The organism is Pseudomonas gregormendelii (genome assembly GCF_017114825.1).
Lineage (GTDB): Bacteria > Pseudomonadota > Gammaproteobacteria > Pseudomonadales > Pseudomonadaceae > Aquipseudomonas > Aquipseudomonas gregormendelii.
Genome location: NZ_JADEVO010000009.1, coordinates 65,185 through 151,406 on the forward strand (window position 1 = coordinate 65,185; position 86,222 = coordinate 151,406).

The following is an 86,222-nucleotide window of genomic DNA, read 5'->3' on the forward strand; positions in this document are numbered from 1 at the left end:
CAGGCGTTCACACATTTTGTGTTCACCGGAGATCCACTGTGGGAGCGAGCCTGCTCGCGATTGCAGAGTGTCAGGCACCACAGGTTTCGACTGGCCTGACGCTTTCGCGGGCAAGCCCGCTCCCACAATTAACCGCAGGCGTTCACACATTTTGTGTTCACCGGAGATCCACTGTGGGAGCGAGCCTGCTCGCGATTGCAGAGTGTCAGGCACCACAGGTTTCGACTGGCCTGACGCTTTCGCGGGCAAGCCCGCTCCCACAGTTAACCGCAGGCGTTCACACATTTTGTGTTCACCGGAGATCCACTGTGGGAGCGGGCTTGCTCGCGTTTGTTATTGCGACAATTCCTAATCGATCATTGGTCTATGCTATTGCATTGCTTCCAACACGAGGTCTACCGTCTTTTTTCAACTCCGGTTTCAGCTCATCGAACGATCACTACCGTCGCCAACCAATCGGACAGTTTTCATGGATAAGGGGCATGGCACAGATGCTGAGGGATTTATTAAGACCATGCCAGCTGTCAATCTCCAACCAGAGTTTGAGAGTGTTGTCGGAGATGTCTGCTCGACCTTGGTCGAGGCGCTCGGGACGGTAGTAGATAGCATCTACCTATATGGCAGCGTTGCCCGCGGACAAGCGAGACCAGGTGAGTCAGACCTGGATGTGACCCTGCTGATCAATGGTCAAATTGAACTTTATAACAGCCAGCTAGAGCGTATAAAGGAAGAGTTAGAGGAACGACATCCAGAAGTCACCAAGATTGATTTCGATGTAGGAACTCGCACTGAAACTCTGGCTCCTGAGAACCATTTTAGCTGGGGCTACTGGCTAAAACATCATTGCCGGTGTGTATGGGGGAGTGACCTTAGCAGCGAGTTTCAACGTTTTAAGCCCTCACGCGAGATCGCAATGGCAGTCAACGGCGACTTCGCTCGGGTGCTAAGGCAATACGCCACGTCGATTGAGTGTACGACTGACACCGAGCAACTACTGCGCTTGCAGCGGGAGGCGTCCCGAAAACTCATCAGGTCGACGAACATTCTGCGTCTGGATCAGGAACAATCGTGGCCTCTCTCACTTGAGGATTATGTAGAGCTCTTTTTACGAGTCGCTCCAGAAATGAAACATAAAATTGAATATTTCCTGAGGCATGCAAGGGCGCCAGACTCCGAAGCAAATACTTTTTCGACGACCCTCAGATCCTTTATTGGCTGGATGCTCGAGGGGCAAGCACGTCGCGGTACCCTACCTAAAGGATAGCGTGATGGCGCTTCTAAACCTCTAAGCAGACAGGTTTCAGCCATAGCTGGATGGGCATGCGCTTGGCTATGATTAACCCGCCCACAGCGCATGCTGCCATACCCAAAAAACTGGAACCTGCCCCCAACGTACGCTTATCCTGATGTGCCTGGCCCACCGGATCCACCCGAACGGGGCGCTGGGGAGTCCAGCGGGAGCAAGCCCCCTCGCCACAAAAAACGGCACCCGAAGGTGCCGTTTTGTTTTCTACCGATTACCGCCAAGCGATCAACCGGCCAATACCGCCTGCTGAACCAGGGTCAGCAACGGCTGTGGGTACACGCCGAGGAAGAAGGCGACCACAGCGATGGCCAGCAGCATCACGCCGCCTGCACGTTGTTCCCAGTGCAGTTGCGCATCGTGGCGACGCAGGTTCGGCTCGATCAGGTACAGGGTGACCATCACGCGCAAGTAGTAGAAGACGCCGATGGCGCTGCCCAGTACCAGGGAACCGACGAGCCACCATTGATGCGACTCGACGCCGGTGGCGATGATGTAGAACTTGCCGATGAAGCCCGCAGTCAGCGGGATACCGGCCAGGGACAGCATCATCACGGTCAGTACCGCAGTCAGGTACGGACGGCGCCAGAACAGGCCGCGGTATTCGTACAGGGCATCGGCGTCACGGCCGTTGTACGGCGAGGACATCAGCGTGATCACGCCGAAGGCGCCGAGGCTGGTGATGACGTAGGTGACCAGGTACACGCCGATGGCTTCCACGGCCAGGCCCTTGCTCGCCACCAGGGCGATCAGCAGGTAACCGAAGTGCGCGATAGACGAGTAACCCAGCAGACGCTTGAGATTGCTCTGGGTCAGGGCCAGCAGGTTACCGAACAAAATCGACGCGATGGCGATGATGGTCAGCACGTCACTCAGCACACCGCTGCTTGCGGCTGGGGAGATCTGGAACAGACGCACCATCACGGCGAACACAGCGACTTTCGACGCAGTGGCCAGGAACGCGGCCACCGGTGCCGGAGCACCTTCGTAAACGTCCGGGGTCCAGAGGTGGAACGGTACCAGCGACAGCTTGAATGCCAGACCGACCAGCATCATGCCCAGGCCCAGTTGTGCCAGCGAACTTGGCAGGCCGGTGGCCGCCAGGGCCTGGCCAATACCGACGAAGCTCAGGCTGCCGGAATCGGCATACAGCAGGGCCATGCCGAACAACAGGAATGCGGAACCGGCGGCCGACAGCACCATGTATTTGATGCCGGCTTCCAGCGAACGCTTGTTGAAGAAGGCATACGCCACCAGACCGTAGACCGGCACCGACAGCAGTTCCAGACCGATGAACAAGCCGGCCAAGTGCTGCGCGCTGACCAGCACCAGGCCGCCCAGGGCGGACATCAGGATCAGCAGGTAAAGTTCTTCACGGTTGCCCGGGTAACCCGAACCCCCATCGCCGAGGTAGGCGTGGGCGAGGGTTACACAAGCGAGGGTGGCGACCAGGATCAGCGCCATGTACAGGCAGGCGAAGCTATCGATCTGCAGCAATGGGGTCACGGCCAGAGGCGCAACTTTCAGGGCTGGCAGGATCGACAGCAGCGCCAGGTTCAGACCTGCCACGGAAATCAGGAAGGTCTGCGAGTGGTTACGGCGCCAGGCAATCGCCAGCATCACCACGATGATCGTGATGGTGGTGATCAACAGCGGCGCCAGCGCGATAAAGTGTTGAGTCGTGAATTCCATAGCGCTCTTACCGGGCCGAAGCGAGTTGAGTGAAGGCGGTACTGAGCCATTGCTGCACGCCATGCATCGTGGCGGCAGAGGTATCGAGGAACGGTTGCGGGTATACGCCGAGGTAAATCAGCAGTACCGCAAGGCCCAGCACCATGATCAGTTCGCGAGCATCCATGCCATGCAGCACCGCGTCCGATTTGGACGGGCCGAAGTAGGCACGGTGAATCATGATCAGCGAGTACACCGAACCGAACACCAGGCCGGTCGTGGCAATCGATGTGATCCATGGAGCGCTGGCGAACGTGCCGAGCAGGATCAGGAACTCGCCCACAAAGTTACCCGTACCCGGCAAGCCCAGGGACGCGGCAGCAAAGAACAGGCTGATGGCGGGCAGGTAGGCGATCTTCGACCACAGGCCACCCATCTGGCGCATGTCGCGGGTATGGGTGCGCTCATACAACTGGCCGCTGAGGATAAAGAGCGCGGCTGCCGAGACACCGTGCGCCAGCATCTGCATCACTGCGCCCTGCAGCGCGAGCTGGCTGCCGGAATAGATGCCGATCAGCACGAAGCCCATGTGGGAAACGGACGAGAAGGCAATCAGACGCTTGATGTCGGTTTGCGCGAACGCCAGGAATGCGCCGTAGAAAATCCCGATCAGACCCAGGGTCATGGCGATCGGCGCGAACTCGGCCGAGGCATTCGGGAACAGCGGCAAGGCGAAACGCAGCAGGCCGTAGGCGGCCGTTTTCAACAGGATACCGGCCAGGTCGACCGAACCTGCGGTTGGCGCCTGGGCGTGAGCATCAGGCAACCAGGAGTGGAACGGCACGACTGGCAGCTTCACCGCGAAGGCAATGAAGAAGCCCAGCATCAGGATGTACTCGGTAGTGAGCGACATCTTGGTTTTCAACAGGTCGGCGTAGTTGAACGTGATCACGCCGGTGTTGTTGAAGTTGACCAGTACCAGACCGAGGATCGCCACCAACATGATCAGGCCGGAAGCCTGGGTGAAGATGAAGAATTTGGTCGCCGCGTAGATCCGGGTTTTCTTGCCGTCCGAAGAACTGTGACCCCAGAGCGCGATGAGGAAGTACATCGGCACCAGCATCATTTCCCAGAAGAAGAAGAACATGAACAGGTCGAGGGCGAGGAACACGCCGACGACACCGCCCAGGATCCACATCAGGTTCAGGTGGAAGAAGCCAACGTGTCGCTGGATCTCTTTCCACGAGCACAGTACCGAGAGGATACCCAGCAGGCCGGTCAGCAGGATCATCAACAGCGACAGGCCGTCGAGGGCCAGGTGCACGCTGATGCCGAAACGCTGGATCCAGGTGTGCTTGAACTCAAGCGCCCAGGTTGGATCGGCGCCAGGCGCCGGGGCAAATGAATAGTTGCCGGTTGCCCACAGCCAGAGGCCAAGAGCGAGCAACAGGGACATGGTGATCAGCGCAATCCAGCGCGGGAGGGTAGCGCCGAAGCGCTCAGCCATCCAGCACAGCAGGCCGCCGATGAAGGGGATCAGGATTAGCCAAGGCAGAATCATGACGGGCTCAATTCCTTTCGCAAGTTCGCAAGGTTCATATTCAGACCGCTACCAGCACAATGGCGCCGATGACCAGCACGGAGCCGGCTGCCATCGAGGCCGCGTACCAACGCAGTTGACCGGTTTCGGTACGGCTCAAGGCGGTGTGACCGCCCTTGGCCATACGCGGGATCAGGCCGATGGTCTGGTCCAGCGGGTCTTTGCGCAGCACGTGGCTGATCGCCAGGTATGGCTTGACGAACAGTTTGTCGTAGATCCAGTCGAAGCCCCAGGCAGCGAACCACCAGGCCGAAAGGAAGCGGCCAATGCCGCTGTTGGCGATTGCAGTAACGAAACGACGCTTGCCGAGGAACAGCAGCGCGGCCAGCAGGATACCGGCCAGGGCGATGGCGCCCGAGGCGATTTCCAGACTGTGCTTGGCTTCGCCGCCGGCATGGCCGACGCTTTGCGGCAACACACCGTGCAGTGGCGGAACGATCATCGCGCCGATGGCGGTGGACAATACGATCAACACCGACAGGGGCAGCCAGTGGGCGATGCCATGACCGGCGTGGGCTTCAGTCTTCGCTTCACCGTGGAACGCGATGAAGATCAGGCGGAAGGTGTACAGCGAGGTCATGAACGCGCCGACCAGACCTGCATACAGCAGACCGTGGTTGCCGCTGGCAAACGCTTCCCAGAGGATTTCGTCCTTGGAGTAGAAGCCTGCGGTCACCAGTGGCAGGGCCGACAAGGCCGCGCCGCCGACGATGAAGCTGGCATAGGCCAGTGGCAGTTTTTTCCACAGGCCGCCCATCTTGAAGATGTTCTGCTCGTGGTGGCAGGCAACAATCACCGCACCGGAAGCGAGGAACAGCAGCGCCTTGAAGAAGGCGTGGGTCATCAGGTGGAAGATCGCGCCATCCCAGGCACCAACGCCCAACGCCAGGAACATGTAGCCGATCTGGCTCATGGTCGAGTAGGCGAGGATGCGTTTGATGTCGGTTTGCACCAGTGCGGCAAAACCGGCCAGCACCAGGGTCACACCGCCGACGATGCCGACCAGTTGCAGGATGTCCGGGGCCAGTGCAAACAGGCCGTGGGTACGGGCAATCAGGTAGACACCGGCGGTGACCATGGTCGCGGCGTGGATCAGTGCCGAAACCGGAGTCGGACCGGCCATCGCGTCCGCCAGCCAGGTTTGCAGTGGCAGTTGCGCGGATTTACCCACGGCGCCACCCAGCAGCATCAGGGTCGCCAGGACGATCCAGAAATCACCGACCTGGAACTTCTGCGGTGCCAGTACCAGCAGCTCCTGGACATTGAGAGTGCCCAGTTGCACGAACAGGATGAACAGGCCGATGGCCATGAACACGTCGCCTATGCGGGTCACGATAAAGGCCTTGAGTGCCGCGTTTCCGTTGTTGCGGTTGCTGTAGTAGAAACCGATCAACAGGTACGAGCACAGGCCCACGCCTTCCCAGCCGAAGTACAGGAACAACAGGTTATCGCCCAGGATCAGGAACAGCATGCTGGCGATAAACAGGTTGGTGTAGGCGAAGAAGCGCGAGTAACCGTCTTCACCGCGCATGTACCAGGAGGCGAACAGGTGAATCAGGAAACCGACGCCCACTACCACGCCGAGCATGGTTACGGACAGGCCATCCAGGTACAGGGCGAAGTTCGGCGTGAAGCCTTCAACCGCCATCCACTGCCACAACACCTGGGTGTAGTGGCCGCCTTCCGGCGGGGCGACGTTGAATTGCCAGATCACGTAGGCCGTGACGATGGCAGACAGGCCGATGGAGCCGACGCCGATCAGCGCCGAAAGGTTTTCCGAAAAGCGTCCCCGAGAGAACGACAGCAGCAGGAAACCGATGAGAGGGAATACGAAAGTCAGATAGAGAAGATTCATCCGCGCATCTCGCTGGCAGCGTCGATATCGAGAGTGTGGAAGCGGCGATACAGCTGCAACAGAATCGCCAGGCCAATACTGGCCTCGGCGGCTGCCAGGCTGATCACCAGGATGAACATGATCTGTCCATCCGGCTGGCCCCAGCGGCTACCGGCGACGATGAACGCCAACGCGGAGGCGTTCATCATGACCTCCAGGCTCATCAGCACGAAGAGTATGTTACGGCGGACCATCAGGCCGACCAGACCGAGGCAGAACAGGATGCCGGCAACCGCCAGACCATGCTCCAAAGGGATAGCAGGCATCGTCATTGCTCCTTGGCTTCGTTACGGCCCAAGTGGAACGCCGTGACGGCTGCAGCGAGCAGCAGCATCGAGGCGAGTTCAACCACCAGCAGGTAAGGACCGAACAGGCTGATGCCCACGGCCTTGGCGTCTACGGTGGTGTGGCCGATGGCCTGGCCGCTCTGGTGGGCGAACAGCACATACAGCAGCTCAGCCAGCAGCAGGGCGCCGAGGATGGTCGGGCCGAGCCAGATGCCAGGCTTGAGCCAGACGCGCTCCTGCTGAACCGAGGCCGGGCCAAGGTTGAGCATCATCACCACGAACACGAACAGCACCATGATGGCGCCAGCGTAGGCGATCACTTCCAGGACACCGGCAAACGGTGCGCCGAGGGCGAAGAACGTCATGGCCACGGCGATCAGCGAAATGATCAGGTAGAGCAGGGCGTGCACGGGGTTGGTGTGAGTGATCACGCGAAGCGTGGACACCACAGCGATACCCGATGCGAAATAGAAAGCGAATTCCATCTTTCTTCCTTAAGGCAGCAAGCTCTTCACGTTGATCGGTTCGGCTTCATTTTGCGCGGCGCCCTTGGGCTTACCGGCAATGGCCATACCTGCAACACGATAGAAGTTGTAATCAGGGTTTTTGCCGGGGCCGGAGATCAGCAGATCTTCTTTCTCGTAAACCAGGTCCTGACGTTTGAACTCGGCCATCTCGAAATCCGGTGTCAGCTGGATCGCGGTGGTCGGGCAGGCTTCCTCGCAGAGGCCGCAGAAAATGCAGCGCGAGAAGTTGATGCGGAAGAACTCCGGGTACCAGCGACCGTCATCGGTTTCAGCTTTCTGCAGCGAGATGCAACCGACCGGGCACGCCACGGCGCACAGGTTGCAGGCTACGCAACGCTCTTCGCCATCAGGGTCACGAGTCAGGACGATACGGCCACGGTAGCGCGGCGGCAGGTAGACCTGCTCTTCCGGGTACTGCAGCGTGTCACGCTTGCGGAAGGCATGGCCGAAGATCATCACCAGGCTGCGAAGCTGGGTGAAGAAGCCATGCACGATGTCAAAAATGTACTTCATGATTCTCTATCCTCACTGAGCCGCGACGGCGGGCGTGTTGAGCAACACGATCGCAGCGGTCACCAGCATGTTGACGAGGGTCAGCGGCAGGCAGAACTTCCAGCTGAAATCCATCACTTGGTCATACCGTGGGCGCGGGATCGAGGCGCGCAGCAGGATGAAGATCATGATGAAGAACGCGGTTTTCAGCGCGAACCAGATGAACGGGATCTGCGGCAGAATACCGAACGGGCCATGCCAGCCACCGAAGAACAAGGTCACCAGCAGCGCCGAAATCAACACGATGCCGATGTACTCGCCAACGAAGAACATGCCCCATTTCATGCCGGCGTATTCAATGTGGTAACCGTCGGCCAGTTCCTGCTCCGCTTCGGGCTGGTCGAACGGGTGACGGTGAGTCACGGCGACGCCGGCGATGAAGAAGGTCAGGAAACCGAAGATCTGCGGAATGATGAACCACAGGTTCTGCGCTTGATATTCGACGATGTCGCGCATGTTGAACGAGCCGACCTGGATCACGATGCCCATTAGCGACAGGCCCATGAACACTTCGTACGACACGGTCTGCGCCGAGGCCCGCAAGCTGCCCAGCAGGGCGAACTTGTTGTTACTCGACCAGCCGGCGAACAACACCGCGTAAACCGACAGGCCAGCCATGGCGAAGAAGAACAGGATGCCGATGTTGATGTCCGCCACGCCCCAGGTCGGGGTGATCGGGATGATCGCGAAGGCAATCAGCAGGGCGCTCATGGCCACGACCGGTGCCAGGGTGAAGATCATCTTGTCGGCGAACGGCGGTGTCCAGTCTTCCTTGAAGAACATCTTGATCATGTCGGCCGCGATCTGGAACGCGCCGAACGGGCCGACGCGGTTCGGACCATAACGGTCCTGCCAGAGGGCGAGCAAACGACGCTCGACCCAGCTCAGCAGCGCGCCGCACACCACCACGGCGAGCAGAATCACGATGGCCTTGAGGACCGCGATGATCACGTCAATCACTTCAGGCGTGAACCAGGTCATTGAGCTGCCTCCTGCAGACCGTCAACGGATTTGCCGAAGATCGCCGGTGGGATCCCGGCTATACCTGCTGGCAATGCAACCAGACCGGCACCCAGTTCTTCGTTGATCCGCAGCGGCAGACGCAAGGTCTGGCCGGCCACGTTCAAGCTGAGCAAGGCGCCCTCGTTGACACCCAGGCGATCGGCTTCGGATTTGGCCAAAGCGGCATAGGCAGCCGGAATCCGCTCTTGAACCGGCGCGGCCTTGGAAGAGTTCTCTTCGCTGCCGAACAGGTGGAAGAACGGCACGACCTGCCAGGTACCCGGAGCCGGGTTGAATGCACGTGGTACAGCGGCGAACCAGTTCAGCGCATCACCGGTGCTTTCGATCAGGCGGGTGCCTGGGTCGCCAGCGCGGATGTGACCACCGACTTCGTCCTGGAACTTGTTCCAGGCTTGCGGCGAGTTCCAGCCCGGGGACCAGGCGAATGGCACTTGCTGACGCGGTTCGACCGAGCCCGAGTAACCTTCCATCGAGAAGTTGAACGCGGTGTCGTTGTCTTGCGGCGTACGCGGTTCGTGCACGCTGATGTCGGCGCGCATGGCGGTACGACCGGAGTAACGCAGCGGTTCACGGGCCAGTTTCATGCCCTTGATGCGGAACGCGGCGGACGGCGCGGCATCGACGATACGGTTCAGTTGCGGCGTGCTGGCAGCAACGGCAGCGGTAACGTGGTCCAGCTGGGTCCAGTCGATCGGCTGGTTCAGCAGGGTGGCACGCAGGGCATGCAGCCAGCGCCAGCCTTCGTGGACCAGGATGCTCGCATCCATGTACTTCGGATCGAACACCTGGAAGAAGCGCTGGGCGCGGCCTTCCTGGCTGACCAGGGTGCCGTCGCCTTCAGCAAAGCTGGCAGCGGGCAGCACCAGGTGCGCACGATCGCTGGTGGCGGTCTTCTGGTGGTCGGCGACGATCAGCACTTTCGCAGCATTCAGGGCGGCATCGACCAGCGCCTTGTCGGTACGGGTGTACAGATCGTTTTCCAGCACGACCAGTGCGTCGGCCTGGCCATCGATCACGGCCTGCAGCGCTTCGTCGACCGAGTTGCCACCCAGCATGGCCAGGCCGAGGCTGTTGGCCTCTGGCACGATCATGCTGATGGAACCGTTCTTTTCGCGCAGCTTGAGGGCTTTGGCGATGTTGGCAGCAGCTTGGATCAGTGCCTTGGAACCCAGGGAGGTGCCGGCGATGATCAGTGGACGCTTGGCCGCAAGCAGGGCGTCGGCAATGCGTTGGGCCAGTTCGAGGGCTTCGGTGTCGAGGCCTTCAACTGCTGGAGCGCTGGCGTCGAGGGCATGAGCCACGGCGAAACCGATGCGCGCCAGATCGTCTGGAGCGGCGTGGACGCACTCTTCGGCGATATCGTCGAGCTTGGTTTCAGCCAGGCTGGCGATGAACAGCGGGTTCAGCGCGTGCTGGCCGATGTTCTTCACGGCGGCGTCGAGCCAGGGCTGGACGCGCATGGCGTCGGCCATGTCTTCAGCCTTGCCCTTGACCGACTGACGCAGGGACAGTGCCATACGGGCAGCGGTCTGGGTCAGGTCTTCACCGAGGACGAAGATCGCATCGTGGTCTTCGATGTCGCGCATGTTCGGGATCGGCAGCGGGCTGTCTTTAAGCACCTGCATGACCAGGCGAATGCGTTCCAGCTCGGCGGCTTCGATACCGGAGTAGAAGTGCTCGGCGCCGACCAGTTCGCGCAACGCGTAGTTGCTCTCGAGGCTGGCACGGGGCGAACCGATACCGACGATGTTGCGACCGCGCAGCAGGTCAGCGGCTTTATCCAGCGCTTCGTCGAGGCTCAGCTTGGCGCCATTGGCCAGCAAAGGCTGACGCGGGCGGTCTTCGCGGTTGACGTAGCCATAGCCGAAACGGCCACGGTCGCACAGGAAGTACTGGTTGACCGAACCGTTGAAGCGGTTTTCGATGCGACGCAGTTCACCGTAGCGCTCGCCCGGGGAGATGTTGCAACCGCTGGAGCAACCATGGCAGATGCTCGGCGAGAACTGCATGTCCCACTTGCGGTTGTAGCGCTCGGAGTGAGTCTTGTCGGTGAACACACCGGTCGGGCAGACCTCGGTGAGGTTACCGGAGAACTCGCTTTCCAGGGTGCCGTCTTCAACGCGACCGAAGTACACGTTGTCGTGGGCGCCGAATACGCCGAGGTCGGTGCCGCCGGCGTAATCCTTATAGAAGCGCACGCAGCGGTAGCAAGCGATGCAGCGGTTCATTTCGTGGGAAATGAACGGGCCCAGTTGCTGGTTCTGGTGGGTACGCTTGGTGAAGCGGTAACGGCGCTCGTTGTGGCCGGTCATCACCGTCATGTCTTGCAGGTGGCAGTGACCGCCTTCCTCACAGACCGGGCAGTCGTGAGGGTGGTTGGTCATCAGCCATTCGACGACGCTGGCGCGAAACACTTTCGCTTCTTCGTCTTCGATGGAGATCCAGCTGCCGTCGGTGGCCGGCGTCATGCAGGACATGACGATCCGACCACGGGTATCGTTGGCGTCGGTGTACTGCTTGACCGCGCACTGGCGGCAAGCGCCAACGCTGCCTAGGGCGGGGTGCCAGCAGAAATACGGAATATCGAGGCCTAGCGACAGACATGCCTGTAACAGGTTGTCTGCCCCGTCGACTTCGAGCTCTTTGCCGTCTACGTGGATAGTGGCCATGGTTCAAAGTTCTTCGTTGGCCCGGTGTCAGCGGGCGTGGCTAATGGAATCTTGTTATTCGCGTGAATCAACACAGCCGTTCAAGGCGTCATCACACGAAAAGCTGCGGGCACGGGCCCTTCGCCTTTTTAAGCGTTTACGCGCCGATTACGATCGGCCGTGCCAGAGGCGGGACGACGGCGCTGACAGGCGCGATGCCGGCTTCGAACTCATGGCGGAAATATTTGATTGCGCTGCCCAACGGCTCCACGGCGCCCGGTGCGTGAGCACAGAAGGTCTTGCCCGGGCCGAGGAAACCGACCAGACCCAGCAGGGTCTCGATGTCGCCGGCTTGCCCTTCACCGTTCTCGATTGCGCGCAGCAGCTTGACGCTCCACGGCAAACCGTCACGGCACGGGGTGCAGAAACCGCACGACTCACGGGAGAAGAACTCTTCCATGTTGCGCAGCAGGGACACCATGTTGACGCTGTCGTCCACCGCCATGGCCAGGCCGGTACCCATGCGGGTGCCCACTTTGGCGATGCCGCCGGCGTACATTTGTGCGTCCAGGTGTTCCGGCAACAGGAAACCGGTACCGGCGCCGCCCGGCTGCCAGGCTTTGAGCTTGAAGCCGTCGCGCATGCCACCGGCGTAGTCTTCGAACAACTCGCGACCGGTGACGCCGAACGGCAATTCCCACAGGCCCGGGTTCTTGACCTTGCCGGAGAAGCCCATGAGCTTGGTGCCCATGTCTTCACTGCCCGCGCGAGCCAACGATTTGTACCAGTCCACGCCGTCGGCAATGATCGCCGGCACGTTGCACAGCGTTTCAACGTTGTTCACGCAAGTCGGCTTGCCCCACACGCCCACGGCGGCAGGGAAGGGCGGCTTGGAGCGCGGGTTGGCGCGGCGGCCTTCGAGGGAGTTGATCAGTGCGGTTTCTTCACCGCAGATGTAACGCCCGGCACCGGTGTGGACGAACAGCTCGAAATCAAAACCCGAACCCAGGATGTTCTTGCCCAGAAGGCCTGCAGCCTTGGCTTCTTCCACGGCACGGTTGAGGTGCTTGGCGGCGGTGGTGTATTCGCCGCGCAGGAAGATGTAGCCACGGTAGGTTTTCAGCGCGCGAGCACTGATCAGCATGCCTTCGATCAGCAGATGGGGCAGCTGCTCCATCAGCATGCGGTCTTTCCAGGTGTTCGGCTCCATTTCATCCGCGTTGCACAGCAGGTAGCGGATGTTGATGGATTCGTCTTTGGGCATCAGGCCCCACTTCACGCCCGTGGGGAAGCCTGCACCGCCGCGACCCTTGAGGCCGGCGTCTTTCACGGTCTGGACGATGTCGTCCTGGGCCATGTCGGCGAACGCCTTGCGCGCAGCGGCATAACCGTTCTTTGCCTGGTACTCGTCGAGCCAGACGGCTTCGCCGTCGTCACGCAGGCGCCAGGTCAGCGGGTGAGTCTCGGCCGACCGCTTGATGCGGTTGGCTGGACCAAAGGAAGTCAGGGTCATACGTAGCCCTCGAGCAATTTGGCAACGCCGGCAGGCTGCACATCACCGAAAGTGTCGTCGTCGATCATCAACGCCGGCGCCTTGTCACAGTTGCCGAGGCAGCAGACCGGCAGCAGGGTGAAACGACCGTCGGCGGTGGTCTGACCCAGGCCGATGCCGAGCTTGCTCTGGATTTCGCTGACCACAGACTCGTGGCCACCGATGTAGCAGACCATGCTGTCGCAGACGCGAATGATGTGACGACCCACTGGCTGACGGAAGATCTGGCTGTAGAACGTCGCCACACCTTCAACGTCGCTGGCCGGGATGCCGAGCATTTCGCCGATAGCGTAGAGCGCGCCATCAGGCACCCAGCCACGTTCCTTCTGGACGATCTTCAGGGCTTCGATCGACGCCGCGCGCGGATCTTCGTAGTGATGCAGCTCGTGCTCGATGGCCGAGCGCTCGGTTTCGCTCAGGGCGAAACGGTCTGTCTGGATAAGCGTGCTGTTCATGCTTAGCGGTCCACGTCGGCCATAACGAAATCGATACTACCCAGGTACGCAATCAAGTCCGCGACCATCTCGCCTTTGATCACCGAAGGGATCTGTTGCAAGTGCGGGAAGCTTGGGGTGCGAATCCGGGTGCGGTAGCTCATGGTGCCGCCATCGCTCGTCAGGTAATAACTGTTGATGCCCTTGGTCGCTTCGATCATCTGGAAGGATTCGTTGGCCGGCATGACCGGGCCCCACGAAACCTGCAGGAAGTGCGTGATCAGGGTCTCGATGTGCTGCAGGGTGCGCTCTTTCGGTGGCGGCGTCGTCAGCGGGTGATCCGCCTTGTACGGGCCTTCCGGCATGTTGCGCATGCACTGCTCGATGATCTTGATGCTCTGGCGCATTTCTTCGACGCGCACGATGCAACGGTCGTAGGCATCGCCATTGGCGGCCAGCGGCACTTCGAATTCGAAGTTCTCGTAGCCGGAGTACGGACGTGCTTTACGCAGGTCGAAGTCGCAACCGGTCGAACGCAAGCCTGCACCGGTGACGCCCCATTCAAAGGCTTCCTTGGTGTTGTAGGCGGCGACGCCGATGGTCCGGCCTTTGAGGATGCTGTTGTCGAGTGCGGCTTTCTGGTATTCGTCCAGACGCTTTGGCATCCATTCGACGAAGTCTTTCACCAGTTTTTCCCAGCCGCGTGGCAGGTCGTGAGCGACACCACCGATGCGGTACCAGGCCGGGTGCAGACGGAAACCGGTAATGGCTTCGATCACCGTGTACGCCTTCTGGCGGTCGGTGAAGGTGAAGAACACCGGGGTCATGGCGCCGACGTCCTGGATGTAGGTGCCCAGGAACAGCAGGTGGCTGGTGATCCGGAAGAACTCGGCCATCATGATGCGGATGACGTCGACCTTCTCGGGCACCTTGATGCCGGCCAGCTTCTCGACCGAGAGCACGTACGGCAGGTTGTTCATCACGCCGCCGAGGTAGTCGATACGGTCGGTGTACGGAATGAAGCTGTGCCAGGACTGACGCTCGGCCATCTTCTCGGCACCACGGTGGTGGTAACCGACGTCCGGCACGCAGTCGACGATCTCTTCACCGTCCAGCTGCAGGATGATGCGGAAGGCACCGTGAGCAGAAGGGTGGTTCGGGCCGAGGTTGAGGAACATGTAGTCCTCGTTCGCACCTGAACGCTTCATGCCCCAGTCTTCAGGCTTGAAGCGCGCAGCTTCTTCCTCGAGCTGTTGCTTGGCCAGGGTCAGGGTGAACGGGTCGAACTCGGTGGCGCGCGCCGGGAAGTCCTTGCGTAGCGGGTGACCTTCCCAGGTCGGCGGCATCATGATGCGGGTCAGGTGCGGGTGGCCGGGGAAGTCGATGCCGAACATGTCCCAGACTTCGCGCTCGTACCAGTTGGCGTTCGGCCAGATGCCGGTGACGGTCGGTACGCTGAGGTCGCTCTCGGACAAGGCCACCTTGATCATCACGTCACTGTTACGTTCGATCGACATCAGGTGATAGAACACGGTGAAGTCGACGCCGCTTGGCAGCCCTTGACGCTTGGTGCGCAGACGCTCGTCCACGCCGTGCAGGTCATAGAGCATGACGTACGGCTTGGGCAGGTTGCGCAGGAAGCTGAGGACTTCGACAAGTTTGGCGCGGGCAACCCAAAGCACCGGCATGCCGGTGCGGGTCGGCTGGGCGGTGAACGCCTCGGGGCCAAAACGGTTGTTCAGTTCGACGACCACATCCTGGTCGTCTGCCTTGTAAGGCGGGATGTACAGAGCACTGCCTGTAGTCATGGTTATTTATCGCTTTCGGTCAACGTAAAGAATGAAGCCAGTGTCTCGTTCTACTAAAGAAGCAGATCTGGATCAGACTTCGTCGGGGCTGCGCAGGTTGGTGACTGCGATTCGCTGTTCGCGGCGCTGTTCCTTTTGCGAAGGCATCTCGGCGCGGTACACGCCTTGATCGCCAACGACCCAGGAAAGCGGACGACGCTCCTGTCCAATCGATTCCTGCAACAGCATCAAGCCTTGCAGAAACGCTTCAGGACGGGGCGGGCAGCCAGGCACGTAGACGTCCACGGGCAGGAACTTGTCCACCCCTTGAACGACGGAGTAGATGTCGTACATGCCACCGGAGTTGGCGCACGAACCCATGGAGATAACCCATTTAGGTTCGAGCATTTGCTCGTAGAGACGCTGAATGATCGGCGCCATCTTGATGAAGCAGGTACCGGCGATAACCATGAAATCCGCCTGGCGCGGCGATGCCCGGATAACCTCGGCGCCAAAGCGCGCGATGTCGTGGGGCGCCGTGAAGGCGGTGGTCATTTCCACGTAGCAGCACGAAAGACCGAAGTTATACGGCCACAGGGAGTTCTTGCGCCCCCAGTTGATCGTGCCGTTAAGCACGTCTTCGAGCTTGCCCATGAAGATGTTTTTGTGAACTTGATCTTCTAACGGATCGGAAACGGTTTCCCGCTCGCCAATCGGATACTGCTCGTTAGGAGCATCGGGGTCGATCCTGGTGAGATTGTATTGCATTGCCAAAGCCTCATTGTTTCAGCTTCGCCTGCCGCTTGCGCCGCGCTTCCGGAGCCCAGTCAAGGGCGCCCACTCGGAACAGGTAGACAAGACCTGCCAACAGAATTGCTATGAAAACGAGAGCTTCGACGAATCCGGTCCAGCCGCTTTCGCGGACGGACACAGACCAGGCAAAGAGAAAGAGGGCTTCGATATCGAAGATCACGAAGAGCATCGCGACCAGATAGAATTTGGCTGAGAGCCGTAAGCGGGCGCCACCTGTAGGTAGCATGCCCGACTCGAACGGTTCGTTTTTGCTGCGGCCCCAGGCTTTTGACCCAAGGAGGCTGGAGACGCCAAGCATGAAGGCACAGAGGCCGACGACGCCCAGAAGGAAAATGGCAAAGCCCCAGTTGTGGGCCATGAGTCCTGTCGCTTCGGGCATGCTGGAAATCCTTAACAGAGAGCAAAGGTCTCTGAGCTTGAAAAAGAAACAACGCAGTGACGATATGTCGCAGCAATCAATCCCGCTGATTTTATGGCACAACACGGTGCAAGTAAAATTCAGATAGCGAAATTATTGATAGGAATAAGGACATAGCGTGCCTTAAAGGCCTCGCAGCCCATGCGTCGCGGGCATTAGGCGACTTTCAATCAATTATGTTTTACAGGTGATGCAATGAATTCAACAGCTTGTAAATGATAATCACTACTGTTTGCCGGCGGTTATACGATTTCAATGAGCGGTTTCTGTGTTCAAGGTGCCATTTTGGGCGGGTCCATTGACCTCTTCATGGTGCTGCTCTTTTTTGTCGCCTGATCCTCCTTCTGGCTTCGATGAGAACGAGGGAAAGCCCTTCCGTGGGGTGCCGTTGGCGCGTGTACTTATCAGGCGATAACAGTCTTGTGGTGTGGGGGGTTGTAGGAAATCTCGTACTTTTCGTATGTTTTTGCTTTTACTGCAGCGGCATTCTGGGTTTTTTCAATCCAACGAAGACGTCCAGTGCTTATCACCTTGCAGCGAACTACCCTTTCCTTGTTGATTGCCAGTCAGTTGACGTTCGGCGTCATGAACGTGTCGGCGAACGAAAGCTCTGCCTTGGCACCGTCCACTGCCGAGCTCGTGCCGCCCTCTGCAGCGACGGCCATGAGCGCCATCGCCGCTTCTGGCACTTATGAGCATCCTAAACTATGGGAAGAAGCCACAACGATCGGCGCCATTCACAAATACACATATGAGGGAAAAAACTTTTTCTTCGCGGCGAAATTCGATGGCAATGCGAGTGATCATAATTGGTTTTTTCCGACGGGGCCCTACAGTAACGATTACTGGGAGTTCAAAGGGGCTCATGCCGGCACCGCTGCTGACCCGAAAGAATCGAATGAGTTGACCTACGTTGGGGCCATTCATAAGAGAGTTATCAATGGCGGTAATTTATACTTTTCGTCAAGGTTTAATGGTATTGCAGGCGAGGTATCATATCCGACAGGCCCCTTCAGCAATATTCTTTGGGGTTTCAAAGGGACCCTTGCCGGTTCCTACGCTGAGCCCAAAGACTTGACCGATCAGACCTATGTCGGTGCGATACATCAACATTCCAAAGGTGACAGTTCTTATTTTATCTCAAAATTTGACGGCGTTCCAAAGGATGGTTATCGCAATTATCCGACAGGTAAAAAATCCAATGATCACTGGACCTATGCTGGCACACCTTCTTATATCGTGATGACCTCGGACCCGCAGTATCCTTGGACCGATAAAAAGGAAGACGAGAAGGGTAACGAAAAGGAGCTTTCAGCAGCGTATATCCATGCACAGTATCGTGACGTTAACTCGTTCAGGAGCAGTCATCCCGCACTCGATATTCCAGTATATGTCAATGGTGATATCACTGCTTTCGGTCATGGGGACCAGCTAAGCTTTATGAAGAAAAGGTTTAAAGAGTACTTCAATAACAAGGTCTATTTGGGGTTGGGTAATCACGACTATGAAAATAATGTTAACGACTGTGCTAATAATGGGTGTGCCAGAGACAGTGTTCTGACTTACCTGAGAATGACAAAAGATTTAATAGCGAGAGGCAATATTGATTATAGGTCCAGTACTGGCGCCGGAAAGTTCAGGGAAAGCTACGCGGGCAGTTTTGCCCATTCAGAGTGGCATAATAATTTACACGTAGTACAGGCCAATAATTCTCCAGTCTATGCAACCAAATTTGAGTCGGGGGTGTCACATGTTAATAAGAAACAATTCAACATTAACTCATCCTGGAATTTTATCGATAACAAGATGGCGTTCGCCAGCAACTGGGGCAAGGTCAATATCCTCGTTACCCATAAGCCTAATGGTTGGAAGAACTTTAGCGCCGCCGACGCCGAAGCGTTCAGGGCGATGCTGAAAAAACATAAGGTGGCCGCTGTCTTTGCCGGTCACCTCCATGAAAACCACGGCATTTACAGTAACCCTGACTACTTCGGCGATACCCCGGTGTTCCTTAGCGGTTCGGCGTCCTACGAAACTTACCTGATTGTTGAAAGCGTTCGCGAACAGAAGAAATTGCGAGTCTTCTCGGTACGTAACAATAATCACAAAGCCAAGACGCTGCTCCGGGAAATCGATTACTAAGTCTGGCTCTGGCGCAGCCTTGCGCGTCTGTATTTGTGTGCGCAACGCTGCCATGGTTTGTTGAATTGCGGGCAAAAAAACGCCCCGAGCAAGTCGGGGCGTCAGAGGTGCAGCGCTGCGGTTAGCTTTCCATTCGGCCCGCAGCGGCTGTTATTTCAGGCGAAGCAGATCAGTGGAACTGTTCTTCTTCGGTCGAGCCGGTCAGCGCGGTAACCGAAGATGAACCACCCTGAATTACGGTGGTCATGTCGTCGAAGTAGCCGGTGCCCACTTCCTGCTGGTGAGCCACGAAGGTGTAACCCTTGGCGGCGTCAGCGAACTCTTGCTCTTGCAGTTTCACGTAGGCAGTCATGTCGTTGCGGGCGTAGTCGTGCGCCAGGTTGAACATGCTGTGCCACATGTTGTGAATGCCGGCCAGGGTGATGAACTGGTGCTTGTAACCCATGGCGGACAGTTCACGCTGGAACTTGGCGATGGTCGCGTCGTCCAGGTTTTTCTTCCAGTTGAAGGAAGGCGAGCAGTTGTACGACAGCAGTTGGTCCGGGTATTCCTTTTTGATCGCTTCGGCGAAGCGGCGAGCCTCGTCCAGGTCCGGCTTGGCGGTTTCGCACCAGATCAGGTCGGCGTACGGCGCGTAAGCCAGGCCACGAGCGATGGCCTGGTCGAGGCCGGCGCGCACTTTGTAGAAGCCTTCCTGGGTACGTTCGCCAGTCACGAATGGCTGGTCGTACGGGTCGCAGTCGGAAGTCAGCAGGTCAGCGGCGTTCGCATCGGTACGGGCCAGGATGATGGTCGGTGTACCGGCCACGTCAGCAGCCAGACGAGCAGCGGTCAGCTTCTGTACGGCTTCCTGGGTAGGCACCAGTACCTTGCCGCCCATGTGGCCGCATTTTTTCACGGAAGCCAGCTGGTCTTCGAAGTGAACGCCGGCGGCGCCTGCTTCGATCATGCTCTTCATCAGCTCGTAAGCGTTCAGTACGCCACCGAAACCGGCTTCGGCGTCAGCTACGATTGGCGCGAAGTAGTCGATGTAGCCTTCGTCGCCCGGACCTTTGCCGGCTTTCCACTGAATCTGGTCAGCACGACGGAACGAGTTGTTGATGCGCTTGACCACGGTTGGAACCGAGTCCACCGGGTACAGCGACTGGTCAGGGTACATCGATTCGGCGGAGTTATTGTCCGCAGCCACTTGCCAGCCGGACAGGTAGATCGCCTGGATACCGGCCTTGACTTGTTGCACAGCCTGGCCGCCGGTCAAGGCGCCCATGCAGTTGACGAAATCTTTCTCGGGGCGGAAGGACGGCTTGGCACCCTGGGTCACCAGGTTCCACAGCTTCTCGGCGCCGAGTCTTGCAAAGGTGTGCTCAGGTTGAACCGAGCCACGCAGGCGGACGACGTCAGCAGCGGAGTAGGCGCGTGTCACACCTTTCCAGCGTGGGTTTTCAGCCCAGTCTTTTTCGAGGGCTGCAATTTGCTGTTCGCGTGTCAGTGCCATGGAGATAAACCTCGTCGCGTCTTTTACGGAAAGTTGTTCTGCGGTGGAAAATACGTGCGCTCGCAGACCAGAAGCTTAGGTGGTCAAGTCGGATTCGGCGGGATTGGCGACGGGATGAACGATGGGCTCGAGGGGAAGTGAGCAGGTAAGGGCGAACTGGCGAACGCATTCGGGCATCGTGGGCCCTGGTGCAGACTTCAGTGTGGAGCCGGGTTACCTAATTACGCTTCCGTCCCTCGGGACAACTTCGTTCCAGTCGGCAACCTCGTCAAACACACCTTGTGGGCGGTACAGACACGAAGCGGTTCGCGGGGTAGGTGCGAACATCGCTTCGAAGGCCCTTGCCAGGGCCCCTGATTAGCGGGAGCGAGGCCATCATGCCTTTGCTTTTTTCGATCGTCAAACGTTTTGTAGTGCTTTTTTTCAAGCACTACATCTTTGGTCTAATACGACTAATCAGTCAGTTTTCGGTGATTTAGTCCAAAGTATCGACTTTGACCCGCAGGGTCATGTCGTCCCGGCCTTGAGTCGAGTAGCTGCGGGTCAGGCCCTGTTTGTCGGCCTGGGTCTGGCGATTCACCCCGGCCAGGGTGATCCACTCGCCCAGGCGCCCCGTGACAGTTGTGTCGGTGCTTTGCACATTCACTACATCGGGACGTTCCTGGCTCATGCGGTCACGGTTGGTGCTGATATCCAGGTGAACGATATCACCGGTGACGCTGGCGGTGACGTAGAAACCCTGGGTGACGTTGCGGTATTCGGTCTGGCTGCGCAAATCGCCGTAGGAGTCGCTTTGACTGCTGGTCAGCGGCACGCTTTGGCCGACCTGGATCAGCGCAGGCGCACCTTCGCTGGCCTGGATCTGCTGGATGCCACCATCACGGCTGTCGGTGTTGCGGTTGATGATGCGAGTCTGGCTCGGCCTGGCGCCGTTTACCGAGTAGCCCTGGTCAGCCTGGGAGTTGTTTTCGCTGGTGTCGACGGTGATCAGCAGGCGCTTCGGCGCGGTATCCAGCTGGCTGATCAGTGCCTTAAGTTCGTCGATCTTGCGTTGATCGGCGTTGACAATCAGCTGGTTGCCATAGGCGCTCACCTGGCCGTCCTTGCCGATGAAGTCTTGTGCCATCGGCAGCATGTCGGCGCTGGTGTGGTAGTTCAGCGGCACAATCTCGGTGGCTGCGCTGAGCGAAAAACTGCAGCTCAGCAGCAGCGTGGTGAGCAGGGTGCGTAGGGACATGTCCGTTATCTCCGCCAAATAAACAAAGCCCGTAGGAGCTGCCGAAGGCTGCGATCTTTTGATCCTGCCTTTGATTGATATTGCCAGTTTGTCGGCCTCGATAGGAGCAAGTTGAATCGCAGACAGCAAAACGCCCCGGCATCCGAGGATGGCGGGGCGTTTTGTGGTGTTGCTTCAGAAAAGATCGCAGCCTTCGGCAGCTCCTACGGATGTTCGCACAACTCTGTAGGAGCTGCCGAAGGCTGCGATCTTTTGATCTTCAGGAATGCCGCACCATGTCCACATGCGGAATCCCGGCTTCCAGGAACTCCTCACTGACCAGGCTGAAACCCAGGCGCTCATAGAATGCCGTGGCCTGCACCTGCGCGCTGAGCATCTGCCGCTTCAGTCCACGTTCCTCGGCCTCGCCGATCACCGCCTGCATCAGCGCATCACCGACCTTCAAGCCGCGCCAGTCCTTGAGCACCGACACCCGGCCGACGTGACCGTCAGGCAGGAGGCGCGCAGTGCCAATCGGAAAGTCACCCTCGAAGGCCAGGAAATGCACCGCTGTCGCGTCATCCGCATCCCATTCCAGCTCGGGCGGTACGGATTGCTCGGCGATGAACACCGTCTCACGAATGCGCCGGATCTCGGCGTTGTCCTTCTGCCAGTCTGCGACACGTACGTGAATTTTATTCATCGGCAAACCCCAGGCTTCCTTGCTTGATCAGCTCGCACAGGAGGCCGCGACCGTCGTCATCGCCCAGCCATTCGCCGAGGTTATCGATGTGCAGCGCATCGGCGGCGCAGATCAGCTTCAACAGCTCGCGCAGCTTGCCCGGCAGATAACGGCTCTGGCCGCTGGCGAACAGCAGCAGGTCGTCATCGACTTCGGACCAGGCCAGGCGCGCGCTCGGGTTGCGAATCAGTACGGCGCCCTGTTCCAGGCTGGCAAGCAGGTCGTCTTCTTCGATCTCTTCCGGGCCGACCACCAGCTCCGGGTAGCGCGGCTCGGTCATGAACTGGCCAAACCAGGTCAGCAACAGGCGCTCGTCGCTCATGTGTTCGGCCAGCAGGCCTTTAAGGCGGCCGAGGGCGTCGTGCTGGATCTGGTGCGGATCGGCGACTGGCTGGGCATCGGCGTCGGTGTAGCGCTCTTCGTCCGACAGGAACTGGCTGAGGAAGTCGGTGAAGTGGGTCAGCACTTCAGCGGCGCTTGGCGCGCGAAAGCCGACCGAGTAGGTGAGGCAGTCGTCGACGGCCACGCCGCAGTGGGCCAGGCGCGGCGGCAGGTAAAGCATGTCGCCCGGTTCCAGGACCCATTCATCGGTGGCTTCGAATTCAGCCAGGATGCGCAAGTCGGCGTGCTGCAGCAGCGGGCTTTCAGAGTCGCACATCTGGCCGATTTTCCAGTTGCGCTTGCCATGGCCTTGCAGCAGGAACACGTCGTAGTTGTCGAAGTGCGGACCGACGCTGCCGCCTGGTGCGGCGAAGCTGATCATCACGTCATCGACGCGCCAGCTTGGCAGAAAGCGGAAGTTTTCCAGCAGTTCAGCGACTTCCGGGACAAACTGGTCAACGGCTTGAACCAGCAGGGTCCAGTCCTGTTCCGGCAGTTTGCTGAATTCGTCTTCGGCGAATGGGCCGCGGCGCAATTCCCAAGGGCGCTCGCCGTTTTCGATCACCAGGCGCGACTCAACTTCTTCCTCCAGCGCCAGGCCGGCCAGTTCGTCGGCGTCGATCGGGCTTTCGAAATCTGGAATCGCCTGACGGATCAGCAGCGGTTTTTTCTGCCAGTAGTCGCGCATGAACTCGCGCGCCGTGATGCCGCCCAGAAGTTGAAGAGGAATATCAGGATTCATGTGTAACCTATTGAAAAAAAGTACTTTTCAGACGGGAATAAAAACGCCCGGCGCTGCCGGGCGTTTTAAACGGGTGCAGCGGTCGATCAGATGCGCCTGGCTTGCTCTACAGCGTTGCCGATGTAGTTCGCCGGGGTAAGCAGTTTCAGCTCGGCCTTGGCGGCGGCCGGCATGTCCAGGCCATCGATGAAAGTTTGCAGCGCTTCGGGGCTGATGCCCTTGCCGCGGGTCAATTCTTTCAACTTTTCGTACGGGTTTTCGATGTTGTAGCGACGCATGACGGTCTGAATCGGCTCGGCCAGTACTTCCCAGCAAGCGTCCAGGTCGGCAGCGATCTTCTGGGCGTTGAGCTCCAGTTTGCTGATGCCTTTGAGGCTGGCTTCGTACGCGATGACGCTGTGGGCGAAGCCGACACCGAGGTTGCGCAGCACGGTGGAGTCGGTCAGGTCGCGCTGCCAGCGGGAGATCGGCAGCTTGCTCGCCAGGTGCTGGAACAGTGCGTTGGCGATACCCAGGTTGCCTTCGGAGTTTTCGAAGTCGATCGGGTTGACCTTGTGCGGCATGGTCGATGAACCGATTTCGCCCGCGATGGTGCGCTGCTTGAAGTAACCCAGGGAGATGTAGCCCCAGATGTCACGGTCGAAGTCGATCAGGATGGTATTGAAGCGCGCGATCGCGTCGAACAGCTCGGCGATGTAGTCGTGCGGTTCGATCTGCGTGGTGTACGGGTTGAAACCCAGGCCCAGCTCGTCTTCGATGAAGGCGCGGGCGTTTTCTTCCCAGTCGATCTCGGGGTAGGCCGACAGGTGGGCGTTGTAGTTGCCCACGGCGCCGTTGATCTTCCCCAGCAATGGCACGGCAGCGACCTGGGCGATCTGGCGCTCCAGGCGGTAAACCACGTTCGCCAGCTCTTTGCCCAGAGTGGTCGGCGAGGCCGGTTGACCGTGGGTGCGCGACAGCATTGGCACGTCAGCGAAACGGATCGCCAGTTCGCGGATGGCGTCGGCGGTCTGGCGCATCAGCGGCAGCATCACGTCATCACGGCCTTCGCGCAGCATCAGGGCGTGGGACAGGTTGTTGATGTCCTCGCTGGTGCAGGCAAAGTGGATGAATTCGCTGACGGCCGCCAGTTCAGGCAGCTTGGCCGCTTGCTCTTTGAGCAGGTATTCGATGGCCTTGACGTCGTGGTTGGTGGTGCGCTCGATCTCTTTGACGCGCTCGGCGTGCTCCAGAGAGAAGTTTTCCGCCAGGGTGTTCAAGACAGCGTTGGCTTCGGCGGAGAACGCCGGTACTTCGCTGATGGCAGAGTGAGCGGCCAGGCGCTGGAGCCAGCGCACTTCGACCAGGACGCGAGCACGGATCAGGCCGTATTCGCTGAAAATAGGGCGCAGGGCCTGGGTTTTGCCGGCGTAGCGGCCGTCAACAGGGGAAACCGCAGTGAGCGAAGAAAGCTGCATGGGGTGTTCTCGGACAGTCGGGCAACGAAATGGGGCGCGTATCATACATGAAAAAATCCGTCGGTCCGTTGCCAACTGACCGGCGTATTACGCGTTACAGATCAAAATCGGTGTTGTGAGCGCTGTTCAGCTACTGCGCATCAGCGGGTAAAGCTCTTTGAGCAATTTGCGCCGGCTGATCACCAGCTGCCAGCGATGACCGCCCAACTGGCGCCACAGGCGCGCCGAACGAATTCCGGCCAGCAGCAGGGCACGGATCTTCGAAGCGTTGCTTGGCTGCTGCAGGTTGCGCATGTCGCCGTGCACCTGAATGCGCTGGCGCAAGGTGCTCAAGGTGTCCTGGTACAACGCGCCACAGGCGGCGATCACGTTTTCGTGGGCCGGGCCGAAGTGCTCGACCTGGGACTGGATCTGCGGCAGGCGCTTGCCAATCACGTCCATCAAGTCTTCGCGCTTGGCCAGCTGACGCTCCAGGCCGAGCATGGCCAGCGCGTAGCGCAGCGGTTCGCGCTGCAGTGTGCTGGGATCGCGTTCCAGGGCGCCGATCAGGGCGCGATAGCCCTCGCGAAGGTTGATGTCGTCTCCGCCGTACACTTCCAGCGTGTCCTTGGGATCACGAATCAGCAGGCTGCCCAGCATGCAGGTCAGGCCCGCTTCGGTGGTCTGGCCGGTCTTGGCGATCTTGTCCACCAGGACCGCGGCGAGGAATACCCCACCCAGCGCTGTCAGTTGCTCCTGGGTCGGGCTCATTGGACTTGGCCCTTGCTCGCGTTCTTGCTCGTCCAGGGCTCGGCTATTTCGATCACGCCGCCACCCAGGCAGATCTCACCGTCGTAGAACACCACGGACTGGCCCGGGGTGACCGCCCGTTGCGGGTCATCGAAGGTGGCGCGATAGCCGGTAGCGGTTTTTTCCAGCGTGCACGGCTGGTCGCCCTGGCGGTAACGCACCTTGGCGGTCAACTTGAGTGGCTCGCTGAGGTCGATGGGGTTGACCCAATAGATGTCCGAGGCGAGCAGGGCGCGGGAGAACAGGTATGGATGGTCATTGCCCTGGCCGACGATCAGCTCGTTATGCTCCAGGTCCTTGATCAGCACGTACCACGGCTCGTCACCGGCGTCCTTGAGGCCGCCGATGCCCAGGCCCTGGCGTTGGCCGATGGTGTGGTACATCAAGCCGTGGTGGCGCCCGATGACTTCACCTTCGGTGGTCTTGATCTCGCCGGGTTGTGCCGGCAGGTACTGCTTGAGGAAGTCGCTGAAGCGGCGCTCGCCGATAAAGCAGATCCCGGTGGAGTCTTTTTTCTTCGCGGTGGCCAGGTCGTGCTTCTCGGCGATTGCGCGCACTTCGGGTTTTTCCAGCTCGCCCACCGGGAACAGGGTCTTGGCGATCTGTTCTCCGCCCACGGCGTGCAGGAAGTAACTCTGGTCCTTGTTCGGGTCCAGGCCCTTGAGCAGCTCGGTGCGTCCATCGATGTCGCGGCGGCGCACGTAGTGACCGGTGGCAATCAGGTCGGCGCCGAGCATCATCGCGTAGTCGAGGAAGGCTTTGAATTTGATCTCGCGGTTGCACAGGATGTCCGGGTTCGGCGTGCGTCCGGCCTTGTATTCGGCCAGGAAGTGCTCGAACACGTTGTCCCAGTACTCGGCGGCGAAGTTGGCGGTGTGCAGCTTGATGCCAATCTTGTCGCACACAGCTTGGGCGTCTGCGAGGTCGTCCATCGCGGTGCAGTATTCCGTTCCATCGTCTTCTTCCCAGTTCTTCATGAACAGGCCTTCCACCTCGTAACCCTGCTCGATCAGCAGGAGAGCGGAAACGGAAGAGTCCACGCCGCCGGACATGCCGACAATGACGCGCTTCTTTTGTATGTCAGAAGGGGCTGGATCACGCATAGGGATTCAATGAGTGTCTTGAAAAAGGACGCGATTCTAGCAGGCCCAAGGCCACAAGGCTAAAGAGAAGGACGGATCAATTCCAGGTCGAAGCGCTGACCGCCCAGATAGTCGTCGATGCAGCGGATGATCAGTTCGCTGCGCCAGTTGTCGCGCTGTCCGATTAATTCCTCGCGGGTCAACCACTTGGCGCCGATGATGCCGTCGTCCAGTTGATACTCGGGGTGGTGTTTCAGCGGCTTGGCGATGAAGCAGACTCGCTGGTAGGTCACGCCGTTGCTCGGGGCGGTGTACAGATAAATGCCCAATACCCCCGTGGGTTCGACGTCCCAGCCGGTTTCCTCGAGGGTTTCACGGATGGCAGCTTCGGTCAGGGTTTCATTCGGGTCGAGGTGACCGGCGGGCTGGTTGAGTACCGCTCGTCCGCCTTTGAGTTCTTCGACCATGAGGAAACGACCGTTGTCTTCGACGATGGTGGCGACGGTGATGTGGGGTTTCCAGTCCATGCATTGTCCTCTGGTGGTTTTCGGCTTGATCATGCCAATCAAAAGATCGCAGCCTTCGGCAGCTCCTACACGGATCGGCGTAGGAGCTGCCGAAGGCTGCGATCTTTTGATCTATGGTGCAAACAAAAACCCCGGCACAAGGCCGGGGCTTCTTTGCATCCTTACAACCTTACACCAGCGCAGCAATCGCCGCGTTGAAGGTGTTGCTCGGGCGCATGGCCTTGCTGATCAGCTCGGCATCAGCGTGGTAGTAACCACCGATGTCCACTGGCTGGCCCTGTACGGCGTTGAGCTCGGCAACGATGGTTGCCTCGTTCTCGGTCAGGGTCTTGGCCAGCTGGCCGAATTGCGCCTGCAGTGCTGCATCTTCAGTCTGGGCCGCCAGGGCTTGTGCCCAGTACAGCGCCAGGTAGAAGTGGCTGCCGCGGTTGTCGATGTTGCCGACTTTGCGCGATGGCGACTTGTTGTTGTCGAGGAACTGGCCAGTGGCCTGATCCAGGGTCTTGGCCAGCACCAGGGCTTTCGGGTTGTTGTAAGTAACACCCAAATGCTCCAGGGAAGCGGCCAGGGCCAGGAACTCGCCCAGGGAATCCCAGCGCAGGAAGTTCTCTTCCAGCAACTGCTGAACGTGCTTCGGTGCCGAACCGCCAGCGCCGGTTTCGAACAGGCCGCCGCCATTCATCAGCGGTACGATCGACAGCATCTTGGCGCTGGTGCCCAGTTCCATGATCGGGAACAGGTCGGTCAGGTAGTCGCGCAGTACGTTACCGGTCACCGAGATGGTGTCCTTGCCTGCACGGGTACGCTCCAGGGTGAACTTCATGGCGTCGACTGGCGCCATGATCTGGATGTCCAGGCCGGACGTGTCGTGATCCTTCAGGTAAGCCTGAACTTTCTCGATCACCACGCCATCGTGGGCGCGCATCGGGTCCAGCCAGAAGATCGCTGGCGTGCTGCTGGCGCGGGCACGGTTGACGGCCAGTTTGACCCAGTCCTGGATCGGCGCGTCTTTGGTCTGGCACATGCGGAAGATGTCGCCGGCTTCAACCGCTTGCTCCAGCAGCAGGCTGCCTTTGCTGTCTGTAACGCGAACCACGCCGCTGGCCTTGACCTGGAAAGTCTTGTCGTGCGAGCCGTACTCTTCGGCTTTTTTCGCCATCAGGCCCACGTTTGGCACGCTGCCCATGGTGGTCGGATCGAAGGCACCGTTTACCTTGCAGTCTTCGATGACGGCCTGGTAGATGGTCGCGTAGCAACGATCCGGAATCACTGCCTTGGTGTCGTGCAACTGGCCATCAGTGCCCCACATCTTGCCGGAGTCACGGATCATCGCCGGCATCGAGGCGTCGACGATGACGTCGCTCGGCACGTGCAGGTTGGTGATGCCTTTGTCGGAGTTGACCATCGCCAGCGACGGACGAACGGCGTAGACCGCCTGAATGTCCGCTTCGATCGCAGCTTGCTGATCGCTAGGCAAAGCCTTGATGCGAGCGTACAGGTCACCGATGCCGTTGTTCAGGTTGAAGCCGATCTGTGCCAGCACGTCGGCGTGCTTGGCCAGTGCGTCTTTATAGAACTCGGCAACGATCTGGCCGAACATGATCGGGTCGGAGACCTTCATCATGGTGGCTTTGAGGTGAACCGACAGCAGCACGCCTTTGGCTTTGGCGTCTTCGATCTCGGCAGCAATGAAGCTGCGCAGGGCGTTCTTGCTCATGACCGCGCAATCGAGGATCTCACCGGCTTGTACGGTGGTTTTTTCCTTCAGGACGGTGGTGGTGCCGTCTTGAGCGATCAATTCGATTTTGACGGCGTCAGCGGCGTCGATCAGGGCAGCTTTTTCGCTGCCGTAGAAATCACCGGTGCTCATGTGGGCTACGTGGGACTTGGAGTCCGCAGCCCAGGCGCCCATTTTGTGCGGGTGCTTGCGCGCGTAGTTCTTGACTGACAGCGGTGCACGACGATCGGAGTTGCCTTCGCGCAGAACCGGGTTCACGGCGCTGCCCTTGATCTTGTCGTAACGCGACTTGGCGAGCTTGTCGGCGTCGCTGGTCACGGTTTCCGGGTAGTCCGGCAGTGCGAAGCCCTGGGCTTGCAGCTCTTTGATCGCGGCTTGCAGTTGCGGAACGGAAGCACTGATGTTCGGCAGCTTGATGATGTTGGCTTCAGGCGTAACGGCCAAGTCGCCCAGTTCGGCGAGGTGGTCGGCTACGGCTTTGTCACCCAATTGCTCGGGGAAGCTGGCCAGAATGCGCCCTGCAAGAGAGATATCGCGGGTTTCCACGGCGATATCAGCGGAGGCAGTGAAAGCCTCTACGATAGGCAACAGTGAATAGGTGGCGAGGGCGGGAGCTTCGTCGGTGAAGGTATAGATGATCTTCGAGCGGGTGGGCATATTCGGATTAACTCTCTCTTCTTTGCTAAAGCGTGCGCAGAAACTCGAGGGGCGCCGGGTAAGCGCGTTCGTTCAAAGTCGTCCATGAGCCGAATGTCGAGGTTTGTGCGCGGTGATGTTGGGTGCATCAGTCGAGCGGCAAGCGGGTGGACTGCTGTAGCGGTCCTGCTTTTTCGGGCCGAAGCTCTCGCAATAGAGGGGTCGGCCGTCGTGACTCTGTGGTCAGCGGGCGGCATTATACATAGGTAGCTGGCAATCTGCCGATGGTTCATACACAACGTGTGTCGTCCATTGGTCTAAAGGTCGCAGGGGGGGTGGGGGGCGTAGAGTCTTGCAGCGTGCTTGAGTTTGGCGCTTTTCCCTTTGCATTCAGGCTTGTAGAACCCCAGCCGCACAGCTTTGCGGCAGATGGGTGGAACATGGGGTTTGCGCGCTGAATTAACTGGGGTACGCTCGAACCAAGCCAGATGTTCAATCCAAACAATGGAGTTCAGCATGGGATACAAGAAGATTCAGGTTCCGGCAGTCGGCGACAAAATCACCGTCAACGCGGACCATTCTCTCAATGTTCCTAACAACCCGATCATCCCCTTCATCGAAGGCGATGGTATCGGCGTTGATATCAGCCCGGTCATGATCAAGGTTGTCGATGCTGCTGTTAAGAAGGCTTACGGCGGCGATCGCAAAATTTCCTGGATGGAAGTCTACGCCGGGGAGAAAGCGACTCAGGTTTACGATCAGGACACCTGGCTACCTCAGGAAACCCTGGACGCAGTCAAGGATTACGTGGTTTCCATCAAGGGCCCCCTGACCACGCCGGTCGGCGGCGGCATTCGTTCGCTGAACGTGGCCCTGCGCCAGCAGCTGGACCTTTATGTGTGCCTGCGCCCGGTGCGCTGGTTCGAAGGCGTGCCTAGCCCGGTCAAGAAGCCAGGCGACGTCGACATGACGATCTTCCGCGAGAACTCCGAGGACATCTACGCCGGTATCGAGTGGAAAGCCGGTTCGCCGGAAGCGACCAAGGTCATCAAGTTCCTGAAAGAGGAAATGGGTGTCACCAAGATCCGTTTCGACGAAAACTGCGGTATCGGCATCAAGCCAGTCTCGCTGCAGGGCACCAAGCGCCTGGCGCGCAAGGCGCTGCAGTACGTGGTCGACAACGATCGCGACTCGCTGACCATCGTGCACAAAGGCAACATCATGAAGTTCACCGAAGGTGCCTTCAAGGAATGGGCTTACGAAGTGGCGGCTGAAGAGTTCGGCGCGACCCTGCTCGACGGCGGTCCATGGATGCAGTTCAAGAACCCGAAAACCGGCAAGAACGTCATCGTCAAGGATGCCATCGCCGATGCCATGCTCCAGCAGATCCTGCTGCGCCCGGCCGAATACGATGTGATTGCGACCCTGAACCTGAACGGTGACTACCTCTCCGACGCCCTGGCGGCCGAAGTGGGCGGCATCGGTATCGCGCCGGGTGCCAACCTGTCCGACACCATTGCCATGTTCGAAGCCACCCACGGTACTGCGCCGAAATACGCCGGCAAGGACCAGGTCAACCCGGGTTCGCTGATCCTGTCTGCAGAGATGATGCTGCGCCACATGGGCTGGACCGAAGCGGCCGACTTGATCATCAAGGGCACCAATGGCGCGATTTCCGCCAAGACCGTGACCTATGACTTCGAGCGTCTGATGGACGGCGCCACGCTGTTGTCGTCCTCGGCGTTCGGCGATGCGCTGATTTCGCACATGTAAGAAGCAACTCGTAACGAAAAACCGCCCCGCTCAAATCATGAGTTGGGCGGTTTTTTTATAACAGAAGGGTGGGTGCAAAAATCATGCAATAACGGTTTGTTGCTCGCTGGCTGCGACAACTTTCGCGATATCCTCAGGCGCGCCGATGCTCACGGCGTGCAGGCCCTTGGGGCCCTGGATAATCTCGAACACCACAGGCTGGCCGGCCTTCAGGGTCTTGTACCCCTCCATCTGGATGGCCGAATAGTGGGCGAACAGGTCTTCGCTCTTGCCGTCTTCATTGATGAAGCCGTATCCCTTGGCGTTGTTGAACCATTTCACCTTGCCACTGACCTTGACACCTGACATACCCATATCCCTCTGCAACTGACTCCATCACTGGAGTATCATCCAGATAATCCGCAGTCGAATCTCATAAATAAGATTGACTCCGCGGACCTTTTTTACCCACTGTGGGCTCTATTGGTTGTAACACCGTTTTGCCGATAGTCAAGGTGACCGGGCAGTCGCAGTTGAAATCGTCCATAGCCGCCCCCACCACTGTATTCGCACAACTGACGAACCTTTCTTTCCATGCATGCAATCAGCCAGATTCGACTAACATTCAATCAGGATCATCCGGTTCTCCAGCAAGACGGTCCGGGGACCCACGACGACGATTCCGCAGGCATTGCTGTTCAGGAGGCAAAGCCTGCTTTACAGGCGCCACCGATGTACAAGGTGGTTTTGTTCAATGATGACTACACACCGATGGATTTCGTCGTCGAAGTGCTCGAGGTGTTTTTTAACCTGAATCGGGAGCTGGCGACCAAGGTCATGTTGGCCGTCCATACAGAAGGACGGGCAGTATGTGGAGTGTTTACCCGCGACATCGCCGAGACCAAGGCCATGCAGGTCAACCAGTACGCCAGGGAAAGCCAGCATCCGCTACTCTGTGAAATCGAGAAGGACGGTTAATCGCCGACCACTTGGGTATGAGGTGAAGCTATGTTAAACCGCGAGCTCGAAGTCACCCTCAATCTTGCCTTCAAGGAGGCTCGTTCGAAACGTCATGAATTCATGACCGTCGAACACCTCCTGCTGGCCCTATTGGATAATGAGGCTGCCGCCACCGTATTGCGTGCGTGCGGCGCCAACCTCGACAAACTCAAACATGACCTGCAGGAGTTCATTGACTCCACCACGCCACTGATCCCGGTGCATGACGAGGATCGTGAGACCCAGCCCACCCTGGGCTTCCAGCGTGTGCTGCAGCGCGCCGTGTTTCACGTACAGAGCTCGGGCAAACGCGAAGTGACCGGTGCCAACGTGCTGGTCGCCATCTTCAGTGAGCAAGAGAGTCAGGCAGTGTTCCTGCTGAAACAGCAGAGCGTTGCGCGCATCGATGTCGTCAACTACATCGCCCACGGCATCTCCAAGGTGCCCGGGCATGGCGATCACTCTGAAGGTGAGCAAGATATGCAGGACGACGAGGGCGGCGAGTCTTCTTCTTCTGGCAATCCCCTGGATGCTTATGCCAGCAACCTCAACGAACTGGCACGCCAGGGTCGTATTGACCCGCTGGTAGGCCGCGAAATGGAAGTCGAGCGTGTCGCGCAGATCCTGGCGCGTCGTCGCAAGAACAATCCGCTGCTGGTGGGCGAGGCAGGCGTGGGTAAAACCGCGATTGCCGAAGGCCTGGCCAAGCGTATTGTCGATAACCAGGTGCCTGATCTGCTGGCCAACAGCGTGGTGTATTCGCTTGATCTGGGCGCACTGCTGGCCGGGACCAAATATCGCGGTGATTTCGAGAAGCGCTTCAAGGCGTTGCTTAATGAGCTGAAAAAACGTCCGCAGGCAATCCTGTTCATCGACGAAATCCACACCATCATTGGTGCGGGTGCCGCGTCCGGTGGCGTCATGGATGCCTCGAACCTGCTCAAGCCGCTGCTGTCTTCCGGTGATATCCGCTGCATCGGTTCGACCACGTTCCAGGAGTTCCGCGGGATCTTCGAGAAGGACCGTGCTTTGGCCCGGCGCTTCCAGAAGGTCGATGTGTCGGAGCCTTCGGTGGAAGACACCATCGGTATCCTGCGCGGCTTGAAGGGGCGTTTCGAAGCGCACCACAGCATCGAGTACAGCGATGAGGCCCTGCGTGCGGCTGCCGAACTGGCATCGCGCTACATCAATGACCGGCACATGCCGGACAAGGCCATCGACGTGATTGACGAGGCGGGTGCCTACCAGCGCCTGCAGCCGGTCGAGAAGCGCGTGAAACGCATCGAAGTGCCTCAGGTCGAGGACATCGTGGCGAAGATCGCGCGGATTCCGCCAAAGCACGTCACCAGCTCGGACAAAGAGCTGCTGCGTAACCTTGAGCGTGACCTCAAGCTGACGGTGTTTGGCCAGGACGCTGCAATCGACTCGCTGTCGACTGCGATCAAGCTGTCCCGCGCCGGCCTCAAGTCGCCTGACAAGCCAGTCGGTTCGTTCCTGTTCGCAGGCCCGACCGGTGTAGGTAAAACCGAAGCGGCGCGGCAGCTGGCCAAGGCGCTGGGTATCGAACTGGTTCGCTTCGACATGTCCGAGTACATGGAGCGCCACACCGTATCGCGTCTGATCGGTGCACCTCCAGGCTATGTCGGGTTCGATCAGGGCGGCCTGCTGACCGAAGCCATCACCAAGCAGCCACACTGCGTGCTGTTGCTCGATGAGATCGAGAAGGCGCATCCGGAAGTCTTCAACCTGCTGTTGCAGGTGATGGACCACGGTACGCTCACCGATAACAACGGGCGCAAGGCGGACTTCCGTAACGTGATCGTCATCATGACGACCAACGCCGGTGCCGAAACCGCAGCGCGCGCTTCGATCGGTTTCACTCATCAGGACCACTCGTCCGATGCGATGGAAGTGATCAAGAAGAGCTTCACGCCAGAGTTCCGCAACCGCCTGGACACTATCATCCAGTTTGGTCGCCTCAGTCATGAGGTCATCAAGAGTGTGGTGGACAAGTTCCTTACCGAGCTTCAGGCGCAGCTGGAAGACAAGCGCGTGCAGCTGGAAGTGACCGACGCCGCACGCAGCTGGCTGGCGGCAGGTGGCTACGACTCGGCAATGGGCGCTCGACCAATGGCACGCCTGATCCAGGACAAGATCAAGCGTCCGCTGGCGGAAGAGATCCTGTTTGGCGAACTGGCCGACCATGGTGGCGTGGTCCACATCGATTTGAAGGACGGCGAGCTGACCTTCGAGTTCGAAACCACGGCAGAAATGGCCTGACGTTTAGTAGCAAAACAAAAAGGCGCCTACTGGCGCCTTTTTGCTGTCTGCGCGCGAATCCCCTTTAGGAGCTGCCGCAGGCTGCGATCTTTTGATCTTAAAAAATCCAGGATCAAAAGATCCCAGCCTGCGGCAGCTCCTACGGGGATGTTCGTCGAATTGCAGGCAAACAAAAACGCCCGGCATCAGCCGGGCGTCTTGTATTGACCTGATTAGCGGGCGCGGTAAGTAATGCGCCCTTTGCTCAAGTCATAGGGCGTCAGCTCGACGCGCACTTTGTCACCGGTAAGAATACGGATGTAGTTCTTGCGCATCTTGCCGGAAATATGCGCGGTTACGACGTGCCCATTTTCCAACTCCACACGAAACATGGTGTTGGGCAGGGTGTCGACGACAGTGCCTTCCATTTCGAAGCTGTCTTCTTTCGACATGCAGTAAAGCCCTCGGTGTCCAATGAATGGCCCGGTGCAACTGCGCCAGGCAAAAGCGGCGTGCATTGTGCCCGAAAAATGGTGTTTACGCCAAGGGGTTTAGGGATTGCTCTAACTTAGAAGAACCCAGCGCTGGTTGATCAGCAGTTCGATGGGTCGATATTGCGTCTTGTAACTCATCTTTTTGCAGTTCTTGATCCAGTACCCCAGGTACACCGCGTCCAGCCCCAGGCGCTGTGCCTCGGCGATTTGCCACAGGATTGCGTACCGGCCCAGGCTGCGGCGTTCTTCGGCGGGTTCGTAGAAGGTATAGACCGCCGAGAGGCCATTGGGCAGCAAGTCCGTCACGGCCACAGCCAGCAGACGGCCGTCGCGGCGGAATTCATAGAAGCGCGAAAATGGCAGGTCGCGCACCAGGAAGGTGGAAAACTGATCGCGGCTGGGCGGGTACATGTCGCCATCGGCATGCCGCTGTTCGATGTAGCGCTGGTACAGGTCGAAGTATTCTTCGCTGAACTGTGGTTTGGCCGGGCGCACCTGCAGATCGAGGTTGCGCCTGAAAATGCGTTTCTGCTGGCGATTGGGTGCGAACTGCGCCACGGGGATACGCGCGGGCACGCAGGCATTGCAGTTCTGGCAATGCGGCCGGTACAGGTGATCACCACTGCGACGAAAACCCATTTCAGACAGATCTGCGTAGACATGCACATCCATGGGCTGGCTAGGGTCGAGGAACAGGGTGGTGGCCTGCTCTTCGGGCAGATAACTGCAAGAGTGGGGTTGAGTGGCATAGAACTTCAAACGCGCCAACTCGGTCATGATCAACCCTCGGGGATAAACTTTAAATAAGTGTAAGCCAAGCGCGCGAAAGTCGCTCAGCAAACCCAGCTGGCGCGGGTGGGTTGATCCAGGTGCAGGGCCAGGTAGCGGGCGAATTCGCTACGGGGAATCGCCCGGGCGCCGAGGCTGTGCAAATGGTCGGTCGGCATCTGGCAGTCGATCAGTATGAACCCTGAGTCTTTCAGATGTCGCACCAGTGTGGCAAAGCCATATTTGGAGGCATTGTCGGCGCGGCTGAACATCGACTCGCCGAAAAACAGCTGCCCCATCGCCAAGCCATAGAGGCCGCCCACCAGCTCACCCTGGTCCCACACCTCCACCGAGTGGGCGAAGCCACGCGTGTGCAGTTCAAGGTAGGCCTCCTGCATCGCGGCGGTGATCCAGGTGCCGTCGGCATAATCACGCGGGGCCGCGCAAGCCTGGATGACTGCAGCGAAATCCTGGTCGAAGGTCACTTCATAGCGCTGTTGCCGGAGCAATTTGCCCAGGCTGCGCGAGACATGCAATTCGTCGGGAAACAACACCGTGCGAGGGTCGGGTGACCACCAGAGAATCGGCTGGCCTTCGGAGAACCACGGGAAACACCCATGGCGATAGGCCTGGATCAGGCGGTCGGCCGACAAGTCGCCACCCGCAGCCAGAAGGCCGTTGGGATCGCGCATCGCTCGTTCCAGCGGCGGGAAGGTCAGTGAGTTGCGTTGTAACCAGGTCAGCATGGCATCCAGGCTTGCAGAAGGGGAGGGCGGTATCGAGCCGGTTGGCCCGTGATCAAGTTTGCCGTCAAACGGTGAAAATGTCGTCGATGTATTTTTTTGCGGTTGTGCCGTCTTGTAACCATTCCTGCAACAAAGGCCCGGCACTGCAACTTGGCGTTGTGAATGTGGTCGTAGATGAATCCCTCATAAGCCTTTGTCACGAAAGACAATGCATGCTCAAATTGGACTGCAGGTCGCACGCCCTTGGCTATGCTTGAAACTGAAGTTGCCAGCATGGCATCGGCCGTACAAACCCGTACAATGCGGGGCTGTTACAGATTATTGAGCTTGCGCCGTGTTTATAAAATGCGCGATGCAGTGGTAAAAAGTAGTTCCGGTTGCGCCTGTCAATTTTTTTGCCTGCCCGGATTGGGCAGTTTTATAGTCATTCAACAGATGGACGCGCCACAGGCGCAGGAAAAGTAGCGTTTTGAAGAAATCCACCGCAGCACCAAAAACAGTCGTCGTTCCGCTCTGGCGGCAACAATTGCACTACCGACTCAAGGAAGGTGCATTGATCGCCATCGGCGCCTTGTGCCTGTTCCTGATGATGGCCTTGCTCACCTATGGCAAGGACGATCCGGGCTGGAGCCACAACAGCAAGATCGACGACGTACAGAATTTCGGCGGTCCTGCCGGCTCCTACAGTGCCGATATCCTGTTCATGGTGCTGGGTTACTTCGCCTACATCTTCCCGCTGCTGCTGGCGGTCAAGGCCTACCAGATCTTCCGCCAACGCCACCAGCCTTGGGAATGGAGCGGCTGGCTGTTCTCCTGGCGCCTGATCGGCCTGGTGTTCCTGGTGCTGTCGGGTGCGGCCCTGGCCCATATCCACTTCCACGCGGCCACCGGTCTGCCGGCGGGCGCGGGTGGCGCGCTGGGCGAGAGCCTTGGCGACCTGGCCCGCAACGCGCTGAATATCCAGGGCAGCACCTTGCTGTTCATCGCCCTGTTCCTGTTCGGCCTGACGGTGTTCACCGACCTGTCGTGGTTCAAGGTAATGGACGTCACCGGCAAGATTACCCTCGACCTGTTCGAACTGTTCCAGGGCGCTGCCAATCGCTGGTGGGCCGCTCGGGTGGAGCGCAAGCAACTGGTCGCGCAATTGCGTGAAGTCGATGACCGCGTGCACGACGTGGTGGCGCCAACCGTTACCGACAAGCGCGAGCAGGCCAAGGTCAAGGAACGCCTGATCGAGCGCGAGCAGGCCTTGAGCAAGCACATGTCGGACCGCGAGAAGCAGGTGCCGCCGGTTATCGCCCCTGCGCCACCGAAGCCTGCTGCACCCAGCAAGCGAGTGGAAAAAGAGAAACAGGCGCCGTTGTTCGTCGACAGCGCCGTGGAAGGCACCCTGCCGCCCATCTCGATCCTCGACCCGGCGGAAAAGAAACAGCTCAATTACTCGCCCGAATCCCTGGCTGCGGTTGGCCACCTGCTGGAAATCAAGCTCAAGGAATTCGGCGTTGAAGTGTCGGTGGATTCCATTCACCCGGGACCGGTCATTACCCGCTACGAAATCCAGCCGGCAGCCGGCGTCAAGGTCAGCCGCATCTCCAACCTGGCGAAGGACCTTGCCCGCTCCCTGGCGGTCACCAGCGTCCGGGTCGTGGAAGTGATTCCGGGCAAGACCACTGTAGGTATCGAGATTCCGAACGAGGACCGCCAGATCGTGCGCTTCTCCGAAGTGCTCTCGACCCCGGAATACGACAACTTCAAGTCGCCGGTGACCCTGGCCCTGGGCCACGACATCGGTGGCAAGCCGGTCATCACCGACCTGGCGAAAATGCCGCACTTGCTGGTGGCCGGTACCACCGGTTCGGGTAAGTCCGTGGGCGTGAACGCGATGATCCTGTCGATCCTGTTCAAGTCCGGCCCGGAAGACGCCAAGCTGATCATGATCGACCCGAAGATGCTGGAATTGTCGATCTACGAAGGCATTCCGCACCTGCTGTGCCCGGTGGTGACCGATATGAAAGACGCCGCCAACGCCCTGCGCTGGAGCGTGGCGGAGATGGAGCGTCGTTACAAGCTGATGGCGAAGATGGGCGTGCGTAACCTGTCGGGCTTCAACGCCAAGGTCAAGGAAGCCCAGGACGCGGGCGAGCCGTTGACCGATCCGCTGTACAAGCGCGAAAACATTCACGATGAAGCGCCGCTGTTGACCAAGCTGCCGACCATCGTCGTGGTGGTCGACGAATTTGCCGACATGATGATGATCGTCGGCAAGAAGGTTGAAGAACTGATCGCCCGTATCGCCCAGAAAGCCCGTGCTGCCGGCATCCACCTGATCCTCGCGACCCAGCGGCCTTCGGTTGATGTCATCACCGGTCTGATCAAGGCCAACATTCCGACGCGGATGGCGTTCCAGGTGTCGAGCAAGATCGACTCGCGGACCATCATCGACCAGGGTGGCGCCGAGCAACTGCTGGGCCACGGTGACATGTTGTACATGCCGCCCGGCACCAGCCTGCCGATCCGGGTCCACGGTGCGTTCGTATCCGATGACGAAGTTCACCGGGTGGTCGAAGCCTGGAAACTGCGGGGTGCACCGGAATACAACGATGAGATCCTCGCCGGTGTCGAAGAGGCAGGTAGCGGTTTTGAAAACGGCGGTGGTGGCGGTGATGACGATGCCGAAACCGATGCGCTGTACGACGAAGCAGTGCAATTCGTGCTGGAAAGCCGTCGCGCGTCCATTTCTGCGGTCCAGCGCAAGCTGAAGATCGGCTACAACCGCGCCGCGCGCATGATCGAAGCCATGGAAATGGCCGGGGTCGTGACGTCCATGAACACCAACGGTTCCCGCGAAGTCCTGGCACCTGGCCCGGTTCGCGACTGATCTGATTTTGCAAGGGCGGCGCCCCGCGCTCCGCCCGCACTCCCACGAATATCAAGAGGACTCCCATGCGTCTTATCCGCATGCTGTTGCTGCCGGTACTGGCTTTGACCACGCTTTCGGCCCACGCCGATGACAAGGACGTGGCGCGCCTGACCCAACTCCTGGAAAAATCCCAGACCCTGAGCGCACGCTTCTCCCAGCTGACCCTGGATGGCGGTGGCACCCAATTGCAGGAAACCGCAGGGCAGATGTCGCTGCAACGCCCGGGCTTGTTCTACTGGCACACGGATGCGCCGCAGGAACAGTTGATGGTGTCCGATGGCAAGAAGGTCTCGCTGTGGGACCCGGACCTGGAGCAGGTCACCATCAAGAACCTCGACCAGCGCCTGACCCAGACCCCGGCGCTGCTGCTGTCCGGTGACGTGTCCAAGATCAGCCAGAGCTTCGACATCAGCGCCAAGGAAGCCGGTGGCGTGATCGACTTCACCCTGAAGCCAAAAACCAAGGACACCCTGTTCGACAGCCTGCGCCTGTCGTTCCGCAATGGCCTGGTCAATGACATGCAACTGATCGACAGCGTCGGCCAGCGCACCAATATCCTATTCACCGGGGTGAAGGCCAACGAGCCGATCCCGGCGTCCAGGTTCAAGTTCGACATTCCGAAGGGCGCGGACGTCATTCAAGAGTAAGACGCAGAACCTGTGGGAGCGGGCTTGCCCGCGATGGCGTCGGGTCAGAAAACCATGATCTTGAATGTAATGTCGTCATCGCGGGCAAGCCCGCTCCCACAGGGATCGCAGCGTTCAAATAATAGAGTGATCGGCATCAGGACCCAGTGAGGTTTCATAAGCAGTGATGGACCTGTTCAGCAGCGCCCCGATAGCTCAACCCCTGGCCGCCCGCCTGCGTGCGGCCAATCTGGATGAGTACGTCGGCCAGGAACACCTGCTGGCTCGCGGCAAGCCCCTGCGCGAAGCCCTCGAGCAGGGTGCGCTGCATTCGATGATCTTCTGGGGCCCGCCGGGTGTGGGCAAGACCACCCTGGCGCGACTCCTGGCTGAAGTCTCGGACGCGCATTTCGAAACGGTGTCGGCGGTACTGGCCGGGGTGAAGGAAATCCGCCAGGCGGTGGAAATCGCCAAGCAGCAGGCCGGGCAGTACGGTAAACGCACCATTTTGTTCGTCGATGAAGTGCACCGCTTCAACAAGTCCCAGCAGGATGCGTTCCTGCCCTACGTTGAAGACGGCACCCTGATTTTCATCGGCGCGACCACCGAAAACCCCTCGTTCGAACTCAACAACGCCTTGCTGTCCCGTGCCCGCGTCTACGTGCTCAAAAGCCTCGACGAAGCGGCCCTGCGCAAGCTGGTGCAGCGCGCCCTGACCGAAGAGCGCGGCCTGGGCAAACGGCAGCTGACCCTCAGCGATGAAGGCTTCCAGATGCTGCTGACCGCCGCCGATGGCGATGGCCGGCGCCTGCTCAATCTGCTGGAAAACGCCTCGGACCTCGCTGAAGACCACAGCGAAATCGGCGTCGACCTGCTGCAGAGCCTGCTCGGCGATACCCGTCGGCGCTTCGACAAGGGTGGCGAAGCGTTTTACGACCAGATCTCCGCGCTGCATAAGTCGGTGCGCGGCTCCAATCCCGATGGTGCGCTGTACTGGTTCGCGCGAATGATCGACGGCGGTTGCGACCCCCTTTACCTGGCCCGGCGCGTGGTGCGCATGGCCAGCGAAGATATTGGCAACGCCGACCCCCGCGCCCTGAGCCTGTGCCTGGCGGCGTGGGAAGTGCAGGAGCGCCTTGGGAGCCCGGAAGGCGAGCTGGCCGTGGCGCAGGCCATCACCTACCTGGCCTGCGCGCCGAAGAGCAATGCGGTGTACATGGGCTTCAAGGCCGCCATGCGCAGTGCTACCGAACATGGCTCCCTCGAAGTGCCGCTGCACTTGCGCAACGCACCCACCAAGCTGATGAAACAACTGGGCTATGGCGACGAGTACCGTTATGCCCACGATGAGCCGGACGCTTACGCGGCCGGCGAAGATTATTTTCCTGAAAACCTCGAGCCGCAACCGTTCTATCAACCCGTGCCTCGGGGCCTGGAGTTGAAGATCGGCGAGAAGCTCAACCACCTTGCCCAACTTGATCGTCTGAGCCCCAGGCAGCGGAGAAAATAGTGATTCCACTGGTTATCGCCGTTTCGATCGGCGGCGTCGCCGGCACGCTGTTACGCTTCGCCACCGGCAATTGGGTCAACGCAAATTGGCCGCGGCACTTCTATACCGCTACGCTGGCCGTTAATATCGTGGGCTGTCTGCTGATCGGCGTGTTGTACGGCCTGTTTCTGATACGCCCGGAAGTGCCGATAGAGGTGCGTGCCGGGTTGATGGTTGGCTTCCTTGGGGGGCTGACGACTTTTTCATCTTTTTCACTGGATACGGTGCGCCTGCTGGAAAGCGGGCAAGTCCTGCTAGCCTTGGGCTATGCAGCCATCAGCGTATTCGGCGGGCTGCTCGCCACCTGGGCCGGCCTGTCCCTGACCAAACTTTGATAACGAGAGACCGACATGCTCGATTCCAAACTGTTACGTAGCAACCTTCAGGACGTAGCGGACCGCCTGGCATCCCGTGGCTACACCCTGGATGTTGCGCGCATCGAAGCGCTGGAAGAACAGCGCAAGACCGTCCAGACCCGCACCGAAGCACTGCAGGCTGAACGTAATGCGCGTTCCAAGTCCATCGGTCAGGCCAAGCAGCGCGGCGAAGACATCGCGCCGCTGATGGCGGACGTCGAGCGCATGGGCAACGAACTGGGCGCCGGCAAAGTCGAGCTGGACGCCATTCAGACCGAGCTGGACTCGATCCTGCTTGGTATTCCGAACCTGCCGCACGAGTCCGTGCCGGTCGGCAAGGATGAAGACGACAACGTCGAAGTGCGCCGCTGGGGTACGCCGACCGCTTTCGATTTCCCGGTTCAGGATCACGTGGCCCTGGGCGAAAAATTCGGCTGGCTGGATTTCGAAACCGCCGCCAAGCTGTCCGGTGCACGCTTTGCCCTGTTGCGCGGGCCGATCGCTCGTCTGCACCGGGCCCTGGCGCAATTCATGATCAACCTGCACACCAGCGAGCATGGCTATGAAGAGGCGTACACGCCTTACCTGGTCCAGGCGCCGGCGCTGCAAGGCACCGGCCAGTTGCCGAAGTTCGAGGAAGACCTGTTCAAGATCGCTCGCGAAGGCGAAGCCGATCTGTACCTGATCCCGACGGCCGAAGTGTCGCTGACCAACATCGTAGCCGGCGAAATCGTCGACTCGAAACTGCTGCCCATCAAGTTCGTCGCCCACACGCCATGCTTCCGCAGTGAAGCTGGCGCGTCGGGTCGTGACACCCGTGGCATGATCCGCCAGCACCAGTTCGACAAGGTCGAGATGGTCCAGATCGTCGAGCCATCGACTTCCATGCAAGCCCTGGAAGGCCTGACCGCCAACGCCGAGAAAGTCCTGCAACTGCTGGAGCTGCCTTACCGCACCCTGGCGCTGTGCACGGGCGACATGGGTTTCAGCGCGGTCAAGACCTACGACCTGGAAGTGTGGATTCCGAGCCAGGACAAGTACCGCGAGATTTCGTCGTGCTCCAACTGTGGCGATTTCCAGGCCCGGCGCATGCAGGCGCGTTTCCGCAACCCGGAAACCGGCAAGCCTGAGCTGGTTCACACCCTCAACGGTTCTGGCCTGGCGGTCGGTCGTACCCTGGTTGCCGTGCTCGAAAACTACCAGCAGGCCGACGGTTCGATCCGCGTGCCGCAGGTGCTGAAGCCGTACATGGGTGGCCTCGAGGTCATCGGCTAAATGGACTATCTGCCGCTGTTTCACAACCTTCGCGGCAGTCGTGTGTTGGTCGTCGGTGGGGGGGAGATTGCCTTGCGCAAATCCCGCCTGCTGGCCGAAGCCGGTGCCCTGCTGCGAGTGGTTGCACCTGAAATCGAATCGCAATTGCGTGAGCTCGTGGCTGGCAGCGGTGGCGAGTGCGTGCTGCGCGGTTACGTCGAGTCGGATTTGCACGGTTGCGGGCTGATCATTGCCGCCACCGACGACGAACCGTTGAACGCACAAGTCTCCGCCGATGCCCATCGGCGCTGTGTGCCGGTCAACGTGGTGGATGCACCGGCGCTGTGCAGCGTGATCTTCCCGGCGATCGTCGACCGTTCGCCGTTGATCATCGCGGTCTCCAGCGGCGGTGATGCACCGGTGCTGGCGCGCTTGATCCGCGCCAAACTGGAAACCTGGATTCCCTCCACTTACGGTCAGTTGGCCGGTCTGGCGGCGCGTTTTCGCAGCCAGGTCAAAGGGCTGTTCCCGGACGTGCAGCAGCGCCGGGCGTTCTGGGAAGACGTGTTCCAGGGCCCCATCGCCGATCGGCAACTGGCCGGGCAGGGCAGCGAGGCCGAGCGCCTGCTGCAGGCGAAAATCGACGGTGAAGCCACGGTGGCGACCGGCGAGGTGTACCTGGTGGGCGCAGGCCCGGGTGATCCGGACCTGCTGACGTTTCGTGCGCTGCGCCTGATGCAGCAAGCCGACGTGGTGCTGTATGACCGCCTGGTGGCGCCGGCGATTCTCGACTTGTGCCGTCGCGATGCCGAGCGGATCTATGTTGGCAAGCGTCGGGCCGATCATGCGGTGCCCCAGGATCAGATCAACCAGCAGTTGGTGGATCTGGCCAAACAGGGCAAGCGCGTGGTGCGGTTGAAGGGCGGTGATCCGTTCATCTTCGGCCGTGGCGGTGAAGAGATCGAGGAACTGGCAGCCCATGGCATCCCGTTCCAGGTGGTGCCCGGCATCACTGCCGCCAGTGGCTGCGCCGCTTATGCGGGCATCCCGCTGACGCACCGCGATTACGCGCAGTCCGTACGCTTTGTCACCGGTCACCTCAAGGATGGCTCCACCGACCTGCCGTGGGCCGACCTCGTCGCGCCGGCGCAGACGCTGGTGTTTTATATGGGGCTGGTGGGCTTGCCGATCATCTGCGAAGAACTGATCAGGCATGGCCGCGCGTCAGATACCCCGGCGGCGTTGATCCAGCAGGGCACCACGGTCAATCAACGGGTGTTCACCGGGACCCTGGCCGATCTTCCACGGCTGGTGGCGGAGCATGAAGTGCATGCCCCGACCCTGGTGATTGTTGGGGAAGTGGTGCAACTGCGCGAGAAACTGGCGTGGTTTGAAGGGGCTCAGGCGCAGGTCTGAACCTGCAATTGCGGAGTCTGGGGGAAAAAGATCGCAGCCTTCGGCAGCTCCTACAGGATGATGCGATCCCCTGTAGGAGCTGCCGAAGGCTGCGATCTTTTGATCTTAATGCTGCTGCCAAACCCCTTTCCCACTCAACCGCGCCCGATCATGCCCGCCAGTAAAATCCTGCTGCGGCCCCTTGGGCACAACCCCAGTCGGGTTGATGGTCTTGTGACTGCCGTAGTAGTGATGCTTGATGTGGGTGAAATCCACCGTCTCGGCAATCCCCGGCCACTGATACATCTCCCGCAACCAGTTCGACAGGTTCGGGTAATCGGCGATCCGTCGCAGGTTGCACTTGAAATGCCCGTGGTACACCGCATCGAACCGAATCAACGTAGTAAACAGCCGAACATCAGCCTCGGTCAGGTACTCACCCACCAGGTAGCGATTGGCGCCCAATAGCGCTTCCAGCCGGTCCAGCTCCGCAAACACTTCGTCGAATGCCTGTTCGTAGGCCTGCTGCGACGTGGCAAAGCCCGCGCGATACACCCCATTGTTCACTGCCGGATAAATTCGCTCGTTCAGCCCATCGATCTCACTGCGCAGCGCCGCTGGGTAGAAGTCCAGGTCGTTGCCGGTCAGGTCATTGAACGCACTGTTGAACATGCGAATAATTTCCGCCGATTCGTTGCTGACGATACGTTGCTGCTGCTTGTCCCAGAGCACCGGCACCGTGACGCGACCGGTGTAGTTGGCGGTATCGGCGGTGTAGCGCTGGTGCATGAAATCAAAGTGATCCAGCTTGTCACCGGTGGAGCCGAGATTCTCGTCGAAGGTCCAGCCGTTTTCCAACATCAGCCAACTGACCACCGACACGTCGATGAGCCCTTCGAGGCCTTTGAGTTTGCGCAGGATCAGCGTGCGATGGGCCCAGGGACAGGCAAGGGAAACGTACAGATGATAGCGCCCGGCCTCGGCGGCAAAGCCACCGACACCGCTGGGGCCGGGCTGGCCGTCGGCGGTCACCCAGTTGCGGCGCTGGGCCTGCTCGCGCTGGAATGCGCCGTCTTTGCTGCTTTCGTACCACTGGTCATGCCAGCGACCTTCAACTAACAAACCCATGTTCAAGACTCCTCAACCAATAAGCATTGGAGAGGAGTCTATTCCGATAGGTTCGAACAAAAAGCGCAAAGGTTGGGCGCTTATGATCGGTTAAATCGATCTGTCCCGGGCTTCCCAGTACTGCCGGGCCGTTTCGAACGCCTGCTCCCGGGGTTGGCCGAGGCCGCGCAAGGCCAGGGCCATGGTCGAGATCAGGGCCATTTGCGGGTAGCTGTCGACCACGTCGCCGCGCCACACCGCCTTCAAGTGTTCAGGGTCCAGTGCAGACGGTTTGACGTGTCGCTGGCTGGACATCTGTGGCCATTCCTCATCCCAGCTGACACCGCCGTTAGTGCCATAGAGGTGGCTGTCGGCGTCCGGGTTGATCTCGATTTCGCCACCATCGCCCTTGACCACGATCGCGGTGTCGCCGAGCAGGCCGCTGGCATCGCGGTGCACCGCCTGGTAACCGGGATGGAAGATGCTTTGCAGGCCGCAGCGCGCGCCCAGCGGGTTGAGAATGCGGGTCAGGGAATGGATCGGCGAACGCAGGCCCAGTGTGTTGCGCAAGTCGATCATGCGCTGAAGTTGCGGCGCCCAGTCCACCAGCGGCATGAACGCCAGGCCGCCATCCTCCAGCGCGGCACCGACCTGCTGCCAGGTGCGGCACAGCGGGATCTGCAAGTGTTGCAGCAACTGCTCGCTGTACAGCCGGCCGGCCGTGTGCGCGCCGCCACCATGCATGAAAATTCGCACGCCGTTCTGCGCCAGGCACTTGGCCGCCAGCAGGTACCACGGCAGGTGGCGCTTTTTGCCGGCGTAGGTCGGCCAGTCCAGGTCAACATTCAACGCTGGCGCCTGCAAACGCTCACGCAAAGCTTCGGTAAAGCCGGCCATTTCCTCGGCGCTTTCTTCCTTGTGGCGCAACAGCATCAGAAATGCGCCCAGCTGGGTGTCCTCGACCTGATCGTCGAGCACCATGCCCATGGCGACCCGTGCTTCGACCCGGGTCAGGTCGCGGGCACCACGCTTGCCCTTGCCGAGAATTCGCACGAACTGGGCGAACGGGTGTTCGGCGGGCGTTTCGAGGGTCAGCGCTGGGTAGTCGGTCATAAGCAATTCGTCGGTTTGGGCAGGCCCGCCAGTTTTGCGGCGAGTTTGGCAGGGGTGCCTTTGAACAGTCGGTTGAGGTGCAGGCTGTTGCCTTTTTCCGGGCCGAGCTTCAATGCGGTGTACTTGATCAGCGGTCGCGTAGCCGGTGACAACTGGAACTCGGCATAGAAGCTGCGCAACAGTTCGAGGATCTCCCAATGTTCGGGGCCCAGATCGATGTCTTCGGCGGCGGCCAGGGCGCTGGCCACTTCGGCGGACCAGTCGCTGAGTTCAACCAGGAAACCATCCTTGTCCAGTTCGATGGCGCGGGCGCCGACTGTCAGCGCATTCATAACCAGCTGTTGACCTTGTCGTAATGGACAGACAGTTCAACGAAGGCCGGGTAGTCGATGCTGGCGGCGCAGTCCGGAACGTTCACCGCCCGGGCTTGGGCGTCTTCGGCCAGCACGAACAGTTTCAGGGCGCGAGTGCTTAGTGCGTTGAAGGGGGCAGTGCCCGGTTGCAAGGCATGGACCGCATCGCCACAGAGCAGTAGCCCATCGTCAGTACCGATGATGCGCAGGCAACTGGTCAGGCGGTCATCGCCGAAGGGGGAATGAGACAATACGTGCAAGGTCGACATCAGAGGGTAATCACCTGATCGTAACGGTCAATAAGTGCAGTGACTTCGTGGGCGGCCAGCCCCTGGGCCTCTTCCAGCGCAAAATTGCTCAGGCCCCGGGCGCAGGCACTGTCGGCACAGACGAACAACTCTTCGACACCGAACATCGGCAGCGCTTGCAGATTGGCACTGAGGTCTTTCTGCTGCAGGGCCCTGGCGTTCTGTCCGGTGGCGAGCTGGAACACTCCGTCATCGAGAAAAAGCAGGCCGATGGGCAGGTCGAAGGCGCCACCGGCGAGCACGATGTCCAGCGCCTCCCGTGCGCTCGGCCCGGACCAGGGCGACTGGCGGCTGATGATCAACAAGGATTTGGCCATTTTACGCGCCCCCGAAACAGATCAGGCGGTCGGCGTTCTGGACCGCGTCGTGCAGCTGGCCAAGGCCGGACAGCTCCCACGGTGCACCGACCGCGACCGAACGCTGGTAACGACTGGCTTCTTCCTCATTCAACACACCGCGGCGCAGGGCGGCGGCGATGCACACCACGCCGTCGAGTTGATGGTCGGCGACCAATTCGCGCCATTGCCGGGGCAGGTCCAGCTCATCCTGGGCAGTCACTACACTGGTCGATGCGTTATAGACGCCGTCCTGGTAGAAAAACAGCCGGACAATCTCATGCCCCCCGGCCAGCGCGGCCTGGGCGAACAACAGGGCGCGGCGCGAGGAGGGCGCATGGGCGGCGGAAAACAGCGCGATGGCGAACTTCATGACGGACTCGATCAGCGGAACTGCGAGCATGATAAAGCTTTATCGGCTGTGCGGCGAAGTAGGTTTCTGCAGAGGCCGAGGCGCTGTGCAGACGCCATCGCGGGCAAGCCTTGCTCACACAGAGGTGTCGGCCATCCACAAATACTGCGCACACCACCAATACCCTGTGGGAGAGGCGGTGCGACGATTCTACTTGCACCGCGAAAGCGGCCGGCGCCTCAACAACGACATTTGGATCTACCGCGGCATATACCCCAATTGCCAACGCCGTGGAATCCTCAGCGACAGCACCCCGATCACCCCCGCCAGCAGCCCGCTGACAAACAGCGCCTTGAGCCCCAGATGATGCTCCAGCAGCGCCCCCAGCACCGCACCGGCGAACATCCCGGTCCACGGGATCAACTGCACCCGCCAGCCGTTGCGCCGTTCGCCCAGCATCCATCGGCCCAATCCACGACCAAACCGCGAGAGGGCGCCAGTCACGTAGGTGAGCCCGACCGGCAGGCCATTGACCTCTTCCACGGCTGCATTGAGCATGCCCATGGCGATGATCGCCGCCAGCAGGGCGGGCAGCTGATCTGCATAAGGCCAGGCCGCCGCGCCGCACAGCAGCATGGCGATGCACAGCAACAACGGCAGCGCCCGGCGGCCGCCGAGGCGACTGACAACAATTCCCAGGGCATTGCCGACGACGAAGGTGGCCACCAGGATCACCAGGCGCAAGGTCAGGCCCACATCGCCGTCACTGATGGCCACGGCGAGGCGGGTGGTGTTGCCGCTCATGAACGAGACGAAATCGCCACTGGCCATGAAGCCAATGGCATCGGTCATGCCGGCGAGCACCGAGAGGCTGGCGACCAGCGACAGGCCGATGCGACCACGCCATTTGCGAGCGTGCAGATGGCCGTCGCTGGCTCGGTTACTGGAGGACGATGGCAACATCGGTGCGGGCATCCTTGTGTGATGGGTTAGTGGGCCAACCCATATAACTCGCAATACTCCAACCAGTCCATGCCCGCCATCTCGGCCACTTCGCGGTGAACTTCCAGGCGCTGCGCCTGATAGTCCGCTTCAGTCGCTGCGGTCAATTGCAGCGTCAACTCCCAGGCAAACAAACCCAGGTGCTCGGCCTCGGCTTCGAAGGCTTCGTGCAGCCGCTCTTCGCGGTACTGCGCGGCGGTCTCGCCCTTGGCCTGGGCCAGCAGAGGGTTGAGGTTGTCGAGTTCGACGCGCAGTTCAGGGCGCTCGTCGAGAAACTTCTTCAGTGCCTGATCATGTTGCTGTTCGGTTGCTGCCATGGTCGCTCCTTGGCAAGGGCTTACGAAGTCTGCTTTTTGCTGGCCTTGGCCGCTGCCGCCAGACACTCCAGGGCAAATTGCTCAGGGTAGGTCATCTGGATTGGCGTGGTCTCGCCCTTGACGGTGCGTTCGCCTTCAAGGATGTAGCGGATGCGCTTGTCGGTCACACCGATGCGCTTGGCGATCCAGGACGGGGTCTGGCCAATCTGGCTGATCAGCTTGTCGGCGTATTCGGCGGTAGGTTTGTAGTATTCGGCGTTGGGTGTCATGACCTTTCCAGAAAATGGCCCGCAAATCGGGCAATCGGACGTTTATGGCGCGACAGGGTGCGCGAATCGTCTCGCGGTGTCGCGGTATAAATGAAGTAAAGCAGAATGAAACGTCCTGCCTGGATGATACAGTCGGCTTTTTCCTGATGAGTGAACGCAATGCGAATTCTGCTGCTGGCCCTGGCCGCTACCCTGCTGGCGGGCTGCGCCGGCTCGGTGATGAACGATGCTAGGACCAAAACCCCGTACCAGACCCTGAAGTCGGACAAACCGGAAAAAGTCGTCGCCCAGTGCGTGCAGTTTTCCTGGCAGGACGAGGCGGTGTTCGGCGTCGATGCGGGTGCCTACCTGCAACCGGGCGAGAAGGGCGGGTCGACCGTCTACACCCGTTCCGCGGAGTCGTTCGTGGACGTGACCACGGATGCGTCGGGGACCGTGCTGAGCTATTACGCCCGGCAGGACGATTTCGTGGCCAAGCGCCGCTTGGCTGCGTTGGCAACCTGCCTCTGATTCAATGAAATGACACATTTCAACCTGTGGGAGTGAGCCTGCTCGCCCCTACACGGTGGGTGTGTATCGCCTGCAGGGTCAGGCGATGGTCAGGCGCTTCTGAAAAAAGTAGCGCTTGTGTCCCGGCGGGTAATCGGCGATATGCCCGAACTCGCTATAACCCATCTTGCGGTAGAACCCCGGCGCCTGGAACTCGAAGGTGTCGAGCCAGATCCCCAGGCATTCCTTCTCCCTGGCGTGATCCTCGGCCATTTGCATCAGCCGTGAGCCCAATCCCTGTCCCCGGGCATTTTCCGGCACCGACAGCAATTCGATATACAACCACTGGTAAAACACCTTGCCGTACAAACCGCCGAGAACCTGGTCGTGCTCGTCGCGCACCAGCAAGGCGATCGGCTGCGCTTTCGTGACACCTGCCTTGGAGGCGTTATAGGCACGCAACGGCAGGAGAATCGCCTGGTGCTGCTCTTCAGTGGGGTCTTGCGTGATTTCTATGCGCAGCGTCATCAGCTACATCCTTATGGCCATGAGTGAATCGGCAGCAGCGTAGCGCGACGCGTGCGGTTTGATCCAGCCTGGCGTGGAACTGTCGTGCAAGCGCAAATGTCTAGCCTTAACAGCGTCATTCGAGAACGCAGCCGATGAGGAACCACCGTGAATATTTTTGAAGCCTTGCGCGAAAGCCATGACCGTCAACGTACCTATGCCGATGCGCTGATCCAGACCAGCGGCGATACCCCGGAGCGTGCCGAGGCCTACAAGCGCCTGAAGTCCGAGCTGCAGGCGCACGAAACCGCCGAGGAGCGGCATTTCTACATCCCGTTGATGGAGTTCGACAATGGCGTTGACCTCAGCCGTCACGCCATTTCCGAGCACCACGAGATGGACGAGATGATGGAAACCCTCGACGAGACCGAGATGTCCAGCCCGTCCTGGCTGGCCACTGCGAAGAAATTGTCCGAGAAGGTCCATCACCACTTGAAAGAGGAGGAGCAGAAGTTCTTCCAGATGGCCGGCAAATTGCTGAGCGACAAGCAGAAGGAGACGCTGGCAGGGCAGTACTTGAAGGAGTTCGACGAGCAGCTCGATCAGGCATCCTGAAGGGCTTCTTCGCCTCGAATTTCGCATGCAGCTCCTACGGGGGAGCGCCGGGGATTGCGGACCGGTGTAGGGCAATACGGCGCCGGGGAGGCGCAATACGCAATCGCGACCATACTTCGTACTGCTCTTGAAGCGTTCACTCTGTTTGTCCCCGAACCTGAAAACAAAAAGAGACGGAATCATGAAGTTCGAACCTTTTGCCAAATCGCTGATAGCGACCTCCCTGGCGCTCAGTTGCCTGTCTGCTTACGCGGCCTCAGTGGCCCCGGTTGCCGCCGAAAACGGCATGGTCGTCACCGCCCAACACCTGGCCAGCCATGTGGGTGTCGATGTGCTCAAGAACGGTGGCAACGCCGTCGATGCTGCAGTCGCGGTCGGCTATGCGCTGGCGGTGGTCTATCCCGCAGCGGGCAACCTTGGCGGTGGTGGTTTCATGACCATCCAGCTGGCCGACGGACGCAAGACCTTCCTCGACTTCCGTGAAAAAGCCCCGTTGGCCGCCACTGCCGACATGTATCTGGATAAAGAAGGCAATCTCGTTCCGGACCTCAGTACCCGAGGCCACCTGGCAGTTGGCGTTCCGGGCACCGTGTCGGGCATGGAGCTGGCCCTGTCGAAATACGGCACCAAGCCGCGCAAGGAAGTGATCGCCCCGGCGATCAAGCTCGCTGAAGACGGTTTTGAGCTGCAGCAGGGCGATGTCGAGCTGTTGGAATACGCCACAGACGTCTTCAAAAAAGACATCAAGGATTCCGGCTCGATCTTCCTGAGCAACGGCGAGCCGATGCAGGTCGGGCAGAAACTGGTGCAAAAAGACCTGGGCAAAACCCTGCGGGAAATTTCCGAGAAGGGCGCCGACGGTTTTTACAAAGGCTGGGTTGCCGACGCCATCGTCACCTCCAGCCAGGCCAACAAGGGCATCATTACCCAGGCCGACCTAGACAAATACAAAACCCGCGAACTGGCACCTGTGGAGTGCGACTACCGGGGTTATCACGTGGTCTCGGCGCCACCGCCAAGCTCCGGCGGCGTGGTGATCTGCGAGATCATGAACATCCTCGACGGCTATCCGATGAAAGACCTGGGCTACCGTTCGGCCCAGGGCATGCACTACCAGATCGAAGCCATGCGCCACGCCTATGTCGACCGCAACAGCTACCTCGGCGACCCGGATTTCGTTAAAAATCCTATCGAACACCTGCTGGACAAGAACTACGCGACCAAAATCCGCGCCGCCATCGACCCGAAAAAGGCCGGCGTGTCCCGCGAGATCAAGCCCGGCGTTGCGCCCCATGAAGGCAGCAACACCACCCATTACTCGATCGTCGATAAATGGGGCAATGCGGTGTCGGTGACCTACACCCTCAACGACTGGTTTGGCGCCGGCGTCATGGCCAGCAAGACCGGGGTCATCCTCAACGACGAAATGGACGACTTCACCTCGAAGATCGGCGTACCGAACATGTATGGCCTGGTGCAGGGTGAGGCCAATGTCATCGCTCCCGGCAAGGCGCCGCTGTCGTCGATGAGCCCGACCATCGTGACCAAAGACGGCAAGGTGGTGATGGTCGTCGGCACCCCGGGGGGCAGCCGCATCATTACCGCGACACTGCTGACCATCCTCAACGTGATCGACTACGGGATGAACATCCAGGAAGCGGTGGATGCCCCGCGTTTCCATCAGCAATGGCTGCCGGAAGAAACCAACCTGGAGACCTTCACCACCAGTCCCGACACGGTGAAGATGCTCGAAAGCATGGGCCATAAATTCGCCGGGCCCCAGGATGCCAATCACGTCGCGGCGATTCTGGTCGGGGCGCCTTCGCTTGAGGGCAAGCCGGTTGGCAAGAACCGCTTCTACGGAGCCAACGACCCGCGGCGCAATACCGGTCTGTCGCTCGGTTATTGAAGGTTGTATTTACAGGGGGACAGATCTATTTTCTGTTCCCCCCGCTCTGTATTCACAAAGCGCTTCACCAGCACACCCACTCAAGGAAGGACAATCATGACCACCGCACTGCTGATCGTCGACGTACAGCACGCCTTGTGCACCGGCCAGTACCAATGCTTCGATATTCAACGGGTGATTGCCAACATCAACACGCTCAGCGGCAGGGCAAGGGCCGGCAGCATCCCGGTCGTGCTCATCCAGCACCAGGAAAAGGGCGACTTGCTGCAACATGGCTCCGAGGGCTGGCAACTCGCCAAGGAACTGGACACTTCGCCCGAGGACCTGCGAATAGACAAGACCACCGGGGACTCCTTCTACCAGACCCCACTTGAAGCGTTGCTGCTGGAGCGTGAGGTTGATCGCCTGATCATCTGCGGCCTGCAAACCGACTATTGCGTAAACGCCACCGTCCGCCAGGCGCATGCCCTGGGCTACGACGTGGTACTCGCCGGCGACGCGCATTCCACGGTCGATAACGGCAATACCACCGCCGAAGACATTATTGCCGAACACAACAAAATCCTGGCCCACCTGACCGGCCCGGTAGGCCGGATCGACATAACAGCGGCCAACGAAATCAAACTTTAAAGCCGAACCACGGCTACACTTATCGCCTGTTCCTCCAACCCACGTCCTTCCCTGGCATGAGGCGAATCTGTCGTGGAAGTTTTCGCGCTTCTCTCTGGCTACCTGATGGCGTGGGTGATCGAGCCGGTCGCCCACGAGTTCGTTGGCATCTTCGACCTCAATGGCCGCTTTGGCCTGTTGTTCCTTGGCGTGTCCTACTCGGTCGCCTACAGCCTTTTTCGTTACCGCAGGCGTCGCGGTTTGACTGATGCTTCATCGTTCTGGCAATTCATCGGCGCCGGCAAGGTGCATTTTCACCCCTCTGCGTTACTGGATTACCGCTACTACTTTGTGCGCGCCATCCTTAAGGTCGCGCTGGTGCTGCCCATCGTCGGCATCGTTGACCCGCACATCCTGCGCTCGGCCGACTACGTTGGTTTTTTCACCAACCTGTGGGGGGCTCGCGTGCAAGTGCAGCAACACCTCGGCCTTTCATTGCTGTACGGACTGGGGGTTTTCCTGGCGCGAGACTTCACCCATTACTGGACCCACCGCGCCTTTCATACGCGCTGGCTCTGGGCGTTCCACAAGGTCCACCATTCGGCACAGGTATTGGTACCGGCGACAGCCAGCCGCGTGCATTTCCTGGAGAAGGTGGTGGAAAAGCTCTCCATCAGCGTGATCGTCGGCGCCTATGCCGGTGTGTTCTGGTATGCCTGTGGCGGCGAGATCAGCCGCTACACCCTGTTCGGCGTGACCTACCTGGTGTTCATCCTCAACGGGCTGGCGGCGAACCTGCGCCACAGCCACGTGTGGTTATCGTTCGGCCCGGCCATCGAGCATGTGCTCAACAGCCCGGCCCAGCACCAGATCCATCACAGCGATGCGCCGCGCCACTTCGACAGGAATTTTGGCGTCAACCTGTCCCTGTGGGACTGGATGTTTGGCACGCTCTACGTCACCACGTCCAAGCCTGAGTCGCTGCAGTTCGGCCTCGCCGGCCAGGGCCCTGAGCGTTACCACACGCTCGGCGACCTGATCGTGATGCCTTTGCGCGAAATCGTCAGCAAGATCCGTGTGCTCAGGCCGTGGGCGCAAACCCTTAGCCTACGTCAGCGGGTCATGAACTGGACGCACCGGCACGCCTATGGCATCGTCAAATTAATACGTCGTGTAATGATCAGGATAAGAAACAATGGAGGAGGGGGACCAGGTCGGCACCAAGGTATCGATGGCAACGCTAAAGGCGTTCAATCTTTGCGTGCTGGAACTGGGTCGGCTGGCCCGGGATCATCGCTCAACCCGCTTCATCGAAGATGGCCTGCAGGCGTTTCGTTCACTGGTGCCCTTTGCGTCGGCCTGGTGGGGGGAGATGTCAGTGTCGGGCGTCAATATTCCTCCGAAAAGCTGGATGCACGGGCGGATCGACCTGCCTGAATCCTTTGCCGTGGAATGGCACAAGGGCGCCGATGCGGACAGTTTTTCCCATGACACTTTAAGCAAGCCCGGCACCGTGGTGCGCGACAGCGGTTATGACGATCTGGACGAAGGCGTGAGTGCCTTTGCCCGGCGCCACGATCTGTTCCATGCGATGTGCATCACCTTTGAGCTGCCCGAAAGCGGACTAATGTTCTTCGTGTGCCTGTATCGCGGCCAGCATGAGTGCGCGTTCGAACAAGACGCGGCCGGTTTGTTCAGCGCCTTCTGCGATCATCTGCTGCAGCTGTGGCGGTTCCAGGTGCAGGACATGATTCGCGTCGACACGGGGAATGGGGCAAGCGACTTCGGCGTCGCCCGCATGGATGGCAGCCTGCTGTATATCGGCGCTGCCCTGGGTGTGGCCATCCAGCGCGAATTGCCGCAGTGGGACGGTTCGACGCTGCCGCCCGAGGTGATTGTCCAGTTAGCCAAAGCGCCGTGCGTGATGCGCCTGGGACGCTGCGCCCTGACACTCTCGCCTAACGGCGAGCATGTGATCCTGTCCCTGGAAACCCTGTCACGCGGGGTGATGCTCGCACCCCGGGAGCGCACCGCAGCGATGCTGTTTGCCGCCGGCCATTCCTACAAGGAAATCGCCAAAATCCTCGCCTTGAGCCCGGCCACCGTGCGCACTTACCTGCGCAACTGCTATGTGCAGCTTGGGGTGAAAAGCAAGGTCGAACTGGGGTCGGCACTGCGCTCCCCCTCTGCGAACCCTCTGGCCAAATCCGGATAACAGATTCTTCTGCGGCGCGCTGCATCCACAAGTATTTTCCTCACCCTCCTCATTTGTAGAGGTCCATTCAAACGCCGCGCCCTATAGGGTAGCTCCTGCACTACGGGGCGAGCACGGCAGTCTGATCGGGCGCTTTAAAAACTATAAAAACAGAGGTGAGACACGTGAAATTCTCCAGGCTGGGTATCGCAGTGACGACGGCGACGGCATTTTCCTTCATGTCGCTGGTGGGGTGTCAGACCCAAGGTTCCAACGCCGCCGACATGGTCATGCGCAACGGTTATGTCTATACCGTCGATGGCCAGAATTCCGTGCAGCAGGCAATTGCGGTAACGGCCGGCAAGATCGTCTACGTCGGCAGCGAGGCTGGGGTGGCCGCCTTTGTCGGTCCGCAGACCCGGCAGCTCGACCTGGGCGGGCGCATGCTGATGCCCGGTTTCATCGACGCGCACATGCACCCGGGTGACGGTGGTCGGGCGATGACCTTGTGCGATCTGAAATACCAGACCATGACCCGCAAAGTATTCCAGGAACGGATTCAGGCGTGCCTGGATGCCGAGCCGGACAAAGGGCCGGATGTCTGGCTGGAAGTCGGTAGCTGGGACCGCATGGGCATGGACGGGCTCGATGGCGACCCGGACAAGTCGACGCTGGACGCCCTCAGGACCCAACGTCCCATCCAGGTACGCTCCAGCGATTTCCATACCGTGCTGGTGAATTCACGCGGCCTGGCGCTCGCCGGCATCGATAAGCACACCGTTGATCCCGGCGACGGCAAGTTCGCCCGTGACAGCGCGGGCAATCCCACTGGCATCTGCGAAGACGGCGCCGCCGAATCGATGGCCGCCGTAGTGCCTCCCGCCAGCGATGCACAGAAGTTGATTCAGACTCGCGCCGCACTCGACGCCATGCGCCAGCAAGGCATCACCAGTTTCTTCGATGCCTTGTCCGGTGCTGAAAGCGCCAAGGCATTCACTCAGCTGCAGCAGTCGGGCGAGCTGACTTCCCGAGCACTGTTGGCCATCAAACTGGACCCGGCCGCCGCAGCAGCGGACCCGGCAAAGACCATCGCCGAAGCGAAGGCCCTGGCCGCCACCTATGACCAGGGCGACGCGCAACCGGCTCCTGGTGTGAGCATGCGTCACGTCAAATTGTTCATGGACGGGATCATCAATGCGCCTGCGGACACCGGCGCGATGCTGACGCCCTATCTGCAAAACAGCGGGACCGAGAAGGCCCCCAAGTGGACGCCCGGCAAGAATCTCGGCGAGTTATATTTCCCGCCTCAGACGCTCAACCCGCTGTTGCTCAGGGCTGTCCAGGCCGGACTTGATCCACATCTGCATGCTACCGGCGAACGGGCAGTGCGCGCCTCGCTCGACAGTGTCGAATACGTGCGCCGTCAGCTGCCTGGCAGCGACTTTCGGCCTGCCATCGCCCACGCAGAATCGGTGGACCCCGCCGACTACCCGCGCTTCAAGGCGCTCGATGTGACGGCAACCATGTCCTTTCAGTGGGCCCAGCAGGCGCCGTCCACCATTGACGGCACCCACGAACATTTGGGGTCGGCACGTTTTGCCCGCATGGAACCGTCGGGCAGCATTGCCAACGCCGGTGGGCGCATTGCCTATGGTAGCGACTGGCCGGTCGATCCGCTCGACGAGTTCCTCGCGTTGAAAATTGGCGTGACCCGCGCCGGCGATCCGCTGAACCCCCACAGCTATGGGCCCGAGTATGCCGGCAAACTCAATGGCGACCCGGCGCTGTCGCGCAGCGAAGTGCTGCGGGCCATCACCTTGAATGCCGCCCAACAGCTGAAGCTGGAGGCCGTCACCGGCTCGCTTGAAGTCGGCAAGTTCGCCGACCTGATCGTCCTGAAGAGAAACTTCATGCAGGTGCCGGAAGCAGAACTGGGCCGCAATGAAGTGCTGTTGACTGTCGTCGGCGGCAAGGTGGTGTGGGCCAAGGCGCCGTTTGTGGGCCTTGACCCGCAAGCGTTGCCCCAGGCTTCACAGGCTTCAGTCACTCCGACCGCTCAATAAAAAAAACCAGAGAGCATTCCCATGCAACGATTTCTCCCCAACCTGTTGGCCGCCTCGCTGGCTATGACCTCGCTGCAAGCGATGGCTGCCGCCGACCTGGTGTTGTTTAACGGCAAAGTATTCACCGCCGAACCAGGTCAGGGCCTGGTGCAGGCCGTGGCCGTGCAAGACGGCAAGATTCTTCAGGTGGGCACCGATGCCCAGATCAATGCCCTGGCCGATGAGCGCACCCGGCGCATCGACCTGGGGGGCAAGGTGTTGATGCCCGGCATGATCGACAGCCACAGCCACCCGGTGGTGGCTGCGTTCGACAGCATGGGCGCCACGTTGCTGGACGAGGTCAAACCGTTGCCGGAGCTTGAGCAATGGATCATCGAGCAGGACCGGGCCGGACGCGCCCGGGCCGGTGATGTGATCAGCATCGCCGGGGTGAGTTCGGCCTATTGGGAGAACAGCCGGCAGCTCGGCCAGCGCTTCAATCAGGGCCGCTGGGCTGATCAGCCATTGGTGCTCAGTGGGATCGACGGGCATACCGGCTGGGCCAACAACGCCATGCTCAACCGCCTGAAGATCGACGCCGCGCTCGTGAAGAGCCTGTCGGAATCCGAGCGCAGCTACGTGGGACACGAGAAGGATTTCACCCCCACCGGTTACTTTGCCGAATCGCGCTGGGACCTGGTCCGCAGCCAGATTCCGCCACCCAGCCAGCAGGTCATGCTGAAGGCGGCGCGGGAAGCTGTCAGGGTCAATAATCAATACGGCGTTACCGCCTGGATGGACGCTGCGGCGAACGCCGGCAGCGGTGACTCGCTCTTCGATTTCAATGCCACCGAGCAGAGCTACGGCGTGCTGCCGCTGTACCGCGAACTGGCGCAACAAGGCGAACTCACGGCGCATGTAGCGGCGTTACTGCTGACCAATCCCAGGAGCAAACCGGCCGACCTGGCAGTGCTGGACAAGGTCGTGCAGAAATTCGCCGGCGTGCCCAACCTGACATTTCCGGGCCTCAAGGTCTTTGCCGATGGCGTGCTGGAGTTCCCTGGCCAGACGGCTGCAGTGATCGTGCCGTTCAAGAACAGTGGCAAAGACGGTCAACTGCTGATTGATCCCGCCCACTTCGGCGAGTTGGTGGTGGCCGCAGAGCAGCGCGACTGGATCGTGCACATGCATGCCGTCGGGGACCGCGCGGTGCGCGAATCGCTTAATGCGTTTGAATATGCGCGTAAGCTCAACCCGACCCCCATGCCGCACAGCATCAGCCACCTGCAACTGGTCAACCCCAAGGAATTTACGCGCTTCAAGCAACTGGGAGTGATCGCTTCCATGCAATTACTGTGGGCCACGGGTGAGAGCTATACCGTGGAACTGGTCAAGCCGTACATCAGCGCTTTTGCCTACGGCTACCAGTACCCAGCGAGGTCGTTGCATAACGCAGGGGCGCTGATCGCCGGCGGCAGTGACTGGCCGGTATCCAGCCCTAATCCGTGGAATGCCATCGCTCAGGCCAGTACCCGAAAAGGTCCGCTGGGCGTGTTGAATGCCAATGAAAGCATCGATCGCCAAAGCATGTTTTATGCCTACACGATCAACGCCGCCAAAGCCTTGCGTCTGGAGAAACAGATCGGCTCGCTGTTACCCGGCAAACAGGCTGACCTGATCATTCTCGACCGCGACGTATTCAAGGTCAGCGACGAAGAATTGTTCGACACCCAGGTGTTGAAAACCTTCTTCGCCGGCAAAGAAGTCTACACCCCGGCGTCCTGACCGCTCCTTCACCACCCCTGAAAAAACCGTCTGGCCCCTCGCACCGCGAGGGGCTCGGCAGCCGCACGCCCGATATTCCTGCCACTCATAAAAACAAGAGATTCGTATGAACCCGCGCGCATTGCTCACCCTTGCCAGCCTGGCTCTGGCACCCTTGACCTCCCAGGCCATGGCCCTTGACGACAACTTCAGCCTGGACATGAGCCTGGCCGCGCTCAGCGACTACCGTACCCGGGGGATTTCTCAGACATTGGGTGATCCGGCGATCCAGGCCGGCGCCACGCTGGTGCATAGCAGCGGCCTGTATGTCGGCGCCTGGACTTCCAACGTGGATTTCGGCGGCCCGTTCAAGACCCGCCAGGAGCTCGAGTACTACGCCGGTTACTACTGGCAGGCGAGCGACGCCATCAGCCTGGACCTCGGTTATCTCAAGTACAGTTACCCGAAGGAGGGGCAGTTCAATTTCAGTGAGGTGTACGGGATTCTCGACGTCTATGGGGTGAAACTCGGCGTTTACTACTCCAACGACACGCCCAACGGGTTTGGCGAAGACCAGGACACGCTCTACACCTACCTCGCCTACAAGATCGAGTTGCCGGCTGACGCGGGGCTGGACCTGCGCGTGGGTCGCGGCGACGTCAAGGACCCGGCCTACTGGTCCGGCAGCGGTGACAACCGCGACGCCTACTACGAATGGGAAGCCAAGCTCACCCGGGAGTTCGTCGGCGTTACTTGGGGCCTGAGCTACATCGACACCGACCTGTCGCAAAGCGAGTGCGCGAGCTGGTACGGCTATGGTGACCTGTGCACCGCCACGGTGGTCGCGAGCGTCAGCAAGACATTCTGAGTTGCGGGACGCTTCGCAGGACCTGCCTTGAAACGAGGCTGCGATCTTTTGACCCTGAAAGGCCAGATCAAAAGATCGCAGCCTCGTTTCACTCGGCAGCTCCTACAGGGTATCTGTGGCGGGCAGGGATTTTTAGATTCGCGGGCTGCTCGCGAGGGTGTCGAGGGGCCCGTCTTGCCAGGTGCACTGTCTCGGGCCTCACCAGTTCCGCACAGGCCTGCGCCATTGCGATGAGGGGGAGCTGTAGGAGCTGTCGAGTAAAACGAGGCTGCGATCTTTTGATCTATCCTTGCCTACCAACAATACCCCAATCCACCCCCACGGAGACAATCCTCCATGTCCCTACACGCCCTGCGCGCCGACGCCAGTCACCTCGATCTCATCGCTCCGTTGTTCGACGCCTATCGCGTTTTCTACCGCCAACCTTCCAACCTGGCGCAGTCGCGAGCTTTCATCGCCGAGCGCATCGCCCGGGATGAGTCGGTGATTTTCCTTGCCCAGGACGACACAGGCGAGGCGCTGGGATTTGTCCAGCTGTTCCCGACCTTTTCCTCCATCGACGCCCACCGTACATGGCTGCTTGGAGACCTGTTCACCACGGCCAATGCCCGCGGTCGCGGAGTCGGAACTTTGCTGATGAATACGGCGCGCTCCTTTGCGGTGTTGTCTGGCGGCAAAGGCATGGTGCTGGAAACGGCGACCGACAACCTCAACGCCCAGCGCTTGTATGAGTCGCTGGGTTACGTGCGCGACAGCGGTTACTACACCTACTGCCTCGATTTGCAGCAGCGCTGAAATCAGCGTGCCGGCAGGCCCCAGGACGCGCGAGCCTGCTCGTACTGCGCCTCGGGCATTTGCACCAGCAGTGGCAATTGCCGAGGGTCCAGCCAGCCGAGCAAGCGGGTGATGTCCGCTGTGTCCATGGCCGTGCAACCCGCCGTTGGCGAGTTGGGGCTGCGCCAGATGTGGAAGAAGATGCACGAGCCTGCGCCGCGGGTCGCCGGGGTGTTGTGATCGATGAAGATGCCTTGGCGATACAGCACGTCCTCGCTGCGCATGCGCTCGGAGCTGTTCCAGTCTCTGGCAATGGCGGCGCCGTCGACCAGTTCGTTGTAGCGCGGGGATTGGCTGTCATCCACACATTCGGTGGACGGCGTCAGCGCCAGGTACGGCAGCTTTGTCGGCGCGGCTGGATCGAAACCGAATGCCGTGCCCAAGGTGAATACACCGGCAGGTGCCTTGCCGTCGCCTTCATGTTTGACCGGGCCTGCACCGGGTTCGAACGAACCCTTGCCCCAGGCCATCCCGTGCTTGCCAACTACCACCGCAAAGGCGTCGCCGGCTTTGCGCAAGGTGCTGCCATCGCGTTCATAGCGCTGGGCGCTGCCCTGGGTGTCGTCCCAGTTTTTGGTGGTGACCACGATCAACTGCTGGCTGGCATCGATCAGATCGCGAGCGCCCAGGTGGGTGATCGGGAAATCCATCACCTGTTTTTTCACCCCTTCGCCCGCGTAGGTGAAGTGCCACCACTCCTTCGAATAGCCGGAAAAGCCCGCCTTTTCCATCGCGCTGGTGAGGCGCTGGCGATTGGATTTCGCCGTGGCATTGATCGCGGCGCTGGCGCTGTGGGCGCGCTCGTCGAAACAATCAAAACCGGTGCCCATGTCGACAGCACCATCATGCCAGCGCTGGTCAAATGGCGCGGTGCAGTCTGCCTGCGAAGCCGCCGGCGTCCATTTGGCGGCGGGCAGCGCTTGCGGTCCGGTCAGGGTCAGGTCGACGGTTGAGCCTTTGGAGTGGCCAGAAACCCGCGCCACATAACCCAGTCGCCAGAAGTCCTGCTTATCTACCCGAGGGTAAAACTCGGTCTTGCGCGGGTCGCCGGGCTCTGTAGCAAAGCGTCCCATGTCGGCCACTGCGCGGTTGGGACGATAGCAGTCGAAAACCTTCAAGCCGTAGCCTTCGGCCCGCAGGGATGACTGCACCCGGGCCAGGGCCTGGGCGGTCTCCAGGGACAACAGGCACTCGGCGGCGCCATATCCTTCAAGTGCGCGACCGGTAAAGTTATGGGCGCTGGCGTAGCGCATGTCCTGCTCGATGCTCGGGTCGATAGTGCGCAAATACACCATGTGCCCGGGCCGGGACTCGGCGCTGGCCGTGGCCACCATGGCAAGGTTCAGAAGGGCGAAAATTGCAGTTCTCAGGCGCATGGTCAGAGTGGCTTCCGGTGGATATGATTGGCCGCTTGGCTGGCTGAGCTTAGCCTCCACTACGATAGAAGGGATAGATGAATGGACTCATGGACGCTGCATTGGCGGATCATCCATGAGGTTCATCACTGCCTGCGCATGGCCGGTCCCGGCTACGGCTGGACCCTCGGCGAGGCATTGGTCAGCGAGGGCTTGGCCGGACAGTTCGTCCGCCATCTGCTCGGCAGCGCAGCGGAACCCTGGGAGAGCGCGGTGAACCGCGTCGGTCTGCTGTGCACTCCGGCCGATCGCCAGGCACTCGACGCCACGTACTACGACCACAGCGCGTGGTTCTTCGGCACCGGAGTTCATCCAAGATGGCTGGGCTACATCCTTGGTGATCAGATGGTGGAGCAGTGGCTGGCGGGGGCAGGCGACATTGACGCGGCGACCTGGATCAATGTCCCTGCCAGCTTGATCATCGACTCGGCAGTCGAAGCAGGATTGGTTTTACGCAAAACCTGAGTTAACCCCCAAACACCGGCCGGAAAAAACTGCGCTCATAGCTGAGAATGCACTTGGTTTCCTCAGCGTACTTGAAGGCGGCGATGCACTCCGGGTCTTGCATCGAGTCCTGGCGATAACGCTCATACTCCGCCAGGCTCGCAAAGGTGAACATCGCCATGGCGATATTGTTGGCGCCCTCGGAAGGCAGAAAATAGCCGTGATGCTGCCCGCCGAATTTTTCAACCAGCGGAATCCATAACTTCGCGTAGTACTCGAACGCTTTGAGCTGATAGGGATCAAGCACGTACTTCAGATAACAAGTGACCACGATGTTTCCTCAATAATTGCCAATCAAAGTGCTATGAAATCACGGATCGCCTTGGCCCGAATCTTACCTGGAAAACTTTTTCGCCCCGGCCACACATAAAATCACCGCCACCGTCACCACCAGCATGCCCGGGCTGACCTGTTCATGCAGCAGCGTGGCTGCCAGAGCCAGGCCGAAAAACGGCTGCAGCAATTGCAACTGGCCGACTGCCGCAATACCGCCCTGCGCCAGTCCGCGATACCAGAACACAAAACCCACCAGCATGCTGAAAATCGACACGTACCCCAGGCACACCCACGCCGAGGGCGTGATGCCCGAGAGGGTCGGCGGCGCGAGCCACCAGGCCAGTGGCGCCATCACCGGCAACGACAGCACCAGTGCCCAGCAGATTACCTGCCAGCCACCGAGGGTCCTGGACAGCTTTGCGCCTTCGGCATATCCGAGGCCGCAGGCGAGGATGGCCGCCAACATCAATAAATCGCCGATGGGCGAGGCGGTCACGCCTTGGGAGAGAGCAAAGCCGACTACCAGCAGGCTGCCCAGAATCGAGAACAACCAGAACACCGGTCGCGGACGTTCACCGCCGCGCAGCACGCCAAATACCGCGGTGGCCAGGGGCAGCAGGCCGACGAAGACGATCGAATGGGCAGATGTCACATATTGCAAAGCCAGGGCGGTCAACAACGGGAAACCCAGGACAACACCCAACGCGACGATGGCCAGGGGCAGCAGTTGATGCCGCGCCGGGCGCTGTTCCCTGAACAGCCACAGCATGCACAGCGCCAGCAACCCGGCGATGCTGGCGCGGGCCACCGTGAGGAACACCGGATCGAACTCCAGCACGGCCAGGCGGGTGGCGGGCAGCGAGCCGCTGAAGATCAGCACTCCGATAAAACCGTTGAGCCAGCCGCTCGCGGACTTTTCCCGGCCAGGATTTTGCAGGCTTGATGCACGTTCCATTTCGTCACACTCAAATTTGCAGAAAGCCATCCTAGGGTCGAGAATCAATAACAATCAAAAAATTGTCATGGATACATCGCCCATGCCGCGCTCGCGTTACAAATCCCTGGTGGATACCTTTGCCGCCGATATCCGTGCCGGTCGCCTGCTGCCGGGCACCCGCTTGCCGACTCACCGCCAACTGGCCACCCGTGAAGGTCTGGCGCTGGTGACCGCGAGTCGGGTGTATGGCGAGCTCGAAGCCATGGGCCTGGTGAGTGGCGAAACCGGGCGCGGCACCTTTGTCCGGGAGACTTCGCTGCCGCCCAATCTGGGCATCGACCAGCAGGAAGTCGTCGCTGGCATGATCGATCTCAACTTCAACTATCCGTCGCTGCCGGGGCAGGGCGAGATGCTGCGCAGTGCGTTGCGCCAGTTGGCCGCTGGCGGTGACCTGGAGGCGCTGTTGCGCTATCAACCCCATGCGGGGCGCATGCACGAGCGTGCGTCGGTGGCTCGGCACCTGGGCGCGCGCGGGCTGGCTGTCGATGCCGATCAAGTGCTGATGGTCAGCGGCGCCCAGCATGGCCTGGCGGTGACGATGATGGCGTTGCTCAAGCCGGGCGACGTGATCGCCGCAGACGCCTTGACCTATTCGGGCTTCAAGGTGCTGGCCGAAGCGCTGCACCTGGAAATCGCGCCGATTCCTGGTGGCGCCGACGCGCCGGATCTCGAGGCCCTGGAAAAACTTTGCCGCAGTCGGCGAGTGCGGGCGGTGTACAGCATGCCGACGCTGCACAATCCCTTGGGCTGGGTGATGCCTGCCGCGCAACGTGAGCAATTGGTGGCCATTTCGCGCAAGCACGGGCTGCTGATAATCGAGGATGCCGCCTACGCGTTCCTCGCCGAAAACCCGCCGCCACCGCTGTTTACGTTGGCGCCGGAGCGGACCGTCTATGTGTCCGGTTTATCCAAGAGCATCGCCACCGGCCTGCGCATCGGTTTTGTCGCCGCGCCTCTGGACAAGGTGGCCGCCATCGAGCGCGCTATCCGGTCCACCACCTGGAACACCCCGGGGGTGATGACTGCGATTGCCTGTGCCTGGCTGGACGATGGCACGGTGATGCAACTGGAAGCCGAGAAGCGGGCCGACGCCCAGGCCAGGCAGATCGTTGCGTTGTGTGCGCTGGATGGGCTGCGCTGCGTGACGCATCCGTCGTCGTATTTCCTGTGGTTGCCGCTGGACGAAGATGCCCGGGCGGACCAGATTACCAAGGCGTTGATGGAGGAGAATATTGCCGTTTCGACGGCCGAGCCGTTTGCCACTTCGGCGCATGTGCCCCATGCAATTCGCCTGGCGTTGGGCTCGGTGGACATTGATACGCTTGGGCAGGCGTTGGCTCGGGTGAAGTGGATGGTGGGGGCGTATTCGTAGGCGGGTGATACGCATACTTGCCTGGCCTCTGGCAAAAGTCATTCGTTTCCTGGCCGGGACGTATTTCACCTCAAAGGTCCGACAATGAAGCTTGAACTCATACAGATGGCGGGTCGCGATGGCGATGTCGCCTACAACCTGCAGCGCACCCTGGATGCCGTTGCGGCCTGTGCGCCAGGTACCGATATCGTGATTTTCCCCGAGTCGCAGATCACCGGGTTTCTCGATCGCGCCAATATTGCCGCACTGGCGCGATTCACAGACCAGGCGCACCGCGAAAACGCAGGATCTGCGCCCCGTCAAACGGATCAATCAGGTAATGCGCCTGCACGCCGAATGTGTCTTGCAGGCGCTTGGGCGTGAGCACTTCCACGGGGGCGCCCAGCGCCACCAGTCGACCGCGTTCGAGCACGGCCAGGCGGTCACAGGTGAGTGCCTGGTTGAGATCGTGCAGGGCGATCACCGTGGTGACGGGCAGGGCATGCACCACCTGCAAAATCGACAGCTGATGCTGGATGTCCAGGTGATTGGTGGGCTCATCCAGCAGCAGGATTTGCGGCCGCTGGGCCAGGGCGCGAGCGATATGCACGCGTTGGCGCTCCCCGCCGGAGAGGCTGCGCCAGGTGCGGTTTTTCAAGTGCGCGGCATCGACGTCAACCAACGCCTGCTCGACAATGTGTGCGTCTTCCCGGGACCACGGGCGCAACGCTGACAGCCAGGGGGTTCGCCCCAGGGCAACGGCGTCGAGCACACGGATGGCATCATCGGTGTTCGCCTGCTGTTCAACCACCGCCAGGATTTGCGCAATCGTTCGCCGTGGCAGCTTGCCCAGGCGTGTGCCGCCCAGGAACACTTCGCCCCGGGACGGCTCGCGTACCCCGGCGAGCAACTTGAGCAAGGTCGATTTACCAGAGCCATTGGGCCCGACGATGCCCAGCGTTTCCCCGCGTTGAATGTGCAGATCGATGTCGTGCAACAACTGCACCTCGCGGACATCGAACCCCAGCCCGGCGCAGCTCAATACCAACGCTTCGCCGCTCATCGGGCATTCCTCCGCCCGACCAGGATCAACGCAAACACCGGTGCGCCCACCAGAGCGGTGATGACCCCGACCGGAATCACCTGGCCCTTGATCAACGTCCTCGACAACACATCTGCCGCGATCAGGAACAGCGCGCCACCCAGCGCGCTGGCAGGCAGCAAGCGGGCGTGACGGGTGCCCAGCAACAGGCGCACGGCATGGGGAATGACCAGCCCGACAAAACCGATGGAGCCGACGATCGACACCATTACGGCCGTCACCAGCGCCGCGCTGCCCACCAATATGAACTGCACCCGGCGCACCGGGATACCAAGGGAGGCTGCGGAATCGACCCCGAACGTGAAGGCGTCCAGCGCCCGCCGGTGCCACAGGCACACCGCCAGGCCGAGCAGGGCCACGGGCACCGATAACCACACCGACGGCCAGCGCACGCCACTGAGATTGCCCAGCAGCCAGAACAGGATGCCGCGAGCCTGCTCGGCACTGGCGGACTTGGTGATCAGGAACGCTGTCAGCGCGTTGAACAATTGCGAGCCGGCAATGCCGGCCAGGATGATCTGCCCGGTGCCGCTGGACGACCCGCTGACCCGCGCCAGCAAAATCACCAGCACGAAGGCTGCGACAGCCCCGGCGAAAGCGCCGACGGATAACGAAATGGCCCCCGCGCCCAGCCCCAGCAACGCCACCAGAACCGCCCCTGTGGAAGCCCCGGCGGAGATACCCAGCAGGTAGGGATCGGCGAGTGGATTGCGCAGCAGTGATTGCAGGATCACCCCACAGGTGGCCAGGCCTGCACCGCAAGCCGCGGCCACCAGTGCCCGGGTCAGGCGGTAGTTCCAGACGATGCCTTCGTCGATCGGGTCGAGCACATGGCCGGCTGCCCACAATTTGTTGGCCAATACCTGGAACACCACGCCCGGCTCGATCGGCGTTTCACCAATGGCCACGCCGGCGATCACCGCCAGCAGCAGTGTGACGAAGGCCAGCAGCGTGCGAATCAGCGTCCCGGTCATTTCGGCAAGTCGTAGCCGTTGATGGCGGTGGCCAGTGTTTCCAGGCCATCGAACATCCGCAGGCTGGCCTGCATCGCCATGGCGTCGAGGATGATGATGCGATTGTTTTTCACCGCGTCCATGTTGCGCGTGACCGGGTCACTGCGCAGGAAGGCCAGTTTCTTTTCGTGGTCGTCAGCCGGGAAGCGGCGCCGATCCATACGGGCAATCACCAGGAATGTCGGGTTGGCCTTGGCAATGGTTTCCCAGCCCACCGTTGGCCATTCTTCGTCGGACTGCACCACGTTGCGCACGCCCAGGGTGTTGAGCATGAAATCGGGAATGCCCTTGTGGCCGGCGACATAGGGGTCGATATCCAGGCTGGCGCTGGAGAACCAGAACAGCGCGCTGGTGTGCTTCAGGTCCTTGTTTTGCACCATGGCAATGGACTTCGCCAGGCTGGCCTTGAGCTCGGCGTTCAACTTCTCGCCACGCGCCTGCACATCGAAGATTGCCGCCAGCTGGCTGACGCTCTTGTACAGGCTGTCGATGCGAAACGCTTCGAGCCGCGTGCCGTCGGCGCCCACCAGGTTGTCCTTGGCTTCGCAGTCGGAAGGCATCAGGTAGGTGGGAATCTGCAACTCATGGAATTGTTCGCGGGTGCCGACTGCGCCTTGCGGGCCGACCATCCACTCCAGTTCCACTGCCACCAGCTGTGGCCGCTTGCCAATTACCGCCTCGAAGCTCGGCTCGTTGTCAGCCAGGCGCGGCACCTTGTCGTTCTCGGTCTTGTAGCGGCCCAGCACGTCGTTGAACCACAGCGAGGTGCCCACCAGCCGGTCGCTCAATCCCATGGCGTAGAGCATTTCCGTGCCGGCCTGGCCGATGGTCACTGCTCGGCTCGGCGCCTGCTGGAACGTCAGCGTGCTGCCGCAGTTCTCCACGGTCAGGGGGTATTGCGTCGGTGCCGCCTGGGCGAGGGCGCACAGACCCAGGCCCGTGCAGAGGGTGGCGAAGCGGGGCAGCAGCATGGGCGATCTCCAGTTGAACCGTAAACGGAGCAGGGCAATACGGACTGGAAACACATCATCGAACGCTGCCGCAAATGCAGTGCACTGCTGATCACCAAGGTGACCCGCGCGCCAAGGATGTCCTTCCCGGACACCCCGCCGGTTAGTGATTTTTTGCCGGCAGGTCTCCTGACTGGTGCGTCATCACCTGGCTCCGGCCTTCCCGGGAGCGATCCCAGTGGCAATCGTGGAGCAGGCTCAGCACCTACAGTTGCGGGGGCAGTTCCGTTTGATGCTGCGCGAGCATCACGGATTCCCTATTAATCCCATGTGGAAACCGGCGGCGGCATGGTAGTCGATCCGGCTGCCCTTGGGGAACCCGCGTGCCCAATTCCCGCAGGCGCTGCGCAGGCGCTGCGTAGGAGCTGCGTAGGAGCTGTCGAGTGCAACGAGGCTGCGATCTCTTGATCTTGCCTTTGCGCTAATCTCAGCAATCCAGCAATCCAGCAACAGCCCACTCCACCCCAGGAGCCCAGCCATGTTCAGCCACATTATCCTAGGCGCCCGCGATCTCGCCGCCATGACCACCTTCTACGACACGATCCTCCAACCCCTGGGCCTGGAGCGCATGCCCGACGAAAACGATGGCGGCCCACCGGGCTCGGGCTGGCAGTATCCGGGCAAGAGCTGGCCACAGTTCTTCATCCAGTTGCCCTACAACGGGTTACCGGCGAACTGGGGTAATGGCACCCAGGTCAGCTTTGCCTGCCGCTCGCGCGAGCAGGTGCAGGCCGCCTGGTCAGCGGCCATCGCCACAGGCGCGACGGATGAGGGCGCCCCCGGGATACGCGCGCATTACTCACCGGATTATTTCGGCGCCTATTGCAGTGATCCGGAGGGCAACAAATTGTGCTTTGTGCATGCGGATGGGTTGGAGTGAGAAGGCGTCAGTGCAGCCAACACAAGACGTCTAGTGCACCGCTACCTGCCGGCGCTCCCCCATCGGCGACAGACCAAAATAGCGGCTGTAGCACTTGGAGAAATGTGCCGGTGAAACGAAGCCGCACGCCAGGGCGACATCGCGGACCTGCGCCTCGCTACGCAGCAGCAACTGCCGGGCCCGGGACAGGCGCAGTTCCAGGTAGTACTGACTGGGTGTGCGCTTGAGGTGTTTGTGAAACAGTCGCTCCAGTTGCCGCACCGACACCTCGTTCAAGCGCGCCAGTTCTTCCAGCCCCAACGGCTCCTCGATGTTGGCTTCCATGATCGCCACAATCTGGCTGAGCTTGGGCTGGGAGGTGCCGAGCTTCTGCCGCAGCGGCACGCGCTGGCGTTCCTGGGCGCCTCGGGCGCGATCACACAACAGCAGTTCCGCGGCATGGGCGGCGATGTCCCGCCCGCCAGGTTCGCGAGCGATCAACTGCAACGTCATGTCCATGGCCGCCACTCCGCCGGAGCAGGTGTAGCGGTCGCGATCGAGTTCGAACAACTGGTTGGAAATGACGATGCCGGGAAAGCGCTCGCTCAGCGCCTCGTAGTCCTCCCAGTGGATCGTGCAGCGGTAACCCTTGAGCAGGTCAGCCCGGGCGAGCAAGTGGCTGCCGGTGCAGATGCCGCCCAAGGGCACCTGCAGATGCGCCAGTTTGCGCAGCCAGCCGAGCAACGGTCGGCTGCTGTGATTGGACACGATCGGGTTGGAGCCCACCACAAACAACATGTCGAGTTTCGGTGCGTCTTCGATCGAGTAATCGGGCAGGATGCGCATGCCGTTGCTGGCGGTGACCGGCTCCAGGCTGGCGGCGATGATCAGGGTGCGGTACATCGGCTGGCGGGCGGCCATGTTGGCCATGCGCAAGGTTTCCACGGCGGAGGCGAAGCCGATGGTGGTGAAGTTCTGGATGACCAGAAAACCCACGGTTTTCACTGGCCGTTGTTCGTAGGCAGACATGGACCATCCTCTTGTTCTGCGCTTGTACAAATAAAAAACCGGCCAGTTTCGTGGTGCGAAAGCGGCCGGAAAGAGGTGAGCGGGGGGCAGCTTGACGCTGTTTGACCTCAGGCGTTGCGGGTTTCAGCAGGTGCTGGCGCAGGACGTTTCCTGGAGTTGAAAATCGCGCCCATGCACACGATGGACAGGGTCAGCGCACCGGTCGCCAGCACTTCCATGCGGTGCTGCGGCAGAATCAGCATGACGGTCAGGATGCTCAGAATGCACAAAATCACCAGGTAGCTGAGCCACGGGTAGAACCACATCTTGAAGACGATCGGGTGTCCCGAGGCGTTCATCTTGCGGCGCAATATCAGCTGCGACACGGCAATCGCCAGGTACACCAGCAAGGCCACGGCTCCGGAACTGGCCAGCAGGAAAGCGAACACCTCGTTGGGGGCAAAGTAATTCAGTGCCGTGGTCAGGAAGCCCACTGCGGTGCTGGCCAGCACGGCGATGTAGGGTACGCCGGAGCCTGAGGTTTTTTGCAGGATGCGCGGGCCGTCGCCCCGTTTGCTCAGGGAGTAGACCATGCGCGAGGCGGTATAGATGGCGGAGTTCAGGCAGCTGGCGACGGCAATCAGGACCACGATGTCGACGATCATCTTCGCGTGGGGAATGTTCATCAGCTCCAGCGCCCGTTGATACGAGCCCACTGTCACCAGCATCGGGTCATTCCAGGGAACGATGGAGATGATCAGGAACACCGAGACGATGTAGAAAATCCCCATTCGCCACACGACCGAGTTGGTCGCACGGGTGATCTGCTTCGACGGGTTCTGCGATTCGGCTGCGGCAATGGTAACAATCTCGGTGCCCATGAAACTGAACACCGTGGTGAGCATCGCGCCGATGACGGCGGTCCAGCCATTGGGCATAAAGCCGCCGAACTCCTTGCTGAGCTGGGCCACGCCACTGACGGTGGTCTCGGGCAGCCCACCCACCAGCGCCAGCGCACCTAGGGCGATGAACCCCAGCACGGCGATGACTTTAAGCATGGCGAACCAGAATTCGAACTCGCCGTAGCGCGCCACGCTGAACAGGTTGGTCAGGGTCAGCAGCCCGGTGACCGCTATGGCGAACTCCCAAGTCTGGATGGACGGGAACCAGGCGTGGAGGATGGCGGCGGCAGCGATGGCTTCGATGGGAATCACCAGCACCCAGAACCACCAATAGAGCCAGCCGATGGTGAAACCGGCACTACGGCCCATGGCGCGTTCGGCGTAGGTGGAAAACGACCCGGTGTCGGGCGAGGCCACAGCCATTTCGCCGAGCATGCGCATGACCAGCACCACCAGGGTGCCGGAAAATATATACGCCAGAATCGCCGCAGGTCCGGCCGACGCGATGGCGTGGCCCGAGCCGATGAACAGGCCGGCGCCAATGGCTCCGGCGATGGACAACATTGTGACGTGACGCTGCTTGAGGCCTGGCGCCAGAGTTGAGGAACTGGACATGAGACTTACCCTTTTTTTGTTGTATTTGAGAGGGTGAAGCGTTAACCGCAGTGTTACCTGGTCGGGCACGTCCGTGCGCTGTTCAAGTCATTCAAGCAAAGGCTTCGCGTACCGCAGCGCTGATACCGGACACGCAGACGTCGAGGATCAACTCGCCTTTCTCGCGGCTGGAACCTTTGGGCGAAGACAGCGTGCCGCATGCGGGCGTGCGCTCAGGGATGATCGGGAAGACGTCGTAGGGCGGGAAGGTGGCGGGGGGATGATCCACCGCCCGGTCGAGATCGACCTTGTCCGGGTGCAGGGCCAGCATCAGCGAAGTTTCGAAGACGCCGCCGTGCTCGATATCCCAGCCGAGGAATCCCTCGGGATACAGCTTGGCGATGACGGCCGGATCGTTGACAAAATCCCAGTAGGACAGCACCACCACCTTGAAGTCGGTGATGCCGCCATAGCGCAGTTCGCGCAGCGCCAGGTCGATGCCCTCGACGATGAACATCGAGTTTTCAAAATGTCCATTCATCAGCACGAGCTTGCGCGCTCCGTGGCGTGCCAGCTCGCGAATGATGTCCTGCACGGTGTGGGTGAGGGTGGCGCCATCGAGGCTGGTGGTGCCAGGAAAGTGATTGCCACCGCCGGATTTCTGCTGGGACTTGTAGCCGTACGCCAGTGCGGGCAACACCAGGCCACTGACGTTATGCGCCACCGCCTTGCAGATCGCGGTGGGCAGCAGGACATCGACCTCCATGCACATGTGGTGTCCGTGCTGCTCCAGAGCGCCCACCGGCAGGAAGATCGGGCATCCGGTCGCGACTTTTGCCGCGTATTCCGGCCAGGTGAGTTCTCCAATGACGACGCTGTTGTTCATCTGTACACCCATCTAAGTAATTGACCCACAGGTCATTTTCAGGCCGTGGCGGGTAGAACGATTCGATCAGATTGGCAGGTGGCCGATTTGTCCAAATCCGACCCGTAGTTGGCAATACGGCCTCATGCAGCTCCTTGCGCCGGCCACAGGTCGGGTCTGATCAATTGCAGGTCGGGCGTGCACAAAAAACACTGATGGCGATCTGCTGCAATGCTGCCAGCCAGCCAAGGATGCGTGGGGTTGGCCGCGACAGGAATGAGGCACTTCGAACACCTGGGGAAAAATGTCATGAACAAGCGCATCGACCTTTCACGCCGTACCTTCCTCAAGACTTCCGGCATCCTCGCAGGCACCGCGGCGCTGTGCGGCTTGCTACCGGCGAGAAGCTTCGCCGCTGCGGAAAAAGAACTGGTCATCCTGGCCTGGGCCGGTCACGCTGAGCCGGACATCGTTGCCGATTTCGAGCGCCAGTACGGGGTCAAGGTCCGGGCCAAGTACTACACCGGCGGCGACAACATGCTGGGGCTGATCTCGCAATCGCCGCCCGGCACCTTTGACCTGATCCTGTCCGATGCTGAATACGTGCAACAACTCAACGCTGCCGAATACATCGAGCAACTCGACCCGGCGGATTACCCCTTTGATGATTTCTACCCCGAGTTCCAGCATTTCCCAGGGCACTGGCAGGGCGACAAGCTTTATTCTGTGCTGATCCGCTTCGGATTCCTGGGCATTGCCTACAACACTCAACTGGTTCCCGAAGCCAAGGTGCAAAGCTACGACCTGTTCTGGGACGAAAGCCTCAAGGGCAAGGTCGGGCACTTCGACTGGCACCTGCCCAACCTGGGCCAGATCAGCCTGCTCAACGGCAACGCGCGGCCTTACGACATCGACGCTGCGCATTGGCAAAGCGTGCAGCAGAAACTCATGAGCCTGCGCCCGCAGATCGGCGGCTTCTTCGATTATGGCGGGACCTTTTCCTCGCTGAAAAACGGCCAGGTGCATGCCATGTGCGGCATTGGCGACTGGATCACCGGGGTCCTGCAGCGCGCCGGCGCTCCGGTAAAAACCGTGTTGCCCAAGGAGGGCGGGCTGCAATGGACGGAGTCCTACTGCATCGCCCGAAAAGCCCACAGCCCGGACCTGGCGAAGAAGTTCATCCAGTACATCACCTCACCCCAGGGCCAGGTCAAGTCGGCAAAAATGGCCGCGTACCCCGCGCTTATTCCCAGCAAAAAAGGCTGGGAGTTGCTCAACCAGACCGATCTCGCCGAAGCCACGCGCCAGGGCATGGTGCTGGGACAGCGCAACGTCATGGATGACATCCGCGACGGCCGGATCAAATATCGCGAGCTGCCGGTCCAGCAGAGCCTGGAAGACTGGAACGACTTCTGGTCGCAATACAAGGGTGCCTGACAAGACGCGTGGAGTAGGTGGCAATGATTTCAGACAAGTTGAAGACTTCACCGCCGGTACTGTCCGACAGCAGCCCCGCCATACGCCAGCGCACCACCAGGAAGGCCGTGCACGTGCCGTGGTTCGGGCTGTGTTTTTCGCTGCCGATCCTGATCTGGCAATTGGTTTTTTTCGTGTTTCCGCTGGCCTTCCTGGTGGCGATCAGTTTCTGGGTGGTGCGCAACTTTCGGATGGTACCGACCTTCGAGTGGCTGAACTGGAGCTACATGTTCAGTCGCGGGTTCTTCTGGGACGCTTATGTGCACACCCTGGCCATGGCGGCGGGCGCCACTGTACTGGTCAGCCTGGTGGCGTTTCCGTGTGCCTACACCATTGCCTTCAAGTTTCGCGATTCTGCCCGGCAGCTACTGGTACTGCTGCTGATCACGCCGTTTTTCACCAGCTATCTGGTGCGCACGTATTCGTGGCAGGTGTTCCTGAGCGACAACGGCATTCTCAACGCGGCGCTGGGGCTGCTCGGCATCGGCTCGGTGGCCATGTTGAACACCACCGTCGGCACCTATGTCGGCTACTTCACCCTGTGCCTGCCCCTGGTGGTGCTGCTGCAATTGTTCAGCCTGATGTACATCGATCGTTCGTTGATCGAGGCCGCGCACAACCTCGGCAGCGGGCGTTGGCGCACCGTGCTGCTGGTGGTCATACCTTCGGCGCGGATTGGCATCGTCGTGGCGGCGCTGTTCTGTTTCATCCTGACCTTCGGTGATTTTGTCAGCCCGCTGTACCTGGGCGGCGGTCAACCACCGACCCTCAGTACCCTGATCACCGACACCACCAAGTCCGGTCAGCAATGGCCCCGTGCAGCGGTGATTGCGACGGTCATGATCATCACGCTGCTGATCACGGCCTTTGCTGCGGTTCGCTTCGCTTATCGGAGACGCCCATGAACGAGCATCGCCTGATCAACTTCCTGCTGCGCAGTTTTGTCGTGTTGGTGTTTATGTTCATCTTCACGCCCATCGCCGGCAGCTTTGTGTTCTCGTTCAATATCGACCGCTTTCCGTCCTTGCCCCTGGGCGGTTTCAGCCTGCACTGGTACGAGGTCATCGCTGCGGATCCGGCAGTCTGGCAGGCGTTCAGGAACAGTCTGCTGGTGGGCGTGGTGGTGTCACTGGTTTCGACTCTATTGGGTTTCACTGCGGCCTATACCGACTTTCGTTACCAGTTTTTCGGCAAGTCGATCTACATGGCGCTCGCGACGCTGCCGCCGACCATTCCGGTGGTGATCATGGGCCTGGCGATGCTGGCGTTCCTTTCCCGGGTAGGTCTGTCAGGGTCGATCTACGCAGTGATGATCAGCCATATCGTGATGTGCACGCCGTTCGCCATGGCAGTCATCCGCATGCGTCTGGCGCAGATGGATCCCCATATCGAGGCGGCGGCGTGGAACCTGGGAGCCAACCAGTGGAAGGCCATGCGCTTCGTGATCCTGCCATTTACTGCGCCGAGCATCTTAGCCGCGTTGTTCGTGACCATGGCAGTGTCCTTCGACGAGTTCGCGGTGGCCTGGTTCGTCTCGGGCCTGAACGAGACCGTTCCGGTGCGCATCCTCAATACCTTGCAAGGCCAGGTGAGCCCGACCATCAACGCCATCGGCACGATTGTCTTCATTACCACCATGAGCCTGGTGATCTTCGCGCAGTTGCTGTTGATGCGTCGGCGCAACGCCTGATCGCGACCAGCGCCCCTACACCCCTCCAACCCGAAGGACTACGCCATGACTCAACCGCTGGTGGTATTTGATAACGTGGTCAAGCATTTCGGCAGCTACCAGGCTGTCGAGCGGCTCAACCTGGAGATCTACAAAGGCGAATTCGTCGCCATCATGGGTTCCAGTGGGTGCGGCAAGACCACGACACTGCGCATGCTCGCCGGGCTCGACAAACCGAGCGAGGGCGAAATCCGCCTGAACGGCGAGCGCATCAATGACCTGTATTCCTGGCAGCGGGAGACGCCACTGGTGTGGCAGAACCTGGCGTTGTTCCCATTTTTGAATGTACTGGAAAACGTCGAGTTCGGCCTGCGCATGCGCGGCATGGCCAAGGCGCAGCGGCGCAAAAAGGCGTTGCACTGGCTTGAGCGTCTGGACCTCGGGGAGTTCGCCACTCGGGACATCAGCCTGCTGTCCGGGGGCCAGCGCCAGCGTGTGGCGCTGGCCCGTTCACTGGTCACGGAACCGCCAATCCTGCTGCTCGACGAGCCATTGAGTGCCCTCGATGCGCACCTGAGTGTGCGCATGCAGGGGGTGCTCACCGGTCTGCAAAAGGACCTGGGTATTACCTTTGTCTACGTCACCCACAGTCAGTCCGAGGCCTTTGCGATGGCGGATCGCGTGGTGATCATGAGCCGTGGCCGGGTGGAGCAGATTGGCACGCCCCAGGCGGTATTTGTTGAACCGCACAATCGCTTCGTGGCCGAGTTCGTCGGCGGCAAGAACATCTTCCCCGGCACGGTGGCAGGGTTCGACGACAGCGGTCTGGTGCGGCTGGAATCAGCGCAGGGTAGTTTCGTCGCAAGACTGCCGGAGGGAAAATCGGTGAGTGCGGGGGAGGCGGTCACGGTCTGTGTCAGCGCCGAGCATATCGAACTGACCACCCGGCCGGTGCGGCAAAATCGGCTGGCGTGCACTGTCGTCGGGGAGGAGTTCATTGGCTCGATGGTTAACGTGTATCTCGAAGCCTGCGGCGGCCTGGAGCTGAAGGTGCAAAAGACCCATGCCGACTACAACCACCTGGGCGTGCATTGCGGGCAGAGCCTGTTCGCCGAGTGGGAGGGGGGGCATGCGCTGATTTTGCGCGATGGCAGCTGACCCCGACTGGCGCCCTCTGCAGAAGCAAAGCTTGCTCGCTATCACCTTGGGCCAGTCGAAATCCAAGCTGGCTGGCCGACTGTCAGCGCGCATTGGAGTACCCGGTCCTGACTGTGCAACAGTCAGGCGCAGACCGCAGTCAGTGTCCTGAATTCTTTTTATTTACGTGGCTTTCAGACCACTTGTTGGGTCACCCGTCGGCGCGTTTGTCGCTCATCATTCTGTTGGAACTCCTGTTAATGCAGCTCCGTCATCTGAACTGAGGGCGGCTGCGAAACTGTCGTGGCGCACCCGAAAACGCATTTTTCGAAAGGCGAGGGACGTCATGAATATTCCAGACAGCAGGACTGAAGGCCAGAACGATCATCAGGGCTCCGCAAGACCGGAGGCCGATTTTCAACATTTGAAGGAAGGCGTCACCGAGGCGCTCGGTGACGCGAGGCAACAAGCGGATGCGCAGTTCGGGCAGTACCGCGATACCGCTGCCGACCAGATCGAGGCATTGGCCAAAGGGGCAAAGTCCTTTGTCTCGGAGATCGAAGACAAGGACAGCCTCGGCATGTCCGACTACCTGGCCGACATGGCGGAATCCATGACCGGCCTGGCCGGTAATCTACGCGGCAAAAGCGCCGAGCAGTTGCTGCACGATGCGGCCGACCTGGCGCGCAACAATCCTGCCCTGTTCCTGGCAGGCAGCGTCGCGCTGGGCTTTGGCCTGTCGCGATTCCTCAAGGCTGGTACTGCTGCGGCCTATACCGCCAGCGCGCAACAGCCGTCAGAGAACAGCAGCTCTGCGCCTGCGCCCGGCGGCTTTGGTGCGCAGCGCCCGTACGAAACATCGGTCGCTGCGCACACCGGGCTGGACACCGGCATCACCCCGTCCGCGCCGGGCGAGCAGGACCATCCCACCGACTTTGCGACCCCGAAAACTCCAGGTTCGAATGACTTCAAGGGAGCACTGTGATGAACAGAGAAAACCCAGATCTGCCGGGCGCACGCCCCGTACCCGTGGTTGAAACCGACGCTTCAGTCGTCGGCCTGTTGCGCCAATTGTCACGTGAGGTGCCGGCCCTGTTCACCAAGGAACTGGCCCTGGCCAAGGCCGAGCTGCAGGCCAGTCTCACTACGCTCAAGGCCGGCATTGCCGGGGTGGCCGGCGGGGCAATTGTGCTGCTGGCGGGCTTCATAATCCTGTTGATGTCGGTGGTCTACGGCCTGTCGATGGTGATGGCGCCCTGGCTCGCGGCACTGATAGTGGGCGTGGTGGTGATGATCGTCGGATTCGCCATGCTGCAGTCGGGTAAAAAACAATTCGAGCCATCCCACTTCAAGCCTGATCGCACCCTGGATGCCTTGAACAAGGACCAGGAAGCCCTGCGGAGGAAAGTCTCATGAAAAGCGAATTCGAACTGGAATCGGAAAAAAGCCCGGAAGCGATCGAGCGTGAAATCGATGCACAGCGCGCCAGCATTGGCAACATCGTCGATGCGCTGGAAAGCAAGTTCACCCCAGGCCAGATGTTTGACCAGGCGTGGGGCGTGATGCAAGGCAACGGCACCGCGTTCCTCTCCAACCTGGGTACCAGCGTGCGCAACAATCCGGTGCCCGCCGTGCTGACCTCCGTGGGGTTGCTGTGGCTGATGATGAGCCAGAATCGCCCCCCAAGCCCGAATGTCGGTTATCGCAGTGGCCCAGAGCACAGCAGGGTCGGCGAGTGGGCCGATGGCGTGTCGGACGGCATTGACAGCGCGCGGGACCGCTTGCACCACACCGCAGATTCCATGAAGGAAGGCTACCAGTCCGTCAAGGGCAAGGCCTCGCACCTGGGCGACAGCCTGGGGGCCGCCACTGACAACGTCAGTCACGCCATGCACGACGCCAGCGATCGGCTGGCACGCGGTACGCAGGCAATGGGGGATCAGTTCACACATATACTCAGGGAACAGCCGTTGATGGTCGCTGCGGCGGGCATCGCGATAGGCGCGTTACTGGGCGCAGCAATCCCCTCGACGGCCACCGAGCAACGTTACCTGGGCAAAACCAGCGCGGGACTGACGGACAAGGTCAAGCAGCAGGCGCGTGAAGGATTTGAAGCGGTGCGCGATACCGTCACCAAGACCACTGATCATGCCGATGCGCCAACGACCGCCCAGACGGATGTGAACAGGAGCGTCCCGAACGGGCAACAACGCGCAGCCTCCAGCGCTCCAGCGGACTTGTCCGGGGGGTTGGGTACTTCCTGACAGCAGGTGTGAAAAAAGGGAGGCCTGCATCAGGCCTCCCTCGATTTCGTGTCACACCTGTGGTCAGTTTCCATCGGCCACTTTGCGCTCTATCTCGTCGACCTTTTTCTGCAGCTCTTGGGTTTCCTGCTCCTTGGTGCGGGTGGAAGAGGGCGTGATGACTTCGTCCACTGCGCGGGTATCGTCTTCCGTGTCCGCCAGATCCCTCTGCACCACATTCACCGGCTTGCCGGACGAGTCCCTGGGCGGTGCGTTGGATGTCATGGGTGATTCGCCATCATTGCTGCGTTCATCATTGTCGTTCATGTCGCATACCTCCATCGGCTTTCACATTGGATGCAAGGGTGCAGGTCGAGTTCGGGATTTTTCATACCCGCTGACCGCCGGCCCCCGGTTAATCAGGACGGCGTCGCCTCGGTCCAGTCGAGCTTGGCCGACTCGCGCCAGCGCACTTCGACGACGCCGTATTTTTCCGCCTGGGGCCTGGATACCACCTTGAGCGGCGGCCTTCCGGGTTTGGGGATGGGCGCTATGCCGGCATCACAGCTTGCCCAATGCCAGGCATCGCGATTGCTCATCACTTTTGCACGGATGATGAACGACCTCGGCTCCCCGTGGAGCAGGTATTCAATGATGTAGAGACCGGTGCTGTTCATGAGGACCCTCCTTATGCTCATAGACAAAGGAGTGGTGGTGTCAGAAAAAATTCAAAGCAATTTCCCGGCGGCGTTAAGCGCTTATTTTCAGGAAAAAAAATGCACTTTATGAGGTTCTGGAGACTCCCTTTTCAAGCCGCTCAGCTGCAGATCAGCCTGACTGCCTTGGCGGCACGTTCCAGCTCCTGTTTGACGTCCACCGGTATTCGCTGCTTGCGCAAGGTTTGCTCCAGGAAGGCCTGGTTGCCCCGACTGTCGACTTCGGCATCAATGGCGGCGTCCTCGGCACCGATCGCCGTGGCGTGGGATTCCATCACCGAGTCAATCTCGACATTGCTCTTGGCGGCATCCAGGGCGCCGACGAGTTTCGCCACGTCCTCTTCTTCGGCCCTGGCATAGGCATCCACCGTCAAACCTGCCGCCAACGCCCGAGCCCGCACTTCGACTCCTTTTAACGCCTCCCTGGCTTCCCCGCAGCGTAATTCCTGAGTGTGGTTTTGCACATCGCGCCACTGCAGCAGTGAGTACGTCAGCGTGCCGACCATTGCCAGGGTGATACCGCTTATCAGGATCGGCTTCATGGGTGGATTCTCGAGCGGATGCAAAAGGGCGCGCTATTTCTTTCAGGCATTCACAGCGTAGCACCGGGCAGCGAGGATCAGCGGCTTCAATATCTTTCCAGGTGCCGCCATTGCGCTTTCTCCATGCGGCCCATAACGTATTGGTTTTCGTTGCAAAGCAGGTCGACCATTGATCGAAAGACGCCAGTTCAGTGAAGGGTTAAAGGGCAAGAACCTTCGTTACCTGAATGACAACGCCAGCGCGACACCTCAAGTGGTGCGCTGCGGTTTCCTGCTGCTTGAGCATTTTTCGCTGCCGGCCTTCACGCAGGTGCTGGATACGCTCGTGACCGCCAATCTGCTGCGTCCAGGGGTGTTCACCACGCGCACCTTCGGCTTGAGCGACAGCGAAGTAGTCAGCGATCTGGGGCTGGTCATTCGCCCGGACGCTCGTCTCGACGGTTCAGCGATCAAGGGGCTGGACCTGCTGGTGGTGTGTGGTGGTTATCGAACCGAACTCAAGGCCAATGAAGCGTTTATTACTCAGCTCAAGGCCGCAGCGGAGCAGGGCGTGATGCTCGCCGGCTTGTGGAACGGCGCCTGGTTCCTCGGCAAGGCGGGCCTGCTCGAGGGCTATCGCTGCGCCATTCATCCGGAACACCGCCCGGCGCTCGCGGAGATCTCCCGGGCGACCCAGGTCAGTAGTGAACCCTACGTCATTGATCGCGACCGCCTCACGGCGTCCAGTCCTTCGGGCGCCTTTCACATGGCCCTGGACTGGATAAAAAGTCTTTACGATAAAGCCCTGGTCGAGGGTGTCGAGGACATCCTGGCCTTCGAGGAATCGCGTTACCGGCGAATCAAGCCGGCGGAGAACATCTGCGTCAGCGCGCCGTTGCGCGAGGTGGTCAAACTCATGGACACCAATCTTGAAGAGCCGCTGGAACTGGAGCAACTGGCGGTCTACGCCGGTCGTTCGCGGCGACAACTCGAACGCCTGTTCAAGGAGCAGCTGGGCACCACGCCGCAACGCTATTACCTGGAGCTGCGCATTACCGAGGCGCGCCGGCTGCTGCAGCACACCGAGTTGTCTCAGGTCGAAGTCCTGGTGGCCTGCGGGTTCGTCTCGCCAAGCCATTTCAGCAAGTGCTACAGCGCCTACTTCGGCTACCGGCCTTCCAAGGAAAAGCGCCTTGTGAAGTAGCGTTGAAGCGCGCCCCGGAGGAACTCCGTTGGTCTCGGCTTTCTGTGGCTATGCTTGACTGACCGTCGCATCGGAAGACATCCATGCCCTCAAGCGCAGCCCTGTTCAGACGCCCGCGCCAGTTACTGATCCTTGGCGTGCTCGGCCTTTGCGGCTGCGTGCGTCTGGGACCGGATTTCCAGGCGCCGGGCGAAGCATGGAGCCGGCAATGGAGCAGCCCGGCCCTGGAACAGGCCAGCCAGCGCGAACAGAGCCCGGACCTGCGTGAGTGGTGGCAGGTGTTCAACGACCCGTTGCTGGATCGCCTGATTGCCGCTGCGGACGCGGGTAACGCAGACCTGAAAATCGCCGGGCTGCGGGTCATGGAAGCCCGGGCGCGGCTGGGGATTGCCGAAAGCGGGCGTTACCCGCAGCTGCAGCAAGCCAGTGCCGACAGCCTGTACCTCACCCGCCGGCAATCCGGCGGCAGCAATTCGCAGGACAGCCACTTCTGGCAGCACAGCGTGGGTTTCGATGTGGGTTGGGAGTTGGATTTCTGGGGCCGCTTCAGCCGCGCCATTGAGTCGGCCGACGCCAGCTATTTCGCCGCGCGTGCCAACTATGAAGACGTGCTGGTGCTGCTGCACGCGCAAGTGGCGGATACCTATTTTGCCTTACGCACCACCGAGGCGCGGTTGCGGGTGGCAAAGCAGAATGCCCGGCAGCAACAGCGTAATTTCGAGATCACCGAGAAGCTGTTCAACAGCGGGCAGAATGCCGAGCTGGATCTGCAGCAGGCCCGGACTCAATACCTGGGCACCCTGAGCACCATCCCCAGTCTTGAGGACCAGCTGCAACGCACCCGCAATGCCCTGGCCGTACTGATCGGCCAGCCACCCGGCGGCGTGCCGCAGTTGGCGACGAGTGACGGGCTGATTCCGCTGGTGGATCAGGCGGTGCTGCAGGATGTGCCCGCCAGCCTGCTGCTGCGTCGCCCCGACGTGCGAGCTGCCGAGCTCAATGTCGCTGCGCAGTCGGCGCTGATCGGCGTGGCCGAAAGCGATTTTTATCCCTCGTTGACCTTGCTTGGCAGCATCGTCTGGTCCGCTGATTCACTGGATGGCACCCCGCGCAGCCTGGACCTGATAGGGGGGCCGAGCCTGCGCTGGAATCTGTTCGATCATGGCCAGATCAGCAACAACGTGCGAGTGCAGGATGCGCGGTTGCAGCAGTTGATCGAAGTCTATCGCGACAAGGTTCGCCAGGCGGCACGGGAAGCCGATGATGCCGCTGGCGGCTTGATCAAATCCCTTGAGCGCGAGCGTATCCTGGGCGAGGCCGAAGTGGCCGCCAAGCGCTCGCTGGTGCTGGCCAGCGCGCAGTACCGCGAAGGTTATTCGGACTTCCAGCGAGTGCTGGATGCGCAGCGGGCGCTGCTGGAGCAACAGGACAACTACCTGGTGGCCCGCAGCAATGCCGTGAGCAATGTCATTGCCCTGTACAAAGCCTTGGGTGGCGGCTGGTCCAGCGCCCAGCCAATGGTCGATCCCGCCACTCGCAGGCAGATGCAAGAGCGCACCGACTGGGGCGATCTGCTGGACGAGCCTGGAGTTGCCCAGCCTGCCTTTCCCCAGCCCGACGAGGTCAAAACACCATGAGCGACACTGTCCCGCCCTCGGCTGAAACACCGCCGGCGCCAGCACCTGCACCCGCTCCAGACCCGAGCCGCAAGGGCCTGAAGTGGGTGTTGCTGTTGATTGTCCTGAGCCTGGCCTGGTACCTGCTGGCGGATCGCTTCACGCCGTATACGCAGCAGGCGCGGGTAGGGGCCTTTGTGATTCCGGTGGCGGCGGAAGTGGCAGGGCGGGTGATTCGGGTCAACGTGCGGAACAATCAGGATGTAAAGGCCGGCGAGGTGCTGTTCGAGGTCGACCCCCAGCCGTATCAGATTGCCGTGGATCGGGCGCGGGCCGATCTTGAGTCGACCCGGCGCCAGATCGGCGCCGGCACTGCCGGGATTGCTGCCGCGCAGGCCAATCTGAGGGCGGCCCAGGCCAACGAACTCAAGGCGCGCCAGGACAATCAGCGCCTTGAAGGCTTGTATCGGGACGATCCGGGGACCATCTCGGTGCGCCTGCTGGAAGTCTCCCGGGCCAATCGCGAACAGGCCGTGAGCCAGGTCGCTGCGGCCCGCGCCGAAGTCCAGCGGGCACGGGAACAGGAGGGCGGCAGCGATGAGGACAACGCGACCCTGCGCAGTGCCGCCACGGCGTTATCAAAAGCCGAACTGGATCTGGCCAATACCCGGGTGCGCGCGCGATCCTCCGGGTTGATCACGGACCTGCGCACCGATGCCGGCCAGTTTGCCGCTGCCGGAGGTCCGGTGATGACCCTGATTGCGATCCACGATGTATGGGTCAGTGCCGACATGACCGAGAATAATCTGGGTCTGGTCCAAATCGATACGCCGGTGGCGATCGTGCTGGATGCGCTGCCGGGGGAGGTGTTCGAGGGGCGCGTGCGTAGCGTGGGTTACGGGGTCAGCGTCGGTCAGGCGCCCGCGCCCGGAACCCTGCCCAGTGTGCAGAACAGCCGCGACTGGTTGCGCCCGGCGCAGCGCTTCCCGGTGATTATCGAGTTCTCCTCCGAAGCCAAGGAGCACTTGCGCGACAGTCGCGGGATCCGCGCCGGCGGGCAGGCTGAAGTCATGGCCTTTCCCCGCGAGGGCAATCCACTGAACCCACTCGGCCGCCTGTTCTTGGGTTTCATGAGCTGGCTGTCGTATGTCTACTGAAACCACGATCAGGGCCCGGCGCGCGTTGCGCCTGGCGACGGGCACGGCGCTGTGCCTGGCGGCGAGTTTCGGCCTGGGCTTGCCGATTCCTTTCGTGGCGCCGGTGCTGGCGGTGTTGTTGCTGGCGACGCTGAATCGGCCCCTGCCATTCAAGGCAGCACTGGTCCTGGCGCTGGCGGCGATGCTGACGACCGGCAGCGGTCTGTTGTTGATTCCGGTCCTGCGGTACTACCCGCTCAGTGGCGTGCTGTTGATTGGCCTTTGTCTGTTCCTGGTATTCCGCTTCGGCCTGCGCGGTGGCAACGCGCTTATCGTCACGTTCCTGGTCATCGGCCTGACCATGATTTCGTCAGCCGGGGTTGCCGATTTCGGCCTGGCGGCGACGGTCATCGAGGCGCTGGTCAAGGGCCTGCTGCTCGCGGTGCTGGCCGTGGCAGGCAGTCACTGGCTGTTTGCCGAACCGGCGGATGCTCCGCCATCGCCCAGTCCCCCAGGCTTGCCGCCTGCCGAGGCCGCACGGGTGGCGCTGCGAGCCACCCTGATCGTCCTGCCGACCTTCCTGCTGGCACTGATCGACCCGGCCAGTTACCTGCCGATCATTCTCAAGGCGGTCAGCCTGGGTCAGCAAAGCTCGACCAGCCACACTCACAGCGCCGGTCGGGAGCTGGTCGGCTCGACCCTGCTGGGCGGTTTGCTGGCGATCCTGTTGTGGTGTGCACTGAGCCTGTTTGTGCACCTGTGGATGTTTTTCCTGTGGATGCTGCTGTTCGGCCTGGTGCTGGCGCGCAAGCTTTACCGGCTCAGCCCAACGGGTTTAAGCCCGGGGTTCTGGCTCAACAGCCTGATCACGATGATCATTCTGTTGGGCCAGTCGGTGCAGGACAGCGCAGCGGGCAAGGACGTCTACACCGCCTTTGCCATACGCATGGGGTTGTTTATCGCCGTGACGCTGTACGCATGCCTGATGGTCAATCTGCTCGAGCAACGCCGAGCACTCCCCGCCGCCCCAACCTCGCTCCCCACCCA

83 protein-coding genes, 1 pseudogene and 1 riboswitch are annotated in these 86,222 nt (G+C 60.5%); of the genes and pseudogenes, 36 read left to right on the forward strand and 48 right to left on the reverse strand.

Features of this window, described 5'->3' with window-relative positions; genetic code table 11:
* Positions 1-469: 469 nt before the first annotated feature.
* Positions 470-1,264, forward strand: coding sequence for a nucleotidyltransferase family protein (locus IMW75_RS08885; RefSeq protein WP_205892399.1), 795 nt, complete (start codon positions 470-472; stop codon positions 1,262-1,264).
* A 267-nt stretch (positions 1,265-1,531) separates the two neighbouring features.
* Here IMW75_RS08885 and nuoN read toward each other — a convergent pair whose 3' ends face one another.
* From nuoN to IMW75_RS08950, 13 genes are all read right to left on the reverse strand, one after another.
* Positions 1,532-2,995, reverse strand: coding sequence for an NADH-quinone oxidoreductase subunit NuoN (gene nuoN / locus IMW75_RS08890; protein ID WP_045062317.1), 1,464 nt, complete (start codon positions 2,993-2,995; stop codon positions 1,532-1,534).
* A 7-nt stretch (positions 2,996-3,002) separates the two neighbouring features.
* On the reverse strand, positions 3,003-4,535 hold the full coding sequence (gene nuoM / locus IMW75_RS08895; protein WP_045062315.1) for an NADH-quinone oxidoreductase subunit M: 1,533 nt from the start codon (positions 4,533-4,535) through the stop codon (positions 3,003-3,005).
* Between the two features lie 40 nt (positions 4,536-4,575).
* Positions 4,576-6,429, reverse strand: coding sequence for an NADH-quinone oxidoreductase subunit L (nuoL, locus tag IMW75_RS08900; RefSeq protein WP_045062313.1), 1,854 nt, complete (start codon positions 6,427-6,429; stop codon positions 4,576-4,578).
* Positions 6,426-6,734 (reverse strand): NADH-quinone oxidoreductase subunit NuoK, encoded by a 309-nt coding sequence (nuoK, locus tag IMW75_RS08905; protein WP_007905077.1) that lies wholly within the window; start codon positions 6,732-6,734, stop codon positions 6,426-6,428. The genes nuoL and nuoK overlap by 4 nt, the downstream gene beginning before the upstream one ends.
* A gap of 2 nt (positions 6,735-6,736) precedes the next feature.
* Positions 6,737-7,240: an NADH-quinone oxidoreductase subunit J gene (gene nuoJ, locus IMW75_RS08910; protein WP_045062310.1), complete on the reverse strand. Its 504-nt coding sequence runs from the start codon at positions 7,238-7,240 to the stop codon at positions 6,737-6,739.
* A 9-nt stretch (positions 7,241-7,249) separates the two neighbouring features.
* On the reverse strand, positions 7,250-7,795 hold the full coding sequence (nuoI, locus tag IMW75_RS08915) for an NADH-quinone oxidoreductase subunit NuoI (RefSeq protein WP_205892400.1): 546 nt from the start codon (positions 7,793-7,795) through the stop codon (positions 7,250-7,252).
* A 12-nt stretch (positions 7,796-7,807) separates the two neighbouring features.
* On the reverse strand, positions 7,808-8,815 hold the full coding sequence (gene nuoH, locus IMW75_RS08920; RefSeq protein ID WP_028623953.1) for an NADH-quinone oxidoreductase subunit NuoH: 1,008 nt from the start codon (positions 8,813-8,815) through the stop codon (positions 7,808-7,810).
* Positions 8,812-11,526, reverse strand: a complete 2,715-nt coding sequence (gene nuoG, locus IMW75_RS08925; protein WP_205892401.1) for an NADH-quinone oxidoreductase subunit NuoG — start codon at positions 11,524-11,526, stop codon at positions 8,812-8,814. Before nuoG ends, nuoH begins: the two co-directional genes overlap by 4 nt.
* Positions 11,527-11,662: 136 nt before the next feature.
* A complete protein-coding gene (gene nuoF, locus IMW75_RS08930; RefSeq protein ID WP_205892402.1) occupies positions 11,663-13,018 on the reverse strand; it encodes an NADH-quinone oxidoreductase subunit NuoF in 1,356 nt (451 codons plus the stop codon).
* Positions 13,015-13,512, reverse strand: a complete 498-nt coding sequence (gene nuoE / locus IMW75_RS08935; RefSeq protein ID WP_201204588.1) for an NADH-quinone oxidoreductase subunit NuoE — start codon at positions 13,510-13,512, stop codon at positions 13,015-13,017. The genes nuoF and nuoE overlap by 4 nt, the downstream gene beginning before the upstream one ends.
* Positions 13,513-13,514: 2 nt before the next feature.
* Positions 13,515-15,299 (reverse strand): NADH-quinone oxidoreductase subunit C/D, encoded by a 1,785-nt coding sequence (nuoC, locus tag IMW75_RS08940; RefSeq protein ID WP_045062298.1) that lies wholly within the window; start codon positions 15,297-15,299, stop codon positions 13,515-13,517.
* A 72-nt stretch (positions 15,300-15,371) separates the two neighbouring features.
* A complete protein-coding gene (locus tag IMW75_RS08945; protein ID WP_008146035.1) occupies positions 15,372-16,046 on the reverse strand; it encodes a NuoB/complex I 20 kDa subunit family protein in 675 nt (224 codons plus the stop codon).
* Positions 16,047-16,056: 10 nt separating this feature from the next.
* A complete protein-coding gene (locus tag IMW75_RS08950; protein ID WP_003223812.1) occupies positions 16,057-16,470 on the reverse strand; it encodes an NADH-quinone oxidoreductase subunit A in 414 nt (137 codons plus the stop codon).
* 558 nt (positions 16,471-17,028) lie between these two features.
* Here IMW75_RS08950 and IMW75_RS27245 point away from each other — a divergent pair.
* Entirely contained in the window at positions 17,029-18,651 is a 1,623-nt protein-coding gene (locus IMW75_RS27245) for a metallophosphoesterase (protein ID WP_205892403.1), read from the forward strand.
* 169 nt (positions 18,652-18,820) lie between these two features.
* On the opposite strand, the gene aceA is transcribed toward IMW75_RS27245, so the two are convergent.
* The 9 genes from aceA to IMW75_RS09000 all read right to left on the reverse strand — a co-directional run bounded on the left by aceA (position 18,821) and on the right by IMW75_RS09000 (position 29,477).
* Positions 18,821-20,146 (reverse strand): isocitrate lyase, encoded by a 1,326-nt coding sequence (aceA, locus tag IMW75_RS08960; RefSeq protein WP_045062291.1) that lies wholly within the window; start codon positions 20,144-20,146, stop codon positions 18,821-18,823.
* Positions 20,147-20,621: 475 nt separating this feature from the next.
* Complete coding sequence (locus IMW75_RS08965; protein ID WP_205892404.1) at positions 20,622-21,383, reverse strand: secretin N-terminal domain-containing protein; 762 nt, start codon at positions 21,381-21,383, stop codon at positions 20,622-20,624.
* 259 nt (positions 21,384-21,642) lie between these two features.
* Positions 21,643-22,065, reverse strand: coding sequence for a GNAT family N-acetyltransferase (locus tag IMW75_RS08970; RefSeq protein ID WP_205892405.1), 423 nt, complete (start codon positions 22,063-22,065; stop codon positions 21,643-21,645).
* Positions 22,058-23,227 (reverse strand): ribosomal protein uL16 3-hydroxylase, encoded by a 1,170-nt coding sequence (locus IMW75_RS08975; RefSeq protein WP_045062287.1) that lies wholly within the window; start codon positions 23,225-23,227, stop codon positions 22,058-22,060. Before IMW75_RS08975 ends, IMW75_RS08970 begins: the two co-directional genes overlap by 8 nt.
* 86 nt (positions 23,228-23,313) lie before the next feature.
* Positions 23,314-24,684, reverse strand: coding sequence for an adenylosuccinate lyase (gene purB, locus IMW75_RS08980; protein WP_045062286.1), 1,371 nt, complete (start codon positions 24,682-24,684; stop codon positions 23,314-23,316).
* A 126-nt stretch (positions 24,685-24,810) separates the two neighbouring features.
* Entirely contained in the window at positions 24,811-25,434 is a 624-nt protein-coding gene (gene hflD / locus IMW75_RS08985) for a high frequency lysogenization protein HflD (protein WP_045062285.1), read from the reverse strand.
* Entirely contained in the window at positions 25,431-26,576 is a 1,146-nt protein-coding gene (mnmA, locus tag IMW75_RS08990; RefSeq protein ID WP_045062284.1) for a tRNA 2-thiouridine(34) synthase MnmA, read from the reverse strand. The genes hflD and mnmA overlap by 4 nt, the downstream gene beginning before the upstream one ends.
* Before the next feature lie 59 nt (positions 26,577-26,635).
* Positions 26,636-27,082, reverse strand: a complete 447-nt coding sequence (locus IMW75_RS08995; RefSeq protein WP_045062347.1) for an NUDIX hydrolase — start codon at positions 27,080-27,082, stop codon at positions 26,636-26,638.
* A gap of 169 nt (positions 27,083-27,251) precedes the next feature.
* Entirely contained in the window at positions 27,252-29,477 is a 2,226-nt protein-coding gene (locus IMW75_RS09000; RefSeq protein WP_205892406.1) for an NADP-dependent isocitrate dehydrogenase, read from the reverse strand.
* A gap of 495 nt (positions 29,478-29,972) precedes the next feature.
* Here IMW75_RS09000 and icd point away from each other — a divergent pair, with 495 nt between their 5' ends.
* Positions 29,973-31,229, forward strand: coding sequence for an NADP-dependent isocitrate dehydrogenase (gene icd / locus IMW75_RS09005; protein WP_045062282.1), 1,257 nt, complete (start codon positions 29,973-29,975; stop codon positions 31,227-31,229).
* Positions 31,230-31,310: 81 nt separating this feature from the next.
* Here the strand turns inward: icd and cspD are convergent, their stop codons facing one another.
* Positions 31,311-31,577 (reverse strand): cold shock domain-containing protein CspD, encoded by a 267-nt coding sequence (gene cspD, locus IMW75_RS09010; RefSeq protein ID WP_205892407.1) that lies wholly within the window; start codon positions 31,575-31,577, stop codon positions 31,311-31,313.
* Between the two features lie 225 nt (positions 31,578-31,802).
* Between cspD and clpS the strand changes: the two genes are divergently transcribed.
* Both clpS and clpA read left to right on the forward strand, forming a co-directional pair.
* Positions 31,803-32,186: an ATP-dependent Clp protease adapter ClpS gene (gene clpS / locus IMW75_RS09015; protein ID WP_205892408.1), complete on the forward strand. Its 384-nt coding sequence runs from the start codon at positions 31,803-31,805 to the stop codon at positions 32,184-32,186.
* Between the two features lie 30 nt (positions 32,187-32,216).
* Complete coding sequence (clpA, locus tag IMW75_RS09020; protein ID WP_045062279.1) at positions 32,217-34,487, forward strand: ATP-dependent Clp protease ATP-binding subunit ClpA; 2,271 nt, start codon at positions 32,217-32,219, stop codon at positions 34,485-34,487.
* A gap of 212 nt (positions 34,488-34,699) precedes the next feature.
* Here the strand turns inward: clpA and infA are convergent, their stop codons facing one another.
* The 3 genes from infA to aat all read right to left on the reverse strand — a co-directional run bounded on the left by infA (position 34,700) and on the right by aat (position 36,474).
* Complete coding sequence (gene infA, locus IMW75_RS09025; RefSeq protein WP_002553999.1) at positions 34,700-34,918, reverse strand: translation initiation factor IF-1; 219 nt, start codon at positions 34,916-34,918, stop codon at positions 34,700-34,702.
* Positions 34,919-35,029: 111 nt separating this feature from the next.
* Positions 35,030-35,737, reverse strand: coding sequence for an arginyltransferase (locus tag IMW75_RS09030; protein WP_045062278.1), 708 nt, complete (start codon positions 35,735-35,737; stop codon positions 35,030-35,032).
* Between the two features lie 56 nt (positions 35,738-35,793).
* The gene (gene aat / locus IMW75_RS09035; RefSeq protein ID WP_205892409.1) at positions 35,794-36,474 is read right to left on the reverse strand and encodes a leucyl/phenylalanyl-tRNA--protein transferase; all 681 of its coding nucleotides are present in this window, start codon (positions 36,472-36,474) and stop codon (positions 35,794-35,796) included.
* Between the two features lie 469 nt (positions 36,475-36,943).
* Between aat and IMW75_RS09040 the strand changes: the two genes are divergently transcribed.
* The 6 genes from IMW75_RS09040 (at position 36,944) to cysG (ending at position 44,595) form a co-directional block, all read left to right on the forward strand.
* Complete coding sequence (locus tag IMW75_RS09040; RefSeq protein WP_082069251.1) at positions 36,944-39,352, forward strand: DNA translocase FtsK; 2,409 nt, start codon at positions 36,944-36,946, stop codon at positions 39,350-39,352.
* Positions 39,353-39,417: 65 nt separating this feature from the next.
* Positions 39,418-40,041, forward strand: a complete 624-nt coding sequence (gene lolA, locus IMW75_RS09045) for an outer membrane lipoprotein periplasmic chaperone LolA (RefSeq protein WP_045062272.1) — start codon at positions 39,418-39,420, stop codon at positions 40,039-40,041.
* A gap of 166 nt (positions 40,042-40,207) precedes the next feature.
* Positions 40,208-41,530, forward strand: coding sequence for a replication-associated recombination protein A (locus IMW75_RS09050; RefSeq protein WP_205892410.1), 1,323 nt, complete (start codon positions 40,208-40,210; stop codon positions 41,528-41,530).
* Positions 41,530-41,904 (forward strand): fluoride efflux transporter CrcB, encoded by a 375-nt coding sequence (gene crcB, locus IMW75_RS09055; protein WP_045062268.1) that lies wholly within the window; start codon positions 41,530-41,532, stop codon positions 41,902-41,904. The genes IMW75_RS09050 and crcB overlap by 1 nt, the downstream gene beginning before the upstream one ends.
* A 15-nt stretch (positions 41,905-41,919) precedes the next feature.
* Positions 41,920-43,200, forward strand: a complete 1,281-nt coding sequence (gene serS, locus IMW75_RS09060; protein WP_045062266.1) for a serine--tRNA ligase — start codon at positions 41,920-41,922, stop codon at positions 43,198-43,200.
* A complete protein-coding gene (gene cysG, locus IMW75_RS09065; RefSeq protein WP_045062264.1) occupies positions 43,201-44,595 on the forward strand; it encodes a siroheme synthase CysG in 1,395 nt (464 codons plus the stop codon).
* Positions 44,596-44,700: 105 nt separating this feature from the next.
* Here cysG and IMW75_RS09070 read toward each other — a convergent pair whose 3' ends face one another.
* From IMW75_RS09070 to IMW75_RS09110, 9 genes are all read right to left on the reverse strand, one after another.
* Positions 44,701-45,702 carry a glutathione S-transferase family protein gene (locus IMW75_RS09070; protein WP_205892411.1) on the reverse strand — a complete coding sequence of 334 codons (1,002 nt, stop codon included), beginning with the start codon at positions 45,700-45,702 and terminating at the stop codon, positions 44,701-44,703.
* A gap of 90 nt (positions 45,703-45,792) precedes the next feature.
* Entirely contained in the window at positions 45,793-46,794 is a 1,002-nt protein-coding gene (locus tag IMW75_RS09075) for a glycosyl transferase family protein (RefSeq protein WP_205892412.1), read from the reverse strand.
* A complete protein-coding gene (locus tag IMW75_RS09080; RefSeq protein WP_205892413.1) occupies positions 46,791-47,126 on the reverse strand; it encodes a TusE/DsrC/DsvC family sulfur relay protein in 336 nt (111 codons plus the stop codon). Before IMW75_RS09080 ends, IMW75_RS09075 begins: the two co-directional genes overlap by 4 nt.
* The gene (gene tusB, locus IMW75_RS09085) at positions 47,123-47,416 is read right to left on the reverse strand and encodes a sulfurtransferase complex subunit TusB (RefSeq protein WP_045062255.1); all 294 of its coding nucleotides are present in this window, start codon (positions 47,414-47,416) and stop codon (positions 47,123-47,125) included. The genes IMW75_RS09080 and tusB overlap by 4 nt, the downstream gene beginning before the upstream one ends.
* Positions 47,416-47,772, reverse strand: coding sequence for a sulfurtransferase complex subunit TusC (tusC, locus tag IMW75_RS09090; protein WP_205892414.1), 357 nt, complete (start codon positions 47,770-47,772; stop codon positions 47,416-47,418). Before tusC ends, tusB begins: the two co-directional genes overlap by 1 nt.
* A 1-nt stretch (position 47,773) precedes the next feature.
* Positions 47,774-48,163, reverse strand: coding sequence for a sulfurtransferase complex subunit TusD (tusD, locus tag IMW75_RS09095; RefSeq protein WP_205892415.1), 390 nt, complete (start codon positions 48,161-48,163; stop codon positions 47,774-47,776).
* A 237-nt stretch (positions 48,164-48,400) separates the two neighbouring features.
* Complete coding sequence (locus IMW75_RS09100; RefSeq protein WP_045062252.1) at positions 48,401-49,105, reverse strand: YoaK family protein; 705 nt, start codon at positions 49,103-49,105, stop codon at positions 48,401-48,403.
* A gap of 26 nt (positions 49,106-49,131) precedes the next feature.
* Entirely contained in the window at positions 49,132-49,461 is a 330-nt protein-coding gene (locus tag IMW75_RS09105) for a DUF6388 family protein (RefSeq protein ID WP_045062249.1), read from the reverse strand.
* A 20-nt stretch (positions 49,462-49,481) separates the two neighbouring features.
* Positions 49,482-49,730 (reverse strand): hypothetical protein, encoded by a 249-nt coding sequence (locus IMW75_RS09110; protein ID WP_045062247.1) that lies wholly within the window; start codon positions 49,728-49,730, stop codon positions 49,482-49,484.
* A gap of 159 nt (positions 49,731-49,889) precedes the next feature.
* On the opposite strand from IMW75_RS09110, the gene IMW75_RS09115 reads away from it, so the two are divergent.
* Positions 49,890-50,240 carry a hypothetical protein gene (locus IMW75_RS09115; RefSeq protein ID WP_205892416.1) on the forward strand — a complete coding sequence of 117 codons (351 nt, stop codon included), beginning with the start codon at positions 49,890-49,892 and terminating at the stop codon, positions 50,238-50,240.
* Positions 50,241-50,318: 78 nt separating this feature from the next.
* Here the strand turns inward: IMW75_RS09115 and IMW75_RS09120 are convergent, their stop codons facing one another.
* A complete protein-coding gene (locus IMW75_RS09120; RefSeq protein ID WP_205892417.1) occupies positions 50,319-50,747 on the reverse strand; it encodes a GNAT family N-acetyltransferase in 429 nt (142 codons plus the stop codon).
* Between the two features lie 147 nt (positions 50,748-50,894).
* On the opposite strand from IMW75_RS09120, the gene IMW75_RS09125 reads away from it, so the two are divergent.
* From IMW75_RS09125 to IMW75_RS09165, 9 genes and pseudogenes are all read left to right on the forward strand, one after another.
* Positions 50,895-51,341 carry a hemerythrin domain-containing protein gene (locus IMW75_RS09125; protein ID WP_045062241.1) on the forward strand — a complete coding sequence of 149 codons (447 nt, stop codon included), beginning with the start codon at positions 50,895-50,897 and terminating at the stop codon, positions 51,339-51,341.
* Positions 51,342-51,522: 181 nt separating this feature from the next.
* Positions 51,523-53,250, forward strand: coding sequence for a gamma-glutamyltransferase (gene ggt / locus IMW75_RS09130; protein ID WP_205892418.1), 1,728 nt, complete (start codon positions 51,523-51,525; stop codon positions 53,248-53,250).
* A 96-nt stretch (positions 53,251-53,346) separates the two neighbouring features.
* The gene (locus tag IMW75_RS09135) at positions 53,347-53,880 is read left to right on the forward strand and encodes a cysteine hydrolase family protein (protein ID WP_205892419.1); all 534 of its coding nucleotides are present in this window, start codon (positions 53,347-53,349) and stop codon (positions 53,878-53,880) included.
* A gap of 105 nt (positions 53,881-53,985) precedes the next feature.
* A pseudogene (locus tag IMW75_RS09140) lies at positions 53,986-54,936 on the forward strand (sterol desaturase family protein); the annotation flags it as partial.
* A gap of 118 nt (positions 54,937-55,054) precedes the next feature.
* Complete coding sequence (locus IMW75_RS09145) at positions 55,055-56,074, forward strand: helix-turn-helix transcriptional regulator (RefSeq protein ID WP_045062233.1); 1,020 nt, start codon at positions 55,055-55,057, stop codon at positions 56,072-56,074.
* A 164-nt stretch (positions 56,075-56,238) separates the two neighbouring features.
* Complete coding sequence (locus IMW75_RS09150; protein WP_205892420.1) at positions 56,239-58,116, forward strand: amidohydrolase family protein; 1,878 nt, start codon at positions 56,239-56,241, stop codon at positions 58,114-58,116.
* A gap of 21 nt (positions 58,117-58,137) precedes the next feature.
* A complete protein-coding gene (locus IMW75_RS09155) occupies positions 58,138-59,880 on the forward strand; it encodes an amidohydrolase (RefSeq protein ID WP_205892421.1) in 1,743 nt (580 codons plus the stop codon).
* Between the two features lie 106 nt (positions 59,881-59,986).
* Positions 59,987-60,727, forward strand: coding sequence for a TorF family putative porin (locus IMW75_RS09160; protein WP_045062227.1), 741 nt, complete (start codon positions 59,987-59,989; stop codon positions 60,725-60,727).
* A gap of 336 nt (positions 60,728-61,063) precedes the next feature.
* A complete protein-coding gene (locus tag IMW75_RS09165) occupies positions 61,064-61,522 on the forward strand; it encodes a GNAT family N-acetyltransferase (RefSeq protein WP_205892422.1) in 459 nt (152 codons plus the stop codon).
* Between the two features lie 2 nt (positions 61,523-61,524).
* On the opposite strand, the gene IMW75_RS09170 is transcribed toward IMW75_RS09165, so the two are convergent.
* Positions 61,525-62,937 carry a M15 family metallopeptidase gene (locus IMW75_RS09170; protein ID WP_205892423.1) on the reverse strand — a complete coding sequence of 471 codons (1,413 nt, stop codon included), beginning with the start codon at positions 62,935-62,937 and terminating at the stop codon, positions 61,525-61,527.
* An 81-nt stretch (positions 62,938-63,018) separates the two neighbouring features.
* On the opposite strand from IMW75_RS09170, the gene IMW75_RS09175 reads away from it, so the two are divergent.
* Positions 63,019-63,441: a DUF2268 domain-containing putative Zn-dependent protease gene (locus IMW75_RS09175; RefSeq protein ID WP_205892424.1), complete on the forward strand. Its 423-nt coding sequence runs from the start codon at positions 63,019-63,021 to the stop codon at positions 63,439-63,441.
* Position 63,442: 1 nt separating this feature from the next.
* Here IMW75_RS09175 and IMW75_RS09180 read toward each other — a convergent pair whose 3' ends face one another.
* Positions 63,443-63,751, reverse strand: a complete 309-nt coding sequence (locus IMW75_RS09180; RefSeq protein WP_045062221.1) for an NIPSNAP family protein — start codon at positions 63,749-63,751, stop codon at positions 63,443-63,445.
* A 63-nt stretch (positions 63,752-63,814) separates the two neighbouring features.
* The gene (locus tag IMW75_RS09185) at positions 63,815-64,711 is read right to left on the reverse strand and encodes a DMT family transporter (RefSeq protein WP_045062341.1); all 897 of its coding nucleotides are present in this window, start codon (positions 64,709-64,711) and stop codon (positions 63,815-63,817) included.
* An 82-nt stretch (positions 64,712-64,793) separates the two neighbouring features.
* On the opposite strand from IMW75_RS09185, the gene IMW75_RS09190 reads away from it, so the two are divergent.
* Positions 64,794-66,125 carry an aminotransferase-like domain-containing protein gene (locus tag IMW75_RS09190; protein ID WP_205892425.1) on the forward strand — a complete coding sequence of 444 codons (1,332 nt, stop codon included), beginning with the start codon at positions 64,794-64,796 and terminating at the stop codon, positions 66,123-66,125.
* A 105-nt stretch (positions 66,126-66,230) separates the two neighbouring features.
* Entirely contained in the window at positions 66,231-66,488 is a 258-nt protein-coding gene (locus tag IMW75_RS27335; protein ID WP_414704644.1) for a carbon-nitrogen hydrolase family protein, read from the forward strand.
* Here IMW75_RS27335 and IMW75_RS09195 read toward each other — a convergent pair.
* Genes IMW75_RS09195 through IMW75_RS09205 form a run of 3 tightly spaced genes read right to left on the reverse strand, consistent with a single transcriptional unit; the run spans position 66,382 to position 69,190 of the window.
* Positions 66,382-67,167 (reverse strand): ABC transporter ATP-binding protein, encoded by a 786-nt coding sequence (locus IMW75_RS09195; RefSeq protein WP_205892426.1) that lies wholly within the window; start codon positions 67,165-67,167, stop codon positions 66,382-66,384. The genes IMW75_RS27335 and IMW75_RS09195 overlap by 107 nt on opposite strands.
* On the reverse strand, positions 67,164-68,180 hold the full coding sequence (locus tag IMW75_RS09200) for a FecCD family ABC transporter permease (protein ID WP_205892427.1): 1,017 nt from the start codon (positions 68,178-68,180) through the stop codon (positions 67,164-67,166). The genes IMW75_RS09195 and IMW75_RS09200 overlap by 4 nt, the downstream gene beginning before the upstream one ends.
* Positions 68,177-69,190 carry an ABC transporter substrate-binding protein gene (locus IMW75_RS09205; RefSeq protein WP_201147355.1) on the reverse strand — a complete coding sequence of 338 codons (1,014 nt, stop codon included), beginning with the start codon at positions 69,188-69,190 and terminating at the stop codon, positions 68,177-68,179. Before IMW75_RS09205 ends, IMW75_RS09200 begins: the two co-directional genes overlap by 4 nt.
* A gap of 141 nt (positions 69,191-69,331) precedes the next feature.
* A riboswitch (cobalamin riboswitch) is annotated at positions 69,332-69,526 on the reverse strand.
* A 181-nt stretch (positions 69,527-69,707) separates the two neighbouring features.
* Here IMW75_RS09205 and IMW75_RS09210 point away from each other — a divergent pair.
* On the forward strand, positions 69,708-70,109 hold the full coding sequence (locus tag IMW75_RS09210; protein ID WP_205892428.1) for a VOC family protein: 402 nt from the start codon (positions 69,708-69,710) through the stop codon (positions 70,107-70,109).
* 30 nt (positions 70,110-70,139) lie between these two features.
* Here IMW75_RS09210 and IMW75_RS09215 read toward each other — a convergent pair whose 3' ends face one another.
* The 3 genes from IMW75_RS09215 to IMW75_RS09225 all read right to left on the reverse strand — a co-directional run bounded on the left by IMW75_RS09215 (position 70,140) and on the right by IMW75_RS09225 (position 73,478).
* Entirely contained in the window at positions 70,140-71,117 is a 978-nt protein-coding gene (locus tag IMW75_RS09215; protein WP_045062209.1) for a GlxA family transcriptional regulator, read from the reverse strand.
* A 107-nt stretch (positions 71,118-71,224) separates the two neighbouring features.
* Positions 71,225-72,613 (reverse strand): GABA permease, encoded by a 1,389-nt coding sequence (gabP, locus tag IMW75_RS09220; RefSeq protein ID WP_045062207.1) that lies wholly within the window; start codon positions 72,611-72,613, stop codon positions 71,225-71,227.
* Positions 72,614-72,704: 91 nt separating this feature from the next.
* A complete protein-coding gene (locus IMW75_RS09225; protein ID WP_045062201.1) occupies positions 72,705-73,478 on the reverse strand; it encodes a creatininase in 774 nt (257 codons plus the stop codon).
* Between the two features lie 288 nt (positions 73,479-73,766).
* Here IMW75_RS09225 and IMW75_RS09230 point away from each other — a divergent pair, with 288 nt between their 5' ends.
* From IMW75_RS09230 to IMW75_RS09260, 7 genes are all read left to right on the forward strand, one after another.
* On the forward strand, positions 73,767-74,894 hold the full coding sequence (locus IMW75_RS09230; RefSeq protein ID WP_045062198.1) for an extracellular solute-binding protein: 1,128 nt from the start codon (positions 73,767-73,769) through the stop codon (positions 74,892-74,894).
* Positions 74,895-74,917: 23 nt separating this feature from the next.
* Positions 74,918-75,838 carry an ABC transporter permease gene (locus IMW75_RS09235; protein ID WP_045062196.1) on the forward strand — a complete coding sequence of 307 codons (921 nt, stop codon included), beginning with the start codon at positions 74,918-74,920 and terminating at the stop codon, positions 75,836-75,838.
* Positions 75,835-76,623, forward strand: coding sequence for an ABC transporter permease (locus IMW75_RS09240; protein ID WP_205892429.1), 789 nt, complete (start codon positions 75,835-75,837; stop codon positions 76,621-76,623). The genes IMW75_RS09235 and IMW75_RS09240 overlap by 4 nt, the downstream gene beginning before the upstream one ends.
* Before the next feature lie 45 nt (positions 76,624-76,668).
* Entirely contained in the window at positions 76,669-77,760 is a 1,092-nt protein-coding gene (locus tag IMW75_RS09245) for an ABC transporter ATP-binding protein (RefSeq protein WP_205892430.1), read from the forward strand.
* A 325-nt stretch (positions 77,761-78,085) separates the two neighbouring features.
* A complete protein-coding gene (locus IMW75_RS09250) occupies positions 78,086-78,724 on the forward strand; it encodes a hypothetical protein (protein ID WP_045062193.1) in 639 nt (212 codons plus the stop codon).
* Positions 78,724-79,155 carry a phage holin family protein gene (locus tag IMW75_RS09255; RefSeq protein WP_205892431.1) on the forward strand — a complete coding sequence of 144 codons (432 nt, stop codon included), beginning with the start codon at positions 78,724-78,726 and terminating at the stop codon, positions 79,153-79,155. The genes IMW75_RS09250 and IMW75_RS09255 overlap by 1 nt, the downstream gene beginning before the upstream one ends.
* Positions 79,152-80,003: a DUF3618 domain-containing protein gene (locus tag IMW75_RS09260; RefSeq protein ID WP_205892432.1), complete on the forward strand. Its 852-nt coding sequence runs from the start codon at positions 79,152-79,154 to the stop codon at positions 80,001-80,003. Before IMW75_RS09255 ends, IMW75_RS09260 begins: the two co-directional genes overlap by 4 nt.
* A 63-nt stretch (positions 80,004-80,066) precedes the next feature.
* Here IMW75_RS09260 and IMW75_RS09265 read toward each other — a convergent pair whose 3' ends face one another.
* The 3 genes from IMW75_RS09265 to IMW75_RS09275 all read right to left on the reverse strand — a co-directional run bounded on the left by IMW75_RS09265 (position 80,067) and on the right by IMW75_RS09275 (position 81,240).
* Positions 80,067-80,309, reverse strand: coding sequence for a hypothetical protein (locus IMW75_RS09265; protein WP_205892433.1), 243 nt, complete (start codon positions 80,307-80,309; stop codon positions 80,067-80,069).
* Between the two features lie 92 nt (positions 80,310-80,401).
* A complete protein-coding gene (locus IMW75_RS09270) occupies positions 80,402-80,659 on the reverse strand; it encodes a DUF6555 family protein (RefSeq protein ID WP_045062182.1) in 258 nt (85 codons plus the stop codon).
* A 140-nt stretch (positions 80,660-80,799) separates the two neighbouring features.
* Positions 80,800-81,240 carry a hypothetical protein gene (locus IMW75_RS09275; RefSeq protein ID WP_205892434.1) on the reverse strand — a complete coding sequence of 147 codons (441 nt, stop codon included), beginning with the start codon at positions 81,238-81,240 and terminating at the stop codon, positions 80,800-80,802.
* A gap of 169 nt (positions 81,241-81,409) precedes the next feature.
* Here IMW75_RS09275 and IMW75_RS09280 point away from each other — a divergent pair, with 169 nt between their 5' ends.
* The 4 genes from IMW75_RS09280 to IMW75_RS09295 all read left to right on the forward strand — a co-directional run.
* On the forward strand, positions 81,410-82,423 hold the full coding sequence (locus tag IMW75_RS09280; RefSeq protein WP_205892435.1) for a GlxA family transcriptional regulator: 1,014 nt from the start codon (positions 81,410-81,412) through the stop codon (positions 82,421-82,423).
* 83 nt (positions 82,424-82,506) lie between these two features.
* Positions 82,507-84,060 carry an efflux transporter outer membrane subunit gene (locus IMW75_RS09285; protein ID WP_205892436.1) on the forward strand — a complete coding sequence of 518 codons (1,554 nt, stop codon included), beginning with the start codon at positions 82,507-82,509 and terminating at the stop codon, positions 84,058-84,060.
* Entirely contained in the window at positions 84,057-85,196 is a 1,140-nt protein-coding gene (locus tag IMW75_RS09290; RefSeq protein ID WP_205892437.1) for an HlyD family secretion protein, read from the forward strand. Before IMW75_RS09285 ends, IMW75_RS09290 begins: the two co-directional genes overlap by 4 nt.
* A partial coding sequence (locus tag IMW75_RS09295) for a DUF2955 domain-containing protein (protein WP_205892438.1) occupies positions 85,186-86,222 on the forward strand: 1,037 nt, incomplete at its 3' end. The genes IMW75_RS09290 and IMW75_RS09295, both read left to right, overlap by 11 nt.

Excerpts from the sequence above, each read along its gene's own strand:
- IMW75_RS08995 (WP_045062347.1), bottom strand. The coding sequence starts at position 27,082 with ATGGACTGGAAACCCCACATCACCGTCGCCACCATCGTCGAAGACAAC.
- nuoH (WP_028623953.1), bottom strand. The coding sequence starts at position 8,815 with ATGACCTGGTTCACGCCTGAAGTGATTGACGTGATCATCGCGGTCCTC.
- IMW75_RS09075 (WP_205892412.1), bottom strand. The coding sequence starts at position 46,794 with ATGACCGACTACCCAGCGCTGACCCTCGAAACGCCCGCCGAACACCCG.
- clpA (WP_045062279.1), top strand. The coding sequence starts at position 32,217 with ATGTTAAACCGCGAGCTCGAAGTCACCCTCAATCTTGCCTTCAAGGAG.
- nuoE (WP_201204588.1), bottom strand. The coding sequence starts at position 13,512 with ATGAACAGCACGCTTATCCAGACAGACCGTTTCGCCCTGAGCGAAACC.
- IMW75_RS09165 (WP_205892422.1), top strand. The coding sequence starts at position 61,064 with ATGTCCCTACACGCCCTGCGCGCCGACGCCAGTCACCTCGATCTCATC.
- nuoL (WP_045062313.1), bottom strand. The coding sequence starts at position 6,429 with ATGAATCTTCTCTATCTGACTTTCGTATTCCCTCTCATCGGTTTCCTG.
- IMW75_RS09210 (WP_205892428.1), top strand. The coding sequence starts at position 69,708 with ATGTTCAGCCACATTATCCTAGGCGCCCGCGATCTCGCCGCCATGACC.
- aat (WP_205892409.1), bottom strand. The coding sequence starts at position 36,474 with ATGCTGACCTGGTTACAACGCAACTCACTGACCTTCCCGCCGCTGGAA.
- IMW75_RS08970 (WP_205892405.1), bottom strand. The coding sequence starts at position 22,065 with ATGAATAAAATTCACGTACGTGTCGCAGACTGGCAGAAGGACAACGCC.
- IMW75_RS09070 (WP_205892411.1), bottom strand. The coding sequence starts at position 45,702 with ATGGGTTTGTTAGTTGAAGGTCGCTGGCATGACCAGTGGTACGAAAGC.
- IMW75_RS09235 (WP_045062196.1), top strand. The coding sequence starts at position 74,918 with ATGATTTCAGACAAGTTGAAGACTTCACCGCCGGTACTGTCCGACAGC.
- tusD (WP_205892415.1), bottom strand. The coding sequence starts at position 48,163 with ATGAAGTTCGCCATCGCGCTGTTTTCCGCCGCCCATGCGCCCTCCTCG.
- nuoM (WP_045062315.1), bottom strand. The coding sequence starts at position 4,535 with ATGATTCTGCCTTGGCTAATCCTGATCCCCTTCATCGGCGGCCTGCTG.
- cspD (WP_205892407.1), bottom strand. The coding sequence starts at position 31,577 with ATGTCAGGTGTCAAGGTCAGTGGCAAGGTGAAATGGTTCAACAACGCC.
- IMW75_RS09285 (WP_205892436.1), top strand. The coding sequence starts at position 82,507 with ATGCCCTCAAGCGCAGCCCTGTTCAGACGCCCGCGCCAGTTACTGATC.
- IMW75_RS09120 (WP_205892417.1), bottom strand. The coding sequence starts at position 50,747 with ATGACGCTGCGCATAGAAATCACGCAAGACCCCACTGAAGAGCAGCAC.
- IMW75_RS09225 (WP_045062201.1), bottom strand. The coding sequence starts at position 73,478 with ATGAACAACAGCGTCGTCATTGGAGAACTCACCTGGCCGGAATACGCG.
- tusC (WP_205892414.1), bottom strand. The coding sequence starts at position 47,772 with ATGGCCAAATCCTTGTTGATCATCAGCCGCCAGTCGCCCTGGTCCGGG.
- IMW75_RS09135 (WP_205892419.1), top strand. The coding sequence starts at position 53,347 with ATGACCACCGCACTGCTGATCGTCGACGTACAGCACGCCTTGTGCACC.
- nuoJ (WP_045062310.1), bottom strand. The coding sequence starts at position 7,240 with ATGGAATTCGCTTTCTATTTCGCATCGGGTATCGCTGTGGTGTCCACG.
- IMW75_RS09290 (WP_205892437.1), top strand. The coding sequence starts at position 84,057 with ATGAGCGACACTGTCCCGCCCTCGGCTGAAACACCGCCGGCGCCAGCA.
- gabP (WP_045062207.1), bottom strand. The coding sequence starts at position 72,613 with ATGTCCAGTTCCTCAACTCTGGCGCCAGGCCTCAAGCAGCGTCACGTC.
- IMW75_RS08975 (WP_045062287.1), bottom strand. The coding sequence starts at position 23,227 with ATGAATCCTGATATTCCTCTTCAACTTCTGGGCGGCATCACGGCGCGC.
- IMW75_RS09260 (WP_205892432.1), top strand. The coding sequence starts at position 79,152 with ATGAAAAGCGAATTCGAACTGGAATCGGAAAAAAGCCCGGAAGCGATC.
- IMW75_RS09080 (WP_205892413.1), bottom strand. The coding sequence starts at position 47,126 with ATGAATGCGCTGACAGTCGGCGCCCGCGCCATCGAACTGGACAAGGAT.
- aceA (WP_045062291.1), bottom strand. The coding sequence starts at position 20,146 with ATGGCACTGACACGCGAACAGCAAATTGCAGCCCTCGAAAAAGACTGG.
- IMW75_RS08950 (WP_003223812.1), bottom strand. The coding sequence starts at position 16,470 with ATGCCCGAAGCGACAGGACTCATGGCCCACAACTGGGGCTTTGCCATT.
- nuoK (WP_007905077.1), bottom strand. The coding sequence starts at position 6,734 with ATGCCTGCTATCCCTTTGGAGCATGGTCTGGCGGTTGCCGGCATCCTG.
- IMW75_RS09230 (WP_045062198.1), top strand. The coding sequence starts at position 73,767 with ATGAACAAGCGCATCGACCTTTCACGCCGTACCTTCCTCAAGACTTCC.
- IMW75_RS09000 (WP_205892406.1), bottom strand. The coding sequence starts at position 29,477 with ATGCCCACCCGCTCGAAGATCATCTATACCTTCACCGACGAAGCTCCC.
- IMW75_RS09265 (WP_205892433.1), bottom strand. The coding sequence starts at position 80,309 with ATGAACGACAATGATGAACGCAGCAATGATGGCGAATCACCCATGACA.
- cysG (WP_045062264.1), top strand. The coding sequence starts at position 43,201 with ATGGACTATCTGCCGCTGTTTCACAACCTTCGCGGCAGTCGTGTGTTG.
- icd (WP_045062282.1), top strand. The coding sequence starts at position 29,973 with ATGGGATACAAGAAGATTCAGGTTCCGGCAGTCGGCGACAAAATCACC.
- infA (WP_002553999.1), bottom strand. The coding sequence starts at position 34,918 with ATGTCGAAAGAAGACAGCTTCGAAATGGAAGGCACTGTCGTCGACACC.
- IMW75_RS09185 (WP_045062341.1), bottom strand. The coding sequence starts at position 64,711 with ATGGAACGTGCATCAAGCCTGCAAAATCCTGGCCGGGAAAAGTCCGCG.
- tusB (WP_045062255.1), bottom strand. The coding sequence starts at position 47,416 with ATGTCGACCTTGCACGTATTGTCTCATTCCCCCTTCGGCGATGACCGC.
- IMW75_RS09115 (WP_205892416.1), top strand. The coding sequence starts at position 49,890 with ATGCGAATTCTGCTGCTGGCCCTGGCCGCTACCCTGCTGGCGGGCTGC.
- IMW75_RS27335 (WP_414704644.1), top strand. The coding sequence starts at position 66,231 with ATGGCGGGTCGCGATGGCGATGTCGCCTACAACCTGCAGCGCACCCTG.
- IMW75_RS08885 (WP_205892399.1), top strand. The coding sequence starts at position 470 with ATGGATAAGGGGCATGGCACAGATGCTGAGGGATTTATTAAGACCATG.
- IMW75_RS09050 (WP_205892410.1), top strand. The coding sequence starts at position 40,208 with ATGGACCTGTTCAGCAGCGCCCCGATAGCTCAACCCCTGGCCGCCCGC.
- IMW75_RS09030 (WP_045062278.1), bottom strand. The coding sequence starts at position 35,737 with ATGACCGAGTTGGCGCGTTTGAAGTTCTATGCCACTCAACCCCACTCT.
- ggt (WP_205892418.1), top strand. The coding sequence starts at position 51,523 with ATGAAGTTCGAACCTTTTGCCAAATCGCTGATAGCGACCTCCCTGGCG.
- lolA (WP_045062272.1), top strand. The coding sequence starts at position 39,418 with ATGCGTCTTATCCGCATGCTGTTGCTGCCGGTACTGGCTTTGACCACG.
- mnmA (WP_045062284.1), bottom strand. The coding sequence starts at position 26,576 with ATGCGTGATCCAGCCCCTTCTGACATACAAAAGAAGCGCGTCATTGTC.
- IMW75_RS09250 (WP_045062193.1), top strand. The coding sequence starts at position 78,086 with ATGAATATTCCAGACAGCAGGACTGAAGGCCAGAACGATCATCAGGGC.
- IMW75_RS09105 (WP_045062249.1), bottom strand. The coding sequence starts at position 49,461 with ATGGCAGCAACCGAACAGCAACATGATCAGGCACTGAAGAAGTTTCTC.
- nuoI (WP_205892400.1), bottom strand. The coding sequence starts at position 7,795 with ATGAAGTACATTTTTGACATCGTGCATGGCTTCTTCACCCAGCTTCGC.
- IMW75_RS09215 (WP_045062209.1), bottom strand. The coding sequence starts at position 71,117 with ATGTCTGCCTACGAACAACGGCCAGTGAAAACCGTGGGTTTTCTGGTC.
- IMW75_RS09100 (WP_045062252.1), bottom strand. The coding sequence starts at position 49,105 with ATGTTGCCATCGTCCTCCAGTAACCGAGCCAGCGACGGCCATCTGCAC.
- purB (WP_045062286.1), bottom strand. The coding sequence starts at position 24,684 with ATGCAGCTTTCTTCGCTCACTGCGGTTTCCCCTGTTGACGGCCGCTAC.
- IMW75_RS09275 (WP_205892434.1), bottom strand. The coding sequence starts at position 81,240 with ATGAAGCCGATCCTGATAAGCGGTATCACCCTGGCAATGGTCGGCACG.
- IMW75_RS09270 (WP_045062182.1), bottom strand. The coding sequence starts at position 80,659 with ATGAACAGCACCGGTCTCTACATCATTGAATACCTGCTCCACGGGGAG.
- IMW75_RS09190 (WP_205892425.1), top strand. The coding sequence starts at position 64,794 with ATGCCGCGCTCGCGTTACAAATCCCTGGTGGATACCTTTGCCGCCGAT.
- nuoC (WP_045062298.1), bottom strand. The coding sequence starts at position 15,299 with ATGACTACAGGCAGTGCTCTGTACATCCCGCCTTACAAGGCAGACGAC.
- IMW75_RS09110 (WP_045062247.1), bottom strand. The coding sequence starts at position 49,730 with ATGACACCCAACGCCGAATACTACAAACCTACCGCCGAATACGCCGAC.
- IMW75_RS09155 (WP_205892421.1), top strand. The coding sequence starts at position 58,138 with ATGCAACGATTTCTCCCCAACCTGTTGGCCGCCTCGCTGGCTATGACC.
- IMW75_RS08965 (WP_205892404.1), bottom strand. The coding sequence starts at position 21,383 with ATGTCCCTACGCACCCTGCTCACCACGCTGCTGCTGAGCTGCAGTTTT.
- hflD (WP_045062285.1), bottom strand. The coding sequence starts at position 25,434 with ATGAGCCCGACCCAGGAGCAACTGACAGCGCTGGGTGGGGTATTCCTC.
- IMW75_RS09205 (WP_201147355.1), bottom strand. The coding sequence starts at position 69,190 with ATGCTGCTGCCCCGCTTCGCCACCCTCTGCACGGGCCTGGGTCTGTGC.
- IMW75_RS09255 (WP_205892431.1), top strand. The coding sequence starts at position 78,724 with ATGAACAGAGAAAACCCAGATCTGCCGGGCGCACGCCCCGTACCCGTG.
- IMW75_RS09145 (WP_045062233.1), top strand. The coding sequence starts at position 55,055 with ATGGAGGAGGGGGACCAGGTCGGCACCAAGGTATCGATGGCAACGCTA.
- IMW75_RS09160 (WP_045062227.1), top strand. The coding sequence starts at position 59,987 with ATGAACCCGCGCGCATTGCTCACCCTTGCCAGCCTGGCTCTGGCACCC.
- nuoF (WP_205892402.1), bottom strand. The coding sequence starts at position 13,018 with ATGACCCTGACTTCCTTTGGTCCAGCCAACCGCATCAAGCGGTCGGCC.
- IMW75_RS09175 (WP_205892424.1), top strand. The coding sequence starts at position 63,019 with ATGGACTCATGGACGCTGCATTGGCGGATCATCCATGAGGTTCATCAC.
- nuoN (WP_045062317.1), bottom strand. The coding sequence starts at position 2,995 with ATGGAATTCACGACTCAACACTTTATCGCGCTGGCGCCGCTGTTGATC.
- IMW75_RS09240 (WP_205892429.1), top strand. The coding sequence starts at position 75,835 with ATGAACGAGCATCGCCTGATCAACTTCCTGCTGCGCAGTTTTGTCGTG.
- nuoG (WP_205892401.1), bottom strand. The coding sequence starts at position 11,526 with ATGGCCACTATCCACGTAGACGGCAAAGAGCTCGAAGTCGACGGGGCA.
- IMW75_RS09170 (WP_205892423.1), bottom strand. The coding sequence starts at position 62,937 with ATGCGCCTGAGAACTGCAATTTTCGCCCTTCTGAACCTTGCCATGGTG.
- IMW75_RS08945 (WP_008146035.1), bottom strand. The coding sequence starts at position 16,046 with ATGCAATACAATCTCACCAGGATCGACCCCGATGCTCCTAACGAGCAG.
- IMW75_RS09195 (WP_205892426.1), bottom strand. The coding sequence starts at position 67,167 with ATGAGCGGCGAAGCGTTGGTATTGAGCTGCGCCGGGCTGGGGTTCGAT.
- IMW75_RS09200 (WP_205892427.1), bottom strand. The coding sequence starts at position 68,180 with ATGACCGGGACGCTGATTCGCACGCTGCTGGCCTTCGTCACACTGCTG.
- clpS (WP_205892408.1), top strand. The coding sequence starts at position 31,803 with ATGCATGCAATCAGCCAGATTCGACTAACATTCAATCAGGATCATCCG.
- serS (WP_045062266.1), top strand. The coding sequence starts at position 41,920 with ATGCTCGATTCCAAACTGTTACGTAGCAACCTTCAGGACGTAGCGGAC.
- IMW75_RS09245 (WP_205892430.1), top strand. The coding sequence starts at position 76,669 with ATGACTCAACCGCTGGTGGTATTTGATAACGTGGTCAAGCATTTCGGC.